The organism is Georgenia halophila (genome assembly GCF_039541595.1).
This window is the reverse complement of the sequence record NZ_BAABGN010000013.1, coordinates 279,685-393,038: the sequence shown is the minus strand read 5'-3', so window position 1 is coordinate 393,038 and position 113,354 is coordinate 279,685. Positions and strand designations below refer to the sequence as shown.

At 70.0% G+C, this 113,354-nt stretch carries 105 protein-coding genes and 1 pseudogene (2 of these 106 only partly in view); 68 read left to right on the top strand and 38 right to left on the bottom strand.

Annotated elements, in window-relative coordinates; translation table 11 throughout:
• Positions 1-1,220, bottom strand: partial view of an FAD-dependent oxidoreductase gene (locus ABD907_RS17980; protein WP_345218067.1) — the 5' portion only. Its footprint begins 169 nt before the window's first position; 1,220 of the gene's 1,389 nt are visible here — the first part of the coding sequence; the start codon lies at positions 1,218-1,220; its stop codon lies beyond the left edge, outside the window.
• A 53-nt stretch (positions 1,221-1,273) separates the two neighbouring features.
• The gene (locus tag ABD907_RS17975; protein ID WP_345218065.1) at positions 1,274-2,347 is read right to left on the bottom strand and encodes a LacI family DNA-binding transcriptional regulator; all 1,074 of its coding nucleotides are present in this window, start codon (positions 2,345-2,347) and stop codon (positions 1,274-1,276) included.
• A gap of 101 nt (positions 2,348-2,448) precedes the next feature.
• On the opposite strand from ABD907_RS17975, the gene ABD907_RS17970 reads away from it, so the two are divergent.
• A complete protein-coding gene (locus ABD907_RS17970; protein WP_345218063.1) occupies positions 2,449-2,664 on the top strand; it encodes a hypothetical protein in 216 nt (71 codons plus the stop codon).
• Between the two features lie 36 nt (positions 2,665-2,700).
• Here ABD907_RS17970 and ABD907_RS17965 read toward each other — a convergent pair whose 3' ends face one another.
• The 5 genes from ABD907_RS17965 to ABD907_RS17945 all read right to left on the bottom strand — a co-directional run bounded on the left by ABD907_RS17965 (position 2,701) and on the right by ABD907_RS17945 (position 8,716).
• Complete coding sequence (locus ABD907_RS17965) at positions 2,701-4,221, bottom strand: carboxyl transferase domain-containing protein (protein ID WP_345218061.1); 1,521 nt, start codon at positions 4,219-4,221, stop codon at positions 2,701-2,703.
• Positions 4,218-5,426 (bottom strand): CaiB/BaiF CoA transferase family protein, encoded by a 1,209-nt coding sequence (locus ABD907_RS17960; RefSeq protein ID WP_345218059.1) that lies wholly within the window; start codon positions 5,424-5,426, stop codon positions 4,218-4,220. Before ABD907_RS17960 ends, ABD907_RS17965 begins: the two co-directional genes overlap by 4 nt.
• A gap of 54 nt (positions 5,427-5,480) precedes the next feature.
• Positions 5,481-6,005 (bottom strand): tripartite tricarboxylate transporter TctB family protein, encoded by a 525-nt coding sequence (locus ABD907_RS17955; protein ID WP_345218057.1) that lies wholly within the window; start codon positions 6,003-6,005, stop codon positions 5,481-5,483.
• Positions 5,998-7,527: a tripartite tricarboxylate transporter permease gene (locus ABD907_RS17950; protein WP_345218055.1), complete on the bottom strand. Its 1,530-nt coding sequence runs from the start codon at positions 7,525-7,527 to the stop codon at positions 5,998-6,000. Before ABD907_RS17950 ends, ABD907_RS17955 begins: the two co-directional genes overlap by 8 nt.
• Positions 7,528-7,603: 76 nt before the next feature.
• Positions 7,604-8,716: a Bug family tripartite tricarboxylate transporter substrate binding protein gene (locus tag ABD907_RS17945; protein WP_345218053.1), complete on the bottom strand. Its 1,113-nt coding sequence runs from the start codon at positions 8,714-8,716 to the stop codon at positions 7,604-7,606.
• A 320-nt stretch (positions 8,717-9,036) separates the two neighbouring features.
• Between ABD907_RS17945 and ABD907_RS17940 the strand changes: the two genes are divergently transcribed.
• Genes ABD907_RS17940 through ABD907_RS17930 form a run of 3 tightly spaced genes read left to right on the top strand, consistent with a single transcriptional unit; the run spans position 9,037 to position 12,332 of the window.
• Positions 9,037-10,710, top strand: a complete 1,674-nt coding sequence (locus ABD907_RS17940) for a UGSC family (seleno)protein (RefSeq protein WP_345218052.1) — start codon at positions 9,037-9,039, stop codon at positions 10,708-10,710.
• A 12-nt stretch (positions 10,711-10,722) separates the two neighbouring features.
• Positions 10,723-11,673, top strand: a complete 951-nt coding sequence (locus ABD907_RS17935) for an NAD(P)/FAD-dependent oxidoreductase (protein ID WP_345218050.1) — start codon at positions 10,723-10,725, stop codon at positions 11,671-11,673.
• Positions 11,674-11,675: 2 nt separating this feature from the next.
• Positions 11,676-12,332 carry a GntR family transcriptional regulator gene (locus tag ABD907_RS17930; RefSeq protein WP_345218048.1) on the top strand — a complete coding sequence of 219 codons (657 nt, stop codon included), beginning with the start codon at positions 11,676-11,678 and terminating at the stop codon, positions 12,330-12,332.
• A 42-nt stretch (positions 12,333-12,374) separates the two neighbouring features.
• Here ABD907_RS17930 and ABD907_RS17925 read toward each other — a convergent pair whose 3' ends face one another.
• The 3 genes from ABD907_RS17925 to ABD907_RS17915 all read right to left on the bottom strand — a co-directional run bounded on the left by ABD907_RS17925 (position 12,375) and on the right by ABD907_RS17915 (position 15,789).
• A complete protein-coding gene (locus ABD907_RS17925; protein ID WP_345218046.1) occupies positions 12,375-12,905 on the bottom strand; it encodes a DinB family protein in 531 nt (176 codons plus the stop codon).
• A gap of 76 nt (positions 12,906-12,981) precedes the next feature.
• Positions 12,982-14,169 carry a metallophosphoesterase family protein gene (locus tag ABD907_RS17920; RefSeq protein WP_345218044.1) on the bottom strand — a complete coding sequence of 396 codons (1,188 nt, stop codon included), beginning with the start codon at positions 14,167-14,169 and terminating at the stop codon, positions 12,982-12,984.
• Between the two features lie 168 nt (positions 14,170-14,337).
• Positions 14,338-15,789: an alanine/glycine:cation symporter family protein gene (locus ABD907_RS17915; RefSeq protein ID WP_486334132.1), complete on the bottom strand. Its 1,452-nt coding sequence runs from the start codon at positions 15,787-15,789 to the stop codon at positions 14,338-14,340.
• A 549-nt stretch (positions 15,790-16,338) separates the two neighbouring features.
• Here ABD907_RS17915 and ABD907_RS17910 point away from each other — a divergent pair.
• A complete protein-coding gene (locus tag ABD907_RS17910) occupies positions 16,339-18,615 on the top strand; it encodes a two-component regulator propeller domain-containing protein (RefSeq protein WP_345218041.1) in 2,277 nt (758 codons plus the stop codon).
• A 62-nt stretch (positions 18,616-18,677) separates the two neighbouring features.
• Here the strand turns inward: ABD907_RS17910 and ABD907_RS17905 are convergent, their stop codons facing one another.
• Entirely contained in the window at positions 18,678-19,568 is an 891-nt protein-coding gene (locus tag ABD907_RS17905) for a ribokinase (RefSeq protein ID WP_345218040.1), read from the bottom strand.
• 106 nt (positions 19,569-19,674) lie between these two features.
• Between ABD907_RS17905 and ABD907_RS17900 the strand changes: the two genes are divergently transcribed.
• From ABD907_RS17900 to ABD907_RS17865, 8 genes are read left to right on the top strand one after another with little or no spacing between them, the layout of a single operon-like run.
• Entirely contained in the window at positions 19,675-20,640 is a 966-nt protein-coding gene (locus ABD907_RS17900; protein ID WP_345218038.1) for a sugar phosphate isomerase/epimerase family protein, read from the top strand.
• On the top strand, positions 20,640-21,464 hold the full coding sequence (locus tag ABD907_RS17895; protein ID WP_345218036.1) for a sugar phosphate isomerase/epimerase family protein: 825 nt from the start codon (positions 20,640-20,642) through the stop codon (positions 21,462-21,464). Before ABD907_RS17900 ends, ABD907_RS17895 begins: the two co-directional genes overlap by 1 nt.
• Entirely contained in the window at positions 21,461-22,180 is a 720-nt protein-coding gene (locus ABD907_RS17890) for a GntR family transcriptional regulator (protein WP_345218034.1), read from the top strand. The genes ABD907_RS17895 and ABD907_RS17890 overlap by 4 nt, the downstream gene beginning before the upstream one ends.
• A 16-nt stretch (positions 22,181-22,196) precedes the next feature.
• Positions 22,197-23,798, top strand: a complete 1,602-nt coding sequence (locus ABD907_RS17885) for an apiosidase-like domain-containing protein (RefSeq protein ID WP_345218032.1) — start codon at positions 22,197-22,199, stop codon at positions 23,796-23,798.
• A gap of 32 nt (positions 23,799-23,830) precedes the next feature.
• Entirely contained in the window at positions 23,831-25,126 is a 1,296-nt protein-coding gene (locus tag ABD907_RS17880; protein ID WP_345218030.1) for an ABC transporter substrate-binding protein, read from the top strand.
• Positions 25,123-26,091, top strand: a complete 969-nt coding sequence (locus tag ABD907_RS17875) for a carbohydrate ABC transporter permease (protein ID WP_486334117.1) — start codon at positions 25,123-25,125, stop codon at positions 26,089-26,091. Before ABD907_RS17880 ends, ABD907_RS17875 begins: the two co-directional genes overlap by 4 nt.
• Complete coding sequence (locus ABD907_RS17870; RefSeq protein ID WP_345218029.1) at positions 26,088-26,975, top strand: carbohydrate ABC transporter permease; 888 nt, start codon at positions 26,088-26,090, stop codon at positions 26,973-26,975. Before ABD907_RS17875 ends, ABD907_RS17870 begins: the two co-directional genes overlap by 4 nt.
• A 3-nt stretch (positions 26,976-26,978) precedes the next feature.
• Positions 26,979-27,584 carry a DUF624 domain-containing protein gene (locus ABD907_RS17865; RefSeq protein WP_345218027.1) on the top strand — a complete coding sequence of 202 codons (606 nt, stop codon included), beginning with the start codon at positions 26,979-26,981 and terminating at the stop codon, positions 27,582-27,584.
• Positions 27,585-27,621: 37 nt separating this feature from the next.
• Here the strand turns inward: ABD907_RS17865 and ABD907_RS17860 are convergent, their stop codons facing one another.
• Positions 27,622-28,620, bottom strand: coding sequence for a cytochrome c oxidase assembly protein (locus tag ABD907_RS17860; protein WP_345218026.1), 999 nt, complete (start codon positions 28,618-28,620; stop codon positions 27,622-27,624).
• Positions 28,621-28,808: 188 nt separating this feature from the next.
• Between ABD907_RS17860 and ABD907_RS17855 the strand changes: the two genes are divergently transcribed.
• Genes ABD907_RS17855 through ABD907_RS17795 form a run of 13 tightly spaced genes read left to right on the top strand, consistent with a single transcriptional unit; the run spans position 28,809 to position 41,600 of the window.
• Positions 28,809-29,777 (top strand): gluconate 2-dehydrogenase subunit 3 family protein, encoded by a 969-nt coding sequence (locus ABD907_RS17855; RefSeq protein WP_345218024.1) that lies wholly within the window; start codon positions 28,809-28,811, stop codon positions 29,775-29,777.
• Positions 29,777-31,549, top strand: coding sequence for a GMC family oxidoreductase (locus ABD907_RS17850; protein WP_345218022.1), 1,773 nt, complete (start codon positions 29,777-29,779; stop codon positions 31,547-31,549). Before ABD907_RS17855 ends, ABD907_RS17850 begins: the two co-directional genes overlap by 1 nt.
• On the top strand, positions 31,546-31,887 hold the full coding sequence (locus tag ABD907_RS17845; RefSeq protein WP_345218020.1) for a cupredoxin domain-containing protein: 342 nt from the start codon (positions 31,546-31,548) through the stop codon (positions 31,885-31,887). The genes ABD907_RS17850 and ABD907_RS17845 overlap by 4 nt, the downstream gene beginning before the upstream one ends.
• Positions 31,884-33,038: a cytochrome c oxidase subunit II gene (gene coxB, locus ABD907_RS17840; RefSeq protein ID WP_345218019.1), complete on the top strand. Its 1,155-nt coding sequence runs from the start codon at positions 31,884-31,886 to the stop codon at positions 33,036-33,038. Before ABD907_RS17845 ends, coxB begins: the two co-directional genes overlap by 4 nt.
• A gap of 3 nt (positions 33,039-33,041) precedes the next feature.
• Entirely contained in the window at positions 33,042-35,558 is a 2,517-nt protein-coding gene (ctaD, locus tag ABD907_RS17835) for a cytochrome c oxidase subunit I (RefSeq protein ID WP_345218017.1), read from the top strand.
• Between the two features lies 1 nt (position 35,559).
• Complete coding sequence (locus ABD907_RS17830) at positions 35,560-35,937, top strand: hypothetical protein (RefSeq protein WP_345218015.1); 378 nt, start codon at positions 35,560-35,562, stop codon at positions 35,935-35,937.
• Entirely contained in the window at positions 35,937-36,323 is a 387-nt protein-coding gene (locus ABD907_RS17825) for a c-type cytochrome (protein ID WP_345218014.1), read from the top strand. The genes ABD907_RS17830 and ABD907_RS17825 overlap by 1 nt, the downstream gene beginning before the upstream one ends.
• Positions 36,320-37,006 (top strand): cytochrome c biogenesis protein CcsA, encoded by a 687-nt coding sequence (gene ccsA / locus ABD907_RS17820; RefSeq protein WP_345218012.1) that lies wholly within the window; start codon positions 36,320-36,322, stop codon positions 37,004-37,006. Before ABD907_RS17825 ends, ccsA begins: the two co-directional genes overlap by 4 nt.
• Positions 37,003-37,470 carry a cytochrome c maturation protein CcmE gene (locus ABD907_RS17815; RefSeq protein ID WP_345218010.1) on the top strand — a complete coding sequence of 156 codons (468 nt, stop codon included), beginning with the start codon at positions 37,003-37,005 and terminating at the stop codon, positions 37,468-37,470. Before ccsA ends, ABD907_RS17815 begins: the two co-directional genes overlap by 4 nt.
• Entirely contained in the window at positions 37,467-39,440 is a 1,974-nt protein-coding gene (locus ABD907_RS17810; protein WP_345218009.1) for a cytochrome c-type biogenesis CcmF C-terminal domain-containing protein, read from the top strand. Before ABD907_RS17815 ends, ABD907_RS17810 begins: the two co-directional genes overlap by 4 nt.
• A complete protein-coding gene (locus ABD907_RS17805; RefSeq protein WP_345218007.1) occupies positions 39,440-39,997 on the top strand; it encodes a TlpA family protein disulfide reductase in 558 nt (185 codons plus the stop codon). The genes ABD907_RS17810 and ABD907_RS17805 overlap by 1 nt, the downstream gene beginning before the upstream one ends.
• Positions 39,994-41,013: a cytochrome c-type biogenesis protein CcmH gene (locus ABD907_RS17800; RefSeq protein ID WP_345218006.1), complete on the top strand. Its 1,020-nt coding sequence runs from the start codon at positions 39,994-39,996 to the stop codon at positions 41,011-41,013. Before ABD907_RS17805 ends, ABD907_RS17800 begins: the two co-directional genes overlap by 4 nt.
• A gap of 20 nt (positions 41,014-41,033) precedes the next feature.
• Positions 41,034-41,600, top strand: a complete 567-nt coding sequence (locus ABD907_RS17795; RefSeq protein WP_345218004.1) for a hypothetical protein — start codon at positions 41,034-41,036, stop codon at positions 41,598-41,600.
• Positions 41,601-41,717: 117 nt separating this feature from the next.
• On the opposite strand, the gene ABD907_RS17790 is transcribed toward ABD907_RS17795, so the two are convergent.
• Positions 41,718-42,158, bottom strand: coding sequence for a nitroreductase family deazaflavin-dependent oxidoreductase (locus ABD907_RS17790; RefSeq protein WP_345218002.1), 441 nt, complete (start codon positions 42,156-42,158; stop codon positions 41,718-41,720).
• Between the two features lie 104 nt (positions 42,159-42,262).
• On the opposite strand from ABD907_RS17790, the gene ABD907_RS17785 reads away from it, so the two are divergent.
• Together ABD907_RS17785 and ABD907_RS17780 are read left to right on the top strand one after the other, a co-directional pair.
• Positions 42,263-42,610, top strand: coding sequence for an ArsR/SmtB family transcription factor (locus ABD907_RS17785; RefSeq protein ID WP_345218001.1), 348 nt, complete (start codon positions 42,263-42,265; stop codon positions 42,608-42,610).
• Positions 42,607-43,098 carry an SRPBCC family protein gene (locus tag ABD907_RS17780; RefSeq protein WP_345217999.1) on the top strand — a complete coding sequence of 164 codons (492 nt, stop codon included), beginning with the start codon at positions 42,607-42,609 and terminating at the stop codon, positions 43,096-43,098. The genes ABD907_RS17785 and ABD907_RS17780 overlap by 4 nt, the downstream gene beginning before the upstream one ends.
• Positions 43,099-43,339: 241 nt before the next feature.
• Here the strand turns inward: ABD907_RS17780 and ABD907_RS17775 are convergent, their stop codons facing one another.
• The 3 genes from ABD907_RS17775 to ABD907_RS17765 are packed head-to-tail and all read right to left on the bottom strand — an operon-like array spanning position 43,340 to position 44,573.
• Positions 43,340-43,654, bottom strand: coding sequence for a DMT family transporter (locus ABD907_RS17775; RefSeq protein ID WP_345217998.1), 315 nt, complete (start codon positions 43,652-43,654; stop codon positions 43,340-43,342).
• A complete protein-coding gene (locus ABD907_RS17770; protein WP_345217996.1) occupies positions 43,651-44,019 on the bottom strand; it encodes a DMT family transporter in 369 nt (122 codons plus the stop codon). The genes ABD907_RS17775 and ABD907_RS17770 overlap by 4 nt, the downstream gene beginning before the upstream one ends.
• On the bottom strand, positions 44,016-44,573 hold the full coding sequence (locus ABD907_RS17765; protein WP_345217995.1) for a TetR/AcrR family transcriptional regulator: 558 nt from the start codon (positions 44,571-44,573) through the stop codon (positions 44,016-44,018). The genes ABD907_RS17770 and ABD907_RS17765 overlap by 4 nt, the downstream gene beginning before the upstream one ends.
• A gap of 256 nt (positions 44,574-44,829) precedes the next feature.
• On the opposite strand from ABD907_RS17765, the gene ABD907_RS17760 reads away from it, so the two are divergent.
• Entirely contained in the window at positions 44,830-45,987 is a 1,158-nt protein-coding gene (locus tag ABD907_RS17760) for a maleylacetate reductase (protein WP_345217993.1), read from the top strand.
• Positions 45,988-46,428: 441 nt separating this feature from the next.
• On the opposite strand, the gene ABD907_RS17755 is transcribed toward ABD907_RS17760, so the two are convergent.
• The 4 genes from ABD907_RS17755 to ABD907_RS17740 all read right to left on the bottom strand — a co-directional run bounded on the left by ABD907_RS17755 (position 46,429) and on the right by ABD907_RS17740 (position 49,639).
• Positions 46,429-46,992: a dihydrofolate reductase family protein gene (locus tag ABD907_RS17755; RefSeq protein WP_345217991.1), complete on the bottom strand. Its 564-nt coding sequence runs from the start codon at positions 46,990-46,992 to the stop codon at positions 46,429-46,431.
• Positions 46,992-47,483 (bottom strand): SRPBCC family protein, encoded by a 492-nt coding sequence (locus tag ABD907_RS17750; RefSeq protein ID WP_345217990.1) that lies wholly within the window; start codon positions 47,481-47,483, stop codon positions 46,992-46,994. The genes ABD907_RS17755 and ABD907_RS17750 overlap by 1 nt, the downstream gene beginning before the upstream one ends.
• A gap of 2 nt (positions 47,484-47,485) precedes the next feature.
• Positions 47,486-47,827 carry an ArsR/SmtB family transcription factor gene (locus ABD907_RS17745; RefSeq protein ID WP_345218906.1) on the bottom strand — a complete coding sequence of 114 codons (342 nt, stop codon included), beginning with the start codon at positions 47,825-47,827 and terminating at the stop codon, positions 47,486-47,488.
• A gap of 441 nt (positions 47,828-48,268) precedes the next feature.
• Positions 48,269-49,639, bottom strand: coding sequence for an aminomethyl transferase family protein (locus tag ABD907_RS17740; RefSeq protein ID WP_345217988.1), 1,371 nt, complete (start codon positions 49,637-49,639; stop codon positions 48,269-48,271).
• Positions 49,640-49,776: 137 nt separating this feature from the next.
• On the opposite strand from ABD907_RS17740, the gene ABD907_RS17735 reads away from it, so the two are divergent.
• From ABD907_RS17735 to ABD907_RS17690, 10 genes are all read left to right on the top strand, one after another.
• Entirely contained in the window at positions 49,777-50,703 is a 927-nt protein-coding gene (locus ABD907_RS17735) for a LysR family transcriptional regulator (protein WP_345217987.1), read from the top strand.
• A 203-nt stretch (positions 50,704-50,906) separates the two neighbouring features.
• On the top strand, positions 50,907-52,607 hold the full coding sequence (locus ABD907_RS17730; RefSeq protein ID WP_345217985.1) for a dihydroxy-acid dehydratase: 1,701 nt from the start codon (positions 50,907-50,909) through the stop codon (positions 52,605-52,607).
• Positions 52,604-53,476, top strand: coding sequence for an NAD(P)-dependent oxidoreductase (locus ABD907_RS17725; RefSeq protein ID WP_345217983.1), 873 nt, complete (start codon positions 52,604-52,606; stop codon positions 53,474-53,476). The genes ABD907_RS17730 and ABD907_RS17725 overlap by 4 nt, the downstream gene beginning before the upstream one ends.
• 169 nt (positions 53,477-53,645) lie before the next feature.
• On the top strand, positions 53,646-54,644 hold the full coding sequence (locus ABD907_RS17720) for a thiamine pyrophosphate-dependent enzyme (RefSeq protein WP_345217981.1): 999 nt from the start codon (positions 53,646-53,648) through the stop codon (positions 54,642-54,644).
• A complete protein-coding gene (locus ABD907_RS17715) occupies positions 54,641-55,666 on the top strand; it encodes an alpha-ketoacid dehydrogenase subunit beta (protein ID WP_345217979.1) in 1,026 nt (341 codons plus the stop codon). Before ABD907_RS17720 ends, ABD907_RS17715 begins: the two co-directional genes overlap by 4 nt.
• Positions 55,653-55,982, top strand: a complete 330-nt coding sequence (locus ABD907_RS17710) for a biotin/lipoyl-containing protein (RefSeq protein ID WP_486334131.1) — start codon at positions 55,653-55,655, stop codon at positions 55,980-55,982. Before ABD907_RS17715 ends, ABD907_RS17710 begins: the two co-directional genes overlap by 14 nt.
• Entirely contained in the window at positions 55,982-56,866 is an 885-nt protein-coding gene (locus ABD907_RS17705) for an alpha/beta fold hydrolase (RefSeq protein WP_345217976.1), read from the top strand. The genes ABD907_RS17710 and ABD907_RS17705 overlap by 1 nt, the downstream gene beginning before the upstream one ends.
• A complete protein-coding gene (locus tag ABD907_RS17700) occupies positions 56,863-57,429 on the top strand; it encodes a TRAP transporter small permease (RefSeq protein WP_345217974.1) in 567 nt (188 codons plus the stop codon). The genes ABD907_RS17705 and ABD907_RS17700 overlap by 4 nt, the downstream gene beginning before the upstream one ends.
• Positions 57,426-58,907, top strand: coding sequence for a TRAP transporter large permease (locus ABD907_RS17695; protein WP_345217972.1), 1,482 nt, complete (start codon positions 57,426-57,428; stop codon positions 58,905-58,907). Before ABD907_RS17700 ends, ABD907_RS17695 begins: the two co-directional genes overlap by 4 nt.
• 193 nt (positions 58,908-59,100) lie before the next feature.
• Entirely contained in the window at positions 59,101-60,219 is a 1,119-nt protein-coding gene (locus ABD907_RS17690; RefSeq protein ID WP_345217970.1) for a type 2 periplasmic-binding domain-containing protein, read from the top strand.
• A 96-nt stretch (positions 60,220-60,315) separates the two neighbouring features.
• Here ABD907_RS17690 and ABD907_RS17685 read toward each other — a convergent pair whose 3' ends face one another.
• Positions 60,316-60,618: an EthD family reductase gene (locus tag ABD907_RS17685; protein WP_345217968.1), complete on the bottom strand. Its 303-nt coding sequence runs from the start codon at positions 60,616-60,618 to the stop codon at positions 60,316-60,318.
• Positions 60,619-60,827: 209 nt separating this feature from the next.
• Between ABD907_RS17685 and ABD907_RS17680 the strand changes: the two genes are divergently transcribed.
• The 7 genes from ABD907_RS17680 to ABD907_RS17650 all read left to right on the top strand — a co-directional run bounded on the left by ABD907_RS17680 (position 60,828) and on the right by ABD907_RS17650 (position 68,777).
• Positions 60,828-61,793, top strand: a complete 966-nt coding sequence (locus ABD907_RS17680) for an AraC-like ligand-binding domain-containing protein (protein WP_345217967.1) — start codon at positions 60,828-60,830, stop codon at positions 61,791-61,793.
• 257 nt (positions 61,794-62,050) lie between these two features.
• Complete coding sequence (locus ABD907_RS17675) at positions 62,051-62,464, top strand: carboxymuconolactone decarboxylase family protein (protein ID WP_345217965.1); 414 nt, start codon at positions 62,051-62,053, stop codon at positions 62,462-62,464.
• 32 nt (positions 62,465-62,496) lie between these two features.
• The gene (locus ABD907_RS17670; RefSeq protein WP_345217964.1) at positions 62,497-63,393 is read left to right on the top strand and encodes an NAD(P)-dependent oxidoreductase; all 897 of its coding nucleotides are present in this window, start codon (positions 62,497-62,499) and stop codon (positions 63,391-63,393) included.
• 203 nt (positions 63,394-63,596) lie between these two features.
• Positions 63,597-65,009, top strand: a complete 1,413-nt coding sequence (locus ABD907_RS17665) for an aldehyde dehydrogenase family protein (RefSeq protein ID WP_345217962.1) — start codon at positions 63,597-63,599, stop codon at positions 65,007-65,009.
• Positions 65,010-65,389: 380 nt separating this feature from the next.
• Positions 65,390-67,174: an ABC transporter permease gene (locus ABD907_RS17660; protein ID WP_345217960.1), complete on the top strand. Its 1,785-nt coding sequence runs from the start codon at positions 65,390-65,392 to the stop codon at positions 67,172-67,174.
• An 80-nt stretch (positions 67,175-67,254) separates the two neighbouring features.
• Positions 67,255-68,376, top strand: a complete 1,122-nt coding sequence (locus tag ABD907_RS17655; RefSeq protein WP_345217958.1) for an ABC transporter ATP-binding protein — start codon at positions 67,255-67,257, stop codon at positions 68,374-68,376.
• The gene (locus ABD907_RS17650) at positions 68,373-68,777 is read left to right on the top strand and encodes a PaaI family thioesterase (protein ID WP_345217957.1); all 405 of its coding nucleotides are present in this window, start codon (positions 68,373-68,375) and stop codon (positions 68,775-68,777) included. Before ABD907_RS17655 ends, ABD907_RS17650 begins: the two co-directional genes overlap by 4 nt.
• A 30-nt stretch (positions 68,778-68,807) precedes the next feature.
• Here ABD907_RS17650 and ABD907_RS17645 read toward each other — a convergent pair whose 3' ends face one another.
• Genes ABD907_RS17645 through ABD907_RS17630 form a run of 4 tightly spaced genes read right to left on the bottom strand, consistent with a single transcriptional unit; the run spans position 68,808 to position 73,191 of the window.
• A complete protein-coding gene (locus tag ABD907_RS17645; RefSeq protein ID WP_345217955.1) occupies positions 68,808-69,974 on the bottom strand; it encodes a thiolase family protein in 1,167 nt (388 codons plus the stop codon).
• A 52-nt stretch (positions 69,975-70,026) separates the two neighbouring features.
• On the bottom strand, positions 70,027-70,800 hold the full coding sequence (locus ABD907_RS17640) for a crotonase/enoyl-CoA hydratase family protein (RefSeq protein WP_345217954.1): 774 nt from the start codon (positions 70,798-70,800) through the stop codon (positions 70,027-70,029).
• Positions 70,797-71,585 (bottom strand): MaoC/PaaZ C-terminal domain-containing protein, encoded by a 789-nt coding sequence (locus ABD907_RS17635; protein ID WP_345217952.1) that lies wholly within the window; start codon positions 71,583-71,585, stop codon positions 70,797-70,799. The genes ABD907_RS17640 and ABD907_RS17635 overlap by 4 nt, the downstream gene beginning before the upstream one ends.
• A gap of 19 nt (positions 71,586-71,604) precedes the next feature.
• Positions 71,605-73,191 (bottom strand): class I adenylate-forming enzyme family protein, encoded by a 1,587-nt coding sequence (locus tag ABD907_RS17630; protein WP_345217951.1) that lies wholly within the window; start codon positions 73,189-73,191, stop codon positions 71,605-71,607.
• A gap of 193 nt (positions 73,192-73,384) precedes the next feature.
• On the opposite strand from ABD907_RS17630, the gene ABD907_RS17625 reads away from it, so the two are divergent.
• The 12 genes from ABD907_RS17625 (at position 73,385) to ABD907_RS17570 (ending at position 82,549) form a co-directional block, all read left to right on the top strand.
• On the top strand, positions 73,385-74,452 hold the full coding sequence (locus tag ABD907_RS17625; protein ID WP_345217948.1) for an ABC transporter substrate-binding protein: 1,068 nt from the start codon (positions 73,385-73,387) through the stop codon (positions 74,450-74,452).
• Between the two features lie 19 nt (positions 74,453-74,471).
• On the top strand, positions 74,472-74,969 hold the full coding sequence (locus tag ABD907_RS17620; RefSeq protein ID WP_345217946.1) for a nuclear transport factor 2 family protein: 498 nt from the start codon (positions 74,472-74,474) through the stop codon (positions 74,967-74,969).
• Positions 74,966-75,463 (top strand): nuclear transport factor 2 family protein, encoded by a 498-nt coding sequence (locus ABD907_RS17615; protein ID WP_345217945.1) that lies wholly within the window; start codon positions 74,966-74,968, stop codon positions 75,461-75,463. Before ABD907_RS17620 ends, ABD907_RS17615 begins: the two co-directional genes overlap by 4 nt.
• Positions 75,460-76,230, top strand: a complete 771-nt coding sequence (locus tag ABD907_RS17610; RefSeq protein WP_345217943.1) for an SDR family NAD(P)-dependent oxidoreductase — start codon at positions 75,460-75,462, stop codon at positions 76,228-76,230. Before ABD907_RS17615 ends, ABD907_RS17610 begins: the two co-directional genes overlap by 4 nt.
• 43 nt (positions 76,231-76,273) lie before the next feature.
• Positions 76,274-76,792, top strand: a complete 519-nt coding sequence (locus ABD907_RS17605) for a nuclear transport factor 2 family protein (protein ID WP_345217942.1) — start codon at positions 76,274-76,276, stop codon at positions 76,790-76,792.
• Positions 76,789-77,793, top strand: coding sequence for a quinone oxidoreductase family protein (locus ABD907_RS17600; protein ID WP_345217941.1), 1,005 nt, complete (start codon positions 76,789-76,791; stop codon positions 77,791-77,793). The genes ABD907_RS17605 and ABD907_RS17600 overlap by 4 nt, the downstream gene beginning before the upstream one ends.
• Positions 77,790-78,569, top strand: coding sequence for a GntR family transcriptional regulator (locus ABD907_RS17595; protein ID WP_345217940.1), 780 nt, complete (start codon positions 77,790-77,792; stop codon positions 78,567-78,569). The genes ABD907_RS17600 and ABD907_RS17595 overlap by 4 nt, the downstream gene beginning before the upstream one ends.
• A 3-nt stretch (positions 78,570-78,572) precedes the next feature.
• Positions 78,573-79,484, top strand: coding sequence for a methylisocitrate lyase (gene prpB, locus ABD907_RS17590; RefSeq protein WP_345217939.1), 912 nt, complete (start codon positions 78,573-78,575; stop codon positions 79,482-79,484).
• A gap of 102 nt (positions 79,485-79,586) precedes the next feature.
• A complete protein-coding gene (locus ABD907_RS17585) occupies positions 79,587-80,498 on the top strand; it encodes a fumarylacetoacetate hydrolase family protein (RefSeq protein ID WP_345217937.1) in 912 nt (303 codons plus the stop codon).
• Positions 80,495-80,932, top strand: coding sequence for a nuclear transport factor 2 family protein (locus ABD907_RS17580; RefSeq protein WP_345217931.1), 438 nt, complete (start codon positions 80,495-80,497; stop codon positions 80,930-80,932). Before ABD907_RS17585 ends, ABD907_RS17580 begins: the two co-directional genes overlap by 4 nt.
• 28 nt (positions 80,933-80,960) lie before the next feature.
• The gene (locus tag ABD907_RS17575) at positions 80,961-81,950 is read left to right on the top strand and encodes a VOC family protein (protein ID WP_345217929.1); all 990 of its coding nucleotides are present in this window, start codon (positions 80,961-80,963) and stop codon (positions 81,948-81,950) included.
• The gene (locus tag ABD907_RS17570) at positions 81,947-82,549 is read left to right on the top strand and encodes a carboxymuconolactone decarboxylase family protein (protein WP_345217927.1); all 603 of its coding nucleotides are present in this window, start codon (positions 81,947-81,949) and stop codon (positions 82,547-82,549) included. The genes ABD907_RS17575 and ABD907_RS17570 overlap by 4 nt, the downstream gene beginning before the upstream one ends.
• A gap of 42 nt (positions 82,550-82,591) precedes the next feature.
• Here ABD907_RS17570 and ABD907_RS17565 read toward each other — a convergent pair whose 3' ends face one another.
• Positions 82,592-84,451 (bottom strand): amidohydrolase, encoded by a 1,860-nt coding sequence (locus ABD907_RS17565; protein WP_345217925.1) that lies wholly within the window; start codon positions 84,449-84,451, stop codon positions 82,592-82,594.
• Between the two features lie 223 nt (positions 84,452-84,674).
• Between ABD907_RS17565 and ABD907_RS17560 the strand changes: the two genes are divergently transcribed.
• Positions 84,675-86,651 (top strand): primary-amine oxidase, encoded by a 1,977-nt coding sequence (locus tag ABD907_RS17560; protein WP_345217923.1) that lies wholly within the window; start codon positions 84,675-84,677, stop codon positions 86,649-86,651.
• Here ABD907_RS17560 and ABD907_RS17555 read toward each other — a convergent pair.
• Positions 86,648-87,298 carry a TetR/AcrR family transcriptional regulator gene (locus ABD907_RS17555; RefSeq protein WP_345217921.1) on the bottom strand — a complete coding sequence of 217 codons (651 nt, stop codon included), beginning with the start codon at positions 87,296-87,298 and terminating at the stop codon, positions 86,648-86,650. The two genes, ABD907_RS17560 and ABD907_RS17555, sit on opposite strands and share 4 nt — an antisense overlap.
• Positions 87,299-87,481: 183 nt before the next feature.
• Here ABD907_RS17555 and ABD907_RS17550 point away from each other — a divergent pair, with 183 nt between their 5' ends.
• The 3 genes from ABD907_RS17550 to ABD907_RS17540 are packed head-to-tail and all read left to right on the top strand — an operon-like array spanning position 87,482 to position 90,856.
• Positions 87,482-88,465, top strand: a complete 984-nt coding sequence (locus tag ABD907_RS17550) for an AraC-like ligand-binding domain-containing protein (RefSeq protein ID WP_486334130.1) — start codon at positions 87,482-87,484, stop codon at positions 88,463-88,465.
• 40 nt (positions 88,466-88,505) lie between these two features.
• Positions 88,506-89,570 carry a phosphotransferase enzyme family protein gene (locus ABD907_RS17545; protein ID WP_345217918.1) on the top strand — a complete coding sequence of 355 codons (1,065 nt, stop codon included), beginning with the start codon at positions 88,506-88,508 and terminating at the stop codon, positions 89,568-89,570.
• Complete coding sequence (locus ABD907_RS17540; RefSeq protein ID WP_345217916.1) at positions 89,567-90,856, top strand: aspartate aminotransferase family protein; 1,290 nt, start codon at positions 89,567-89,569, stop codon at positions 90,854-90,856. Before ABD907_RS17545 ends, ABD907_RS17540 begins: the two co-directional genes overlap by 4 nt.
• Before the next feature lie 63 nt (positions 90,857-90,919).
• On the opposite strand, the gene ABD907_RS17535 is transcribed toward ABD907_RS17540, so the two are convergent.
• From ABD907_RS17535 to ABD907_RS17525, 3 genes are all read right to left on the bottom strand, one after another.
• A complete protein-coding gene (locus ABD907_RS17535; protein WP_345217914.1) occupies positions 90,920-92,401 on the bottom strand; it encodes an APC family permease in 1,482 nt (493 codons plus the stop codon).
• A 127-nt stretch (positions 92,402-92,528) separates the two neighbouring features.
• Positions 92,529-93,338 carry an SDR family NAD(P)-dependent oxidoreductase gene (locus ABD907_RS17530; RefSeq protein WP_345217913.1) on the bottom strand — a complete coding sequence of 270 codons (810 nt, stop codon included), beginning with the start codon at positions 93,336-93,338 and terminating at the stop codon, positions 92,529-92,531.
• Between the two features lie 130 nt (positions 93,339-93,468).
• The gene (locus ABD907_RS17525; protein ID WP_345217911.1) at positions 93,469-94,851 is read right to left on the bottom strand and encodes an MFS transporter; all 1,383 of its coding nucleotides are present in this window, start codon (positions 94,849-94,851) and stop codon (positions 93,469-93,471) included.
• 124 nt (positions 94,852-94,975) lie between these two features.
• On the opposite strand from ABD907_RS17525, the gene ABD907_RS17520 reads away from it, so the two are divergent.
• The 3 genes from ABD907_RS17520 (at position 94,976) to ABD907_RS17510 (ending at position 98,061) form a co-directional block, all read left to right on the top strand.
• The gene (locus ABD907_RS17520; RefSeq protein ID WP_345217909.1) at positions 94,976-96,547 is read left to right on the top strand and encodes a fumarylacetoacetate hydrolase family protein; all 1,572 of its coding nucleotides are present in this window, start codon (positions 94,976-94,978) and stop codon (positions 96,545-96,547) included.
• The gene (locus ABD907_RS17515) at positions 96,544-97,233 is read left to right on the top strand and encodes a GntR family transcriptional regulator (protein ID WP_345217907.1); all 690 of its coding nucleotides are present in this window, start codon (positions 96,544-96,546) and stop codon (positions 97,231-97,233) included. Before ABD907_RS17520 ends, ABD907_RS17515 begins: the two co-directional genes overlap by 4 nt.
• A gap of 123 nt (positions 97,234-97,356) precedes the next feature.
• The gene (locus tag ABD907_RS17510) at positions 97,357-98,061 is read left to right on the top strand and encodes an IclR family transcriptional regulator (protein ID WP_345217906.1); all 705 of its coding nucleotides are present in this window, start codon (positions 97,357-97,359) and stop codon (positions 98,059-98,061) included.
• Positions 98,062-98,081: 20 nt separating this feature from the next.
• Here ABD907_RS17510 and ABD907_RS17505 read toward each other — a convergent pair whose 3' ends face one another.
• The 8 genes and pseudogenes from ABD907_RS17505 to ABD907_RS17475 all read right to left on the bottom strand — a co-directional run bounded on the left by ABD907_RS17505 (position 98,082) and on the right by ABD907_RS17475 (position 109,388).
• Positions 98,082-99,734, bottom strand: a complete 1,653-nt coding sequence (locus ABD907_RS17505; protein WP_345217905.1) for a thiamine pyrophosphate-binding protein — start codon at positions 99,732-99,734, stop codon at positions 98,082-98,084.
• A 207-nt stretch (positions 99,735-99,941) separates the two neighbouring features.
• Positions 99,942-101,843, bottom strand: coding sequence for an FAD-binding monooxygenase (locus ABD907_RS17500; protein WP_345217903.1), 1,902 nt, complete (start codon positions 101,841-101,843; stop codon positions 99,942-99,944).
• Positions 101,844-102,060: 217 nt separating this feature from the next.
• Positions 102,061-103,074: a TAXI family TRAP transporter solute-binding subunit gene (locus ABD907_RS17495; RefSeq protein ID WP_345217901.1), complete on the bottom strand. Its 1,014-nt coding sequence runs from the start codon at positions 103,072-103,074 to the stop codon at positions 102,061-102,063.
• 36 nt (positions 103,075-103,110) lie between these two features.
• Positions 103,111-105,180, bottom strand: a complete 2,070-nt coding sequence (locus ABD907_RS17490) for a TRAP transporter permease (protein ID WP_345217899.1) — start codon at positions 105,178-105,180, stop codon at positions 103,111-103,113.
• Between the two features lie 25 nt (positions 105,181-105,205).
• Positions 105,206-106,426 carry a thiamine pyrophosphate-dependent enzyme gene (locus ABD907_RS17485; protein WP_345217897.1) on the bottom strand — a complete coding sequence of 407 codons (1,221 nt, stop codon included), beginning with the start codon at positions 106,424-106,426 and terminating at the stop codon, positions 105,206-105,208.
• A gap of 120 nt (positions 106,427-106,546) precedes the next feature.
• Positions 106,547-106,873: pseudogene (locus ABD907_RS21160) on the bottom strand (thiamine pyrophosphate-binding protein); the annotation flags it as partial.
• On the bottom strand, positions 106,870-108,378 hold the full coding sequence (locus tag ABD907_RS17480; protein WP_345217895.1) for an aldehyde dehydrogenase family protein: 1,509 nt from the start codon (positions 108,376-108,378) through the stop codon (positions 106,870-106,872). The gene ABD907_RS17480 and the pseudogene ABD907_RS21160, both read right to left, overlap by 4 nt.
• Before the next feature lie 23 nt (positions 108,379-108,401).
• Positions 108,402-109,388 carry an amidohydrolase family protein gene (locus ABD907_RS17475; RefSeq protein WP_345217893.1) on the bottom strand — a complete coding sequence of 329 codons (987 nt, stop codon included), beginning with the start codon at positions 109,386-109,388 and terminating at the stop codon, positions 108,402-108,404.
• 503 nt (positions 109,389-109,891) lie between these two features.
• Between ABD907_RS17475 and ABD907_RS17470 the strand changes: the two genes are divergently transcribed.
• The 3 genes from ABD907_RS17470 to hpaD all read left to right on the top strand — a co-directional run.
• Positions 109,892-110,851 carry a LysR family transcriptional regulator gene (locus tag ABD907_RS17470; protein ID WP_345217892.1) on the top strand — a complete coding sequence of 320 codons (960 nt, stop codon included), beginning with the start codon at positions 109,892-109,894 and terminating at the stop codon, positions 110,849-110,851.
• A gap of 202 nt (positions 110,852-111,053) precedes the next feature.
• Positions 111,054-112,565 carry a 5-carboxymethyl-2-hydroxymuconate semialdehyde dehydrogenase gene (gene hpaE / locus ABD907_RS17465; RefSeq protein WP_345217890.1) on the top strand — a complete coding sequence of 504 codons (1,512 nt, stop codon included), beginning with the start codon at positions 111,054-111,056 and terminating at the stop codon, positions 112,563-112,565.
• A 52-nt stretch (positions 112,566-112,617) separates the two neighbouring features.
• Positions 112,618-113,354, top strand: partial view of a 3,4-dihydroxyphenylacetate 2,3-dioxygenase gene (hpaD, locus tag ABD907_RS17460; RefSeq protein WP_345217888.1) — the 5' portion only. 415 nt of this gene lie beyond the right edge of the window; the window shows 737 of its 1,152 coding nt (coding positions 1-737); its start codon is at positions 112,618-112,620; the stop codon falls past the right edge of the window.

Below are 113,354 nucleotides of genomic sequence, written 5' to 3'. Positions count from 1 at the left end.
CGGATGGCGGCGAGGGCTTCGTGCGTCGCGGAGACGCAGCGGCCGGCGACCAGCACGCCGTCCAGGTCGCGAGGGACGAGCATCCGGTACGGCATCTCGTAGACGTTCGCCGTCGGGTCGTCCTCGAGCCGTCCGCCCGCGTCGGTCGGGCTGTGGATGTCCACCGGGTAGCCGCACGTGCCGATGACGTCGTCGAAGTGTCGTCCGGTCTCCAGGTCGTCGAGCGTCAGGGTGTACTCGCCGACGATGCGCCGCGACTCACGTACGCCGATCGTGGCGGCAGTGTCGAGCAGCATGGCGTCTGCGAATCCGGGCACCCGACCGCGGAGGAACTCCATCAGCTCGTGGACCTGCTTGCGCCCCTCGATCTCGGCCGTGGTGAGGTCTGCGACGTCGACGCCGCTCACGCCGAGCACTCGGGTGGTGTTGATCCGCCAGACGCCGGGGCGCATGGTCTTGTAGAGGCCGATGCCTTTCCTGGGGATGGTGTACTCGCCCTTCTGCCGAGCGTCCTCGACGATCGAGGCGAAGGGCCGGATCTCCTGCGCCTCGCTCACGTAGGCGTCGACCTTCGCGTCGTCGACACCGGCGACCCGGAAGAAGAGGGTCATCGGCTGTGCGAGGCCGTCCTCCTCGCGGCCGTAGACCGTCTGCGCACCGGCACCTGCCACGACATCGGCGTCCGCCGAGCAGTCCACGACGACCGTGGCGTCGATCGCCTCGATCCCCGACTTGCTCGTGATGAACAGGCCGTTGACTCGGTCACCGTCGGTACGGGGGGCGATCACCGTGCTGTGGAAGAGGATCTCGACGCCGGCCTCACGCAGCATCTCCAGGCCGGCCATCTTGACCGCCTCCGGCTCGAACGGCGTCACCTTGTCGTGCCCGTAGGTGATGTAGCCGCAGTACGGGCTGTTGGCCGGAACCTTCGAGGGGTGGATCGCCTGGCCGCGCGCCTCCATCCGAAGGACGAGCTCCTCGAAGACTCCTCGGATGAGCTGCGTCGTGCCGTCGAGGCTGTAGGAGGTCATGCACGGCCCGACCAGGCCGGCGGTCAGGTTGCCGCCGACGTAGCCGTACCGCTCGATGAGGATGGTCCGGGCGCCACGCCGCGCAGCGCTGATGGCGGCGGACAGGCCGGACGGGCCGCTACCGACGACGGCGACGTCGACCTTCGCGCGCACCGGTGCATCGACGTGGAGCGGGACTGCTTGACTCACGGGTCTCCTTTCGGGCCGGGAGAACGTTTCTCCCGAGCTCATGTGTTCTTCTGTCACTGCTGTGTCGTGGGCTGGCGACCGCTGGACGCTTCGCCGATCGTTCGTCCCGGACGGGGGTTGCACGGCAGCTTCACGTGCCGTGGTCCGACGCTCGGGTCGATGATGAGCTCGGCGAGCACCCGGACCGCCTCGGCCCCGATCTCACCGAACGGCATCCCGAACCCGGACCAGGTCTGCTTTCGTGCGCGCGGGATGGCCATGTCGCCCAGCACGGCCACCGAAACCTGGCCGGGGACGTCCAGACCGAGCGCCTTGACGGCCTTGAAGACCCGAGCACCGTCTTCGGGTGTCTCGATCACGATTGCGGTCGCCCCGACCTTGAGCTCGTCGCCGATCTGTTCAACGACGTCGGCGTCGTCGGCCGGACGTATGACGGTGGTCTCGAGCGCGTACTCCTCGACCGCCCGGCTGAACCCGGCGAAGCGGTCGATGTTCGGCTCTTCCGGGTCGGTCACGCCGACGTAGAGCAGCCGGCGGTGTCCGAGCGCGGCCAACCGGCTCACCACCTCGTAGGTGGCGCTCTCGTAGTCGGCAGTGACCCAGGAGATGTCTGCGCCCTTGATCTCGCGCCGACCGATGTAGACGAACGGGTAGCCCTCGTGCGCGAGGCGCGCGACCTCGTCCCGGTCTTCCCCACGGCCCAGCAGGATGCTGCCGTCCGCGATCCCGAGCTGGTTGACGCCGTCCGCGTAGATGCTGCGCGCCCGCCCCTTGCCGCTCGCGCTGGTGAAGAGCAGCAGGTTCTGGTGGAGGTCCTCCGCCTCGGCCTCGATGCCGAGCAGAAAGGGGTAGTACTGGTCGAGGCCGGCGATCGGGAAGGTCGGTTCGTACGTGAAGACACCGAGGATCCGGTTCTTCCCGCCGGCGAGGCGGCGGGCAGCGGGATTGGCGCTGTACCCGAGGGAGCCGCTCAGCTCGAGGATCCGCTGACGCGTCTCCTCGGAGATGCGGGCAGAAGGCCGGCCGGACAGCACCATCGAGACCGTCGCCTGGGACAGTCCCGCGGCCTTAGCGATGTCGGCCTGCCGGGTCCGAGCCCGACCCTCCTGCTCCCTGCGTTGCACCATTGCTCCCTGTTGGCGTCACTGCCGGTCCGCTTGCTTATGCCCATAACCATACGTACTCAAGTGGGATTGTCAATACGCATAAGCAACTTCTCGGTCGGGACATGACCAGCACGGTGGGTGAGGCACGGGTCGCCTCCCCGTTGCGCGAGCTCGCCGCGGCCATGCCACAGCTCAGCTTCGGGTCCTACCCGTTCCGCGACGGCGACGCCCACGGCACCGACGTCGTCGTGCGCTGCACCGATCCGGCCCTGCTGGACGAGGCCATGGCGCGGCTCGGGCAGATCAGGGCCGGGATGGTCCTCCCGCGGAGCACGTGAGGACCCGACGACCACACCACGGGCGGCTCTGCCGGCTCAGGACACCGGTGACGGCAGCCCGGCGGAGGCCAGGGCGCGGTACTTCGCGAGCCGGCCGGCGAGCAGATGCTCGACGTCCTGACCCGCCAGTTCGCCCAGCTCGTACTCCACTGCCGCGGCCGTGCGGGCGCAGAACTCACGAGGCTCACTCCCCGCATCGGGACGCTCGTCGACGACGTGGTCGACCACCCCGGCGTCGAGCAGGCTTCCGGCGTCGATGTGCTGCTGCCGTGCCATCACCGCGGCGCGGTCGGTCGTGCCGTGCACGATCGCGCTGGCGCCCTCGGGAGGCAGCGGCGAGAGCCACGCGTGCTGAGCCGCCACGGTCCGGTCGGCGGGCAGCAGGGCGATCGCCGCGCCGCCGGCTCCCTCGCCCAGCAGGAGCGAGACCACGGGCCCGCGGTGGTGGGTGAGGTCCTGCAGGCACAGGGCGACCTCTCGGGCGATCCCGCCTTCCTCGACCTCGGCCGACAGCTCCGGGCCGCCCGTGTCGATCACGGTTACGAGTGGGAGCCGGAGCTCGCGGGCGAGGTCGGCCCCGCGGCGCACGAGTCGCAGTCCCTCCGGACCCAGGCGCGAGCCGTCCGAGGGCCGGCGGTCGTGCCCGACGACGACGCACGGCGCGGATCCGAAGCGGGCCAGCGCCAGGACCACGCCCTGCTCGGCCGGGGACGAGGCGTCTCCGCGAAGCCAGGAGACGTCTTGAGCAGCGTGGATGAGGAGGCCGCGCAGGCCGGGACGATCCGGCGCGCGACTCCTGGTCACCGACTCCCAGGCATCCTCGATCGCCGGGCGAAACCCGACAGTCTGCGGCGGTGGGACCGGCCGTGCGGCCGGGTGAGCGAGCAGCCGTAGCAGGCGGATCACCGCGGAGCGCAGGCGCGCCGGTGTCAGGACCGCGTCGATGAGGCCCCGGCGGTGGAAGTTCTCCGCCGATTGGACACCGGCCGCCGGAGCGGCGGCGCCCAGCGCGTGATAGACCTTGGGCCCGAGCAGGCCCACCAACGCCCCGGGCTCGGCGGCCGTGACATGGGCCAGGTGCCCCCAGGAGGCCAGCACTCCCCCGGTGGTCGGGTGCCGCAGGTAGGTGATGTACGGCAGGCCGGCCCGCTTGTGCGCCGCGATCGCGGCCGAGATCCCGATCATCGCCGTGAAGGCCGGGGTGCCCTCCTGCATCCGGGTCCCGCCCGAGGCCGGCGCCGCCAGCAGCGGCAGGCCCTCGGCGGTGGCGCGCTCGATGCCGGCCACCAGGCGGGCGGCGGTGGCCAGCCCGACGGAGCCGGCCAGGAAGTCGAACTCGCTGACCGCGAAGGCGATCCGCCGGCCGCCCGCCCGGCCCTCGCCCGTGAGGATCGCGTCGTCGACGCCGGAGCGTTCCCGTGCGGTGCCGAGCTGGCGTGCGTAGTCCGAATCGGTCTGCCGGACGGGCGGCTGGTCCCAGGACCGGACGGAATCCGCATCCAGCACGAGCCCGAGCAGGTCCCGGCCCGTGACCCGGCGAGTCGTCGTCGTATTCACCGCCGCACCCCCGCGACGCGTTCGTGCAGCCAGTCGCGGACCCGGGCACCGTCGCCGTCGAGCGTGGGGGGCGGCGAGTGCACGAGCCTGGTGGTCTCCGCGCCGTCGGGATCGAAGAACCTCAGCGCCGAGCCGGGCAGGTCGATGGTGCCGAGCACGGGGTGGTCCACCCCGGTGATCAGGTGCTGCGAGGCGGCCTGGGCCCACCCGTACACCTCGTCCAGGGTGCGCAGCCGCCCGGCCGGGACGCCGATCTCGTCGAGGACGGTGAGCAGGTCCTCGGCCTCCATCCCAGCGAACGCCCGCTCGATCGCCGCCGTCAGCTCCGCGCGGTTCGCCAGCCGCGCGGCGTTCGACGCGAACGTCGTCGTCGAGGTGTCCAGCCCGAATCGGTCGGCGAACACCTGCCACAGCCGCTCGCTGCCCACGCTGATCTGGACCGCACCGCCCCCGCACCGGAAGAGCCCGTACGGCGCGATGCTCGGATGGTGGTTGCCCTGCGGTTGCGGCACCTCGCCGGCCACGGTCGCCCGGGTCCCCTGGAAGGCGTGGACGCCGACGATGCTCGCGAGCAAGGACGTCCGCACCACCTTGCCGCGGCCGGTCCGCTCCCGCTCCAGCAGGGCGGCGAGGACCCCGTAGGCGCCGTTCATGCCGGCGAGCAGGTCCGCGATGGGTATACCGACGCGCTGGTAGTCCCCCGGCCCGGAGCCCGTCAGGGACATCAGGCCGGCCTCGCCCTGGGCGATCTGGTCGTAGCCGCTGCGCCCTGCTTCCGGGCCGTCGTGGCCGAAACCGGTGATGGACAGGACCACCAGCCGAGGGTTGCGTGCCTGGAGCTCGGCGAGGGGGAAGCCGAGGCGGTCGAGCACTCCGGTGCGGAAGTTCTCGATGAGCACGTCGGCCTGGTCGACGAGCCGGGAGAACGCACTCGCGCCGTCGCCGGTCTTCAGGTCGAGGACGATCGACTCCTTGTTCCTGTTGCAGGACAGGAAGTAGGTGGACTCCTGGGCTCCTTCCGGTCCGACGAACGGCGGCCCCCAGCCGCGGGAGTCGTCGCCCGCGGGTGCCTCGACCTTGATGACCCGGGCACCGAGGTCACCGAGCAGCATCCCCGCGTGCGGGCCGGCCAGGGCTCGGCTCACGTCGACCACCGTCATCCCTTCAGCGGGGCCGTGCACGGTCTCCTCGTCCCGTTCGCTCATGCCGCTCCCCCTCGCCGAGTGCTGCCCTGTCTGGCGCCGCGTCCTCGCATGCGCCTAGCCCAGGCCGGTGAGGATCGCGGGTGGCAGCTCGACGTCGAGCAGGACCACCAGGACGTTCAGCACGACGGCGAAGACGCCGACCGAGACACCGGTGAGGAGCCAGCCCCGGCGGGCGTAGAAGTGCAGGACGAGGACGAGCCAGAGCAGCGACGCGTAGAAGAACGGGATGACGAGCCCGAGCACCGGCAGCGCGATGAGCCACAGCGCCCACGCCACCGCCCGCCTCGGCAACGCGGCCCGGTCACGCGGCTGGTCGGTCTCGCCGTCGTCGTCGTGCGTGTCGTCGATCGAGGCGCCGATGTCGGTGACCTCGTCGGCGAGCACCGACTGACCGGACAGGACCTTCCGGAGGTCGTGGCCGAAGCTGTACGCCGCGGCCAGCGTCCCGCCGACGCCGATGAAGGCGGGGAACCAGTAGGTGGGCGAGCCGGCGGCGCTCAGGGAGATGATCGCGACCGCCAGGAAGAGCAGGAGGACGAGACCCGTGACCCCGGTCCGGATGACGCTGAGGCTAGGCATTGGTCGACTTCCTTCCGGACCTGGCCGGCACGTCGGGGCCGCTGAATCGGTTCGTGATGCCGCTGAAGGTGTTCGTGAAGCCGCCGACGAGGGTGAGGATGACGAGCACGCCGATGACGATCGTCGCCGGCTGGGTCAGCCAGCTCCACTCGTAGCGACTGACCGAGATCCAGAGGTAGCCCTCGGCGCCCTGGCCCAGGACGAAGCCGATGATCAGCGGTGGGCGCGGCCACTTGATCATCTGCATGCCCCAGGAGAGCAGCGCGATGACGACGACGAGCGCGACGTCCCCCCAGCGCACACTCGCCTGGTACGCCGCCATGAGCATGATGACGATGAGGAACGGGCTGTAGGTGTACGGCTTGAGCAGGCTGATCCGGCTGAGGGGGCCGGCGAGGCCGGCGCTGGCGATGGCCCCGAGGGCGTTCGCGAGGACCAGCGTCCAGATGATGACGAACACCAGGTACAGGTGTCCCGGACGCAGCATCGTCGGACCGGTCGCGACCCCCATGGTCGTCAGCCCGCCGAGCAGGATCGCCGCGGTCGCGCTGCCGGGGATGGCGAACATCAGGGTCGGCACCAGCACGCCGCCGTCCTTGGCGTTGTTCGCCGCCTCGGGGGCGATGACGCCCCGCACGTCGCCCTTCCCGAACTGGTCGCGGTCGCGCACCATCTGCTTGGTGGTGCCGTACGCGATCCAGTCGATGACGCTGCCGCCGACGCCCGGGATGATGCCGAGGGCACTCCCGAGGAGGGAGTTCCCCGCGACCACGCGCTTGTTGTGCAGCGCCTCGCGCACCCCACGCAGGACGCCGCCCTTCGAGTGCTGCAGGCTCCGCGCGACCGACTCGCCCTGCGTCAGCAGGGACAGGACCGAGGGGATCGCGAAGACACCGATGGCGAGGATCGCCAGGTCGATCCCGTCGTAGAAGTAGAAGATGCCACCGACGAAGCGGTACTCACCGGTCATGTTCGCGGTGCCGATGCTCCCGAGCAGCATGCCGAGGAAGCCGGCCACGAGTGCCGGGCCGATGGATCCCCGGGACAGGGCCGCCACGAGGCAGAACCCGAGGAGGGCCAGCATGAACAGCTGGGGCGACCCGATCGCGGTGATGATGGGACGGGCCAGCGGGATGAGCACCAGCAACGCGATACCGCCGATGATCCCGCCGACCATGTTCGACATGAAGGCCGCACCCAGCGCGACGTTGGCCAGACCCTTGCGGGCCATCGGATAGCCGTCGACCACCGTCGCCTGCGACGCCGCCGTACCGGGCACCCCGAGGAGCACGGACGGGAACGTGTCGCCGATCGTGGTCGCCGCGATGAGGCCGATCATCATGGCGATCCCGCTGGTGGGGTCCATGCCCACGATCAGCGGCAGCAGGACCGCCATCCCGGTGATGCCGCCGAGGCCGGGGATGATGCCGAGGATGAGCCCGATCCCGACACCGATGCCCAGCCAGAGCAGGTGCTGGGGCGCAGCCATGACCTCGAGGGCCTGAAGTGCGGACTCGACCATCAGCCCTCCACCTCTCTGTCAGCGTCGCGTCCACTTGCCGGTCCCTGGGCCGCCGCGCTGCGGGCGTCCCGACGCGTCATCGCGAGTTGACCTCGGCGATGTAGTCCTCGACCCACTGGACCTGCTCGGGAGTGAGGTTGTGGACGGCGGCGGCCGATGCGTCCGCCTCCTCGCCGACCAGCGCCGGGGACTCGACGCCCAGGGACTCGGTCGAGTCCTGGATGAACTCCTCGTCCTCGACCACCTGGGCGATCGCCTCGCGCAGAGCTGCGCGCGCCTCCTCGGGAGCGTCACCGTGGACCCAGTACGTCCGCAGCAGGTTGGTCTGCGCCGTCGTGACGGCCGTGTAGATGTCCCACCCGGTGCCCTCGGCCGTCTCGCCGGTCAGTGTCTCGTACGCCTCCGGCATGGTGGGCAGGTCCGGGAACGCCGGGTCGCGGACGATCTCCCCGTCCTCCACGTACCCCTGGGTCATCAGCGGGGTGATCTCGCCGTCCTCCTCGAGCGGCACGACGCTCTCCATGTAGTGCGAGGACGTCGAGTTGCCCAGGCTGAGCTCGCCGCTGAGCACCGCTGCGGTGACCGAGCCTCCGCCGTCGTAGCCCATGAGTGGCTGGAAGTCGTGCATGCCGAGCTCGTCGAGGGCGAAGGTCCGCACGGACTCGGAGGCGTTGAGCTCCAGGCCGCCGTAGTAGATCGGCTCCTCCAGCTCGACGAGGTCCTCGAGCGAATTGATGCCCGCGCTGGCGCTGCCGAAGATGTTCATCGATCCGCCGAAGGCGACCAGCGTCTCGTACTCGCTCAGGTCGAACTGCACGCCGTCGGAGTCGAAGATGGTCGAGGCGATGAGACCGCCTGACCCCATGGCCATGGCGAGCCCGTCGTGGTCCATGCGCTCGAACCGGTTGAGCCCGTCCTTCTGGGCACCGCCGGGGACGTTCTCGACGACGACCTCCGGGTTGCCCTCGATGTACTCGGACAGGTAGCCCGCGAACATCCGGCTGTAGGTGTCCGACGCGCCGCCGGCGTCGAACGGGACGACGATCGTGATCGTCTGGCCCTCGTAGAACGGCCCGTCCTCGTTCCCCTCGCTCGAGGCCTCGGTGTTGGTCACGCCGCATCCGGCGATGGCCAGACTCGCCGCCGCGCCGGCGGCGCAGCCCAGCGAGATGTGCTTCCTCGGTGACATCGTTGTCGACCTCCGTCGGTTCCTGGGAGCGAGCCGGGCTCGCTCCGGGTTCAGGTCTAGCTGTGGATCTAGCCGGGTCGTGCTCTGGTTCGGTGCGCGGGACGAGGTGGCCCGTCCGTGAACACTGCGTCGTGCTGTGGCGGCGCTCGGGATCTCGTGTTGCGCCGTCGTCGGATCATGCACCACTGCAAGGCATCTTGTATACAACCTGACCCGCTGTGGTATACATGCCTCGTACGAAAGTCGACAATGCCGCCGACGTGACGTCCTGTCAAGGCAGGTCTCCCCCGGCGTAGAAGCACTTCAGCGGGAGGCAACGCATGGTCATCGACGAGCGGGAACTAGCTGCGGACACCATGACGGTGCTCGACCCGACGGGGTATCCGCCCGAGGTGAAGGGCAAGTCCGCGGCGGACCGGCTGGAGTCCCTGGACGGCAAGACCGTCTACCTGGTGGACAGCCGCTTCGATGACTCGATCGAGCTCCTCAAGCAGATCCAGGCGTGGCTCGCGGACCGCATGCCCACCGTGCGGACGGAGCTGGTCCAGCTCGCCAGCATGTACTCCAAGGACGACCCCGAGCTCTGGGCACGCATCAAGGACGACGGCGACGCCGCCATCCTCGGCGTCGGCCACTGCAGCACGTGCGCACCTGCCGTCACGACCCATGCGATCACGCTGGAGACCCAGTTCGGCATCCCGACGGTCGCCGTGCACACGGAGAAGTTCGACCGGGTCGTCGGCTCGGTCGCGAAGATGCGCGGCCTGGCGCAGCTGCCCCAGGTGTTCGTCCCCCAGCCGGTGATGGGCAAGAGCGCCGCGGAGCTGCACGACTACGTGCACGGCTCGGACCCCGTCAAGGGCGGAGCCGTGATGCAGGAGATCATCGACGGCCTCACCGTCGCCCCGCAGCAGCCGGCGGGCGCCGGCAGCGTATCGGCACCGCGGATCGGCGAGAAACGCCTCGTCGCCCCCGCGAGCGAGGACCGCCTGCACGAACTTTTCCTCGAACGGAGCTGGACCGACAAGCTGCCCATCGTCCTGCCGACCGAACGGCGCGTCCGGGACATGCTGGCCGGGACGAACCGTGCCCCGGACGAGATCGTGGGCCGGATGCAGCCCACGTTGAACCGGGGCGCGTGGAGCTACACGGTCGAGAAGGTCGCCGTGAACGCGGTCATGGCCGGGGCCACGCCCGAGTACTTCCCGGTCATCCTCGCGCTCGCCGCGACCGGCACCAGCGCACGGGGCAGCACCTCGAGCTCCGGGGCGGCTATGGTCGTGGTCAACGGTCCGATCCGCACCGAGATCGGCATGAACAGCGGCGTCGGCGCCATGGGGCCGCACAACCGCGCGAACGCGACGATCGGGCGCGCCTACGGGTTGCTGTCGCAGAACCTGCAGGGCGGGTCGGTGCCGGGTGAGACCTTCATGGGCTCCCTGGGCAACAACTACACCTACAACAGCATCACCTTCGCCGAGAACGAGGAACGCAGCCCGTGGGAGCCGCTGCACGTCCAGCGCGGCCACCAGCCCTCGGACAGCACCGTCTCCGTGTTCTTCGGCGGCCGGTCGACGACGTACAACCTCGGCCTGCGGAAGGATCACTGGCGCGAGCACGTCCGTGACATGCTCCGCGCCACCGACCCGGTCGGCCCGCCGGTGCTGCTGCTCGACCCGATCGTGGCCAGGCAGTTCGTGGAACGCGGAGGGTTCGCGAACAAGGCCGACCTGATCTCGTGGCTGAGCGAGAACGCCACGATGCGGGCCGACCGGTACTGGGACATGCAGATCGTCCAGAACTACATCTACCCGCGGGCCACGTTCGGTGAAGAGCCGATGGCTTCGCGGCTCGAGGCCGCACCGGAGGAAGATGTCCGGATGTTCGCACCCGAGGACATCGACGTCCTCGTGGTCGGCGGGGAGACCAACGGTTACTGGCAGATCATGGGCGCCCGCGCCATGGCGACCGTCTCCGTCGACGACTGGCGCTAGGAGAACATCGAGATGAGCGAATACGACGTCGCAGTCGTCGGTGCCGGCACCGCCGGCCTGACCGCCGCGAAGCACGCCGCCGCCGGCGGAGCCCGCGTGGTGGTGCTCGACAGCATGGGGGTCGGCGGGCAGGTCCTGACCGTCGAGGGCATCACCAACTTCCCCGGGCGTCCGGAGCCGATCGCCGGGTACGACCTCGGTGCCGAGCTGATGGAGGAGGCGGAGACGGCCGGGGCGGAGGTCCTGCTCGCCGAGATCACCGGCATCACGCAGGACCATGACCGCTTCCTCCTCGAGGGAGACGACGAACCGGTCCGGGCCGGCGCCGTCGTACTCGCAGGCGGCTCGGCCAGGCGAGCTCTCGGGGTCCCCGGCGAGGAGAAGCTGGACGGCCGCGGCGTCTCGCACTGCGCCTCCTGCGACGGCCCGTTCTTCCGGGACCGACGGGTTGTCGTCGTCGGAGGCGGCGACTCCGCACTGGACGAGGCGCAGATCCTCGCCACGCTGGCCAGCGAGGTGCTGGTCGTCCACGACCGCGCCGAGCTCACTGCGGACCCCGCGATCGTGCGCCGTGCCGCCGAGCACGCGAACATCGGCTACCGCGCCCGTTCGACGGTCAGCGCCGTCCACGGCGAGCAGCGCGTCGAGTCGGTCACGATCCGCGACCTCGACGGCGGGACCGAGACGGACGAGCCCGCCGACGGGCTGTTCGTCTACATCGGCCTGGACCCGAACACCGCCTGGCTCGACGGCTTCGTCGACCTCACCGGGACCGGACACGTCGGCGTGGACGCCGCCCTGCAGACCTCGCGGCCCGGCGTCTTCGCCGCCGGCGACGTCCGCGACGGCAGCGCCGCCATGCTGCACGAGTGCGTCGACGACGGAGAGCGGGTTGCCGCGGAGGTGCTCACGCACCTTGCGGCGACAGCTGGATCGGACGCCGAACGTTCGAGGATGATCTGACGATGAAGCGCACCTCCGCAAGCACGGTCCGGGACCTCCTCGAGCACGAGATCGTCACCGGCGGCTTCACGCCCGGTCAACGGCTCGACGAGGCGCAGCTCGCCTCCCGGTTCGGTGTCTCGCGCACCCCGATCCGTGAGGCGCTCACCCAGCTCGCGGCCATCGAGCTGGTCGAGGTCCGCCCGCACCGCGGGACCTTCGTCAAGGTCACCTCCGTGCCGGAGATGCTCGCGATGTTCGAGGTGATGGGCGAGCTCGAGGCCGTGTGCGCGCGGCTCGCCGCCCGTCGGCGCACGGAGGCGCAGCTCAAGGAGCTGGAGCAGGCGTACACGGCGTGCGAGCGGAGCCTGCACTCGGGCAGCGCCGACGAGTACTACTACTCGAACGAGGAGTTCCACCGGCTCATCTACGAGGCGAGCGGGAACGCCTACCTGACGCAGATGACCACGTCTATGCAGCTGCGGCTGAAGCCGTTCCGCCGCCTCCAGCTCCGGGTGGCCGGACGCATGCAGTCCTCGCTCGAGGAGCACGAGCAAATCCTCGCCGCGCTGCGCACTCACGACGTGGAGGAGGTCGAACGCCTCATCAAGGGCCACATCGCCGTGCAGGGTGACCACTTCAGCGACTTCCTCGCGGCGGTGAGCATCGAGGCGTCCTGAGCGGCGTCGCGCCGGCTCGAGAGCGAGCCGGCGTCCGTCCGCTCAGTCGCGAGCTGCGAGCACTTGTTCACGCAGGATGTCGGCATGTCCGCAGTGCTGCGCGAGCTCTCGCAGCATGTGCGCATAGATCGCCCACAACGCGCGCGGTCCTCGCCCGGTCACCTGGTCATCGAGGGCGAGGGCGGCGACCAGACGTCGCGACTCGGCGCAGGCCGCGGCGTACCCGGCCCTGACGGTCTCGATCGTGTCTCTCTTGCGCAGGATGAAGGACCGGTCGGGAGTCGGCGGTGCACCGAGATCCCGCAGGCTCCGGCCGGTCAGAGCTTGGTTGAACCAGACATCCTCGACGTAGGTGACGTGCTTGACCAGTCCCAGCAGGGTGGTTCGGGAAGGCACGAGAGAGCGGCGCGCCTCCCCCTCGGTGAGCCCGTCGAGACTGTTGTGCAGCATCGCGCGGTGCTCGTCGAGTAGCTCGTCGAGGCGTGCCCGCAGATCGTTCGTCCAGGGCGGTGACGCCCCGGGCACGCTAACTTCGCCCCCATCGGGGTCGGTGTCCGCCTGAGTGGTGCTCATCGCTCCAGTATCGAATATCGCGCGCCGGTGCGAAGCGCACGCACCACCCGGGCCGCGAGCCTCGAGTGCGCCTGCGCTACCGCACGTACGCCGGGAACTCGTGCGGCTCGCTCGGCCGGCGCTCGTTGGTCAGGTCGATGCCGTAATCGCTGGCGAACAGCGCCTCGGTGCCGGTGTAGACGTCGTCGTCGTCCTCGTCGAGCGTGAAGACGCGGGCGCCGCGGAGACGGTGCTCGTCCGCCCCGCCGAGGCCGTAGGTGCCGAACCCGGTGCCCGGGCCGTATCCAAGCTCGATGCCGTAGTAGTCGCCGACGTAGGTGTTGACGTGGTCGTGGCCGACGAACAGGCCCTTGACGTCGCCTCGGTGCAGCATCGCGTTGAACATGCCCGAGTTGAACGGGCCGGGGCACTCGGCCTCGTTGCGCTCCCCCACGATGCCGTGCGTGGCGACGGCCCGCTCGTGGTCTGCGTCGGTTCGTGCGTCGACGCTGGCGAACCACATGAACCGGTGCTCCCACAGGGCGATGTGCTGGAAGACGAGCCCGGGCACGAGCGCGCCCTGCTGGCGCTCCAGCTGCTGCGAGGTCTTCCAGTACCAGTCCACCTGGTCGAAGCGCAGCCAGTCCCAGGTGGGGTAGCCAGTGAAGTCCTGGCCGGCGATCTCGCTCGGCGCGTAGCGTCCGGAGTCCAGCAGCCACAGGGCGAACCGGTCGGCGTTGCCTCGAGAGGCCCGCACGGTGAGCACCTGGTTCCCGGTGCCGGTCGTGTCGGCGCCGGGCCCGTTGACGTTGTGCTTGTACTGGCCGACGAAGGCCAGGATGTCGGCCTCCGTCATACCCGTACGGCCCACGCTGTCTTCGTCGTGGTTGCCCATCGTCAACGCCCAGGGAATGCGGCGACGTTCCATCGGCAGCACGACGTTGTTGAGCGCCTGTTTCACCTCGAGCGCTGTCGACATGTCGCCGTTGATGACATCGCCGTTGATCAGGGCGAAGTCCGGCTCGGCGTCGTCCAGGACCGCCTCCTGCAGCTCGATGGTGCGGCGGTCGGTGGTGTGGTTGTCCTGGGTGTCGTTGAACTGCACGATCGTGAACCGGCCGTCGTGGTTGAAGCGCAGCGCCTTGTCGACGACGCTTTCGTCCGGTTTCGCTGATGCGGCGGTCGAGGTCGCGAACGTCCCGGCGACGCCTGCGGCGCCGATGGCCGAGGCTTGCAGGAGGCCTCGGCGGCTCACGGCACGGTGGTTGAACTCGGGCACGGTCATCCCTTCGTCGTGGAAGCGAGGGGCACCTGGCCTCTCGTGTCGATCCACGACTCTTGCCCATCCGCGTGACGCGCAGGTGAATCTGGGCCGCCAGGACGGCGAACGGCGTCGCGCTCGGTGCCTCGTCGGGCGGGACGTCCCCGGAGTCGTCATCCGACCGTCCGACCCTCAGTCCCGGACCGTCTCCCGTTCCCGCTCTGCCGGCTCCCAGCACTCGATCCCGCGCACGTCCGGCAACAGGTCACGGGTGAAGACCGGGTCCCGGCCTTGCTTGCGTTGCCTGGTGAAGTCACGCAGGACCCGGAACGCCACCGTGCTCAGCGGCGCGATCGCCGCCAGGTTGACGAGAGCCATCACCGCCATCGTGGTGTCCGCCAGGGTCCACACCAGCTGCACGGAGCCGATCGCGCCGAGGAACGCGATGACCAGGAAGGCGATGCGGTAGCCGGTCATCACCCCGCGCCGGCGGCTGAGGAACCTGATGTTCGACTCGCCGTAGTAGTAGTTCCCCAGGACCGACGTGAAGGCGATGAGCAGGATGACCACGGTCAGCACATGCAACGACCAGCTGCCGAGGTTGTCCTCGAGCGCCCGCTGGGTCATGGTCGGGCCCTGGTTCTCCCCGTACTGCGGGTCCGAGACCAGGACGATGAAGGCCGTGATCGAGCAGACGATCAGGGTGTCGACGTAGACGCCGAGCGTCTGCACCAGCCCCTGCTTGACCGGGTGGGTCACCGTCGCGGTGGCGGCCGCGTTGGGCGCGGATCCCAGTCCCGCCTCGTTGGAGAACATGCCGCGGCGCACGCCCTGGGAGATGGCGGTCCCGATGCCGGCGCCCGCGAGCTCCCGCAGACCGAATGCGTGCTCGACGATCATGGCGAGCACGCCGGGCACCCGGTCCAGGTTGAGCACCACCACGATGACGCCGAGCACGACGTAGATGATCACCATGAACGGGACGAGTAGCTGTGCGGTGTGCGCGATCCGGTGGAGGCCACCGAAGATGACCGCCGCCACGAACGCCACCAGCACGGCGCCCACCACCGGGGCCAACCACGCCGGCGTCTCACCGAACGCCGTCTGGACGGACGTGCCGAGCGCACCGGCGATCGTGTTGGACTGCACGGAGTTGAAGACGGCGCTGAAGGTCACGAGGATCACGACGGCGAAGAGCAGCCCCATCCACCGGGCGCCGAGCCCTCGCTCCATGTAATAGGCCGGCCCGCCGCGATAGTCGGGGCCGTCCTTGACCTTGTAGACCTGTGCGAGCGTCGCCTCGACGAAGCTCGCGGCGCCGACCAGGGTGCCCATGAGCCACATCCAGAAGATCGCCCCCGGTCCACCGAGCGCGATCGCTGTCGCCACGCCGACGATGTTGCCGGTCCCGATGCGTGCCGCCGCCGAGATAGCGAACGCCTGGAACGACGAGACCGGCTTGCCTCGCCCCCTTTCCTGAACAGGTTTGGCGACGATCGCTCGGAGCATGTCGGGCAGCAGGCGAATCTGCACGGCGCCGGAGCGGATCGTGAAGTAGAGGCTGAGGATGGCGATGACCGGCACGATCAGGTAGAGCCACAGGTCGTTGTTGAAACCGGCGAGACCCTCGTTGAAGCTCTCCATGGACATGACGGTCCTTCCCCCTGGACGGCTGACTTCTACGGCGAAGCCCGAGTCGGTCGGCAATGCTAGGGGGTGGCGCAGGTCGCGGCACTTTCCCGACCGAGTCCACGTGACCGGTGCTACTGCGCTACCTGCGTGTCGCGAACGCCCCGGTACCGGTCAGCGCAGGCGCGCCGGGCCCTGCACGCGGTGCTGCGTGACGATAGGCCGCTCCGATCGACGACCGGCCGGAGGCCCACCGACGGCGCCGGGTAGCACCCATGCAAATCGACCCTTGACAGGGGCACATCATTCCCTTTAGGTTCCTTGCAACCGCTTGCATCAATTGGCTGCGACCCTCACAGATGAGGGCGGGGCGGAGATCCCATGTGGCAATGATCGACGCGGTCGGCGGCGCGTAGGCGCCGAATCGCCGGCCGGTTCGGCCCAGCGTGCCGTGATCGACCCACGCAGCGTCGACACCGCAGCCCTAGCCATCGAATGCCGCGAGAAAGGACCTGCGACCAGCATCTTCTCGGCCTGTTCGACCCATCAGAAAGGTAATCCGGAATGGCAGTACGGCTACGTGCCCTGTTCTCCCTCACCGCGGTCGCTGCGCTCGCCACGGCCGGCCTGGGAGCCACCACCCCACCCGCCACAGCCCAGCCGAGCGCAGACAGCGCCGTGACCGATCTCGGCGAGCCCGTGCACAAGACGCAGACGCTGAGCTCTGCGACCGGCGAAGGGCCCGACGGCGCACCGCTGGGCTACTACGTCGTCTCCGGCAACGCGACCACCAACGCCGAGTTCACCGTCGTGGACTTGCGTACGAACGAGAACGTGCTGCAGACCCGCGTCCCGCACGGCCACAGCAGCCAGCGGACGCTGGCCAAGTCCCCCGTCGACGGCACCATCTACTTCGCCACGTCCGACGAGGCGCACCTCTACCGCTACGTCCCGGGCGCGACCGAGCTCGAGTACCTGGGCCCCGGCCCGGACGGCCAACGGGTGTGGTCGATGGCCGTGGACGCCGACGGCACGGTCTGGTTCGGCAGCTATCCCGGCGGACGGCTCTACTCGCTCGACCCGGGCACCGGCGACATCACCGACCACGGTCAGGCCGCCGAGGGCGAGCAGTACATCAAGTCCATCGAACCGGCCGGCGACACCGTCTACGTCGGCACCCAGCCGAACGGCCGACTGCTGGAGTACGACCGTGGCAGCGGCGAGTTCAGCGAGATCGCCATGCCGGCCGGACACTCGTCGAGCGAGATCACCGCCCTGAACCTGCGGGAGAATCTGCTCTTCGTCGGCAGCTCCGGTATGCACGTGCGCGACGTCGACGCGGACACCTGGGTCGATCACCTCTCGAACGGTGGCGCGCGGGTGTCCCCGGTCGCACCGAACGACCCCGACGGGGTCTACCTGCGCGTCGGGGGCGAGGTGAGCCGCTACGACCTGCGCACCGGTGAGGTGAGCGGTCTCGGCTGGCGGCCCAATGCGACCGCGGAGTCGTGGTCGTGGATCGACCGGGACGGCACGGGGCCGTGGCTGGCGCTGACGTACTGGCGCCAGGGCCGCACCTACGGCTTCAACCCCGAGACCCGCGAGAGCTCCTACCAGGTTCCCGATCTGCTGGGCGCCGGTTCACCGATCATCAGCCTCGGCACCGGCCCCGACGGCAACATCTACACCGGCGCGTACCTGAGCCCGCCCGGTATGGGCCGGTATAACCCGGACGAGGAAGGCTTCGAGCTGCTCAACGGCACGAGCCAGGTGGAGGGCTTCGGCACCTTCGGTGACGACCTCGTGTTCGGCCGCTACCCGCAGGGTGCGGTGTATCGCTACGACCTGTCGGAGCCGTGGGACTACTACGGGGGGAACCCGGAGCCGCGCCGTCCCCTCGGCGACGAGCAGAGCCGCCCGCAGGACTTCGTCGACCTCAGCGACACCCTGCCCGGCACCGTTGCGGTCGCGTCCGTGCCGACCGGCGGCCGCCACGGTGGAGCCATCAGCCTGTGGCAGCCCGACGAGGGCACCCACCAGGTGTACCGGCACGTCATCGAGAACCAGACACCGGTCTCCCTCGTCGAGCACGACGGGATCCTGCTCGGCGGCACCTCGATCCAGGGCGGCTACGGCATCGACCCGGTCACCGAGGAGGCACGGCTCTTCGCCTGGGACCCCGCCACCGGCGAGACGCTGTGGGACCTGACGCCGGTACCCGGCACACCCACCGTCTCGGGACTGGCACTGGACGAGGACGGACACCTGTGGGGCATCGCCGGAAGCTCCACCGTGTTCGAGTTCGACCTCGAGAAGCGCGAGACGATCCGCACCATCGAGGTCGACGCCGACGCGCCGGCAACCCGCTACGGCGACGACCATCGCCTGCTCTTCGACCACGGGCGGTTGTTCGGCTCCACCGCCAACCGGCTGTTCGTCATCGACCAGGTCACCGGTGAGCTGACGACGCTGTACGGCGGTGAGGTCGACGACCCGGCCGACACGGTCCACGAGCTCGCACGCGACCGGTACGGCGACCTCTACGTCGTCGGGGCCGACACCCGTCTGGTGCGCTACGACCTGCCGGAGGACACCACCGCGCCGGAGCTCACGGCCGACGTGAACCCGCCGCACCCGCGGGCTCGCGCCGTCGTCCGGCTGAGCGCAAGCGACGCGACCGACGACGCACCCGAGATCCACGTGCGCGTCGACGGCGGCGAGTGGTCGGAGTACACCCGCCCGGTCGTGCTCCGCCGCGGCCAGAGCGTGGAATACCGCGCGATCGACGACGCCTGGAACTCGACGCCGGTCGAGACCTACGCCTTCACCGGCCAGGACTGAGCCACCAGAGCATCGCTCCACGACGCCCCCGCAGGTCGCTCCGGCGAGCTGCGGGGGCGTCGTCACCTCGCGGCGGCGCTCACGTCCTCGACGGCGGGCATCGCCGCCTGCGCGCCGGGGCGGGTCGCCGCCAGGGCGCCCGCGACGCAGGCCACACGGGCGGCGTCGTGCGTGCTGGTGCCGTTCGCGAGGGCGGCGGCGAAGACGCCGCAGAAGGCGTCGCCCGCGCCGGTGGTGTCCACGGCGGTCACGGTCGGCGCCGGGACGTGCACCGGTTCCGCATCCCGTTCGGCGATCAGGGCGCCCGCGGCGCCCAGCGTGACGACGACGGTCGCCACCTTCTCGAGCAGCGTCGCCGCGAGACTTTCCGGATCGCCGTCGGTGCCGGCCAGGTCGCGGGCCTCGTGCTCGTTGACGATCAGGACGTCGACCGCCGCGAGCAGCTCCTCGGGCAGCGCTCGGGACGGCGCGGCGTTGAGGACGAACCTGGCAGATGACCGTGCCCGGGCGGCCGCGAGCACGACGTCGAGCGGGATCTCGAGCTGGGCGAGGACGACGTCCGCCTGACGGATCCTGCCGGTCACCTCGTCGTCGACCGCGACGGCGGAGTTCGCTCCCGGCGCGACGATGATCGTGTTCTCGCCCTCGCCGGTCACCGAGATCAGTGCCGTGCCGGTGGCTGCATCGCTCGCGCGGACGAGGTCCGTGCGGACGCCGGCGCCGGTGAGCGAATCCAGCAGCAGCTGTGCGTCGTCGTCTCGGCCGAGGGCTCCGACGAACGAGACGTCCGCTCCCCCGGCCCGCGCAGCCGCCACGGCCTGGTTCGCGCCCTTGCCGCCCGGCGTGCGCCGCAGGTTGCCGCCGAGGATGGTCTCGCCGCCCTGCGGGTGGCGGGGGACGTCGACCACGACGTCGACGTTGGCGCTGCCCACCACGACCACGCTGCCTGTCATCCCGACAGCCTATGAGCAACCGGCGAGCAGGAGGTCTTGGAGGGGCGGCGGAACCCTGCTATGGTCCATTTGTATCCCAAAGTGGATCCAGAAAGGTATCCAAGCAATGAGGCTTCACCACTCCATCATGGTCGGGATTCTCGACCGCTACGCCGATCGCTTCACCGAGTTCCAACCGGCAGTCCCGCTCGAGCAGCGCATCAAGCAGGCCGCCGCGCTGGAAGGTGCCGCAGGCGTGGAGCTCGTCTACCCGGCCGACCTCCAGGATCGTGACCAGACCGCACAGCTGGTCGCGGACACGGGCCTGGCCGTCTCGGCCGTGAACCTCAACGTGAAGTCCGAGCAGGTGTGGCGCGACGGCTCCTTCACGAACCCCGACGTCGACGTCCGTCGACGTGCCGTCGAGTCTCTGCAGTCAGCGATGGACATGGCGGCGTCCCTCGGGACCGATCTCGTGACGGTGTGTCCCCTGATGGATGGCTGGGACTACAGCTTCCAGGTGGACTACAACGCGCAGTGGCGCTGGCTGATCGAGGGCCTGCGCGAGGCGTGCGCGCACCGCGACGACGTCCGCGTGAGCGTGGAGTACAAGCCCTTCGAGTCTCGGGCACACATCGTCGTGCCAGACGTGGCCACCACGCTGCACCTGTGCGACCGCGTCGGCGCGGACAACCTCGGCGTCACCATGGACGTGGGCCACGCCCTGATCGCTGGCGAGACACCTGCCATGAGCGCCGTCATGGCCCATGACGCGGGCCGGCTGTTCTACGTCCACTTCAACGACAACAACCGTGGTTGGGACTGGGACATGGTCCCGGGTTCGGTCAACTTGTGGGAGATGGTCGAGACCCTCTTCTACCTCGACCGGATCGGGTGGGAAGGGTGGATGGCCTATGACGTCTTCACCAAGCACGGCGACCCCGTGGCAGCCTTCGACGCCACCCTCCGATCGATGGATTCTCTCGTGGCGCTCCTCGATCAGGTGGGACGCGACCGGATGGAGCACCTCATCAAGAACGTCTCTCCCGCGGAGGCGACAGCCGAGCTCCTGGCCACCCTGGTGACGCACTGATGGAGGTCGGGATCGGCAGCTACGCCTTCCGCTGGGCGACGGGCCCCTCGGCGCCGCGTGCGTCCAGCTGTGCCCAGATGATCGACGAGACCGCACGACTCGGCTGCACCCTGCTGCAGATCGCCGACAACCGGGAGCTCGATGCGATGGACGCCGGCCAGCTCACGGCACTGCGCGCGCACGCGGCGCACCGTGATGTTCGGCTCCAGGTCGGATTCACCGGAGCGCGAACGGCACTGCTGAGGCGGTACCTGGACATCGCGCAGCGGCTCGAAGCCGATGTCGTTCGGGTGGTGCTGCACGAGGACGCCGAGGCCGTCGACGATCGGTCGGCGGCGCGAGCTCTCGGTGAGGTCGCCGCCGACTACGAACGAGCCGCCATCGGCATCGGGATCGAGAACCATTTCCTGACCACCAGCCCGCAGATGCTCAAGATCCTGCGCGATGTGGGTGAACCAGGTGTCGGCGTGATCGTTGACGTCGCGAACTCCATCGTCTGCGGCGAGTGGCCGCAGGAGACCGTCACGGCCTTGGCGCCGTGGGCGATCGGCGTGCATCTCAAGGACTACGACATCGAGCCGGACCCGGACGGCGTGGGAGCCAGGATCGTCGGCCGCCCCCTGGGTCAGGGACGCACGCGGATCGACGACCTCCTGCGAACACTGAACGAGCTCGGCCGGACCGACGTCGGCGTCGTCCTCGAGCAGTGGAGCCCACGCCTGGGCAGCATCGAGGAAAGCATCGAGCTCGAGACGATGTGGCGAACCAGCGCCGTCGAGCACGCTCGCCGCTTCATCGGAGCGGCAGACGAGGTCCCCGCATGACCCCCGCCGTCGCCGCTTCTGTCGCAGAACAGACCTATACCCGACTTCGCGAGGCGATCTTGCGCGGCCGGTACGCCCCCGGGGAACGGCTCACCAGCGTCCGTCTCGCCGATGAGCTCGGCGTGAGCCGTACGCCGATTCGGGCCGCGCTTACCCGGCTGAAGACCGAAGGGCTCGTTGACTTCACGGACGGCCGGGCGGCTTGGGTGCCTCCCCTCACCGTGGAGGTCGTCGAGGAGGCCTACGAGATCGCCGAGGCCCTCGAGTCGATGCTGGTCGAGCGGCTCGCCCTGAACGCAACCCAGAATCAGCTCGCGGAAATCGTCGAAGCCGTGGAGCAGATGGAAGCCGCGGCCGTCAGCGGAGACCAGAGCAGCTGGGCGGCCGGAGACGAGGCGTTCCACGGACTGGTCCACCGTTATGCCGGGCGCGAGCTCGCGTCGTCGATGCTGAACCGGGTCGGCACGGTCATCGATCGGGTGCGATTCCTGTCGCTGAACCTCCATCCCGAGGGCGCCCAGGTCTCGGCGCAGGAGCACCGGGACGTGGTCTCGGCACTGCTGGACCGCGACCCCGCGATGGCCCGAGACCGGCACGCCGCGCACCTACGCCGCGTCCGCGAAGAGAACGTCCGCTTCTTGCGCATGAGCTTTCCAGCGCTCGCCGGGCCGCCGATGTCGCAGCCGCTCAGCCGTACCACCACCATCTCCGAGTGATTGCCGAGAAAAGATCATGACGACGACGTCTGAACCCTCCACGACCGACCTGCCGACCTTCTCCCCGGGGACGACTCTCACCGTCGGCCAGCACGAGGTGGTCGACTTACTGCTCTGCGAGGAGCCCGGACCGGGCAACCCGTTCGACGCCGCGGTACGTGTCACGCTGAACGGGCCCGAGGGAGCGGTCGTCACCGTGCCGGCCTTCTGGGACTCCCGCCGTGGCCACATCGCCCGGGTCAGCTTTCCCCAGTCAGGTACCTGGTCCGTGACGGTCAGCGAGGCCGGTGAACTGAACCTGGCTGCGGTGAGCTTTCAGGCCACGGTAGGAGCCGCCGGCAGCGAGCGGCGTGGCGGGCCGACCGTCGACAAGGAGCACCCCCGCAGCCTGGTGTTCGCCGACGGCACGCGGTTCTTCCCGATCGGCTACGAGGTCGACTGGCTGCTGATGATCGATCAGCGCGACCATTCTCTCGCACGGGTCACGGCCTTCCTCGACACCATCCAGGACGTCGGCTTCACGATGGTGACGGTCAACGCGTACGCCCACTCCTTCCGCCGACACGTGCCCGAGGACCTCGAGTCCGATCCCCGGTGGATCGTCCCGTCGTTCGCGCCCTGGGTCGGCGGCAACGAGGCGCCCGACTACGGGAGCTTCGACCCTGACTTCTTCGAGCACATGGACAGGGTCGTCGCGGAGCTGGATCGCCGCGGGCTGATCGTGCATCTGATGCTGCACGTCTACAACAAGGACGTGAACTGGCCGGAGCTGGGTTCGCCCGATGATGACCGGTACTGGCGATACATGGTCGCGCGCTACCAGGCGTTCACCTCGATCTTCTGGGACACCGCCAAGGAGTCCTACCACCAGAGCGCCGACTACATCTGGCGGCGGCTCGCGCTGATCCGCCGGCACGACGGGTACCGGCGGCTACTCACCGCACACGACGTGAACATTCCGCCCGGACACGACTGGGGCGAATCCAGCCGCCGCTACGCAGACCCGGACAAGGATCTGCTCGACAACGTGGTCGACGTCATCTCCGACCAGGTTCTGCTGGACATCTACAACGACGCGCTCACACGCACGACCCGGTTCGCCAAGCCGTACATCAACATCGAGTTCGCCTACGAGTCCGGCCTGGACGACCTGCCCTCGGACGCGGAGGACCACGACCAGGACTGGCGCGAGGTCACGCGTCGGCACTGGCAGGTGACCATGGGTGGCGCCTACCCGAACTACTACTACCGCAACACGGCCTGGAGCTTGTTCGTCCCGGACCCGACTCCGCCCGGATACGCCGCCATCCGGGTGCTGGCCGACTTCTGGAAGATGACGCGGTACTGGCTGCTCCGGCCCGCACCCGAGCTGGTGCGCAGCGAGGCAACCGACGTGTACGCCCGGGCGAACGAGGGAAGCGAGTACGTCGTCTACAGCCAGAGCGGGCACGAGTTCGAGCTGGAGCTTCCTGAGAGTCGTGTGCCCGCAAGGTGCGAGTGGTGGGACCCCTACACCGGCCACCGTGAGGCCGGACCTGTCGCGCGCGACGGAGCGCGAGTCATGAGCTGCCGGCCGCCCAGCGCGGGCGACGCCGCAGTCCTGTACGTCACGTACTAGTCAACCAAGTCTGAGCCATCGAAGGAGATGTCATGGATCGTCGTAACTTTTTGCTGAGCAGCGCCGCACTGATGGGCGGAGTCGTGCTCGCCGGGTGTGGCAACAGTGGGTCCGGCAGCGGCTCGGGCACCATGCGCATGGCCCAGTACGGGTCCACGCACCGCATTTCCCTCTTCGAAGAGGCGTTCACCGCCTACGCCGAGCACCAGCCTGACTGGACGTTCACGATGGACGGTGCCAGCAACGACGCCTACCTCGACCGCCTGGCCACCCAGGTCAGCGGCGGAAACGCGCCCGCCTTGATGGGGCTCTTCCACTCCGCGGTCCCGCAGTTCGGCAGGCAGAACGCGCTGGTCGACCTCGACACCTACATCGGTGACACGCTCGACACCAGTGCCTTCTCCGAGGGCCAGGTCGACCTGGGCCGAATCGAAGGGACGGTACGGGGCCTGAGCTTCGGCGACAACGTGCACGGCTCGATGTACGACGTCGACCTTCTGGACAGCCTCGGCTTCAGCCTGCCCGAGCCCGGCCACACCTGGGAGGACCTCCTGACGCTGAGTGCGGACATCACGCGCGCGGTCGACGGAGACTTCTACGGCACGGACGATCGGTCCGCACAGCTCGACCAGATCTTCAAGGTGTGGCTGTTGCAGCGCGGCAAGTACTCCTTCGACGAGTCGGGCGCGCTGGGCTTCGACAAGTCCGACCTCACGGACTGGATGGAGCTGTGGCAGATGTTCCGCGACGAGGGCGCCGCCCCGCCGGCGGAGATCACGGCCGAGGCGGGAGGAACGTTCGAGGCCTCGTCACTGATCCGTGGGTACGTCCCGAACCACCAGACCTATGCCAACGCACTGGCCTCGATGCAGTCGCTGACCGAGGCGAAGCTGCAGCTGACCACGATCCCCGTCGACCCGGAGGGCGCGGGCAGCGGGCACTTCATCCGCGGCTCGAACTGGGTGGGGGTCTACAGCCGCACCGACAACCCCGATGTCGCGGCGGGCTTCCTGGACTTCGTCCTCAACGATCCGGAGGGCGCCGGGATCCTCGGCGCCGAGATGGGCGCGCCGCCCAACCGTGAGCTGCGGGGCTCGCTCGACTACAGCGACGCGGAGCAGAACTTCATCGACTACGTCGACATGGTCACCGAGGACCTGGCTGACCCTGCGATCCCCCTCGCACGCGAGTTCCCCCCGTCGTTCCCGGACGTCGACCAGGCCTTCACGACGGCGGTCGAGGACCACCGGTTCGGCCGGTCGTCGGTGTCGGAGGCCGTGGACGTCTTCTTCGAGCGGGCGGAGAGTGTGACGCGGAGCCCGGCATGACGACGATGCTGCACCGGCGCGAGACGGTGACGACACCGCCCTCCGGCCCGACTGGCGAGAAGAACGGCCGCAAGGGGAGCCAGGAGAACCGCTGGGGATATCTCTTCCTGTCGCCGTGGTTCGCCGGTCTCCTCGTGCTCACCGCGGGTCCGATGGCGTTGTCCCTGTACTACTCGTTCACCGACTTCGCGCTCCTCAGCGACTCCACCTGGATCGGGACCGCGAACTACGAGCGCATGTTCACCGACGATCCGCGCTTCCTGTCCGCGATGAGCGTGACCCTGCGGTACGTGTTCATCGGGGTACCGCTGCAGCTGGTGTTCGCCTTGGCCGTGGCATTGCTGCTCAACCGCGGCATGCGAGGACTCGGCCTGTATCGCGCGCTCTACTACCTGCCGAGCATGCTGGCGGGAAGTGTGGCCATCGCCGTGCTGTGGCGGCAGGTGTTCGGCCGCGAGGGCATCTTCAACGTGATCCTCGCGTTCTTCGGCTGGCAGGACGCGCCGAGCTGGATCGCCGATCCCGACTATGCGTTGTACACGCTGATCCTGCTGCGGGTCTGGGAGTTCGGTTCTCCCATGGTGATCTTCCTGGCGGGGCTGCGGCAGATTCCCCGAGACTATTACGAGGCATCCTCGATCGACGGCGCCGGCAGGGTGGCGCAGTTCTTCCGGATCACCATCCCGTTGTTGACGCCGGTGATCTTCCTCAACATGATCCTTCAGCTGATCGGCGCCTTCCAGGCATTCAACAGCGCCTTCATCATCAGCGAAGGCACCGGCGGGCCGTTGGACTCGACGCTTTTCTACACGCTCTATCTGTACCAAGAAGCCTTCGCGAACTTCCGCATGGGCTACGCCTCAGCCCTGGCGTGGGTCTTGCTGGGCGTGATCGGTCTGTTCACCGCGGCGAACTTTCTCATCGGCCGCTACTGGGTGCACTACGAGGACGGAGGGCGATCGTGACGACGCTGACCAGACGCATGGAATCCGCGGCAGACCTGGCACGAGCGCGTCGGCGCCCGACCGCTCGGCGGATCGCGCTCTACGCCCTCGTCTCGGCCGGTGCGCTGGCCATGGTCTATCCCGTGGTGTGGATGTTCGGCGCCTCGCTGAAACCCGACACCGAGATCTTTACCGAGGTGGGCCTGCTTCCACATCAGTGGGATCTGAACAACTACGCCGAAGGCTGGTTTGGGCTACAGACCCCCTTCGGCGAGTTCTTCTTGAACTCGTTCATCGTGTGCGCCGGCGCGGTGGTCGGCAATCTCGTTTCCTGCTCGCTGACCGCCTACGCCTTCGCCCGGCTCAGGTTCCGTGCCAAGGGCCTGTGGTTCGTGATCATGCTCGGCACCATCATGCTGCCCCACCACGTCACGCTGATTCCGCAGTACACGCTGTTCTTCGAGCTCGGCTGGGTCGACACGTATCTGCCACTGATCGTGCCGAAGCTGCTGGCCACGGACGCCTTCTTCATCTTCTTGTTCGTCCAGTTCATCCGGGGAATACCCGCCGAGCTGGACGATGCGGCGAAGCTCGACGGTGCCGGGCCTGGACGGATCTACCTGTCGATCATCCTCCCGCTGCTGACGCCGGCCTTGGTGACCGGGGCGATCTTCACGTTCATCTGGACCTACAACGACTTCTTCTCGCAGCTGATCTACCTCTCCAGCCGGGACCTTTACACGGTGCCGTTGGCCCTGCGTGCCTTTCTGGACACGACGGGGCAGTCATCGTGGGGACCGATGTTCGCCATGAGCGCGCTCTCGCTCGTGCCCCTGGTGGTGATCTTCATGATCTTTCAACGCCAGATCGTCGAGGGCATCGCCACATCAGGGCTGAAGGGCTGACCGATGAACTGGTTCGGGGCTTTGTGCCGGTCGATCGCGGACGCGCTGTGGCTCAACGTCCTCTGGCTGGTGGCCAGCCTGACCATCATCGCGCTGCCGGCCGCGACAGTGGCGATGGTGGGCACGGCCGCTGCCATCCAGCGGCGCGAGGCGCCGGCGATCGCCAGGGACTTCGTCGGCCGGCTGCGGGCCAGCCTCATGACGGCGACGCTCCTCGGCTGGATCTGGATCGCGGTGAGCGCGCTGCTGACAGTCGACTTCATGCTGGTCAGCTCGATGGGCCAGCTGACGACGCCCGTGCGCGTGGTGCTCATCCTGCTCGGTGTCGCCCACCTCAGTCTCGGCGCGGTGCTCGCCAGCGTGATCGATCGCGCGAACTCGCACACGCCATGGGCCCTGGTGCGAATAGCCGCGCGGATCCCGGCGGCAAGACCGGGCGTCGTGGTTCAGACGCTGCTCGCGGCTGCCCTCGGCGCTGCGCTCGTCGTAGCGGTTCCCGTCACCGTTCTAGTCGTGCCCGTTCTCGTCGCCCATGCCGCAGCGTTGAGCTGGCGGCTGCGCGTGGCGCCCCTGATCTCATCGCCTGAACCCGCCCCGACGGGTCGATGAGTTCAGCCCAGAACAGCCCGCGTCGCGTCGCGTCGCTTCATCCGACCTCGCGTCCCCGCCGGCGCTCGGCCACGCGGTCCGCACGGTCGGCCGCCGCGAACCACCGCATCAGCAGCACGATGACGAGCGCGACCACGGGCAGCTCCCCCACCACCCAGGCGATCGCGCCGCCGAGGTGCTGGTCGGCCAGCAGCGACGGTCCCCAGTCGCGGTCGACGCTCTGCAGGTAACCCGCACCGATGACGGTCGTGCTGAAGACCAGCACCGCCGAGAACAGCCCGTGCAGGATCATCACGACCACCAGCACCGGGATGCGGGCCAGCTCGGACGGGCGGCGCGGCGCCGGGTCGACGCCCACCATGAGGAAGAAGAACATCAGACCTGAGGCGAGGAAGTGGGCCTCCATGAGCATGTGCCCCCACGCCGAGCTCATCAGGAACCCGAACAGCGGGCTGAGGTAGAGCACGTACACGCTCACCGTGAAGATCCCGGCCGCCACGGCCGGCCGGGTGTAGAAGCGGGCCGACGGCGAGTGCAGGACCCGCAGCAGCGTCCGCCGCCCGCCCACCGGCAGCGCCCGCAGCGCCAGGGTCACCGGACCGCCGAGCACGAGCAGCGCCGGGACCACCATGTTCAACGTCATGTGCTGGACCATGTGCACGCTGAACAGCGCCATCGCGTACGCGCCCACACCGGTGCAGGTGACGAGCAGCGCCACCGCCACACCGGAGCACCACGCCGCGGTGCGCCAACCGGACCAGGCGTCTCCGCGCCGGCGCAGCACGCGCACCGCCGTCAGATAGCCCACCAGGGCGAGCACCGAGACCGGTCCGACGAACGGGTCGAGGCGCACGGTGCCGAGGACGCGCTGCAGCGTCGGCGGACCAAGGTCGGCATGGTGGCCCGTCCCGCCGATCTCTCCGGCAAGGGCCGCCCACACCAGCCCGACGGCGAGTGCGACCGCCACCGGCAGTGGCCACCACCTCGCCGCCGTCGGGAGGAAGGCCCGTGACCGGGCCGCTGCCGTGGTGCCCACGAGGCGAGGCTAGGGCGCCTCGGAGCTTCCGGCGACCGCGGCAAGCCGGACCATGTCGTGGCCAAGTTCCGGTCAAGACACCCGGCCAGGCCGATATGCCGTTCAAGTTGTGAGGCCCGTGGGCCGACTGTACGTTCGCCGGACCGCAACGTTCGCGCACACCGCAATCGACATCCGCTGGGACGCTGATGAACGAGAGCAGGAAAGACGAGACGCCGGAGTCAAGCGGATTCTCCCGTCGGGCCTTCCTGGGCAGCGGTCCGGTGCTGGGCAGCCTGGCACTGGTCGCCTGCTCGCCGCGGCCCTCCGCGCAGGAGGCGGCACCCGTGCCGCCCGAGGGTGACACGCAGGCCCCGGCCCGTGAGCCGGTCCCGCCCAACCAGGTTCCCAGGCTCGGGGTGAACGAGTTCTTCACCGAGGCCGAGGCCGAGACCGTCGGGGCCGTCGTCGCCCGGCTCATCCCCGGCGACGAGGAGATCCCCAGCGCCCGCGAGGCCGGCGTGGTCAACTACATCGACCAGAAGCTTGCCGACTTCGCGAGGTTCGCCGAGCCGACCTACCTCCAGAAGCCCTTCGCCGCCGGCTACGAGAGCTCCCCCGACGAGGTGGCGGACGACCTCGTGGCCGTCCCGAAGGACCAGCTGTACCGCTACGGCTGGCAGTCGGGCACCCTGCCGCAGGAGACCTACCGCAACGGGCTGCCCGCCCTCGACGACTACTGCCGGCAGCGGTTCAGCGCCGCGTTCCTCGACCTCGACGAGGGCCAGCAGGACACCGTGCTCCTCGTCATGGACCACGTGCAGCGCCGCAGCTCGGGCGGCCGCGACAACGTCTCCTCGAACGCCCCGACCGACGCCGAGCTCGACGAGGCCGAGCAGGCCTTCGGCGACGTCGATCCCGGCGGCCTGTTCGCCACCGTCTACGGCGACACCATCGAGGGCATGTTCGCCGATCCCGTCTACGGCGGGAACCGCGGCCTCGCCGGCTGGAACCTCATCGACTACCCCGGACCGCAACGCTCCTACTCCCCGGAGGAGATGAAGAATGGCACCGACCGCGAGCCGCAGTCCCTGCACGGTCTGCCCCCGATGAGCCCCGCGCGCCAGCAGCCGCACGCCATCGCACCGATGCAGCAGTCGAACTCCGGTCCGCGCTGATGGCGCACCAGCACGATCCCGTCGACGTCGTCACCATCGGTGGCGGCTTCACCGCCGCGATCATCGCCGCCCGCATCCTGCCCGAGACGTCCCTGAAGATGGTCTCGATCGAGCAGGGCGCCAGCCAGTGGACGTACCCCGACTTCGCGCACAACCACGACTCGCTGCGCTACTCGCGCCGCTACGCGATGATGCAGGACCTCGCGAAGTCCACCTGGAGCTGGCGCCCCAACGCCGACATGCCCTCCCTGCCCTACCGGCAGTTCGGCTCCTTCCACCCCGGCCAGGGCCTCGGCGGGTCGATCGTGCACTGGTCGGCACAGCTGTGGCGCTTCATGCCCACGGACTTCAACTACCGCAGCCACTACGAGGAGAAGTACGGCGCGGACATCATCCCGGACGGCATGACCATCCAGGACTGGCCCGTCGACTACGACGAGATGGAGCCCTACTACGACGCGTTCGAGTACGACATCGGCGCGTCGGGGCTGGCCGGGAACCTCGGCGGGCAGATCATGCCGGGCGGCAACCCGTACGAGGGGCCGCGCTCCCGGCCCTTCCCGAACCCGCCGCTGGCGGTGAACGCCTACGCCGACCGCTTCTCCGAGGCGGCGGCCGAGCTGGGCCACCGCCCGTTCCCGCAGCCGTCCGGCATCCTGTCCCGCGGCTGGACCGACCCGTTCGGCAACGTCCGCTCCGGTTGCCTGTACTGCGGCTTCTGCACCCGGTTCGGGTGCGAGGTCGGCGCGAAGACCAGCCCGCAGACCACCTACCTGCCCGTCGCGCTGGAGACCGGCCGGTACGAGGTGCGCACCCGCAGCCACGTCACGCGGATCGAGCTGGCCGACGACGGACGAGCCACGGGCGTGACCTACGTCGACTCCCGCGGCGAGGAGCACTTCCAGCCCGCGGAGGTCGTCATCTCGTGCTCCTTCACCCTCGAGAACGTGCGCAACCTCTTCCTGGCCCGCAACGACGCTCACCCGGAAGGGGTCGGCAACGACCGCGGCCAGCTGGGCCGCAACTACACGTACCAGCTGTTCACCAGCCCGACGCGCGGCCTGTGGGAGGACGAGAAGTTCAACTTCTACATGGGCAACACCTCCACCATCGACATCATCTACGAGTACAACGGGGACAACTTCGACCACTCCGACCTCGGCTTCGTCGGCGGCTCGCAGATCTTCTCCCAGCCCTGCGAGCGCGAGCCGGTGACCTCCATGGACGGCCTCGTCGAACCGTTCGTCGACCGGCAGTGGGGCGCCGACTGGAAACGGATGGTCGGTCAGTCCTGGGACGGCGTCGGCACGCTGAACCTGCAGGGCGAGAGCCCCGCGCACGAGCAGAACTTCCTGGACCTCGACCCCCGGTACACCGACGCGTGGGGTCAGCCGTTGCTGCGGATCACCTTCGACTGGACCGAGAACGAGAAGAAGACCTACCGCTTCCTCGCCGCCCGCTGCGAGGAGATCATGCGCGCGATGGGCCCGGACCGGATGAGCGTCGAGCCCGAGCTCGGGGACTACCGCATCGACCAGTACCAGAGCACCCACCCCACCGGCGGCGCGATCATGGGCGCGGACCCGGGCAACAGCGTCACCAACAGCTATGGGCAGGTCTGGGACACCCCCAACGTCTTCGTCACCGGCGCCTCGCTCTTCCCGCAGAACCCCGGCGCCAACCCGAGCGGCACGGTCGCGGCGCTCGCCTACCGGACCGCCGACGCCCTGAAGGACCGGTACTTCCGCGCACCCGGGCAGCTGCTGACATGAGCCCCGCACGCCGCCGCTCGCTCCTCGCCGCCGCCGTCGTCACCGGTGCGATGACGTTGGCGGGCTGCACCGCCGACCCCGACGTGGCGGTCGTCAGCGTGGACGACGGCGGGTTCGAGCCCTCGACGCTCACCGTCCCCGTCGGCACGGAGGTGCGCTGGGTCAACGACGGCGCGACGTGGCACACCGTCACTCCCGAGGAGGCCGACTCCGGCTGGGACTCCGGGCGGCTGCGGCCCGGGCGGACCTTCGCGCACCGCTTCGGCGAGGAGGGCGCCTTCGTGTTCCGCTGCGAGGCCCACGCCCAGGAGGTCGGGGTTGTGGAGGTGGTGCCATGACGCGCCGCCGCACCACCACCGCCGCGCTCCTCGCGCTCGTCGCCACCCTCGGCGGCTGCGCCGGCGACGGCGGGCAGCAGTCGGCGCTGCGGCCCGGCAGCGGCGAAGCCTCCGCGATCGGCGGGCTCTGGCAGACCATGCTCGTCATCGGCACCGCCGTGTGGCTCTTCGTCTCCGTGGTCGCCGTCATCGCGGTCGTGCGGCGTCGTCGCGAGCGTGAGCACGACGTGGACCGCGAGCGCGAGGGCCGCCGGACCACGCTGTGGGTGGCGGTCGCCGGCGCCATCGTCCCCGCCGTCATCCTCGCCGTGGTCCTGGTCCAGTCGGTCGTCGTGCTGCGGGACAACGCCGACGGCGAGTCGGTCGCCGCCGCCGGCAGCGGCGGCGGCTCCGACCAGGCGGCGGTCGTCGAGATCACCGGTCACCAGTTCTGGTGGGAGATCAAGTATCCCGAGGCCGGCGTCGAGACCGCGAACGAGATCCACATCCCCGCGGGCGAGCAGGTCGAGCTGCAGCTCAGCTCCGCCGACGTGATCCACAGCTTCTGGGTCCCCGAACTCGGCGGGAAGGTCGACCTCGTCCCCGGCCGGTCCAACACCATGCGAGTCACCGCCGACGAGCCGGGCACCTACTGGGGGCAGTGCGCCGAGTACTGCGGCATACAGCACGCCAAGATGCGGATCGTCGTCGTCGCGCACGAGCCCGCCGAGTACCAGGCGTGGCTGCAGGCGCAGTCCGAGCCCGCGGAGATGCTCGCCCAGCCCGGCGACGCGTCGACCGGCGACCAGACCGGCGGCGACCAGACCGCGACGTCCGGGGAGGACGACTCGGGCCAGGACGTCGGCCCCTCGGCGGCCGAGGAGGCGGACTCCGAGATGGTGGCCCGCGGCCAGGAGGTCTTCCTGTCCTCCTCGTGCGTGTACTGCCACACCGTCGCCGGCACCCCCGCGCAGGGCAACGTCGGGCCGGACCTGACCCACCTGGCGAGCCGACAGACGTTGGCCTCCGGAGTTCTGCAGAACACCACCGGCAACCTCGCCGGCTGGATCACGGACCCGCAATCGATCAAGCCGGGCAACCTCATGCCTGCCACGGACCTCGAGGGTGAGGACCTGCAGGCGCTGCTCGCCTACCTCGAGAGCCTGGAGTAGCCCGTGACGAGCACGTCGACCCGCGCCGAGACCTTCGACCGCCTCTGGGCGACGCCGAAGGGCCCTCGGGCCCTGCTGTCGGTCCAGCACAAGACCGTGGGCGGCCGGTTCATGATCACGGCGTTCGTGCTCTTCCTCATCGGCGGGGTCGAGGCGCTGTTCATGCGCACGCAGCTCGCGCAGCCGGAGAACGACTTCCTCGCCCCGGAGACGTACAACCAGCTGTTCACCATGCACGGCTCGACGATGATGTTCCTCTTCGTCGTGCCGTTCCTGGAAGGGCTCGCGAGCTACCTGCTGCCGCTGCAGCTCGGCGCCCGCGAGCTGCCCTTCCCCCGGCTGAACGCCTTCAACTACTGGTGCTACCTCTTCGGCGGGCTGATCCTGTACTCCAGCTTCCTCGTCGACATGGTTCCCGACGCCGGATGGTTCGCCTACGTCCCTCTCAGCGGGCCGGAGTTCAGCGACCAGGCGATGGACATCTGGCTGTTCGGCCTCACCCTCGCCGAGATCTCCGCCGTCGGCGCGGCCGCGGAGATCATCACGGCGGTGCTGCGCTTCCGGGCGCCGGGGATGTCGCTGAACCGGATGCCGATCCTCGCGTGGTCGATGCTCGCCGTGGGCCTGCTCATCGTCGTCGCGTTCGTGCCGCTGATCGTGGCCTCGATCCTCCTCGAGATGGACCGGAGCGTGGGGACGACGTTCTTCGACTCCGACGCCGGTGGCAACCCACTGCTGTGGCAGCACCTGTTCTGGATCTTCGGCCACCCGGAGGTCTACGTGATGTTCCTGCCGGGCGCGGCGATCATCAGTCACGTCGTCCCCGCCCACTCGCAGCGACGGCTCGAGGCCTACCCCCTGGTGGTCCTCGCGATCATCGCCACCGCCGTGATGAGCCTCGGGCTGTGGGTCCACCACATGTACACCGTCGGGCTGCCGCCGGTGACCCTGTCCTTCTTCACCGTGGCGAGCATGTCCATCGCCCTGGCCAGCGGCCTGCAGGTCTTCGCCTGGCTCGCGACCATGTGGCTGGGCACGGTGCGGCTGACGGTCCCGATGATGTACGCGCTCGGGTTCATCGTCACGTTCGTCGCCGGCGGCGTCACCGGCGTCATGGTGGCCGCCGCACCGTTCGACGGCCAGGTCCACGACACGTACTTCGTCGTCGCGCACTTCCACTACGTGCTCATCGGCGGCGTGCTGTTCCCGATCTTCGCCGCACTGTTCCACTGGTGGCCCAAGTTCACCGGCAGGATGACCAGCCGGTTCCTCGGGCACCTGTCCTTCTGGCTGGTGTTCGTCGGCTTCCACACCACCTTCTTCCCGATGCACCTGTCCGGCCTGTGGGGCATGCCGCGCCGCGTCTACACCTACGAGCGCGAGCTCGGCGTCGGCTTCCTCAACCTGCTCTCCACGATCGGCGCCTTCATCCTCGCCGCCGGGGTCGTCGTCGTCGTGGTCGCCCTGATGACCGCGTGGACGCGGGGCCGCCCGGCGCCGGAGGACCCGTGGGAGGCGGACACGCTCGAGTGGCGGATGCCGTCGCCGCCGCCGAACGCGAACTGGAACGCCTACCCGGTCGTGCGCAGCCGCCACCCCGCCTGGGACGAGCCCGACGACGTCGACCGCTACCCCCAGGTCACCGAGGCCTTCGACCACAGACCGCTGGACCGGCGGCGCACGCTGACCAGCTCCGTGCTGACCGCCGAGCCCGACGGCGCGACCCACATCCCCCTGCCGAGCCCGTGGCCCTTCGTGCCCGCGTTCGGCCTGGCGATGGTCGCCGTCGGGCTGCTCCTCAAGACGTGGCTGGTGGCCGGACCGGCGCTGGCCGTGGTGCTGCTCGGCGTCGTCGGCTGGGTGGTCAGCAACGAGACCGAGCGCGGCGACGACGTCATCGGGCCGGTCGGCGGCGTCTTCAACCTCGAGCCGTCGGGGCCGACGTCGACGACGTGGTGGGCCGGCGCCGCGGCGGCGATCGCCGGCGCCGTCACCGTCGTCACCGTCGCCTTCAGCGGCCTCTACCTGCAGGTCAACGCCCCGGCGTGGCCGCCCGACGGCGAAACGCTCGACCGGCCCTGGCACTCCGCGGTCATCCTGGTCCTCCTGGCGGTGGCGTTCCTCGCCGCCCGGCACGGCGGCCGGCGCGGGTTCGACGACCCGGACGTGCGCGACGCCGACGACGGGACGCTGGTCGCCCAGCGGCTCGGCGGGTGGCTCGCCGTCGGGGCGGGGCTCGCCGCCCTGGTGGTGCTCGTCCTGCTCTGGGTCGGCAGCGACCTGGAGCCCAAGGTGCACGCGTACGACTCCACGGCGCTGCTGCTCCTCGGGCTCCAGGGCCTGTTCACCCTCGGTGCGGTCATGCTCACCGGCGCCGGGCTCTACGCCCGCCACCGGCACCGCCGCGGCAGCCGCACCGGGATGCTGCTGCAGGCCGCCGGGCTGCTGTGGGTGCTGGCGCTGGGCAGCTGGGCCCTGATCTGGATCACGACCGACCTGCTCCCCGTGGTGGTGGGCTGACATGGCGACGCACACCGGAACCTCGACCACACGGCGTGCCACCCGCCGCGGCGTCGTGGCCCTGGTCGTCCCACCGGTCGCCTGGACCGCGTCGCTGTACCTGTCCTACGTGGTCCAGGACTTCACCTGCTCCTCCGTCGCCAGCGCCGGCGGCGGCGTCGCCGGCGGGGCCCTGTCGGCAGTCCTGATCGGCCTCAACGTCGTGCTGCTGCTCGCCACCGTCGTCGCCGGCCTCACCGGGCTGGCCGTGGCCCGCCACGCCGGCCGAGGCGCCGGCCTGCTGCCGTTCCTGGGGTACGTGGGCGCCGCCGCGGCGGTGGTCTTCGGCTACAGCATCGTTCTCCTCGGCCTCACGCCCGTGGTGCTGGGAGTGTGCTGATGCCTCACACCGATCGAGCCCGTCTTGCCCTGGCCGCCGCGGCCGTGGCCGTCCTGGCCGCGTGCGGGCCGGACGAGCCCGCCGAGACCACCCAGCAGATCGTCCGCCAGGGCGACCCGGACGCGGGCCGCGCGCAGATCCTGGAGTACGGCTGCGCGTCCTGCCACGCCATCCCCGGCGTCCCCGGCGTCGAGCACGGCGTCGGACCGGACCTGGACAACCTCGAGGACCGGCGCTACCTCGCCGGTCAGCTGCCGAACCGACCGGAGGAGCTCATCCGATGGCTGCAGAACCCGCAGGAGATCGCACCGGGCACCGTGATGCCGGACATGGGAGTCACCGAGCAGGACGCCCGGGACATCGCGGCCTATCTCTACGAGCAATGACGCCCGCCTCCCGGCGCTGGGCCGTGGCCGCCGGTGTGCCGTGCGCGCTCGCCGTGCTGCTCGCGCTGGTGGTCGCACCGGTCGACGCCGTCCAGGGCCCCATCCAGCGGCTCATGTACCTGCACGTGCCCGCCGCCTGGTGCGCCTACCTGTGCTTCTTCGCGGTGCTGCTCGCCAGCGCCCGGCACCTGCGCCGGCGCACGAGCCGCTCCGACCGGCTGGCGCGCGCGGCGGCCGAGGTGGGCGTGGTGCTGACCGCCGTCACGCTGGCCACCGGCAGCATCTGGGGCGCCGGCACGTGGGGCACCTGGTGGGTGTGGGACGCCCGGGTCACCACGACCGTCGCCATGGGCCTGGTCTACGTCGCCTACCTGGCGCTGCGCGGCGCGACGACGACCCGCACCCCCGCCGCGGTGGTCGGCGTGGCGGGCTTCACCGTCGTCCCGGTGGTGCACTTCTCCGTGCTGTGGTGGCGCTCCCTCCACCAGCCGCCCACGGTGCTGGCCCCCGACCTCACTCCGCCGCTGGACCCACTCATGGGTCTGGCGCTCGCCGTGGCGGTCGCGGCCCTGACGGTGGTGACCGCGTGGGTGGTCTCCGCGCGGACGGCCGCCCTGTCGCGGGCCGACGCGGCCGCGGCCGTGCCCGCCGACGCCCGCGAGCTCACGGGGGCGCCGCGGTGAGCTGGTCGTCCTGGTCGAGGTCGCGGCGGCGCAGCGTCGCCGTCCTGGTCCTGGCCGCCGCCGGGCTGACGGCGATCGGCGTCGACGCGGCCGACGACGACGGCCTGGTGTACTACCGCACGCCCTCGGAGGCGGCCGGGGCCCCGGCTGGCGCTGTGACCGGCGCCGGCGGCGGGTCCGCGACGGTGAGCGAAGCGGGGGCCGGGGCCGCGGCGGGTTCCGAGCTGGTCCGCGTCGGTGGCCTCGTGGTCCCGGGCTCGGTGGACGAGACGGCCGACGGCGCCACCCTGCTGCTCACCGACGGTGCCACGGACGTCGAGGTCACCTACGACGGCCGGCTGCCGCCGACCGTTCGCGAGGGTGAGGGCGCCGTCGTCGAGGGCCGCTACGACGATGCCGGCGTGCTGGTGGCGGAGCGGCTGCTGATGCGCCACTCCAACGAGTACGAGGCCGCGCAACGGTGAGCGCCGCCGGCACGGTGCTGCTCGCCGCCGCGGCACTGTTGGGCCTGACCGCCGCGGTGGCGTGGGCGCGCGCCGCCGCAGGCCGGGTCCGCGCCGCGGCCGACGCGACCGGGACGACGACGTCCGAGCGGCCGACCACCTTCGAACGGGCGGGTGCGACCACGACGGTCCTGGCGCTGGCGGCGGTGGCGGGCGCCGTCGTCCTCATCGAGGTGGCCCTGGTCCGCCACGACACCTCGCTGTCCTACGTCGACCGGGTCAGCGACGCGACGCTGCCCGTGTACTACCGGATCAGCGCCCTGTGGTCCGCGCTGGAGGGCTCGCTGCTGCTGTGGCTGCTCGCCACCGCCGTGGTGGCCGCGCTGTTCGTGCGCCGGCCCCGGGACCTGACGCCGGCCGGGCACTGCGCGGCCGCGGCCGTGCTGGCCGCGCTGGTGGCCGTGTTCGCCGTCGTGACGCTGGTGGCCTCGCCGTTCGGCCCGGCCGGCATGGCCGACGCCGCCCGGCCCAGCCCGCTGCTGCGCGACCACGCCGCCATGGGCGTCCACCCTCCCCTGCTCTACGCCGGCTTCACCGCGCTGGCCGTGCCGTACGCCCTCGCCGTCGGCGGCCTGGCCACCCGCACGCTCGGCCGGCCCTGGGCGCGGGTGGTGCACGCCTGGACGCTGGGGGCGTGGGTGCTGCTCTCGGCGGGGATCGTCGTCGGGGCGTGGTGGTCCTACGCCGTGCTCGGCTGGGGCGGGTACTGGGCGTGGGACCCGGTGGAGAACGCCTCGCTGATGCCGTGGCTGGTGGCGACGGCCCTGCTGCACACGGTCGGGGCGCGGACCACGCTGGCGCGCGGCTGGGCCGTCGGACTGGCCGGCGCGGGCCTCGTGCTGGTACTGCTGGGCACGTTCCTGACCCGGTCCGGGGTGGTGGAGTCGGTGCACGCGTTCAGCACCTCCACGCTCGGGCCGGTGCTGCTCGGCGTGCTGGGACTGGCCACAATGGTGCTGCTGGCCCTGCTGGTCCGCCGCCGGCGGGACCTCGCTGCGGACGCTCCGGCGCCGCCGGTGCTGTCGCGCGGCGGGGCGCTGCAGGCCAACCGGGTCCTGCTGGTGCTGGTCACAGCGGTGGTGCTGGTGGGCTCCTGCCTGCCGGCCGTGATCGACGCCGTGGCCGGTGACCGGGTCTCGGTCGGGCCGCCGTGGTACGCGCGGACGCTGACGCCGGTCGCCGTCGTCCTGCTCGCACTGATGGCCGTCGGCCCGTTGCTGGCGGCCCGGCGGGAGGAGCCGCGTGCGCTGCTGGCCCGGCTGGGGCCACCGGCGGCGTTCGCGGCGCTCGTGACCGGCGTCGTCGGAATCCTGGTCCCCGACCTGTCGCTGGCCGCGGTGAGCGGGCTCGCGGGGTTCGTGCTCGCCTCCGCGACCCGGCACGGGGTGCGCCGACCGCGGGACCGGCGAGGCATCGGCGTGTTCGTGGCGCACCTGGGCATCGCGCTCGGGGCCGTCGCCGTGGTGGCGGGCGGGCACGGCGCCACCACCGAGACCACGGTCCCCGTCGGCGGCGCCGTCCGTGCCGGCGAGACCACCGCGACGCTGGTCTCCCTCGACCGCCGCGAGGAGCCGCACCGCGACGTCGCCGAGGCACGCGTGCTCCTCGCCGAGGGCGAGACGCCGCTGGGCACGGTGCGCCCGGAGCTGCGCTGGTACGGCGACCAGTCGACGATGCTCGCGGGGCCCGCCATCCGCGTGGAGCCGTTCCGCGACGTCTACGTCACGCTGCTCGGGGCGGACCCGGCCGCCGGCACCGCCACCCTGCGGCTCGCGGTCACCCCGATGATCACGTGGCTCTGGGCCTCGGCGTTCCTGACCATCGTCGGCGGTGTGCTGGCCGGCGTGCCGGCCCGGCGGCGCGGCGGCGCCCCCCGTCGTGAGACGGCACCCGAGCGTTCGCCGCTGGCGGCCGCGGCACGGGAGGCGTGATGCGTCGGCCGGCCGTGCTGCTCCTGCTGACCCTCGCGCTGCTCGGGGGCTGTGCGGGCGGGCCTGCGAACGGCGGGGCGGCCAACGGCGGGCCTGCCGGCGGTGGAGCCGCCGCGGCCGAGGAGGCCTCGTCGCCACGGGAGACGACGCCGGCCCCGGAGCTGGCGGGCCCCGGTCTGGCCGGCGGCCGGCACGACCTGGCGGACCTGCGCGGGTCGGTCGTGATCGTGAACGTGTGGGCCTCGTGGTGCGCGCCGTGCCGCAAGGAGGTCCCTGTGCTCGAGCGGGCGAGCGAGGAGCTGGGTCCCGAAGGCCTGGAGGTCCTGGGGCTGAACGCCCGGGACCTGCCCGATGCGGCGAGCACGTTCGTCGAGGACCTCGGGGTGTCCTACCCCAGCATCGTCGACCCCGAGGGGACCAAGGCCGTCGAGTGGGGCGTGGTCGGGATGCCGGAGACGTTCCTGGTGGACCGGGAGGGCAACATCGTCGACCGTCACTTCGGTGAGGTCACGCAGGAGTGGGTGCAGGAGGTCGTCGTGCCGGAGGTGCGCCGATGAGTCGTGCGGGAGATGCGCCGGAGACTTGGTCGGAGGGTGCGCCCGGATCTTGGTCGGAGGGTCCGCCGGGATCCCCCGGGCGCCGGCCCGCCCCGTGGATCGTCGCGGCGGTCGCCGTCCTGGTGGCCGTGGTGGGCCTGTGGTCGGCGGCGTCCCGCGGCCCGGAGCCGTCGCTGGAGGCCCGCACCGACGAGGTGGCGGCCACGCTGCGGTGCCCCACCTGCGCCGGGGAGTCGGTCGCCGACTCCGCCGCGCCGATGTCCGACGCGATGCGCACCGTGATCGCCGACCGGCTGCGGGCCGGCGAGTCGCCTGACGAGATCCGGACGTGGTTCACCCAGCGGTACGGCGACGGTGTGCTGCTGGACCCGCCGCGCCGGGGCGCCGGCTGGCTGCTGTGGGCGATCCCGGCCGTACTCGTCGTCGGTGCCGTGGCGCTCGGTGCCCGCCGCTGGCTCACGGGACGGCGATGGCTGGTGCCCCTCGCCGCCGTCGGCTCCGGGGCCGTCGTCGCGGCGGCATGGGTGGTCTCGACCGAGGGGCCGACCGGCGCCGCCGTGGCCGAGTCGGAGGGCAGCGATGCGCACGGTGGCAGCGCGAGCGCGCCGGCGCCGGTGTCGGTGCTCCGCGACGCCGTGGCAGCCGACCCGGCCGACGTCGAGCTCCGGCTCGCGCTGGCCCGGGCGCTGGACTCCCAGGGCAACGTCACCGCCGCGAGCGACCACTACGGCGCTGTCGCCCGGATGCAGCCGCGCGACGCCGACATCCGATACCTGCACGCCTTCGCGCTGGAGCGCGCCGGGGAACGCGAGGCCGCGGTCAAGGCCCTGGAGAACGCCCTGACGGCCGAACCCGACCACAAGAACTCGCTGCTGCTGCTCGGTACGCTGCGGTGGCGCGCCGGTGACGAGGGCGGCCGGGCGCTCCTCGAGCGGTTCCTCGAGCTCGCGCCGGACGACCCGGCCGCCGCGGACGTGCGCCGGATGCTCGACCAGCCCGTCGAGGAGGCACCGTGAGAGCCGGACGGCGAGGAACCGTGAGGGTGGAGCAGCAGGACACCGTGAGGGTGCGGCGCGAGGACACCGTGAGGACGTGGCGGGAAGACATCGTGCGGAAGTGGCGGGCGACGCTGGCCGCCGCGCTTCTGGTCGGTGCCGTGGCGGCGTGCGGCTCACCGGATGAGTCGGGTCCACCGTCGTCCGGGACGTCCGCTCCCCCGGCGACCGAGGGCTCGGCGGACGGGCAGCAGAGCGGCGCGCACGAGAACGACGGCCGGGAGGACGATGCGCAGCAGGACGACGGCCAGGAGGACGGTGGGCCGACCGAGGTCCGGGTGGGCCTGATGGAGTGGGGCATCGAGATCGCCGCCGACGAGCTCGCCGCCGGGGAGACCACACTCGTCGTGACCAACGCCGGCGCCACGGGCCACGACGTCGCCGTGGAGGGTGCGGCCGGAAGCTGGCGCACGCCCGTCCTCGGACCCGGCGAGCAGGCCACGCTCACCATCACCGCGGTCGCCGGCGAGCAGCTGCAGCTCATCTGCACCGTGCCCGGCCACGCCGAGCAGGGGATGCGCACCGAGCTGGCGGTCGCCGACTCCTGACCTCCGGCGCGGCAGCGGCACCGTTCCGCGAACGCCGCGCCGTCCCCCACGAACAACGGCGGGAGTCCGGCAGGAATCACCTGCCGAACTCGCGCCGCAACGCGTCGGGCCGGGGCCTTACTCCACCGGCTCCAGCAGGAACACCGGAATCTCCCGGTCCGTCTTCTCCTGGTAGTCCGCATACGGCGGGTAGGCGGCCACCGCGCGGTCCCACCACTCGGCCCGCTCGTCCCCGGTGAGGATGCGTGCCCGGGTCTCGATCGGCGTCGGGCCGTCCTGGACCATCGCCCACGGATCGGCGACGAGGTTGTGGTACCACTCGGGATGCTTCGGCGCCCCGCCCTTGGAGGCGACGGCGAGGTAGGCGCCGTCGTGCTCGACCCGCATCAGCGGGACCTTGCGGAGCTTGCCGGACTTCACTCCCCGCATCGTCACGATCACCACGGGCATGTCCGTGCCGGGGAGCGTGTTGGCACGGGCGCCGCCGGAGGCCTCGTACTCGGCCACCTGGTTGCGGGAGCGTTCGCTGGGGCTGGGGAGATACTCGAGATCGGTCATGTCCCGTGAACCTCACGACCGGCCCGGATCATTCCCGTCTTGACAGGTCGCTCCACCCAAGGATGTAATCAACCTATCGGTTTACCAACAGGAGGGTTGAACTGATGCGGGACGACGACGAGCAGCTCGACCGGGCCTTCATGGCCCTGGCCGATCCCGCACGCCGTCGTATCGTCGCCCGGCTCAGCCGGGGCCCCGCAACCGTCAACGAGCTCGCCGAGCCGTTCGAGATCACCAAGCAGGCGGTCTCGAAGCACATCCACGTGCTCGAGCAGGCGGGGCTCGTCACGCGCACCCGCGACGCCCAGCGCCGACCGGTGCACCTCGACGCGGCGCGGCTCGAGGACCTGACCGCCTGGATCGACCAGTACCGACTGGTCAAGGAGTCTCAGTTCCGCAACCTCGACGCCGCGCTCCGACACCAGCAGAGCGACCGGGAGAAGAAGAGATGACCGCGACCACAGCCAACGCCCTGACCCTGAACCTTCCCGAGGGACTGCCCTACATCGACTTCGAGCGCGAGTTCGACGCCCCCGTCGCGGAGCTGTTCCGCGCCCACGCCGACCCGGACCTGGTCTCGCAATGGCTGGGCCCGCGCGGGCTGGAGATGACCGTCCACGAGTACGACTTCGTCACCGGCGGCCGGTACCGCTACACCCACACCGACGACGACGGCACCCCCTACCGTTTCCGCGGCAGCTATCACACCGTCCGGGAGAACGAGCTCGTCATCCAGACCTTCGAGTTCGAGGGTGCGCCCGACGTCGTCAGCATCGAGACGTTGACGTTCGTGGACCTCGGGAACGGCCGGAGCAAGCTCGTCGGCCACTCGGTCTACCCGGACGTCGAGACCCGCGACGCCATGGCCGAGTCCGGCATGGAGACCGGCATGACCGAGGGCTACGAGCGCCTCGAAGAGCTGCTGACGACGTCCGCCTGAGCAGCGCCGCCGGAACCGTCCGGCTGGTCAGCGAGGCGTATCTGGTACGAGCACCCCGCCTTCGCCTCAGCGGCTCCGTAGCTGAACGTACCGTTCGGGACTGGTGTGACTGGTGAGGTTCAGGAGGCGGCGCGATCACCGCAACGGCCACGATCGGTAGGTTCAGCTACGTTGACCGGCCCGAAAGACCCTCGGTCAGGGTTGGTGCGACCAGCAGCCCTGTCGGGCGGGCCTCACCAGTTCAGCCGAGCTCGACGAGCAGGACGCCGACGGCGATGAGGACGATGCCGGCGACCATCCGCCTGGTGAGCGGGTCGTCCCAGATGACTCGCGCGAGCAGGGCGACCGCCGCGATGCCGGTCGCGGCCCAGATCCCGTAGGCCACGCCGACCATCATCCCGGCGCGCAGCGAAAGCGCCAGGAGCACGATGGAGGCGAGGTAGCCGGCCACCACCGGGACGAGCCAACGCCGCCTCCGGAACCCGTCGCTCGCCCGCAGGCTTAACGTCGCGGAGATCTCGCACGCGATGGCGGCGAGCAGCCACACCCAGCTCATGTCGTCTCCCCCTCGAGGCGCCGGGCGCCGTGATCCGCGAGCTGGGCACGGTGGGAGCCGCTCTCCACGAGCACCACGCCGACGACGATGAGGGCGATGCCGGCGATCGCCGTCGGGCTGAGGACCTCGTCGAACAGCAGCGTGCCGAGCAGGGCGGTCAGCGCCACACCGGTGGCGCCCCAGATCCCGTACGCGACGCCGATCGGCAGGCGCTCGCGCAGGGTGAGCCCGAGCAGCGTGAACGACGCCAGGTAGCCGGCCACCACGACCGGGATCCAGCCGGGGTCGTCGACGGCGCCGCGCAGTGCCATGGTGCCGGTCACCTCGGTGGCGATCGCCCCGCCGAGGTAGAGCCACTTCCTCATGCTGCCACCTCCGCCTCGTCGATCAGGCGCAGGGCGCGGACCCGCGCGGCGGCCAGGTCGCGATCGTCGGCACGGAACAGCGCCGTCGCCTCGGAGATCCAGGCGCCGTCCGCGGCGAACCGCGCCACGGTCAGCAGCGCCCGAGCCTCGCCGGACAACCCCGCGGCGGCGAACCACGGGGTGAGGTGGCGGTGCCACGCTGCGGACAGCGCCGGCTGGTACAGCGCGTCCGAGAAGACCCAGTAGTCCCCGCGGGACCGCTCGGCGGTCATCGCGACCTTGACGTAGGCGCGGTGACGGTCGAACGCCGAGAGCTCCCCGGGGTCGCCGCCCGCCTCGGCACGTATCTGCTCCGACCACCGCCGGGCGGCGTGGTCCACGAGGCCCAGCATGAGCGCTTCCTTGGTCGGGAAGTGATACATCAGCCCGGGCTTGGTCAGGCCGGCGCGCCGGGCGACCGACTCCAGGGAGACGGTCACGCCCTCGACCGACTCGCGCTCCTCGGCGATGGTCAGCGCGGCGGTGATGATGCGCTCGCGCGTGCTGGTGGCCACGCGGCGAACTTTACCATCCGGAAGGTAAGGTCAGGTCGCCCCTGTCTGCTGACTGACCTCAGCGGAAGCGGCAAGCACAGGACGGCCATCCCCGAACACGGCACGGGCCTCCGTCGGGCAGCGACCCCGGACGGTGGCGGGGGCGATCCGGCTTCTGCTGCACGGATCTCAACTGGACGGACCGGCGCTCTGAGGCGCACCCTGAGTACTCACCCGTGCTTGCAGGGGGTGCGGCGGGACGCAAAGGAGCGGTCCGATGAAGGTCGACGTCATGACGACGGCGTACGAGGCTCGGCCACAGCGAGTGGTCAGCGGCCCCGGAGCCGCTGGACGAGTCCTGCCCGAAGAGCTCGCCCGTCTCGGGGTGAGCCGGGTGATGCTGGTGGCCGCCGAGGCGGAGCTCGAGCTCGCCCGGCGGATCACCATCGGCCTGGACATCGTGGCGACGTTCACCGGAGTCCGACCCCACGTCCCGGTCGAGGTGGCCGAGGCGGCCCGTGCGCTGGCCCGCGACTCCGGCGCCGAGGTGCTCCTCAGTGTCGGCGGCGGATCCACGACCGGCACGGCCAAGGCCGTCGCCCTGACCGAGCGGCTGCCCATCGTCGCGGTCCCGACCACCTACGCCGGCTCGGAAGCGACCGACCTGTGGGGACTGACCGACGAGAACCGCAAGACGAACGGCACCGATCCGGCGGTGCTCCCTCGCACGGTGGTCTACGACCCCGAGCTGACCGCAACGATGCCGTCCCACCTGACCATCAGTTCGGGCCTGAACGCCCTCGCGCACTGCGTGGACTCACTCTGGGCGCCGTCCGCCGGACCGCCCTCCACCGCGTTCGCCGTCGAGGGAATCCGGCTGCTCGGGCAGGGACTGCCCGGCGTTCTCGCCGACAGCACGGACCTCCAGGCCCGCCAGCGCAGCCAAGAAGGCACCTACCTCGCCGCAGCGGCCTTCGCCTCCGCCGGCTCGGGCATGCACCACAAGATCTGCCATGTCCTCGGTGGCGCGTACAACCTGGAGCACGCGGCCATGCACGCCGTCGTCCTGCCCCACGTGCTCGGCTTCAACGGACCGGCCGCGCCCGAGGCGGCGGACCGCGTCGCCATCGCGCTGGACGGCGCCGGCTTCGGGCCCGACGGCGGCACGAACGGACTCTCCGGGAGCGACGAGCCGGAGCAGGCGGCCGCCGCCAATGCGCTCGCGACCCTGCAGGCCCTCTACAACAGCCTCGGACCATCGACGTCGTTGGGTGAGTTGGGCCTGCGGGTCGAGCAGGTCCCCGAGGCGGCCCGGCTGGCGCTGGAGACGATGCCGCCGTCGAACCCGCGCCCTGTGACGGAGGAAGACCTGCGGGCCCTGATCGGGCGCGCGCAGGCCGGCGAGCGCGCCGTCGTCGTGCCGTTGACGCACTGACCCGTTCTTCGGCCGAGCCCGAGGAATGGGCTGCCGCCGGCGGGCACTTCCTCAGGCTCACGGTCGCGAGCGTGCCGCGTTACCTCGAGCCTGGTGCGGACACTGAATAGATATGAGCGCGGATGACGATCGGAAGGTCTGGGCGAGGGTCTGCGCCGGCCTCCTGGTCATGACCTTCGAAACCGTAGCGGTTGCGACAGCGGACACAGCATCGTCGTGCGCGGTCCTGACATCCGGTGCTACGCCCAGCTGGCACGGGAAGTGAGCCGCAACGAGCGCGAACGACTCGAGATCCCGCGCCGGCAGGTGACCAAGGTCCACCGCAGGTCGCCGACCAGCGGGACGCCCTCGCGGTCATCCATAAGGTCGGGAGCTACGTCGACCGGCCCTTACTCGAACGGGCCCGGGCGTGACCTGAGAGGTGGCCGGTGCGGACCGGAGTCAGGCGGTCGACGGCGGCGGACCTGCGGGGCGGTAGTCGAGCAGCAGCACGCGGTCGTCGAGCACTCTGGTGCTCTCGAGGTCGAAGGCGAGGTCCGGCAACCCCGCGAAGAGCGGCTCCAGCCCGGTTTGCGGCAGGACCAACGGGCACACAATCAACCGAAGGCGGTCGAGTGCCTCTGCGCCGAGCAGCTGGTGCACGATCGACAGGCTGCCGAGGATGCGGATCTCGGGTCCGCCGTCCTCCTTGGCCCGACGCAGCATGTCGACGGGGTCGGCGCCCACGACGGTGAGGTTCGGCCACTCGGATGTGCTGAGCGTGCGAGAGAAGAGCCATCCCGAGGTCTTGACCATGCGGTGCCAGTCCTCGTCCTTTGCCTCCTCGGGCAGGTCCGAGAGGATCTCGTACGTCTTGCGGCCGAAGGCGGTGCGGTGCGGCTCGGCGTCCTTCTGCTCGAACCACGCCCCGAGCTCGGGGCCGAAGTAGCCGTAGTAGCCGGGCGACTGCTCTCCACGCACGTGCCCGTCGAGGCTGACGATGAGCTCAGCGACGATGTCCGTCATCACGCCACCTCCTCGAGGAGTCGGGCGATCTGGCCGGCGGCACCGGTCATGCCCTCGATCGCGCCCATCGCCAGGTGCTGATCGAGCTGGTCGGTGCTTCGGAACGTCGTGCGGGTCGTCATCCGGGTGCCACCAGCCATAGGGTCGAGCATCACGACACATGTGAACGTGTCGTCGGGGTCGACGGGCTCGCCCGAGGGATGTGCGAAGCCGTCACGGAAGGTGAGGGCGGTCGGCGCCTCGATGGAGAGCAGCTCCCACCAGCCGTGCGCACGCTGACCCTCGGGTCCGGTCATGTAGTAACGTGCCCGGCCGCCCGGCCTGAAGTCGTAGTGCTGGAACGTGGCGGGCCAGGTCGGCGGCCCCCACCAGCGCTCCAGCTGGCGCGGGTCGGACCAGATCCGCCAGACGCGTTCCACCGGTGCGGCGAGCTCCGCCACGATCGTCAGGCTCAGGTCCTCGGTGTTCTTGACACAGTCGACGACCGGCATCCTCAGCTCCTCTCGTCCTCGGCCAGCAGCTGGTCGACCTGGCCGATCCGTTGGCGCCACACACGCTCGTAGGCGTCGAGCAGCGTCGCCGCCTGCCGGACCGCATGGACGTCGCCGCGCACGTGCTGCTCCCGGCCATGGCGCTCCTTTGTGACCAGGCCGGCGCGCTCGAGGACGGCAACGTGCTTCTGCACGGCAGCGAAGCTCATCGCGTAGCGTCCGGCGAGCGCCGACACGGATTCGTCACGGCTCAGCACCCGCACGACGATGTCGCGCCGTGTGCGATCCGCGAGCGCCCGGAAGATCTGGTCGGCCTTCTGGTCCGACGGGCCATCTACAACCATTTGGTTGTAGATTACCAGCGGCCTGGGCTGTGTCAACGGCCTCGAGGGCAGGACCGTCTCGGCACGCGTCCGTGAGTGCCGGCAGGAGCACTGCCGCCGCGACCTGCTCGTCAGCAGCGTGTTCCGGGAGACGGCAGAAGTCCGGCTGCGCCGGCCAGCGCTTCCGGATTCCTCGAGCGAGGGCTACTCCAAACACCGAAGGCCACTGTTCTGCGAGTAGCCCGCGGCGTTTCGAGTAGCCCTCGCTGCTCGTGATCGCCAAGGACATGCGGCGCAGGTGGTGACCTGCCCGCCGCCGCTCGGGCTCCCGAAAGGACGCTGGGCGTGGCTCCGAGCAGGCCGAGCCCGACGAAGTGGCTGTTTCGAAGGACCACTTCGTCGGGCTCGGCGGCGCCCAGAGGGCTCGGCAGCGCTCAGGGCCCGGTGCGCCTCGGCGGGGTGCTAGGCCCGGTAGGCCGTGCGTGCGTACTCCGCGATCGGTGCGGGCTGGACCGTCGCGCGGATGGGCATCTGGACGTGGTCCTCGACCTGCGCCTTCGACGACGGCGTGTCCTCGCCCCACACCACGGTCACCTCGGTGCCCGGCTCGGAGAGCTCGGGATCGACGACGGCGAGCGAGAGGATCGCGCGCTCGTTCGCCGTGTAGCCGGTCCAGGTGGACAGCCCGATCACCTTTCCGTCGGCCTCCACCCGGTCGAAGTGGAAGGTGTCGTACAGCGACATCGGCAGGTTGATGAACTTCGCGCCCGGGCCGGGGTGGAACATCGAGCCGTAGGCCTTCTCGACGTCGTCACCGTTCCACACCAGCGTGACCTTGCGGCGCGTGTCGGTCTTGCCCTCGGCCTCCATGCGCTCGAGGGCCTCGCGGCCGACGAACTCGTGGTCGAAGGAGACGATGCGCCCGTAGCCGAGCTCGTACGGCGTGACGTAGTAGTCCTCGATGTTCTGCGAGTGGAAGCTCCCGCCGAGCGGCGAGACCGTCTCGTAGGCCTTGTCGTCCAGCCAGCGCCGGTAGTCGGCGAGACGCTCGTCGGTGTACACCGCGGGCAGCGGGCGGGGCAGCCAGCCGGACTCGAGGGCGTTGGTGTGGTAGGCGCGAGCACCCACCTCGACGAGGTCGTGCGCCTTGCCCGCCTCGAGCAGCGCACCGTGGACGGCCTCCTGGTCCTTCCACGGGCCCCACATCTCGAAGCCCGGCTCACCGGCCATGCCGTGTCGCAGCGCCCGGACCTCCTTGCCGGCGATCTTGAGCGTGGTCATGTTGAAGAACTTCAGCTTCGGCGGCTCCTCGCCCGTGGCATCCCGGATGACCTCCAGGGCACCGGGGCCCTGCACCTGGTAGCGGTAGAGCACCGGGTCGCCCGTGCGGACCGCTGAGTTGTCGTCGCGCCAGATGCGCACGTCGTAGTCGCCGGTGACCGCGTGGTAGTGCAGCCAGTTGATCGACGGTGGGATGCCGACGGCGTGGTACTCGTCCTCGGCGAGGTGGAACAGGATGTTGTCACCGATGACGTAGCCGTCGTGGTTCACGGCGACGAACTGCTTGGCCTTGTCGACCGGGAAGTTCGCGACGCTGTTGACCGCGAGGTCGCTGATCAGCCGGAGCGCGTCCGGCCCCTTGATGTTGAGGTCGACCATGTGGTGCGACTGGTCGTAGATCACCGCGGTGCGGCGCCAGGCGAGCTGCTCGTCGCGCCAGTTCGTGAACTCCGGCACCACGCGCGGCACGACGGACGGCGGCGTCTGGGACTCCCAGAGCAGGTTGACCGGGCTTCCGGCTTCCGCGATGGCTTCTTCCAGGTTCCTGGGCATTCGGATTCCTCCTCGAATCGTGGGCGGCCGCGGCCGAGGGTCAGCCGTGGCCGGTCGTCACGTCCCTAGTGTTGACACCGGATGGTTCCCTTGAAAAGCACGTTTATGCGATGAGGCACCTGAGAGAAACTTGTGTGATGTCGGTTCCGTTCACCCTGCGCCAGCTCGAGTACTTCGAGGCGGTCGCCAGCGAGGGCTCGCTCGCGGCCGCATCCGAGCGCTGCCACGTCAGCGCCTCGGCGCTCGCCCTCGCGCTCGACGACCTCGAGCGCCATCTCGCGCTCCAGCTGCTCGTGCGGCGCAAGGGCCGCGGCGTGACCCTGACACCGGCCGGCTCGCGAGTGCTCTCGCTGGCGCGGCAGCTCCTGGCCGGTGCGGAGACGCTGACCGCGGACGCGTGGCAGACGGCGACGAGCCTGACCGGGCGCTTCAGCGTCGGGTGCTTCTCCACCCTGACGCCGTTCTACCTGCCGGCGATCCTCGAGGACTTCGGCCGGCGACACCCCGCCCTGGAGCTCGAGCTGGTCGAGGCAGGAGCGCCCGAGCTGCACGAGCTGCTCCTGCAGGGACGGGTGGACGCGGCCCTGATGTACAGCGTCGACGTCTCCGCGCAGCTGGCGTTCGAGCGGGTGCACACCTACCGGCCGCACGTGCTCGTGCCCGACGGGCACCCGCTGGCCGACCGCGGCGGCATCCAGCTCGGCGAGCTCGTCTCGGAACCGCTGATCGTCCTCGACGTGCACCCGACCCGGCAGAACACCGAGCAGCTCTTCGGCGCGCTCTCGCTCGAGCCGACGATCGGGCACACCACCGGCAGCTTCGAGCTCGTGCGCTGCCTGGTCGGCCGCGGCCTCGGGTATGCGGTCATGTTCCAGCGGCCCGCCACGTCCTGGTCCTACGACGGGCACCAGGTACGCCACCTGGAGATCACCGACCGGGTGCCCTCGACCGTCGTCGGCCTGGCGCGTCCCGTCGGTGCACCGCGCACGGCGCGGTACGGCGCGCTGCTGGACTTTCTCTCGGCGACCGGGACGTCGTCGGCGCCCGTGCACGCAGCGCGGTAGGAGGTCGTCCATCGGTCCGGAAGCGGTTGCCGGTATTCGTGGAGGTCGATCGGTGGCCGGGCGCGCCTCAAGACCCGTTCCCCGTCCCACGGCCACGGTGCCTGATCCACGGGGAGCGTGGTCGGTTAGCATCCGGATGGGCGGCAGAGCAGCGCCCGTACCGATGGGCAGCAGGGCAGCGCCCCGTATCGCGAGGAGCGGCAATGTCGCAGGAGAACGTGCATCGGCTCGACGGCCGGATCTTCGCCGAGGACGGCGCCGACGGCATGGTGCACCGGGCGTTCCTGCGCGCCGAGGGATTCGGCGCCGAGCAGGTGCGCCGCCGCCCGATCATCGGCATCTCGACGAGCTGGAGCGAGCTCAACCCCTGCAACAACGGCTTCCGGGAGCTCGCGGCGTCGATCAAACGTGGCGTCGCGGCGGCCGGCGGGCTCGCCCTCGAGTTCCCGTCGATCTCGATCAACGAGCCCTTCAGCCGCCCGTCGTCGATGTACCTGCGCAACCTCATGGCGATGGATGTCGAAGAGACGATTCTCGCGGCACCCATCGACGGCGTCGTGCTGCTCGGGGCCTGTGACAAGACCGTCCCGGCCGTCCTCATGGGAGCGATCAGCGCCGCGACGCCCGCCGTGCTGGTGACGGGCGGTCCGCGCCCCGTCGCCTGCTGGCAGGGCAGACCGACGACGGTCGACGAGCAGTGGCAGGTCATCGACGAGCGTCGCGTCGGCAACGTCAGCGACGAGGACTGGCTCGCGTTCGAGAGCGTCATCCACGGCGGACCCGGCAGCTGCAACGTGATGGGCACGGCGACGACCATGGCCGCGATCGGCGAGCTCCTCGGCTTCGCGCTGCCCGGTTCGAGCCTGCACCCCGCGGCCGCACCCGAACGCATGGAGGTCGCCGAGGCCTCCGGGCGCCTCGTGGTCGACGTGGTCGCACGCCAGGTGGTGCCCGCGACGCGCGTCACGATGGCAGCCCTCGAGAACGCCGTACGCACCGTCTGCGCCCTGGGCGGCTCGACGAACGCCCTCATCCACCTCGAGGCGATCGCCGGCCGTGCGGGGCTGCGCATCGGGTTCGACCGGCTGCGCGAGTGGTCGCGGACGACCCCGTTCATCACCGACGTCAAACCGAACGGCCGCGCGCTGCTCAGCGAGCTCGAGGAGGCCGGCGGCATCCCCGCGGTCGCCGCGCGGATCCGTCATCTCCTGCACGAGGACGTCCCGACGGCGGACGGCCGCACCTGGGGCGAGGTGCTCGACGATGCGGCGCCCCGCTCGGGTGCGGGTCCGATCGGCGATCCGGCGGCACCACTCACGCCCGACGGCGGTATGGCCCTGATGCGCGGCACGCTCGCGCCCCGCGGCGCGGTCATGAAGATCGCGGGTGCTCCCGGCACCATGCGGCGGCACCGGGGCAAGGCGATCGTGTTCGACGGCGTCCCCGACATGTGGGCCAAGATCGACCGCGAAGATCTCGAGGTCGACGAGTCCACCGTCCTCGTGCTCCGCGGCGTCGGGACGCTCGGCGGACCCGGGATGCCCGAGGTCGGTCACGTCCCGATCCCCGCAAAGCTGTACAACGCCGGAGTCGTCGACATGCTCCGCGTGACCGACGCTCGGATGAGCGGCACGTCAGGCGGCAGCGTCGTACTCCACGTCACGCCGGAGGCCGCCGTCGGCGGCCCGCTCGCCTACGTGCGCGACGGCGACGAGATCGAGCTCGACGTCGCGCAAGGGAGGCTCGACCTCCTCGTCGAGCCCGAGGAGCTGGCACGTCGCGAGCCGGTCGGGGTCCCGACCTCGGCGCCGGCCCGCGGATGGGGCCGGATCTACGCCAAGCACGCGCTCCAACCCGACGAAGGATGCGATTTCGACTTCCTCGTCGCGGAGGGCACAGCGTGAGCACGATCGGGTTCGTCGGCGTCGGCGCGATGGGGCGCCCGATGGTTCAGCGACTGATGGCGACGGGGCACGACGTCCTGGTGTGGGGAAGGACGCCGGCCAAGCTGCGCGAGGTCCTCGATGCGGGAGCACGGCTCGGTGAGTCTCCCGAAGCGGTCGCGGACCAGGCGGATGCCGTGCTCGGCTGCCTGCTCGACGGCGCCGCGATCGAGGAGGTCTATCTCGGTCGGATGCTCGACGCCGCCAAGCCTGGGCAGCTCTTCGCCGAGCACGGCACTTGTTCCCCGCACATCGCCGAGAAGGTCCACGGCGCGTTCTCGGCCAAAGGCGCCCACTTCGTCGACGCACCCGTGAGCGGCGGACCGATGGGCGCCGAGGCCGGCACCCTGGTGTGTGCCGCGGGCGGGGACGCCGCGGGCATCGACCTCCTGCGCCCCCTGGCCGCCGCCTACACGACGAGGATCGCCCATCTCGGTGGCCCCGGCCGTGGCCTCATGCTCAAGCTCGTCAACAACTTCAACGTGTCGATCAACTTCGTCGCGGCCGCCGAGACCGCGTGGCTCATCAAGCGTCTTGGCCTCGACCCGGACGAGTCGATGGAGATCCTGTTCGGGGGCTTCGCCGACAGCGCGTGCCTACGGATGGGTCTGCCCAAGGCGCTCGCGGGCGACGAGGACGCCGCCGGCATGACGCTCGGCGGGCTCGTCGAGGTCCAGCACGCCATCGCCGACCTGCTCGCGTCGGCAGGGCTCGAGTCCGGCATCTTCCCGTACGCACGAGAGGTCTTCGCGAACGCGGCAGAGACGGATTCCGAACGGCACCCGTCCGCGCTCACTCGATGGCTGCCCGGGGCATCCGGCCCTGCCTGACCGAGAACGTCTCGGCAAGACCTACCCCCACCCCCCCGATCGGCGTACAGTCGACCTGGCCAAGCGGCAATGACAGCCGTTTGCGTTCGAAAAATGGGCGCTAAAGCCGGACCTCCGGTGAGGCAGATATCGGAACCCACTGTCCTCCGATCTCTCACCGAGGTATGACATGGCCGATCCCAGCCCCGCGCAGGAACGCGACCTCTACCGCGACCTCGTCGCCGCACGCCGTCTCGACGTCGAGCTCGTCCGCTGGCAACGGCAGGGCATCATCCCCGCATTTCCCCCGTCATTCGGGCAGGAAGCGGCGCAGGTCGGCGCCGGAGCCGCGATCGACCCGACCCGCGACTTCGCCTTCCCGATGTATCGCGAGCTCGGCGTCGCCGTCGCCATGGGCGTCGACATGCTCGGCTACCTGGGCAATCACGACGGGTCATGGAACGGCGGCCGGCACGACCCCGTCGCCTCACGGTTCACGCCGCTCCAGTCGGTCGTCGGCTCGAACGGCCCGCACGCCGTCGGCTGGGCCCTGGGCCAGCGGCTCGACGACCGCGAAGGCGTCGCGGTCGCCTTCATCGGCGACGGCGGGACGAGCCAGGGCGACACGCACGAGGCCATGAACGTCGCGGGCCTCTGGAACCTGCCCGTCGTCTTCTTCGTGACGAACAACCGGTGGGCAATCTCGGTCCCGGAGTCTTCGCAGGTCGCCGGCGGGTCGATCGTCGCGCGCGCGGCCGGGTACGGGTTCCCCGGCGTCGTCGTGGACGGTGACGACGTCCTCGCCGTCCGCGCGGCGACGATCGCGGCCATCGCGCGAGCCCGTCGCGGCGAGGGCCCCACGCTCATCGAGGCACAGACCTACCGCCGCGGCCCGCACGCGACCTCGGACGACCCGAGTCGCTACCGCACGCTCGACGACGAGCGTCGCGACGCCGGCGAGGACCCCCTCGACCGCTATCGCGCCGACGCCCTGGAGCGCGGCGTCATCGACACGGCGTTCGTCCAGGCGGTGGAGGACGAGATGACGACCTGGCTCGAGGGCATCCGCGGCCACCTCGTCTCGCCGGCACCCAGGGACGGGAGCGAGATGTTCGACTTCGTCTACGCGGAGCCGACGAGCGAGCTGCTCGACCAGAAGGCCGAGTGGGCGAAGGGCGCGGCGCTGTGACCGACCTGCACACGCGCGAACCGGACACGGCGAGCAGCGTCGTCGAGTCCCTGTCGGTGCAGCAGGCGCTCAATAGCGCCCTCGCGGACGAGCTGGCGGCAGACGACCGAGTGCTCGTCCTCGGCGAGGACGTCGGCGTCCTCGGCGGTGTCTTCCGCGTCACCGAAGGACTGCAGAAGCGGTTCGGCGCCGCTCGGGTGTTCGACACGCCGCTCGCCGAGTCAGCGATCCTCGGCACCTCGGTCGGGCTCGCGATGGCCGGGTTCAAGCCGGTCCCGGAAGTCCAGTTCGACGGCTTCTCCTACCCGGCGTTCGACCAGATCGTGAGCCAGGTGGCGCGGTACCGGAACCGCAGCCGGGGCCGCATCTCGATGCCGATCACCCTGCGTGTGCCGTCCTACGGCGGCATCAAGGCACCGGAGCTGCACGGGGAATCGACCGAGACCTTCTGGTCTCACGTGGCCGGACTCAAGGTCGTCTCGCCGTCGAACGCGCACGACGCGTATCACCTGCTCCGCGCAGCGATCCAGGACCCCGACCCGGTCATCTTCATGGAGCCGAAGTCCCGTTACTGGCAGACGTCGGCGGTCGACGTCGGCGCCACCGCGGGTGCGACGGGAGCGCGCGTCGTGCGGCCCGGGAAGCACGTGACGATCCTGTCGTGGGGGGCCATGGTCGGCCGGAGCCTCCAGGCGGCCCATGCCGCCGAGGAGGACGGGGTGCAGATCGAGGTGGTCGACCTGAGATGGCTCTCGCCGATCGACACGGCCACGATCGTCGAATCGGTCGCGCGCACCCGCCGAGCCGTCGTGGTGCATGAGGCGCCGCGGTCCGTGGGCGTGGGTGCCGAGGTCGCGGCGCGGATCAACGAACGGTGCTTCGACGCGCTCAAGGCACCCGTCGCACGCGTGACCGGGTATGACGTCCCCACCCCGGCCGGCCGGCTGGAGGACGAGTACATCCCCTCCGTCGATCGCATCCTGCTCGGGGTCCAGAGTGTCTTGGAGTATCGCCGTGGCTGAGAGCACCTTTCCGCTTCCCGACCTCGGCGAAGGGCTCGAGGATGCGACCATCCTGGAGTGGCACGTCGCCGTCGGCGACACCGTCGCGCGAAACGACGTGCTCGTCGAGGTCGAGACGACGAAGTCGGCGGTCGAGCTGCCCTCGCCGGAGGCCGGCAGAGTCGCGCGCCTCGGGGCCGAGGAGGGCGCCGTCGTGCGAGTCGGCGACCCGCTCATCACGTTCGAGGTCGCGGGCGCCGGCATCGTCGGCACGGTCCCGACCGAGTCGGAAGCGCCCCGGCGACGCGTCCACCTGAGCCCCCCAGACGACGACTGATGCCCGCCGTCTTCCGCGGAGGTGTCCCGATCACGTGGCACGAGGTCGGCCCGACCGGCGGCCGCCCGGTGCTGGTGATCCACGGCTTCGGGTCGAACAGCAAGCAGAACTGGCTCGACACCGGGTGGGAGGCACCGCTCGCCGACGCCGGTATCCGGGCGGTGCTCATGGACCTGCGCGGTCACGGAGACAGCGGGAGACCGGTCGGCCCGCAGCACTATGCGTTGCGGACACTCGTGGGCGACCTCGTCGCCGTGCTCGACGCGTCGGACCTCGACTCGGTCGGCGTCCTCGGGTACTCGTTCGGCTCGCGCCTGGGCTGGGAGCTCGCCCTCGCGCATCCGGAGCGGGTCGACCGCCTCGTGCTCGGCGGCTTCTCGAGGAGCGACCCCCTCGAGTCGTTCGATCGCGCCGCCGCCCACGCCCACCTCGAGGACGGCACCGAGATCGACGACACCCGGACGGCTGCGCTCATGGGAATCGCCGAGCTCGTGCCCGGGAACGACGTTCCGCGCCTGCTCGATCTCGTCACGGCCCTCCAGTCCGCTCGCCCGGCCGACGGCCCGGGCCACCCCCCGGACGTGCCGATCTGTTTCGTGACCGGTGAGCGCGACGAGCTGGGTGACGGCGTTCCCGAGCTCGCGGTCGAGATCGGCGCCGAGTTCGTCCCCATCAAGGCGCGCACGCACGTCAACGCTGTCTCCGCCCGGGGCTTCAAGAGGGCGGCCGTCGCGCGTCTCGGCCAGTGCGCCAGCAGAATTGTCGATTCGCGAACAGTTCCTGGTTGGCCCGCGAACACTCGGCTCGGCGCCGAGCCGCCGAGCAATCCCCGCGTGACATGCTGCACGCCCTGCCCGACCGCGATCGCTGAGGATGACGTATGAGTGCACCCGGCCTGCGCAAGGACGCCGTGCCTTTCGAGAACGTCGTCGTGTGGATCGCGGCGGTGTTCGGGATCATCTCGGCGGTCGGTGTCGTCGTCACCATGCTCGCGATCGCCACCCAGGTGCTCGTTCGATGGATCACGGACTATTCGATCCCGGGTCTGGTCGAGCTTTCCCAGTCCTGCCTCGTCGTGTCGATTTTCTGCGGTCTGGGGTGGGCCGGGATCCGCGGCGAGCACGTCTCGGTGCGACTGCTCACCGACCGCCTGTCACATCGGGTGAATCACGTCATCGACGTCATCGTCTGGACGGGCGGATCGATCTTCATGGCCTGGCTCACCGCCGCGGCCGTCCTGCGCGCGATCGAGTCGACGGCGGACGGCGAGGCCGGGCCCAGCGTGACGCTCGTCTGGTACCTCTGGCCGTGGCGTTGGGTGATGGCGGTCGGCCTCGCCGTGCTCACGCTCGTTGCGCTCACGAACCTCGTCCGCGCGTTCCTCGGCCGGATGCCGTACGACTCCGCCTCACCGGTCGAGCACGCGCCAGAGGAGATCGCGCGATGACGGTCGGAATGGTCGTCGCCGTCACGATCCTGCTGCTGTTCGCCCTCCTGGCGATCCGCTTCCCGATCGCCCTTGCGCTCGGGCTCTCGGGCGCCATCGGGCTCATCCTCCTGCGGGGGACCGACTACGCGACCGCCACGATCGTCGGGCCGACCTTCTCGAATGCGTTCAACTTCACCTTCACGATCATCCCGATGTTCATCCTGATGGGGTTGTTCGCCGTCCGGGCGAGGGTCGCGGAGTACGTCTTCCAGATCACCGCCTACGTGACGCGGAGGGCTCCGGGCGGCCTCGGCGTCGCCACCGTCCTGGCCTGTGCGGGATTTGCCGCGGTGTCGGGCTCGAGCATCGGCACGGCCGCGACCATGGCTCAGCTGTCGGTCGGCGAGATGCGCAAGCACGGCTTCCCGGCGAGCCTCGCGTCGGCTCTCGTGGCCATCTCGGGCACGCTCGGTGTGATGATCCCCCCGAGCACCTTCCTGGTGCTCTACGCGATCATGACCGAGACGTCCGTCGCGCAGATCCTTGCCGCAGGCATCCTCCCAGGCGTCCTCTCCGCGCTCGCATACATCACGTACATCATGACCATCGGTCAGCGGAAGATCGGCAAGTCGACCGACAAGGACGACATCGAGGCCAGTCTCGCCGCCGCGACGGCGGAAGCTCGGGCGAAGCAGCGGGCAGCCGGCACCGGGGATGTCATCGAGAGCGGGCCGGGCCGCGTTCCCGAGGGCTCCGGCGGCTCCGAGCCGTCGCTGTCCGCCGAACCGGTCACCACGTGGCGGCAGCTGCCCTGGCGTGGCCTCGGCTACATCGTCATCCTTTTCGGCATCGTGCTCGGCGGCATGTACTCCGGGGTGTTCACCCCCACGGAGTCGGCCGCGGTCGGCGCCCTTGCCGCTGTGGTGATTCTGCTGTTCGAGCGCCGAAAGCTCGGCATCAAGGGGCTCTTCCTGCAAGTGCGCGGGGCGCTGCTGGACACCGGCGCGACGACCGCGATGGTGTTCTTCATCGTGTTCGGCTCGGTCATCCTGTCGCAGTTCTTCGTCGCTGCGCGCGTGCCGCAGATGGTTCGGGACGGCATGCTCGGTCTGGGTATTCCGCCGACCGTCGCCCTCGGACTCCTGCTGCTGTGCATCATCCCGCTCGGCATGTTCCTCGAATCGCTGTCCATCCTCGTCATCACCGTGCCGATCCTCGCGCCGATCGCGGTCGAGTTCGCCGGTGACCTGCTGCCCGGCCAGGAGGGCATGGTCACGGTGTGGCTCGGCATCATCGTCGTGAAGCTCATCGAGATCGGCATGGTGACGCCGCCCGTGGGGATCCTCGGCTTCGTCGTCGCGGGCGTGGCCAAGGTGCGCATCGAGACCGTGTTCAAGGGCGTGCTGCCGCTGTTCCTCGTCGACATGGTCGTGCTCATCCTGCTCTTCCTCGTCCCCGACATCTCGCTCTTCCTCCCCTCCCTCGTGGCGCGGTAGTGAACGATGTGTGATCAACCCTCGACGTCCCTGCGCACAGTCGCCGGGATCCAGCCGAGGCCGAGCGGCCCTCCCGGGCCGCCTCGGCGGCGGAGCACTCGGTGGACTGCACCCGCGGCCCACTCCCAAGCGCACTGATTGGAGAACGATGGTGTTTTCTCTCACACACAAGAGCCGTAGGGTCGCCTGCGTCATGGCCGTCGGCATGGCCACCGCGCTGGTCGGCTGTTCCGGCGTGGTCGACCAAGGCGGTGGCGGTGGCGGTGAAGGCGACGAGCAGACCTGGGAGATCACCCAGGTCACCGTGACCGACAAGAACTCCGTCATGCATCCATGGGAGGAGTGGTATCTCAACGAGGTCGAGAAGCGGACCGACGGTCAGATCACGTTCGTTCGCACCGAACCGAACGAGCTGTGCGGGATCCTCGACGCGGGCGAATGTCTCTTCGACGGACGCGCGCAGTTCCTGACGCAGGTGCCGAACTACCAACCCTCCGCGTTCGCGTCCATGTCGATGCCCGAGATCGTGTTCGGCAGCGATAACCTCGCAGCCGTCTCGAGCGCGGTGTACGACGTCAACAAGGAGAACCCGGACGCCTTGGCCTATCTCGAGGAGCAGGGCCTCCACCACGTGAGCACGTTGCCGGTCGGTCGCATAGTGGTCGGCACGAACCAGCCGGCCGACTCGATCGAGGACCTTCGCGGTGAAGCGGTGCGCACCTCGGGTGTGATCGTGACGCACGACTTCGAGGCGATCGGCGCATCGATCGTGAACGTCGGCGCGCAGGAGGCCTACCAAGCGGTCCAGAGCGGACTCGCCACGTCGCTCGCGGGCGCCATGGACTTCCCCGTCGTGTTCAAGATCGGCGAGCTCCTGCCGCACTGGTCGGACCCGGGTCTCGGCAACTACTCGGAGTTCTCCATGTTCTGGGACCTCGAGACCTGGAACGAGTTCCCCGAGGACCTCAAGACCACGCTCACCGAGATCGAGGAGGAGCTGAACGCGGGCATCGGGGCCGATCTGCTCTACGACGCGGCCTTCGCGCAGTGCGAGATGCTCGCGGACATGGAGAACGTCGAGTCCTTCACGAAGTGGCCCGAGGAGTCGACGCAGGAGTGGTACGACCGCGTCGGCGAGACGAACGATGAGACGTGGATCGGGCTCGCCACGGACTACGGCCTGAACAACGCTGGGGGCGTCCTCGAGGACTTCCGATCGGCGGTCGAGCAGTACGAGGAGGAGTACGACTACAGCGACGCCGTCCTCGACTGCATCAACGGCGGCTTCGAGGAAGCACGTTCCTCCCAGTAGTCAGCCAGCACGTCAGTCAGCCAGCACGTCAAGGGCCGCGCTCGGTCGTCGAGCGCGGCCCTTGGCGTCGCCGAGCACGGCCTCTGGCGTCGTCGCTCAGGGCTCGACGTCGTAGTGCAGGACCACCGCTCCCCCGGTCGCATAGTTCGGCACGTCGGCGCCGACCGCCTGGCCCTCGGGCGAGGCCATCGAAGCGGCGTAGGTCGCCTCGTCTGGGAAGTCGGCTTCGAAGATCGCGAAGTAAGGACTCTCCTGGTCGCCAGCACTCACCGACAGGGTGAATCGGTGGTCCAGCATGCCCGGGAGCTTCCGAGCCAGTGGCAGGTGCACGTTGCGGTAGTACTCCTCGAACGCGGCTGGGTCAGTGGGGGTCGGGTAGAGGACAAGAACCTTGTGCACGTCGATCTCCTGCGTCGTCGTCGGGCAGTCCCGGCCATTGTCGATGCGGCTGAAGCATCCCGTCGCCCGTACACGCTCACTGACCGCGCACGCACAAGGAACCGTGCGCGCCACGACAAGCCCGCCGGTGACCTATCCTGACAGCCCGCCTCAGGGAAGAGCCGGGCGCCGGGCGACGACGAGGTCCGCGAAGACGATCGGAGGGGCACGTGGCTCGAACGGTCGACGACCTGGTAACGACCCAGGTCCAGGAGGCGACCGCCTCCTCGCTGCACGAGTGGCGCGCCATCGCGGGGAATCGTTTCGTACCCCTCCAGGTCACCGCCGACGACGCCTTCCGAGGCGCGATCCGCTGGTGCTACATAGACGACACCTGCCTCACCGAGATCACGGCCGGCCCGCACACCGTCCGGCGCACGCCCGCCCTGATCTCCGAGGAGGACCCGAGGCACTACAAGCTCAGCCTGCAGCTCGAGGGCTGCGCCACCGTGACCCAGGACGGGCGCGAGGCTGTGCTCGAGCCCGGCGACATCGCCATCTACGACACCTCCCGCCCGTACACCCTCCAGTTCCCGGACGACATCCGATGCCTCGTCATGGCTTTCCCCCAGGACGGCTTCGAGGTGCCGCCCCAGCTCATCCGCCGGATCACCGCCGTCCGGCTGGCCGGCGACCACGGGATCGGGCCGGTCATCTCCCCGTTCATGAAGCACCTCGCGGAGAACCTGGACCGGCTCGCCGGCGTGGCCGGCGCGCGGATCCTGCGCAGCTCCTTCGACCTGCTCACCGCGCTCGTCTACACCCAGCTCTCGGAGGACGACGTGGGCGGCGTCTACGGACGTGGGGCGGAGATCCACACGATCAAGCTCTACATCGACGAGCACCTGCACGACCCCGGCCTGAGCGCGACGAGGATCGCGCGCGCCCACTTCATCTCCGTGCGCTACATGCAGTACATGTTCCAGGAGGAGGGCCAGACCGTCTCCGGATACATTCGCGCGCGCAGGTTGGAGCACTGCCAGCTCGACCTGAGCGACCCCGCGCAGGCGTCCCTGTCGGTCCTGCAGATCGCGCAGCGGTGGGGGTTCCCGGACGCCAGCCACTTCTCCAAGGTCTTCAAGGCCGAGTTCGGCATGGCCCCGCGCCACTTCCGGACCACGCGGCTCTCCGCATAGCCAAACGTCACGCAGCCCCGCGCACACAACGGCGGCAACGCACCGACAACCGCCTCGTCGACGGCCGGTACCGCCGCGCCCGCCGACCGTGCACCGACGCGGCACGGGCGTGCGCGCCCGGACAAGACCGCACGGCCGCGGCGCCGACACACTGATCGTGGGCTGGCGTCGACGCCGCCCGCGCCCGTGGCACCGCCGCGGACGCCGTCCGCACCCGTGGCACCGCCACGGATGCCGTCCGTCGAAGGGGAACGAGCGTGGTGGTCCATGACGAGCTGTACGAGATCGGGATCAGGCAGCGCCGGCACATGTTCGGGCCGGCCGGCGCCGAGGACCAGGTGGAGCACACGAGCGATCTGAACGACAAGCTGCAGGACTTTGTCACCCGCACGTGCTTCGGCGACATCTGGCAGCGGGCCGGGCTGTCGATCACGGACCGCAGCAAGGTGACCTTCGCGATGCTCGTCGCCGCGGGCCACACGCACGAGATGCGAGTGCACGTCCGCGGTGCGCTCGAGAACGGCGTCTCGCCGGTCGAGCTCCGCGAGATCGCGCTGCACTCGGTGCTCTACTGCGGCATCCCCGCCGCGAACGAGGGGCTGCGTGCCCTCGACGAGGTCTTCGCCGAGAAGAACGTCGGCCCCCTCCTTGACGGCGAGGCGGCACGATGACCCGACGCGAGACGGAACCGGAGCGAGGACAGATGGCACGACCTGAGGGCGAGCGAGTCGGATTCGTCGGGCTCGGCACCATGGGCACGCCGATGGTGACGCGGCTGGTTCGCGCCGGGTACGACGTCGTCCTCCACGATGCCGACCCGGCGCGAACCACTCAGCTCGCCGACGAGCTCGCCGGAGCGGGCACGGTCGCCGCGGCGACCGACCCGGGCGACCTCGCGTCCTGCACCGTGATCGTCACGATGCTCCCGACCAGCACCGTCGTCCGCTCCGTCCTGCTGGACGACGGCGCCCTGCGCATCCCGCTCGGGCCGGGCGCGGTCGTCGTCGACATGTCGTCCTCGGACCCCACCGAGACCGTCGAGACCGGCCGCATGCTCGCCGCTCATGAGGTCGTCATGGTCGACGCGCCCGTCTCCGGCGCGAGGGAGCGTGCGGCCGCGGGCACGCTCGCCATCATGTTGGGCTCGGACGACGAGGCCGCGGCCGAGCGCGCGATCCCGGTCGTCGAGACGATGAGCCGGAGCGTCTACCGGACCGGGAAGCTGGGCACCGGTCACGCCATGAAGGCGCTCAACAACTTCGTCGCGGGTGCGGCGTTCGCGGCCACCTCCGAGGCGCTGACCGCAGGCATGCGGTTCGGGCTCGATCCGCAAGTGATGGTCGACGTGCTCGACGACTCCACCGGGCAGAGCTTCATCACCAGCCACGTCCTCGGTCCGCACGTGGTGGAAGGGCGCTTCGCGAGCGGCTTCTCACTGCCCCTGCTGACCAAGGACGTCCGGATCGCACACGAGCTCCAGGGAGCGGTCGGCCACCACGCCCCCGTCTGCGATGCCGTCACGACGGCGCTCGGCGGGGCGCTGGACGCGCTCGGCGACGTCGACCACACGGAGGCGTTCCGGTTCTGGCAGGAGCGGTGACGAACTCTTCGCGCACGAACTACAGTTCGTGCACCCGCGGACAACCACACTCCCCCGGCAGTCGGGCATCGTGGACACGCCACCACGACGGGCGGCGCGATCGGGACCGTCCGTGAGACGGCGGCCGGGACCGAGGGGATGGACAACGTGACCAGGTACGTCGAGCTCGCGGGCCAGCGACCCCGCCGACAAGGAGACTGACGATGACGACTCAAGCACCGACGACGTTGCTCGACGCGATCACCGTCGCGCCCGAGGGCGGCCGCCCCATCCCCGACGCCGCGACCGGGGAGACCATGGGCCACGCGCCCGTGCACACCGTCGCGGACCTGGACGCCGCCATCACGGCGGCGCGGGCCGCCCAACCCTCCTGGGCGGCGCTCGGGCACGAGAAGCGCTCCGAGATCCTGCGCAGGGCCGCGGACGAGATCGAGGCCCACGCCGAGGAGCTCGCCCGGATCGTCGCCCAGGAGCAGGGCAAGCCGCTCAACGGGATGGGCGCCCGCTTCGAGGCCGGCGGCGCCGCCGTCTGGGTCCGCAGCGCGGCGGACACCCCGCTCGAGCCGGAGGTGCTCTTCGAGGCCGAGGGCACCCGTTCCGAGCTGCACTACGGGCCGCTCGGCGTCGTGGGAGCCATCAGCCCGTGGAACTGGCCAGCGCTCATCGCGACCTGGCAGATCGCGCCGTCGCTGCGCATGGGCAACACGGTGGTGGCCAAGCCGAGCGAGTACACCCCGCTCAGCGTGCTTGCCCTCATCGAGCTGCTCAACCGGCACCTGCCCGAGGGCGTGCTCACCGGCATCTCGGGCGACCGGGAGATCGGTGCGGCGCTCGCCTCGCACGACGGCGTCGACAAGGTGATGTTCACCGGCTCGACCAAGACCGGCCGCGAGATCGTCAAGGGGTCGGCGAACAACCTCGCCCGCCTCACCCTGGAGCTCGGGGGCAACGACCCCGGCATCGTGCTTCCGGGCACGGACGCCGCCGCGATCGCCGAGAACCTGTTCTGGGGCATCTTCATCAACACCGGCCAGACGTGCGCCTCGCTCAAGCGCCTGTACGTCCACGACTCCGTCTACGACGACGTGGTGGCCGAGCTGGCGAAGCTCGCCGAGTCCATGCCGCTGGGTGCCGGGCTCGACGAGGACAGCCTGTTGGGCCCCCTGTCCAACAAGCAGCAGTTCGACATCGTCTCCCGCATGGTCGCCGACGCCCGCGCACGCGGCGCCCGCATCGTGGTCGGCGGCGAGGCGGCGCCCGAGCTGGGCCCGCACTTCTACCGGCCGACGATCGTCGCCGACATCGAGGACGGCGCCACCCTGGTGGACGAGGAGCAGTTCGGCCCGGCCGTGCCGGTGATCCGCTACTCCGACGTCGAGGACGCCATCGCGCGGGCCAACTCCTCGGAGCAGGCTCTCGGTGCCTCCGTGTGGGGCGACCCCGACGAGGCACGCAAGATCGCCGAGCGGATCGAGAGCGGCACCGTGTGGATCAACCAGCACGGCACCCTGAACCCGCTCGTGCCCTTCGGCGGCATCAAGGGCTCCGGCTACGGCCTCGAGTTCGGCGAGCACGGCCTCAAGGCCGTCGGCGCCCCGAAGGTCATCACCACCTGACCCCACGCCTTCCCGGCGGCCCGTGGCGTTGCTCGACCGACGCCGCGGGCCGCTTCGCGCGCTCGCCGCCCGGCCGGCAAGCGCGGCCGAATGTATGCAATCCCGGGGCGATCCCCGCCAAAATGCGCCATGGCGCCCCGCTCATCTGGATCCGTGTATACAAACCCGTCCATGATGTGAGATCTTGCCTAGTTGCGCGGCACGTACCGTGCTTGACTTGTCGACACAAGCAGACCGGCGACGGCGGGACACTCGATGACGAGTGCACACATGGACTGCAACGAGGAGTCCGCAGCAGCAGCGCGCGTTTGCCGCGCGAGCCAACCTGTCGTCGGTACGGCCGAGGTACGGCAGTCGACGGCGAGACCGAGGTGGGGCAGGTGATCCGCAGGCGGGGCGTGTCCCTGGATCCGACGGTGCAACGGGGTCCGACGGCGCTGCGTGGCCGGCGGGGCAGGCGGCCGAGCGGATTCGCGATCGTCAGCGGCGTCCTTGCCGTCGCGTTCGCCGTTCTCGCCATCTACCCGCTGAGTGCGGTCGCGGTGCGGGCGTTCTTTCCCGGCGGGCAGCTCAACGCCACCGTCTGGGAAGAGGTGTTCGCGGAGCCCGACCTCGGGCAGGTCCTCCTCAACACCCTGCTCGTGATCGTCGGAAGCGGCGGCGTCGCCATCGTCGTGGGATCCGTGCTGGCGTGGATCAACGAGCGCACCGACGCGAAGCTCGGCCTGTTCTCGGACGCTCTGCCGATGCTGCCGTTCCTGCTCCCGCCGATCGCGGGTGCGATCGGATGGGTCCTCCTGCTCTCTCCGAACGCCGGCCTCCTCAACGCGATGATCCGCACCGCAGCGTCGTGGATCGGGATCGACATCAGCTCGGGGCCTCTGGACATCTACACCTGGTACGGACTGCTGCTGGTGTACGGCATCTACCAGGTACCGCTCGTGTTCATGATGGTCTCCGCGGGGCTGCGGAACCTCGATGCCAGCCTCGAGGAGCAGTCTCGGGTGTGCGGTACCGGCCCGTTCAAGGCGTTGTTTAAGGTGACCCTGCCAGCCCTGTGGCCGAGCATCGCCGGCGCCGGCCTGCTGACGACGTGGACGGCGCTCGGGCTGTACTCGGTGCCCGCCGTCATCGGCACCGGGGCCCGGATCGACGTCCTCACGACGCGGATCGTCAACGGCTTGGCCTTCAGCTATCCGCCAAAGTACGACGTCGCCATCGGCCTGAGCGTGTTCATGCTCGGGTTCGTCGCCATCATCTGGTGGATCCAGACCCGGGTGCTACGCCGGAACCAGCACGCCGCCATGGGCGGCAAGGGGCAGCGGGCGACTGCCGTGCGCCTGGGCCGCTGGCGCCGCCCGGTCCAGGTCGGCGTCGTCCTCTACGCCGTCGTGACGACCGTGCTGCCCATGTGCGCCCTGATCATCGTCTCGCTGAACGGCTACTGGACGTCGAACATCGACTGGGGCGGGCTGAGTCTCGATGCGCTGCGCCTGGCCGTCTTCGAGAACGTCCGGACACGGACCGCCCTGGAGAACAGCCTGCTGCTCGGTGTGGTGGGCGCGACCGTGGGCATACTGCTCGCGGCGGTGATCTCGCTCTACATCAGCCGGGCCAGGCCACGTGTCGGGCGAGCCGTCGACGGCGCAGTGAAGCTGCCGTCCACCCTGGCGAACGTCGTCATCGCCGTAGGCTTCGTCCTCGCCTTCGCCGGTCCGCCCATCGATCTGGGTGGCACGATCCTCATCCTGTTCCTCGCCTACCTCGCCCTCTACCTGCCGAACGGCATCGTGGCGACCGACAGCGCCGTCGCCCAGATCGGCCGGGAGCTGCCCGAGGCATCTGCCCTGTCCGGCGCCGGCGAGCTGCGAACGTTCCTTCGGATCTACCTGCCCCTGATGCTCCCCGGGATGATCGTCGGCTGGGCCTTGCTGTTCGTCCGGATGGTCGGCGACCTGACCGCCTCCGCCATTCTCGCCGGGACGACGAACCCGGTGGTCGGCCGACAGATTCTCGAGACGTACCAGAACGGCTCCTTCTCGCTGCTCGCTGCTCTCGCGACGGTCCTGACCGTGATCTCCACGGTCGTCGTGGTGGGGGTCATGGTGCTCTCTCGCAGCAGCAGCCGGTGGGGCAAGACAGCACGGAGGGTGAACACACGGTGACGGAGAAGACGATGGCGGAAACACCCCCAGCTGCGGATCCGGCGACCCAGCCCGCGGAGACAACGGCTCCGGTCGTGTCCGTGCGCGATCTCCGCAAGGAGTTCAGGCGTGCGGACGGCTCGGCGGTCCGGGCCATCGACGGCGTCTCGCTCGATGTCGCTCCCGGAGAGTTCGTGGTGCTACTCGGACCGAGCGGATGCGGGAAGACCACCCTGCTGCGCAGCATCGCGGGCCTCGAGCAGCCGGACAGCGGTGCGATCCATATTCGTGGTGTGCCGGTGTACTCGTCCGACGACGTGATCGACCTCGCGCCCGAGCGACGGAAGATCAGCATGATCTTCCAGTCGTACGCGCTCTGGCCCCACATGACGGTCTTCCAGAACGTCGTGTACCCGTTGAAGAACGCACCGCGCCCGCGGCTGTCGAAGACGGAGATGACCGAGCGCGTGAGCTACGTGCTGGACCTGCTCGGCATCGGTCAGCTGGCTGGACAGCACCCCGGCCAGATGAGCGGCGGCCAGCAGCAGCGCGTCGCCCTCGCTCGTGCGCTGGCACCGCAGCAGGACCTCATCCTCTTCGACGAACCGTTGTCGAACGTCGATGCGAAGGTGCGCGAGCAGCTCCGGCTGGAACTGCTGTCGATGCAGGCCGAGATCGGGTTCAGCGCCATCTACGTCACCCACGACCAGACCGAGGCGATGGAGCTCGCCGACCGCGTCGCCGTCCTTCGGGACGGACGCGTGGAGCAGATCGGTTCGCCCCACGAGATCTACTCTCGCCCCACCTCGCGATACGTCGCCGACTTCATCGGCACCTCCAACGAGGTGACCGGCACGGTGGAGGAGGTCCTCGACTCGGGAGCGGTGCGGATCCAGACCGCCATCGGTCCCGTGCTGGGCGGTGACGTCCCCGGCACCGTCGCGGTCGGCGACCAGGTCGTGCTGCTCGCGAGACCCGAACGGTTCCGCCTGGAACCGCAGGCCGCCGAGCCGAACGGCCCGAACTCGTGGACGGTGGAGGGCGACACCACACTGTTCCTGGGCGCTCATTCCCAGCACATCGTGCGCCTCGAGGACCTCACCCTGCGGGTCTGGTCCGCCGACCAGACGTCCGTGCAGCGAGGCCAGTCGTACCGGCTGAGCATCGACCCGGCAGCGGTGCGCGTGCTGCCCGAGAAGCCGAAGGACCAGGTGCGTACGTGAGCGGCCGCCCGGGCTCGGCGACGGACCGTCACGGCCGGCGTCTGGGACTTCGGCACCGGGAACCGGGCGCCGACGGCCCGGTCGTCGAGCTGTCGGTCACCGACGATCACCTCAACGGTGCGGGCATCGCCCACGGCGGCGTGCTCTTCTCGGCCCTGGACGAGGCCGTGGCGATCGTCGCCAACGCTCCCCGACCCGGATCGGTCCTGGTCACCGCCACGATCCACTGCCTGCGCCCGGCGCTTCCGGGCGACGACCTGAGCGTGTGGGTCGAGACGGTCAAGGCCGGTCGTACGGTCTCCGTGTACGAGGCTCGCCTCACGCGGGCGGACGACCTGCTGGCCGTGATGACCGCGCAGACGGCCAGCACACGCACCGCGGCACCCGACGGCGGAGGCTAGACGCGCACGCGTGGCGTGTCGTCGCAGTGCCTACGGGAGCCGCTCGATCAGGGTGGCCGTGCCGAGCCCACCCGCGCAGCACATCGTGACGATCCCGAACTGGCCGTCGGAGCGCTCCAGCTCGTTGAGCAGCGTGGCGAAGAGCCGCGCGCCCGTGCACCCCAGCGGATGACCGAGCGCGATCGCGCCGCCGGCCACGTTGACGCGATCTGCCTCGACCCCCAGCTCACGCATCCAGGCGAGCGGAACGGTGGCGAAGGCCTCGTTGACCTCGTACCGGTCGATGTCCTGTGCCGACAAGCCCTGGCGCTGCAGCAGCCGGCGCGTCGCGTCGATCGGTCCGGAAAGCATCAGGACCGGGTCCACGCCGACGGCGACGTGGTCGACGATGCGCGCGCGGGCGGCCAAGCCGTGCTCCCCCGCCATCTCCCGGCTGGCGAGCAGGACCGCTGCGGCGCCGTCGGACACCTGTGACGCGTTTCCCGCCGTGGTGCTGCCGTTCTCGTCGAAGGCGGGCCGCAGGGCGGCCAGCTTGTCCATCGACGTGTCGGGGCGGATGCCTTGGTCCCGCGTCACGACCTCCTCCTCGATCGTGACGGGGACGACCTCGTTCGCGAACCACCCGGCACCGGTCGCGTGCTCGGCGCGCCGGTGCGAGCGGAGGGCGAACTCGTCGAGCTCCGTGCGGCTCAGGCCCCAGTGCTGCGCCATCAGCTCGGAGCTCTGCCCTTGGGACACCAAGGGGTAGCGCGCGCGCAGGGCGGCCGAGTAGGGATCGCCCCAGCGCTGTGCGGTCTCCTGGATCGCCTGGAAGGACAGGTGACCCATGTGCTCGACGCCCGACCCGATCGTGATGTCCTGGATCCCGGACGCGATCAGCGCCGCGCTGACCGCGACGCCCTCCTGCCCGGCACCGCACTGGCGATCCAGCGTCATACCCGCCACGGTCAGGCTGTGCCCACCCTCGAGCCAGGCGTTCCGGGCGATGTTGCGCCCCTGCTCCCCGAACTGTGAGCCGCAGCCTGCGACGACGTCGCCGACGCGGTCGGAGGGCAGGCCGGAGCGCTCGAGGAGGGCGGTATAGGTGTGTGCCAGCAACGTGCTGGCGTGGCGGTCGCGGTAGTAGCCCTTCTCGGGGTGACCGCGGCCGATCGGTGTGCGCACGGCGTCGGCGATGACAACCTCGCGTCCTCGCATGGTTCGGGGCCTTCCTGTCGTGCTCGTGGTCTGCGGCGAGCGTGGTGGGTGTTCAGCGACCGGTCCAGACCGGCGGTCGCTTCTCGGCGAAGGCCAGCGGGCCCTCCTTGGCGTCGGCGGAGTCGAAGACGGGGCGGAGGAACTTCTCCTGCTCCTCCCACGCCACGTCGTCCGTCCAGCTGGACTGACGCGCCACGACCTGCTTCGAGGCGCGGACCGCCAGCGGACCGTTCGAGGCGATGTGCTCGGCAAGCTCGATGGCGGCCTCGCGCGCAGCACCGTGCGGCGTCACCCGGTTCACCAGGCCGAGGGCGTGTGCCCGGTCGGCCGTGATCGGCTCACCGGTCAGAGCCAGCTCCATGGCCAGGTGGTACGGGATGCGCCGGGGCAGTCGCAGGAGGCCACCGCCGGCGGCGGCAAGGCCGCGCTTGACCTCGGGCAGGCCGAGCTTGGCGTCCTCGGCCGCGACGATGAGGTCGCAGGCCAGCGCGAGCTCCAGCCCGCCGGCGACGGCGAAGCCCTCGACCGCGGCGATGGTCGGCGTCGCCGGCGGCGTCCTCGTGATGCCGCCGAAGCCGCCGTCGGTCGTCACGGGTTGTTCTCCACGGGCCGAAGCCTTGAGATCAGCTCCGGCGCAGAACGTCCCTCCGGCACCTGAGAGCACGGCGACTCGTGCGGCGTCGTCGGCGTCTATATCGGCGAATACGCTGCCGAGCGCTCTGGCGACGTCGAGATCGACGGCGTTGCGCGCATCGGGTCGATTGATGGTGACCAGCACGACCGGACCGCTGTGCTCGATCAGAACCTTGTCCGTTCCTGTGGTCATGCGTCCTCCTGCTTTCCCTGCGGTCCGTTGGCGTGCGCCCACTGAGCGAGGTCCATGTAGCCGTGAGTGAGGACGAGCGGTCCGTCCGCGCTCCATGTCGAGAATCCCTGCCCGGTCCCGGTGGCCCCCGGCTCCTCGACCGCCGTGAGCAACGTGTCGTCCCAGTACGCCGGCCCGGCGAAGCGTGCACCGGTGGCGGTCACCGTGCGAGGGTCTGCTCCGGCGAGGCGAGCCACGTCGGCGACGACGAACGCCAGCGTGCACAACCCGTGCGCGATGCAGCGGGGGAATCCGGCGGCGACGGCGGCCCCCTCGTCCAGGTGCAGCGGCTGCCGGTCACCGGACGCCTCGGCGTAGGCGCACGCCGAGCCCGGGGGGAACCGCGTGCGGACCGCTGCCCACCGGGGTGGTTCGCCGTCCGGCGACCGTGACCGGCTCGGTCCCCTCGGGCCCCCGAAGAGGAAGGCGGCGCCCTGACGGACGGCGACGTCGCCGTCGTCGGTGGTGCTCGTGACGTCGACGGTCACCAGCTCTCCCGCGGAAGTCGACCGCCTGGTCGTCGACATCGTGCTCTCGAGCTCGACGTCGGCGAAGAGCGGGCGGTCCACGGTGACCCGGTGCCCCGCATGAAGGCCGGTCGCATGACGGGACCGCGGCACGGCCGAACGGGCGAGCTTCATCGCGAGCGGCAGGAGGGCCGCAGCGAGGAAGAAGGGCGAGACGCAGTCGTCCGTGCTGTCCAGGCCGCAGGCGTCGTGGTACGCGCGCACCCGGGATGCGGTCACGCGGTGCGTCGTCGACACCTCAGCGCGACGGTGCACGGTCGTTCTGCGACGTGGTCGAGTCCGGTGCCCGCGCCAGGAGCTCCTCGCGCACGACGCGGCGCGGGATCTTGCCGACGGCGCTGCGAGGAAGCGGCTCGAGGCGCAGGTCGACATACGTCGGCTTCTTCATGGAGCCGACTCGTTCGCGGCACCAGTCGACGATCTCGGCCTCGCTGACGGTCGCGCCCTGCCGAACGACGACCGCCGCCCACGGGGTCTGACCCCACTTCGGGTGGGGAACGCCCACGACGACCACTTCCACCACGTCCGGGTGCGCGGCGATCGCCTGTTCGATCTCGGCGGGCCAGATGTTGAACCCACCAGAGATGATCATGTCGTCCTTGCGGTCCACGACGTAGAGGTAGCCGTCGTCGTCGAGGTAGCCGATGTCGTGCGTGAGGACGAATCCGTCCAGGAACCGGCTCGCGCTCGCCTCGGGTGCCTCCCAGTACCCGCGCATGTTGCCCGGGGTGTCGATGGCGATCTCCCCGTGCTCGTAGGGAGGGAGGTCGCGGCCGGCATCGTCGACGATCCGCACGCGGACGAGCATGCCCGGGCGCCCGACCGAGCGGAACTTGCGCCCGTCCCGCTCGGCGGCACGTGCGAAGTCGGATGGCGTCATCATGGCCGCCGGCACGCCCTCGACCTGCCCGTAGCTGTTGTACAGGATCGGTCCGAGCTCCTCGCTCGCCCGGCGTGCCGTCGCTTCGTGGAGCTGCGCACCCGTCGAGACGAGTGCGCGTACCGAGCCGAGGTTCAACCGCGCCGGGTCCAGCTCGACGACGTCGAGGAGCGCCTGGATCATCGTCGGGACCATCAGGGTGAACGTGACCGGGCGTTCGGCGAGCGTCGCGGCAAGCGCATCGGGATCGAACTTCGGTTCCACCACGGTGGTGGCGCCCGCCGCCACCGCGGTGAAGAACAGTGTGGACGCAGCGTGCGACAGCGGTGCGACCGCGAGGAAGCGATCGTGCTCGTCGAACCGGGGCAAGGCCAAGGTGTACTGGGCGGTCACTCCCATCTGGCCGCCGTGGGTGTGCACGGCGGCCTTGGGCCGGCCGGTGGTGCCCGACGTGAAGGCGACGTGGCTGATGTCGTCGGGCGCGACGGGCACCGCCGGGTCCGCGTCATCGGCGCGGCCGAGCAGTTCGCTGTAGGACACGGTCCCGCCTCGGCCGTGGACGATCACGTGCTCCAGCGCTTCGAGATCCTCCAGGTGCGGCGCGAGCGGCTCGTAGAGCTCCTCGGAGACGATGAGCGCCCGCGCCCGGACGTGCTCGAGCATGTAGCGGTGCTGGTGCGCAGTGTTTCGGGCATGAAGCGGTACCCGCACGAAGTTCCCCATGCTGAGCCCGGTGAGCTCCTCGACGGACCGGAGCGAGTTCCCGCCCAGCAGCGCGACCCGGTCCTGCGGCGCCAGTCCCAGGTCGAGCAGGCCGTTGGCCAGACGACAGGAGCGGTCGAAGAGCTCGCGGAAGGTGAGTGACTCCCCGCGGCACCACACGGCCTCACGATCGGCGAAGGTCCGCGCGCTCCGTCGCAGCAGGTCCACACACACCGCACTCACGCCGATCTCCTGCCCTCGTCACCGTTGTCGAAAGACATGGAAAGTCTAGCCTCAGCGTTGCGGCTGTGTATACATCCCGCCACGAACAACGGTTGAGAGCCGCGAAATCCCGTGGGGGCTATTCCGAATGCGGCGATGGGTGTATACAAGTTCTCGACACGTCATCTGTCGACCGTCAAAGGAGCTGGTGGAGATGACTGGCAAGACCCGTAGACGACCCTTGCTCGCCGTTGTGCTGGGTGGTTCCCTCACCCTGGCTGCGTGCGGCTCCGGCGGTGCGTCCGACGAGGGCGGCGGCGGGGGCGGCGGAGACGCCGTCCAGGCCGACACGCTCGACGCCCTCGTCGCCGCGGCGGAGGAGGAGGGCCAGCTCGTCTGGTACCAGACCGCCGATGCACGCATCGCGCAGGATCTCGCCGATGCGTTCATGGAGCAGTACGACATCGAGGCGAGCTTCAGCCGGCTCAATTCCTCCCAGATGGAGCAGCGGTTCTCCGCCGAGGCCGACGCAGGCTCACCGGCGGCGGACGTCATCCTGCCCATCCACAGCGAGTTCTTCAACGAGGCGATGAGCCAGGACTGGCTCGTCCCGCTCGAGGAGGCGAACATCCCCGACTTCCCCGCCGACCACATGCCCGAGGAGGCCCTGCTCGAGGACTCCGGCACCGCGGTCATCGGCATCACCCAGTACGCCTTCGGCTACAACTCCGAGATGGTCGACTCCGGCGAGGCGCCGGAGACGTGGGAGGACCTGCTCGACCCGCGGTGGGACGGTGAGATCCTCATGTCCGATCCGACGATCTCGAGCGTCTACACCAACCTCTACTACCTGGTCGAGCAGGAGTACGGCCTGGACTTCCTCAGGCAGCTCGGCGAGGAGGAGCCCCGCATCTACCAGGGCGCCGCTCCGATGGGTGAGGCCCTGGCCGCCGGCGAGGGCAGCCTGGCCGTCCCGCTACCGATCGAGTACATGGAGAACCTGCGGGACGAGGGCGGGGCGCCCCTGGCCTGGTCGATGATGGACGTCTCCGTGGGAGCGGCCTCCGTGGTCGGCGTCGTCGCCGACTCGCCGAACCCCAACGCCGCCAGGCTGTTCGCGCACTGGCTGATGACCGAGGAGGCCCTCGAGCTCTTCACGGCATCGGAAGGCACGGTGAACCCGGTCGACACGGACCAGTACCCGACCGAGCTGTCCGGCCCAGCGCTCCGGGAGCAGTCGAGCCAGCGTGAGGACGAGATCTACGAAGCGCTCGGTTTCTGAGTCGACGGAGCACCCGACCATGACGACACTCACCACGGAGGATCGCTACGCGATCCGAGAGCTCTATGCCCGGTACGCCTGGGCACGGTCGACCGCCGACGTCGAGGCCTTCGTCGAGCTCTTCACGCCGGGGGCGACGGTCCGCGACGAGGGCGAACAGTTCGACGGTGCCGAAGGCGTCCGGACGTACATCGACAGCTGGGTCCGCCGGCGGGGATCAGCAGGCCAGCAGTACTGGATCATGCAGCAGGTCCTCGAGGGCGACGCCCACAGCTGTTCGGTACGTGCCTTCCTGATGACGCCGATGCTCAATCCCATCGGCACACCCTCGATGGTGTACTACCGGTTCGGACATCTCGCCGACCGACTCGTGAAGGACGGCCGCACGTGGCGGCTGGCCGAGCACGTCATCGAGCAGTGGTGCGGTGAGGTGCTCGCCGGCTTCCCGGACTTCCAGATGGTGGAGACCGCCACGAGCCCGGTCGACCGCACGGGTCCAGGAGGGGGCGGCTCATGACGAACCAGCAGACGAACGGCGGCCTGACCGTCGAGGACCGCGCGGCGATCGATGACCTGTTCGCCCACTACGCCTGGGCGCTCGACTGCGGTGATGACGACGCGTTCGCGGAAATCTTCACGGACGATGCGACCATCGAGGACCCCTCCGGCCGCTACACCGCGCCCGACGCGCCCCGCAAGATCATGGCGGCCATGCGCGCGAACACCACCTTCCCGGGTCGGCAGCACTGGATCGCCCAGACCGTGCTCGAAGGGACTGGCCGCGAGTGCAGCGCGCGATCGTTCGCCATGGTGACCGCCCGCCACGACTCCGGGGCGACCGCGCTGCATCTCCTCGCGGCCTACTTCGACCGTCTCGTCAAGATCGACCAGCGCTGGTACGTCGCCGACCGGCTCATCAAGCCGTGGCGCGGCGAGCTCGTCGAGGCCTTTCCGGAGGTTCGCGAGCAGCCGGCGTGGTCCCAGGCGCAGCAGAAGGGTCCCCGGCGATGAACATCTCCGGTGCGGGGGCCCTGGTGGTCGGCGGCGCCTCCGGCCTCGGAGCGGCCGTGGTCCGGCGGCTTCACGACGACGGCGCGCACGTCGTCGTCGCGGACCGTGACATCGAGCGGGGTCGAGCCCTCGCGGACGAGCTCGGCGACGACGTCGCCTTCGTCGAGACCGACGTCACCGACGAGGACGCCGTGGCCAGGGCGGTGGAGCACGCCGATGCCGCCGGCGACGACGGCCTGCGCATCAGCGTGATGTGTGCGGGCATCCCGGTCGTCCAGAAGACGGTCAGCCGAGGGCGAGCAGCGGAGCTGGAGCCCTTCCGGTCCGTGATCGGCGTCAATCTGATCGGTACCTTCAACGTGCTGCGGCTCGCCGCGGCTCGGATGGCGGCCACCGACCCGCAGGAGGACGACGAGCGCGGGGTGTGCATCAACACGGCATCGATCGCGGCATTCGAGGGCCAAGTCGGTCAGATCGGGTACTCGGCCTCCAAGGCGGGAGTCGTCGGCATGACGCTGCCGGCCGCGCGCGACCTGGCCGGAGTCGGCATCCGTGTGAACACCATCGCGCCCGGCACCTTCGCCACCCCCATGCTGGAAGGTCTTCCAGAGGAGGCACGCGAGGCCCTCGCCGCGCAGATCCCCTTTCCCCGCAGGCTCGGGCGGCCCGAAGAGTTCGCCGATCTCGTCCGTGCCATCGTCACCAACCGGATGATCAACGGCGAGGTCATTCGGCTCGACGGCGGACTGCGGATGCAACCGCGCTAGCCGCGGTGCTGTGACGAACTTCGACATCGGAAGGTGAAGTGACATGGGATCGGTCGACGACGGCGCCCACGCGTCTGCACGGGACGGTCTCCCGAGCCGGGGCGAACGACGCCCTGCGGCGGACGACCGCCTCGCCATCGAGGAGCTCTTCTCGCGCTACGCCTGGGGGGTCGACACCGGCGACGTCTCGGCCGTGGCGGAGCTGTTCGTGGAAGAGGCCGTCATCGAGGACACCGTGGCGGGCAAGCTCTTCCGTCCACCGCATGCCGGCCGGGACTTCGCCAGGTACTTCCGCGGTCGTGCCGTGTTTCCGGGTCGACAGCACTGGGTGGGCCAAGCACTCATGACGATGACCGGGGTCGACACCTGCCGCGTACGATCCTTCGGCATGGCCTCGCACCTGTACGCCACCGGAGCGAACTACCTGACGTATCTCGGCAGCTACGACGACCAGGTCGTCCGTACGTCCGCGGGATGGCGCTTTCGTGAACGCAGATACGGGAGCTGGCAGCGGGACACCTTCGCCGGCTACTCCGCCGTCGCGAAGGAAGGGTCAGCATGAAGGGCGTCGTGCTGCGTGAGCTGGGCGGTCCGGAGAAGGCGCTCGTCGATGAGGTGGACCCGCCGACGGCGGCGAACGGCGAGGTGGTGGTGCGCATCCGGGCGGCGGCGCTCAACCGGCGAGACCTGTTCGTCACCTACGGTCAGTACCCGGGGATCGAGCTGCCCAGCATCCTGGGCTCCGACGGTGCGGGAGTCGTCGAGGAGCTCCCGCCCGGGTACCGCGGCGATCACGGCGTCGGCGACGACGTGATGATCCTGCCCTCCCTCGACTGGGGCGACGACCCGCGGGTCCAGTCCCCGCAGTTCAGGACCCTCGGTGTCCCGAAGGACGGCACGTTCGCAGAGCTCGTCGCCGTTCCGGTGGACAACGTGTTCCGGAAGCCGGACCACCTGAGCTATGCCGAGGCGGCGGCGCTGCCGTTGGCGGGCGTGACGGCATACCGTGCCGTGGTCAGCCGAGGACAGCTCCAGGACGGCGAGACGGTGCTGATCACCGGGGCGGGCGGAGGCGTCGCAGGATTCGCGATCCAGTTCGCCGCCGCTCTCGGCGCCCACGTGCTCGTGACCTCGACCCGCGCGGAGAACCTCGAGCTCGCCACGACGCTCGGCGCGGCGGGCGGGATCGACTGGAGCGAGAAGGACTGGTCCGCCAGGCTCAAAGAGCAAGGGGCGAAGGTCGACGTCGTCATCGATTCGATCGGCGGCGAGCAGTTCCCGCGCCTCGTGCGTCTGCTCAGGGCCGGAGGGCGCCTCGTCATCTTCGGCGCGACCGCAGGACCCGTCCCCAACCTCGTGCTGCCGCACCTGTTCCTGAAGCAGCTCGACGTCCGCGGGACCTCGATGGGCAACGCGCAGGAGTTCGCCGACATGCTCGAGCTGGTCACTCACCACGAGATCCATCCGCATCTCGGTGCTCGGTTCCCGCTCGGGGAGGTCGCCGACGCCATGCGACTCATGGAGGCCGGTGCCCCGGCCGGCAAGATCATCCTCGAGCTATGAGCGTCACCCCCTCGAGATCGAAGCCGTCCACCGGAGCGGTGCGCGCCAGCGACCGCGTGTACGAGACCCTCCGCGACGAGATCGTCACCTGGCGCCTCAAGCCCGGCGCCGTGCTGAACGAGGTCGATCAGGCAGCCCGGCTCGGTGTGTCCCGGACCCCGGTGCGGGAAGGTCTCGGACGCCTTGTCGGGGACGGGCTCGCAGTGCCCGGCAAGGGCCGTACCCTCATCGTCTCCGACGTCAGTGCCGACGACGTGCGGCACCTCTTCGAGCTTCGGGAGGCGCTGGAGACCCAGGCGGCCCGCCTCGCCGCTCGCCGTGCGGATCGCGCCACGTTCGAGCGCCTGCGGCACCGGTTCGCCCACGCGTCAGAGCTCCTGACCGGCGACGATCCGCAGTACCGCGCGTACTACGACCTCGTCGCCGAGTTCGACGCGGCGACGGACGAGGCGATGCAGAGTCCCTATCTCCTCACCTCCTTGGAGTGGGTCAGGGCACACGTCGCCCGCGCCCGCCGCCTCTCGCAGCTGAACACCGCGCGGCTCGCGGAAGCCGCACGCGAGCACGCGCTCATCACCGAGGCGATCGCCGAGGGCGACGAGGTGCTGGCCGCGCAAGCCACTGCCGTCCACTTGCGCGCGAGCTTCGCGAACATTCTGTCGACCCTGCGACCGCGCGAGCGGGAACCCATGGCCGTCGAGCCCGTGCCCGCAGACACCTCGGCGCTCGAGGCGTCCCGGGTCGATGACGGCCGTCCCGTCACAGGGCCGGGGTGACCGATGCTGTACTCGCACCGATCCCCGGCACGCAAACGTGAGACCTTTCGCGAGCGCCTCGACAGCGGCAGCCTGCTGCGCTTCGCCGGAGCCTTCAACCCCCTGTCGGCGAAGGTGATCGAGGAGAAGGGCCTGGAGGGCGTCTATGTGTCCGGCGCCGCAGTCTCGGCCGAGCTCGGTCATCCGGACATCGGGCTGACCACGGCGTCGGAGCTCGCGGCCAGGAGCCAGGAGATCTCCCGGATGATCGAGCTGCCGACGCTCGTCGATGCCGACACCGGGTTCGGCGAGCCGATGAACGTCGCCCGGACCGTCCAGCTCCTCGAGGACGCCGGCGTCGCCGGCCTGCACATCGAGGACCAGGTCAACCCGAAGCGCTGCGGTCACCTGGACGGCAAGGAGGTCGTCGACGACGCCACGGCCGCGAAACGGATCCGAGCCGCCGTGGACGCGCGGCGAGACCCGAACCTCGTAGTCATGGCGCGGACCGATATCCGGATGGCCGACGGCCTGCCGGCGACCGTCCGCCGGGCCCAGCTGCTCGTCGATGCGGGGGCTGACGCCGTCTTCCCCGAGGCGCTGCGCGACGCGGGTGAGTTCGAGGCGATACGGCGTGCCGTCGACGTGCCCGTGCTGGCGAACATGACCGAGTTCGGCAAGTCTCCCCTGCTCACCACCCGTCAGCTGGCCGACATCGGCATCAACCTCGTCATCTACCCCGTCTCGCTGCTCCGCGTCGCGATGGGTGCGGTCGAGCGGGCCCTGGACGTGCTCACCGTGCAGGGGACGCTGGAGTCGATCACCGACGAGATGCAGCACCGCGCGCGCTTGTACGAGCTCGTGGACTACGAGGCCTACAACTCCTTCGACAGCTCCATCTACACCTACCGGCCCGGGCGTGGGCAGGACGACTAGGATCTTCCCGGCGCCAACGCTGAGCCGCCGACCGACGATCCGGCCACGGCCACGGCCACAGCGATGTGGGGCGCCAGGTCGGGAACGACACTGAGGAGACGCATGAAGCTCGGAACCGTCGAACGCCCGGAAGGACCCGCCGCCGTCGTCCAGTCGGGTGCCGGCGAGGCTGCCGTCCTCCCCTACCCGAACCTGGACGCCGTCGTGCTCGACGGCGGGTGGCGCGCGGCGGCCGAGGAGGCGCTCCGGACGGGCGAGCGGCTCAGCAGCGAGGAGCTGACCTGGCTCCCGCCGGTGCGCCGGCCGGGCAAGATCCTGTGCGTCGCGCTGAACAACAGCGCGAACCCGGACCGCATCATGTCGGGCCCCGACACGCCTGCGATGTTCACCAAGCCGTCGTCGGCGCTGCTCGGCCACGGCCGACCCATCGTGGTCAAGGACAAGTACGGGCGGGTGCACCCTGAGCCGGAGCTCGCCGTCGTCATCGGCGCCGGCGGAGCCGACATCGCGGTCGACGACGCCCTCGGGCACGTCTTCGGCTACACCATCATCAACGATCTGACGGCGCCGGCGATGCGGCAGCACGACACGTTCCACTACCGCGCCGTCCACCCCGACCCGGACGACGTCAACGGCGTGCGCTACGTCGAGAGCTGGGTCAGCTACCCGGCACGGTACAAGGGCGCGGACACCTTCGGACCGCTCGGCCCGTGGGTGGCCACGGCGGACGAGATCCCCGACCCGCACGCGCTGCGCATCACCTGCACCCACGACGGCCGGGTCGTCACCGACGACAACACCGCCAACCTCCGCTTCTCCGTCGCCGAGGTGATCTCCTTCGCCTCGGAGTACCTCACCCTCGAGCCCGGCGACGTCATCGCGATGGGCACGGCGCTGAAGGCCTCGGCGAAGGGCGGGGCAGTGCAGAACGTCGACCTGACCGCGCTGGGCGGCACGATCGAGGTGGGCATCGAGGGCATCGGGGTGCTCGCCAACCCCGTCGAGCACCGATGAGCCGGCTGACACCCGGGGCCCGCGCCGCCATCGGCGACCTCAACGCCCGCTTCGCCTGGGCTCTCGACCTGCACGAGTTCGACATGCTGCGCGAGATCTTCACGCCTGACGTCCACTACGTGTCGGTCGGCCGGGAGTTCCATGACGTCGAGGCGCTCATCGCCTCGTTCCACGCCCGGACCGGCACCCGGACCACGCGTCACGGCCTCGGCAACCTCCTGCTGCAGGACGACGCAGGCAATACCGTCACGGGTCGTGGGAGCTGGCACACCTTCGCCAGCAACGACGACGGTCCGGCGCCGCTCGCCGACTTCGACGTCTACATGGTCGCCGACTTCGACGACACCTACGTCGTCGACGCGGACGGCACCTGGCGGATCGCCGCACGCCGTATCACCCCGGTGTTCCGCCGCGCCGACCTGGCCCCGCGATGACCGACCGCCCGATCCAGAGGAGCATGACGTGACCGACCACGGCGAAGCCGCCGAGCCGATGAACGAGCTCGCCCACCTCGGGCACGGGGCTCTGCTCACGCCGACGCTGGACGAGACGCTCTCCTACTTCGTCGACCTGCTCGGCATGGACGTCGTCGAGGAGTCGGGCGGGTCGTACTACCTGCGGGCCTACGGCGACTACGAGCGGTGGACGGTCCGGGTCACCGCGGCCGACCGGGCGGGCGCCGAGTACGTCTCCTGGCGCACGACCAGCCCGCAGGCGCTGCAGCGGCGGGTCGCCTGGCTGGAGGAGCACGGGTACGGCGGCCGGTGGGCCGGCCCCGAGCACGGCAAGGGCCCGGCCTACGAGTTCGAGGACCCGGACGGCCACACGTTCCGCATCTACTACGAGACCGAGCGCTACGTCGCCCCCGAGGGCAAGCGACCGGTCATCCCGGTCAACGTGCAGGCCTACGCCGGCCGGGGCGCGAACGTGCACCACCTCGACCACGTGAACCTGCTGGCGCGGGACGTGCGCGCGTGCCGCCGGTTCTGGGAGGAGGGCTTCGGGCTGCGGACCTACGAGATCATCGAACGACCGGACGGCGACGGCGAGGTCGGTGCCTGGATGAGCAGCTCCATCCAGGGCCATGAGCTCATCTACACGCAGGAGAACACCAGCGGCAGCGGGCGGATGCACCACTTCGCCTACGTCGTCGAGTCGCGAGAGGACGTCCTGCGGGCCGCCGAGATCATGGCCGACGCGAGGATCTACATCGAGGCCGGCCCGTCCCGGCACACCGCGATCCAGGGCTTCTACCTCTACACGCGCGAGCCGGGCGGCAACCGCATCGAGGTCGCGAACGGCGGCTACCTCGTCTTCGCGCCCGATCCGAAGCCCTACGTCTGGACGGCCGAGGAGTGGGCCGAGAAGCCGGGCTGGGGAGCCCGGATCCCGCCCGAGTTCCACGTGTACGGCACGCCCGTGGTGGACCGGGAGAAGGAGATGCTCACGTGAGCGGTGCCGGACGCTACCGGCCCCGTCGCCCGGACGAGCTCGACGCCGACCAGCGCGAGCTCTACGACCGCATCGTCGACGGCCCCCGCAAGACGCAGGCCGGGCAGGTGCCGATCGCCGACGAGTCGGGCGCACTGGTCGGGCCGTTCGGCCTGATGACCATCGCTCCCGCGGTGGGCGACGCCGTGCAGTCGGTCGGTGCCGCGCTGCGCTTCGCCACCGGGCTCGAGCCGCTCGTGCGCGAGGCGGCGATCCTGCTCGTCGCCGCGCACCACCGGTGCGACTTCGAGTGGATCGCGCACGCCGGTGCCGCACGCTCAGCCGGCCTCGACGACACCCGGCTCGCCGCCCTCGGTGACGGCCGGGTGCCGGACGGTCTCGACGAGCAGCAGGCCAGGGCGCTGGAGACGGTCGGCGCCCTGCTGGCATCCGCCACGCTCGACGACGCCCGGTACGAGGCGGCGCTCGACAGCCTCGGCGAGCGCACCCTCGCCGAGCTGGTCTGGCTCTGTGGGTACTACTCGTCGCTCGCGCTGGCGCTCGCCGTGTTCCGACCGCCGAACCCGGCGGCCGACGAGCCGCCGCCCTGGCGGCGCTGAACCGCCACACCGGACGACGGCGGACCCGCCACCCGCGGCAGCTCAGACGTGGCAGCAGCCCTTGGACATGTACAGGCCGAGCCCGCTCGCCCCCAGTCCGCTCGCCGCGGCAGCGGCCGTGCTGGTCGGGGCCGGGGCGTCCGAGGACGCGTCGTACACCACGTCGCCACCGACCACGGTCATGCCGACCGGCAGGTCGACGATCTCCTCGGGCGGCGTGCCCAGGAGGTCGCCGTCGAGCACGCACAGGTCGGCCGCCATCCCCTCGGCCAGCGTGCCCTTCCAGTCCTCGGCGTGGTCCTGCCACGCACCGGCCGTCGTGTAGGTGGCGAGCGCCTCTTCCAGACCGATGCGCTCCTCGGCGCCGAACACCTCGCCGGTCGCGAGGCTCCGGCGGGTGAGCATCGCGGTGATGCCCTCGCGGAAGTTCGGTGCCCCGACGACCGGTGAGTCCGAGGCGCTCCCGACTGAGACACCGGCATCGAGCGCGCTCCGGTACGGCCACTGGTAGTTCGCACGCTCCCGACCGATCACGTCGACCAGCTGGTGCGCCAACGATCGCTTGATCTGCGGGTTGAAGCTCAGCCCGAACCCGGCGTCGGCCATCCTCCGGAGGTCCTCCGGTGTGGTGAGGTCGCCGTGGATGACGTAGTGCCGCAGGCCCCGGTCCCCGTGCGCGGCGGCCGCGCCGAGGTAGGCGTCGACGGCTGCGCTGATCGTCCGGTCACCGGTTGCGTGCGTGCCGACCTGGAAGCCCAGCTCATGGGCGGTCATGACCCACTCGTCCAGCGTCGCCAGCTGTTCCTCCACCGAGCTGCCGGGAAGCGTCAGACCTCCGTACCCGCCACCGACGTACGGCTCCGAGACCCAGGCCGTCTTCGCCTGCGTGGGGACGCCGTCGCCGTAGATCTTCACCTGGCTCACGTTCAGCCAGTCCGCGTCCGTCTCGAGCTGCCGTGCGTCCACCAACGTCTCGCGCAGATCGTCGGCGCCGGACGCGGCGAGCATGATGGTGAAGCGTTGACGGATGTCACCGGCGTGCAGCATGTCACGGTACAGACCGACCGACCCCAGTGAGGTGCCGGGCTCGGTGACCGAGGTGATCCCGTTCTGGTGCATCAGGCCGACCGAGATCCGAAGCGCCTGACGCTTCTCCTCCTCGGTGAACGGCGGGACGACCGCCTGGACGAGTCGCGCGGCACCCTCCAGCAGCAGCCCTGTCGGTTCCCCGTCGCCGTCCTTGACGATCTCCCCGCCGAGGGGCGGCACGGTGTCCCGGGTGATCCCGGCGAGCTCGAGTGCACGGGAGTTCACCCACAGGGCGTGCCCGGACCACTCCTCCAGGGCGACCGGGTTGTCGGGCGAGACGTCGTCGACATCGTGCCGCGTCGGGTACCGCCCCTCGGCGAGGTAGCCCTGGTCCCATCCCCGGCCGCGGACCCACTGCCCCGGGCCCTTCTCCTGAACGGACCGGGCCACCAGCTCGCGGATCTCAGCGATCGAGCTGACGGCCTCCCGGCTGAGGTCGAGGGTGAGCGGCGGCTGACTCGTGCCGAAACCCATCGCGTGGAGGTGTGCGTCGTTCACACCGGGGATCACGGTGCGGCCCTCGAGGTTCACCGTCTCCGTACGAGAGTTCGTGAATCGCCGCAGCTCACGCATGTCGCCCGTGGCCACGACCACGCCGTCCTTGATGGCGATCGCGTCGGCGGGCGCGAACGGCCCGGACATGGTGAGCACGTTCCCGTTGAACAGCAGCAGATCCGCCTTGCGATGCCCGACGGCGGCACCGTTCCCGGGTGCCGCGCCCGCCCCCGTGGCGCCGAGCGCGGTGAGAGCCATGCCGGCCCCGGCACCCTGCAGGAACCGGCGACGGCGAACGTTCTTCGGTCGTTCGGTCATGTGGTGACCTCCCATGCCATGTCGACCCGCGGCAGATCCGTTCTCGCACCGTCGCGAGGACCGCAGGTGGGTTGCCAAGGATCTTTCAGGGCCGGCACCGGCCCCGTCTTGCACGACCTTGCGGGTCGGTTGTCGCGGGGTGCAGTGACGGCATCGCCCGTTCCACCGGACCGGCGTCCGTGTGCTTATGATCGAGCACCTGCTCAATTTCCGAGGAGCACGCATGAGCGAGAAGAACGTCCTTGTCGCCGACGACGAGTCCGCCCCCACGACGCGCCACCCCCTCGCCCCGCTGACGGGCGAGGACATCGTCGATCTCCGGCGGGTCCTCGAGCAGGCCGGGCTCGTCACCGAGAGCACCCGCTTCTCCTACGTGGCGCTGCGCGAGCCCGCGAAGGCCGACGTGCTGGCCTGGACGCCCGGCGAGGAGCTGCCGCGCCAGGTCGCGGTGCTGCTCACCGACCTGGCCACCTCCACGCTCGTCGACCTGGTCGTCGACCTCTCGAGCGGCTCCGTCGTCTCGCGCCGGGACGTCGACGCGGCCGCGGAGGGCTTCGGCCCGTCGCTCGACGAGGACTTCCCGCACGCCGAGCGGATCGTCAAGGCGGACGACCGGTGGATCGCCGCGCTGGCCCACCGCGGTGTGACGGACCTGGACCGGGTGGTCGTCGTCGCCCTCTCCGCCGGCGTCTTCGGCTACGCCGACGAGGTCGGCAAACGGGTGGTGCGGGCGCTGGCCTTCCGCCAGGACTACCCCACGGACTCGGTCTGGGCCCACCCGATCGACGGCGTCGTCGCGCACGTCGACCTGACCGACGAGGTCGTTCTCCGCGTGGTGGAGACGGACGCGGTGCACGTCCCGTCCGAGTCGGGCGACTACCTGGACCCCGCCGTCCGTGGCCCCGAGCGCACCACCCTGCGGCCGATCTCGATCACCCAGCCGGAGGGCGTCAGCTTCACGCTGGACGACGGCGTGCTCAGCTGGCAGGGCTGGAGCGTGCGCCTCGGCTTCAACGGCCGCGAGGGCCTCACGGTGCACCAGCTGAGCTTCGACGACGGCGGACGCGTGCGGCCGGTCATGTACCGCGGCTCGATCGCCGAGATGGTCGTCAACTACGGCGACCCGTCGCCGACGCACGCGTGGCAGAACTACTACGACGTCGGCGAGTACCAGTTCGGCCGGCTCGCCAACGCGCTCGAGCTCGGCTGCGACTGCGTCGGCGAGATCACGTACGTCGACGCCGTCGTGGCCGACGACCTCGGCCGTCCGAAGGCGCTGCCGAACGCGATCTGCATCCACGAGGAGGACTACGGCATCCTGTGGAAGCACTCCGACGACTTCTCGGGCACGAAGGAGACCCGGCGCCAGCGGCGGCTCGTCGTCTCCTTCTTCGTCACGGTGGGCAACTACGACTACGGCTTCTACTGGTACCTCTACCTCGACGGCAAGATCGAGCTCGAGACCAAGGCCACCGGGATCGTCTTCACCTCCGCCCACCCGGGCGGCGAGTATCCCTACGCGACCGAGGTGGCGCCCGGCCTCGGGGCCCCCGTCCACCAGCACCTGTTCTGCGCCCGCCTGGACATGATGGTCGACGGCGTGGCGAACGCGGTGGACGAGGTCGACCTCACCCGGGTGCCGGTCGGCGAGGACAACCCGTGGGGAAACGCCTTCACCCGCACGGCGACGCGCCTGACCCGCGAGAGCGAGGCGGCACGCGACGCCGACGGGAGCCTCGGCCGCGTATGGCACGTCTCCAGCACCGAGGCGACCAACCGCCTGGGCCGGCCCACGGCCTACCTCCTCGCCCCCGAGGGTCAGCCGACCCTGCTCGCCGACGAGCGCTCGTCGATCCATCGACGCGCCACGTTCGCCACGCACCACCTGTGGGTCACGCGCTACGACCGCGACGAGATGTACCCCGCCGGACGCCTGGTCAACCTGAACCCGGGCGGTGCCGGGATGCCCGCCTACACCGCGGCGGACCGGCCCATCGACGGCGAGGACCTCGTCCTGTGGCACACCTTCGGTCTCACCCACTTTCCGCGGACCGAGGACTGGCCGATCATGCCGGTCGACTACGCCGGCTTCCGGCTGACTCCCTACGGGTTCTTCGACCGCAACCCCACCCTCGACGTCCCCGCGCAGGAGGGCGGTCACTCCTCACCGACCACGGGCGAGCGCCCGCACTGCGGCTAGCCGGTCAGGTCGGACGCCGCCTCACGCCGGTCGAGTCCCGAGCTGGCGCGGCCGAGCTCGGTGAGCCAGGGCGTGAGGACCTGGTCGACAGCACGCCACTGGCGTTCCGGCGCCGCCACCGGCGTCCGAAGCACGTGCTCGACCTGATAGCCGACCACCAGGACCAGCAGTGTGTCGGCGACCCCGTCGAACGGGATCGCGGGGTCGAGCTCACCGAGCCGCACCCCGTCAGCGAGATGGTCCCTGATGTCGGCGCGCCACCGCTCCTCGACGCGGGACTGGAACACGCCGAGTGACGGCTTCGAGGGCACCCTGCCCCAGAAGCTCGTCACGACGTAGGCCTCGTCGCGCGTCACCTTGTCCAGAGGGTGCAGCTCCTCGAGCATCGCCAGCAGGGCGCCGACGCCCTCCTTCGCCTCGGTCGAGGCAGCGATGCGCACGTTCGTCCGCTCGAAGATCAGCTGGAAGGCGCGGAAGAGGACCTCGTCGAACCCGTCGAAGTAGTGCCACAAGGCTCCGCTGGAGACACCGAGCTCGGCGGCCAGTGCCCTGGTGCTCGCCGCCTCCATGCCGTCCCGGGCGACGACGCGTAGATAGGTCTCGACGATCTCGCGGCGGCGGGCGTCACGATCAACGATCTTCGGCATGGGGCGATTCTTCCCCTTCACGGCGGCCTCCACGAACCTTTACCCCTGCACAGCCGCGGTGTAGCCTTCTCTGAGCAGTCGCTCAATAATGTGGTGGGCAGCGTCGCCCGCGATGGGGCCGGGTCGCACGACGGTTCAACGATGATGCCGTGACCGGTGCCCCTTCCGACCATGGAGGACGAGATGCATCCGATCGACGGTGACCGCGCGGTCGTGGACCTGCCGACCTCATCCGTGGACCTCGAGACCTGGCGTGCAGCCATCACCGAGGCCGTGGTCCCGCTCGAGATCGAGGAGATCGGTGGAGTGAGGTTCCGAGGGCACCTCACCCACGCCCTCGTCCAGGAGGTCGCGTTCTTCGAGATCGTGGCCACGCCGCACCTCGTGCGCAGGACGCCGGAGCTCATCTCCCACGACGACCGCCGCTTCTACAAGCTGAGCCTCCAGCTCGCGGGGCGGGCCGAGCTGAGGCAGGACGACCGGACCGCCGTGCTGCTGCCGGGAGACCTCGCGATCTATGACACGCACCGGCCGTACACGTTGCGGTTCCCGGAACCGAACCAGGCGATGGTCATGGTGTTCCCGCACGAGATGGTGGACCTGCCGCCGGACGAGGTGGCGAAGGTGACCGCCACCCGCTTCCCCGACGACGTCGGTCTCGGCCGGGTGATCAATCCGTTCTTCGTCGAGCTGGGCCGCAACATGGATCAGCTGAGGACCAGCCACGCGTCCCGCCTGGTCCACTCGGCGCTCGATCTGCTCGTGACCATGCTCTCCCAGGAGCTCCACCGCAGGCAGGGCAGCACCGGCCCGTCCGCACGCAGCCTCGCCCAGGAGGTGCACGAGTACATCCTCAAGCGCCTCGGCGACCCCGAGCTGACGCCGCCCGCGATCGCGCGGGCCCACTACATCTCCCTGCGGCACCTCTACACGATCTTCTCCCCCGAGGGGCAGACGGTCTCCGCGTGGATCCGCCACCAGCGCCTGGAGCACATCCGGCGTGACCTGGCCGACCCGCTCCTCGCCGACCGGCCCATCTCCTGGATCGCCGGCCGGTGGGGCCTGCACGACGCCGCGCACTTCAGCCGGATCTTCAAGGCTGAGTTCGGGCGCTCCCCCAGCTCCTACCGCCGGCGAAACCTCGACGAGCGCCTCCTGGCCAGCTGAGCGGCGCGGCCGACACGACACGAAGGAGCCGGACCAGCACATGCATCTCGACCAGGCCCGCGAGCTCGCGCGGTCCGCACTCCCCCGTTGGGGCCTTCCCGCCGAGAGCGGTATCTCCTTCGTGAAGTACCGCGAGAACCACGTGTTCCGCGCCGACGCCCCGTCCGGCGAGTCCTACGCGCTGCGCCTGCACCGACCCGGATACCGCACCGAGAACGAGATCGACACCGAGCTGCGCTACGTCGGCGCCCTGCACGCCCGCGGCGTCCCGGTGCCCGAGGTCGTCCCCACGGTGGACGGTGCCCGGCTCGCCCGCATCGAGGCGCCGACGACGGACGGCACGACCCACTCACGGTCCGTCTCGCTCCTGCGATGGTTCCCGGGCGCCGGCGCGCTGGGGGACGCCGGGGCCGCGTTCGTCGGCGAGGACGACTCCTCGCCCGAGGACTTCGGCCGCATCGGCGCCCTCCTCGCGCGGCTCCACCTCGCCGCGCAGTCCATCGGCCGCCCGGACTGGTTCGACCGGCGAGCCTGGGACACGGAGGGACTCGCCGGCGCGCGGCCGCTGTGGGGAGACCCCCGCCGGCTCGTGCGCGACGACGTCGACCACGCCGTTCTGGGCGAGGCGCTCTCCCTCCTGCGTGCGCAGCTGGCCGAGACCGGTGAGGGTCCCGCCGTCTTCGGGATCGTCCACGCCGATACCACCCCCGAGAACATCCTTCTGACGCCCGGCGGCCTCAAGCTCATCGACTTCGACGACTTCGGCGCGGGCTGGTTCGTATTCGACCTCGTCACGGCGCTGTTCCATCACACTCCCCATCCTCGGTATGCCGAGTACGCGCAGGCCCTCCTAGCGGGCTACGAGGCGATACGCCCGCTGCGCACCGAGGAGCACGCGATCTGGGACGGCCTTATGCTGGCGCGCGGACTGAGCTATCTGGGCTGGGCCGCCGACCGGCCGGGCGACCCGGCGGCCGAGTTCGTCGCGGCCCGTGTCGCTCCCTGGGTCGTGCGGGCTGCCGAGGCCTTCGTGGCCGGGAGCGCCATGCCGTGGCAGCCCGCCGTCCGGACCTCGCCGACCGCCGCGCTGCAGGAGGAACGATGACCACGACGCTGCTCGAACGGCGCTTCTCGACGCTCGGACGCCATTCGCCGCTGTTCTACGACGAACCGATCCATCTGGTCTCCGGCGAGGGCGTGTGGCTCACCGACGCCGACGGGCGGCGCTACCTCGACGCCTACAACAACGTCCCGCACGTCGGCCACGCGCACCCGCGCATCGTCGAGGCACTGCGGGCCCAGGCGGCCACGCTGAACATCCACACCCGTTACCTCGACGACCGGGTCGTGGAGTACGCGGAGGCCCTGCTGGCGACGTTCGAGCCCGAGCTCGACCGCGTCCTGCTCACGAACAGCGGCTCCGAGGCCAACGACCTCGCTCTCCGGATCGCGAGGCAGCACACTGTGGCGCGCGGCGTCCTCGTCACCGACTTCAGCTATCACGGCAACACGACCCTGCTCGCCGAGCTCACCACGGGGCTGGCCACCCGCGAACCGTTGGGCGAGCACGTCCGCACCTTCGCCGTACCGGACCTGGACGCGCCGGAGAACGCCGAGATGTCCGAGCAGGCGATCCTCGCGGCGGCCCTCGAGCGCGTGGACCGGGCCCTCGGCGAGCTCGTCGCCTCCGGGCACGGGGTCGCGGCCGTGCTCGTGGAGTCCCTGTTCTCGACCGAGGGCCTCCCCCGCGTGCCCGACGGCTTCGTCGCCGGCGTCGCCGAACGCGTCCGCGCGGCGGGCGGCCTCGTCCTCGCCGACGAGGTCCAGGCCGGCCTCGGCCGCACCGGGAACTGGTTCTGGGGCTATCAGCGGCACGGCGTGCTGCCGGACCTCGTCACGCTGGGCAAGCCACTGGGCAACGGGCACCCCCTCGCCGGCGTCGTCACCACTGCCTCGCTGCTCGAGGAGTTCGGGTCCCGGAACGAGTACTTCAACACCTTCGGGGGCAACCCCGTCTCGGCCGCCGTCGGGCACGAGGTCCTGCGCGTGATCGACGAGGAGGGCCTGGTCGCACGCTGCGCACGCCTCGGTTCCCAGGCCCGTGAGGAGCTCGGCGCCCTGGTCCGGAACCACGAACGACTCGGCCCCGTCCACGGCGAGGGCCTCTTCTTCGGCTTCCCGGTCTTCACCGACGGGACCCGCACCCGTCCCGACCCGGGGACGACGAAGCGTCTCGTCGAGGCGGTGAAGTCCCACGGCGTGCTGCTGAGCAAGATCGGCCCCGCCGCCTCGGTGCTGAAGATCCGTCCGCCGCTGGCGCTGGAGGACGAGCACCTCCCCGTCCTGCTCGGCGCCCTCACCGACGCGATCGCGGAGACGGTGGACCAGTAGCCGGCTGGACCGGATGACCGGAGCCCGTCGACCAGGCGCCGGTCGACTTGGCTCCGGTTGCAACTAGGCGCCGGTGCGCTCTTCCTCCTGCGCGACGTCCTCGGCCGTGATGTCGAACCGTTCGAGGTCGCTCTCGAGTCGCTCGTAGACCTCCGGGCGCCTGCTCCGCAGGTACGCCGCGTAGAGCAGCCCGCCCACGAGCGCGAGCACCAGCAGCCAGGGTAGGACCGCGACGTACCGCTCCTCGGAGCCGGCGAGCAGCGGGAAGTTCAGGACCGCCATGAGCGAGATCCAGAACAGCCCCAGGAAGCCCAGGCCGGGCGCGACGAACGTCTTCCACCAGCGCCGGTCCGCAGCCCGGCGGAAGTGCACGACCACCGACAGCGACGCGAGCATCTGCAGCACCACGATGCACAGGGTGCCGAAACCGATCATCACGGGCACCAGGGTGGTGATCGCATCGAGCCCGGCCACCGCGAAGATCCCGGCGACGACGATGGCGAAGGCGGCGTTGACCGCGAGCCCGTTCTGCGGCACGCCGTTGCGACGGGTGCGGGACAGGGCATGCGGGAGGATCCGCGCCCGGCCCAGGGAGAAGAGGTATCGGCCGGCCACGTTGTGGAAGGCGAGCTGGGCTGCGAACAGGCTCACGACGAGCAGGACCATGGCGACCGAGAGCAGGGCTCCTCCCAGGTACTCGTCGATGGTGACGAACATCAGGTCGCCGGCCTCGAGGTGCTCCAGCCCGGTCTCCTGGGCCTGCTGGACGCCCACGGCGCTGACGAGCGCCCACACCGTGATCGCGTGGATCAGACCGATGATGATGATCGCCGCGTACGTCGCGCGGGGGATGGTGCGCAGCGGGTCCCTCGCCTCCTCGCTGAACAGGGACGTGGCCTCGAACCCGAGGAAGGCCGTGCCGGCGAGCAGTAGGGCGATGGCGAGCGAGCCGCCGAAGACCACGTCCGTGCTGAAGACCTCGATGCTGAAGCCGGTGCGAACGAGGACCGAGACGCTGAAGACCGCGAGAAGGAGGACCTCGAGCACGAGGGCGGCGCCGAGGACCTTGGCGCTGAGGTCGATGCCGGACCGCGCCAGGAGGAACGCGATCAGCATGACCGCCAGACCGCACACGAACCAGTGCACGTTCAGGCCGAAGAGCTCGCCGAGCACCAGGGAGGTGAAGAATCCGGCGGTGCCGATCGCGCCCGCCACGAAGAAGTTGTAGCCCATCGTCGCGATGAAACCGGCCACCAGGCCGCCGGGCTTGCCGAGCCCTTTGACGACGAACGCGTAGAAGCCGCCGGCGTTGACGAGCTCGCGGGACATCTGGGCATAGCCGACGGCGAAGAGCAGCAGGATGGCCGCGACGGCCGCGAACGCGAAGACGACGCCACCGCCGTTGCCGAGTGCCACCGCGAGCGGGGCGACGACGATCGCCACCGTCATGGGGGCCACGGCGGCGAGGACGACGAACACCACTCCGGGCGCCCCGAGCTGGTTGCGAGCCAGGCGCCCGTCGGGGACGGAATTCGAGACGGTCACGTCGATTCCTTTCGTCAGGTGAATCGAGGTGCGCCCAATATATGGAGCGGGTCACACCTGTGGCGTTGACTACGCGTGCCGATCCATAGGGCAGGAGTGCACGGCGCTCCCTACGGCGTCGCGGCGTTCAGAGGCCCGCTCGTTCGAACGCCAGGGTCGGCACGTCCACGCTCGTCGCGCCGCCGTCGATCGGCAGGACGGCCCCGGTGACGTACGACGCCGCGGGCGAGGCGAGGAAGTGGATCACCTCCGCGATCTCCGACGGCGATGCCGGCCGCCGGAGCGGCACGTCCGCGGTGACGGTCCGATAGGCGGCCTCGCGGTCCGCGATGCCGGACGCCGCCGCCAGCTCGTCCATCTCGGAGTCGGCCATCGGGGTACGGACCCAACCGGGACAGACGGCGTTGGCCCGCACCCCGTGCGCTCCGTAGTCGCGTGCGATCGAGCGGGTGAGCCCGATCAGCGCGTGCTTCGTGGTGGTGTACCCGACAGTGCTCGGGCCGGCCGCCAGCCCGGCGAGCGATGACACGACCACCACCGATCCTCGCGTGCTGACCAGCTCCGGCATCGCGCTCCGCGCGATGACGAAGGCGGAATCGAGGTTCCCCCGGATGCTGGCGGCCCACTCGTCGTCGCCGGTGTCCGTCAGCCTCGCGAAGCCGTGCCCGCCCGCGTTGGCGACCAGGGCGTCGAGTCTGCCGAACGTGTCGCGCACCGTGGCGACGGCGTCCGCCGCCGGACCGGTCTCGGCGGCGTCCGCCGGGACGGCGAGCGCGCCGGACTGTTCGGCCACGCGCCGGAGGGTGCCCTCGCGCCGTCCGACGATCGCCACCCGCCATCCGGCGTCTGCGAATCGCTGGGCCGTCGCGGCGCCGATCCCGGTACCCCCGCCCGTGACGAGAGCGACGGGTCGCTCAGCTCCCAAGGTCGTCGACACCGGCTGCCCCTCGATCGGATTCGGCTCCACCCTTCCCGGCCCGAGAACAGATTCTGGACCGCTGGGACCGGAGCAGTCTTGCGTGGCCTCGCACGGCAGTTGTCGGTGCGTGCGAGGCCGCGACGCCGGCTCAGGACTTTCGACCAGCCTCGTGCGGCGCCTGGTCCCGGTGCCAGCTCTCCCACTGGCCGCTCTTCTCGAAGTCGATGTCGAGCGGGATGTCGCGGCGGTCCTTGAGGAGCGCCGTCGCCACGGCGGCGATCACGACCATCAGGACGAGGTAGGGCACGATCGCCCACGTGGTGCCGAAGGCCTGCAGCAGGGCCTGGGCGATGGAGGCGGCGAACGCACCACCGATGATGGCGCCGATGGCGTAGCTGATCGAGACGCCCGAGTACCGGATCCGCGCCGGGAACATCTCGGCGTACCACGCCGCCTGGGGGCCGTAGGTCAGGCCGAGGCCGACCGCCATGAACGACGCGCCGACCGCGATGCCGCCCACGCCGAGCTTCACCAGCTCGAACAGCGGGATCGCGGCGGCCAGCAGCAGTGCCCAGCCGATGAAGTAGGTCTTCTTGCGGCCGATCTTGTCGCTCAGCCACCCACCGAGCATGGTCGAGAGCAGCCAGACGACGGCGCTGAGCAGGATGGCGAGCTGCACCCCGACCGGATCGAAGCCGTAGCCACCCTCGTCCGTCGGTCGGGAGGCGAGGCCCTGGATGAAGCCACCGGTCGTCATGTAGCCCAGGGCGTTGTTGCCCGCGAACAGCAGGGCTGCCAGCACGACGAGCTTCCCGTGCCGCGCGAACAGCTGCTTGATGGGAGCAGACTGCTGGTCGCGGTGCTCGCGGATCTCCTGGAAGACCGGCGACTCCTCGACCGTGCGCCGCACGATGTAGCCGACGCCGATGAGCACGACCGAGAGGAGGAACGGAACCCGCCAGCCCCACTCGAGGAAGGCGTCGCCCGGGGCGATGACACGCATGAGCGCGAGGATCCCGGAGGCGACGATCATGCCGATCGGCACGCCCAGCTGTGGACTCATGCCGAACTGACCACGCTTGCCGAGCGGTGCGTGCTCGACCGACATCAGGACCGCACCGCCCCACTCACCGCCGGCCGATATGCCCTGCAGGATGCGCAGGAGGATCAGCGCGATCGGCGCGAACAGCCCGGCGCTTGCATAGGTGGGCAGCACGCCGACGAGGGTCGTCGCGCCACCCATGAGCAGCAGCGTGAGGACGAGCATGGGACGACGGCCCAGCCTGTCGCCGTAATGCCCGGCGAGGAACGCCCCGAGCGGCCGGAACAGGAAGGAGAGCCCGATCGTCAGCAGCGAGAGGATCATCGCGACGCCCTCTCCTGCCGGCGAGAAGAACAACGGCGCGAAGACGAGATTCGCCGCGAAGGCGTAGATGAAGAAGTCGTACCACTCGATGGTGGTGCCGATGATCGTGGCGGCGACGACCTTCCTGCGATCCGCCGTCGTGCTCTGTGGGTGGGTTGTACTCATCGCTGAGTGACTCCCTCGTCTGGGGTGTGTTGCGGTCCAGTGGCGACCCGGACGATATACGATTCCGTACACGGTTCGTCAAGCGGGAGAACGAGGAGCCTGACGGATGATATACGATCACCCCATGCAGGATGCGACGAGGCAGACGACGGAATCGGCCGGCACCGACGCGACCGACGCGACATCGACCACCGCGCCCGCCCGGCGGGCGTGGGACCTCCTCGGCGCGCGGCCGGGGAAGGTCGTCGCCATGCACATCGGCTACGCCGCACGAGCTGCGCAGAAGGGCCGCAGCCCCGAGGCGCCCGGCTACTTCCTCAAGCCGGCGACGTCGCTGACGACCGGTGGCGACGTGGAGATCCCCGCCGGGTGCGAGATTCTGGGCTTCGAGGGCGAGATCGCCGTCGTGCTGGGCCGGACCGTCCGCCGCGTCAGCGAGCAGGACGCCTGGTCCGCCGTCGCCTGGGTGACCGCCTCCAACGACCTCGGCGTCTTCGATCTCCGCTGGGCGGACAAGGGCGCCAACCTGCGTTCGAAGGGCGGCGACGGCTTCACGCCCGTGGGCCCGGCGCTGCTGCCCGCCGCCGAGTTGGATCCGACGGCGATCGAGATCCGCGTCTGGCGCGACGGCGAGCTCGTCCAGGAGGACTCCACGTCCACGCTGCTGTTCTCGCTCCCCCAGATCGTCAGCGACCTCTCCCAGCTCATGACGCTCGAGGCGGGCGACGTCATCCTTACCGGCACGCCCGCCGGTGCCTCCACCTTCGAGCCCGGGCAGAGGGTCGAGGTGGAGGTCTCCGCGACCGGCCGCACCGGCGAGCACCTGAGCACCGGGCGCCTGGCCACCGGCGCCGTCCGGGGCACCGCTCCCCTACCGGCCTACAGCGCCCAGCCCAGGCCGACGCCCGAGCAGTGGGCCGACGCCTCCGGCCGCCCGCTCAGCGACTTCACCGCAACCGCAGAGCCGGTGCTCGACGACGCCCTGCGCGAGCGGCTGGCCCACGTCGCCGTCGCCACGCTCGCCCAGCTCATGCGCAAGCGGGGCCTGAACAACGTCTCGATCGACGGTCTGCACACGACGCAGCCGGGCAAGCGCCTCGTCGGCACCGCGCGGACCTTGCGCTACGTGCCCAACCGGGAGGACCTCTTCAAGAGCCACGGCGGCGGGTACAACGCCCAGAAGCGGCTCTTCGACGACCTGAAGGCCGGCGAGGTGGTCGTCATCGAGGCCCGCCAGGACGCCGGCGCGGGCACGCTGGGTGACATTCTCGCGCTGCGGGCCCGTCACCTCGGCGCCGCGGGCATCGTGACCGACGGCGCCGTCCGCGACGCCGATGTCATCACCGACAGCGGCGTCCCCACCTACTTCGCGGGCCCGCACCCCGCCGTCCTGGGTCGGCGGCACGTCCCGTGGTCCTTCGACGAGACCGTCGCGTGCGGCGGGACGACGGTCCAGCCCGGCGACATCATCGTCGGCGACGGCGACGGCGTCCTCGTGATCCCGCCGGACATCGTCCACGATCTCGTCGCCGAGGCCGAGGAGCAGGAGGCGGGCGAGGAGTTCATCGCCCGGATGGTCGAGGAGGGACACCCGATTGACGGGCTCTTCCCCATGAACGCCGAGTGGCGGGGCCGGTTCGAGGCCGAGCGCACGGACACCCGCCGCGACGCCCCCGCGCAGGAGGGCGACGCATGACCGTGACGACGAGCAAGTCCCAACGCGCGTACGAGCACCTCCACGAGCGCATCGAGTCCGGCGCGTACGGCCCCGGCTACCGACTCGTCCTGGACACGATCGCCCGCGAGATCGGCGTGAGCGTGGTGCCCGTCCGGGAGGCGATCCGCCGCCTCGAGGCCGAGGGCCTGGTGATCTTCGAGCGCAACGTCGGCGCACGCGTGGCCGAGATCGACCCCGACCAGCTGGGCGAGACCACCCAGACCCTCGCCGTCGTCGAGGGCGCGGCGGTCGCGTTCGCCATGCCGCAGCTGAGCGAGGACGACATCGCGGAGGCCCGCCGGCTCAACGATCGGCTGCGGCAGAGCCTCGACGACTTCGACCCCGTGCGCTTCACCCGCCGCAACGAGGCATTCCACCGCGCCCTGTCCGACCCGTGCCCGAACATGCAGATCAAGGCCCTCGTGGACAGCGGCTGGCGCCGGCTCGCCAAGATCCGGCAGTCCACGTTCGCCTTCGTGCCGGGGCGTGCCCGCGAGTCGGTCGACGAGCACGAGCGGATCCTCGAGCTGCTCGAACAGGGCGCCGACCCCCGCGAGGTCGAGCTTGCCGTCCGCGACCACCGGCTCCGGACCCTGCACGCCTTCCTCGACCGTCAGCACGACGGTGAGCCGGCACGGCCGGATGCCGAGCCGAGCCGCCACTGAACCCTGGCCATGTCTCAACATCCGCACGCGGTGTTCTATCTTTGACACGGCACGTGTGGCGGCGCCGCACGGCGCAGCTCGAGATCGTGCAGCGCATGGTCGACGTCGATCGAAGAGGGACCGATGGGACGCGAGACTTCCACCGTGGGGGCGCAGACGCTCGCGCGGGGCCTGCTGGCGATCGAGCTGCTGGCCGAGCACGGCCCGCAACGCATCCCGGAGCTCGCCGACCGGCTCGGCGTGCACCGTTCGATCGCGTACCGCATCGTGCGCACGCTCGAGGAACGCCGGTACGTCATCCGTGACGCCGCCGGCCGGCTCGAGCTCGGTCCACAGCTCGCCGTGCTCGCACGCAGCATCGACGAGGACCTGCAGAGCGCCGCGCTCCCCCACGTCACGACGCTCGCCAACGAGCTCGGCATGACGGCCTTCGTCGTCGTGCAGGACGTCGACGACGTCGTCACCCTCGTCACGGTCGAACCGCGGCGGGTGCACGCCTCGGTGGCGCAGCGCCCGGGCACCCGGCATCCGCTGTCGAAGGGGGCACCCGGGATCGCGCTGCAGACCCTGCTCACGCCGGAGGAGTGGACCGCACTCGGCCACGACGAACCCATGCGGGCCGAGGTCGCGGCGGCGCGCGACGCCGGCTACGCCACCACCCACGACGAGGTCATCCCCGGCATCACCTCGATCGCGGCGCCCGTGCCGCAGCCACGTCTGCACCCGCACGCGGCCATCGCCGTCGTCACCGTCGGGGCTCCCGACACCGAGCACGTCGGCCGCCGCGTCGTCGAGGCGGCGGCGAGCACGGCCGCCGACCTCGGCTGACGCCCCGGCGCGCGACACCGTCAGCTGTTCATCCGGATGATCTCCTCCTGGTACGGCGCGACGATCCCGCCCGAGATCCGCACGTCGAGGAGCAGGAACGCGCGCTCCTCGATCGGTGCGGCGGCCCACTCGGCGAGGCGGTCGAGATCCGCGAGGTCGCGCACGACGACGCCCTCGGCGCCGAGAGCGGAGGCGAAGGCGGCAAAATTGACTTCCGGGATCCGCATCGGTGACTGGGCCAGGCCCTTGAGCCCGTAGAGGTTGAGCTCGGCGCCGTAGGCGGCGTCGTTCCAGACGACGGCGAGCCCCCGCCCGCCGGCCGCGCGCACGGCGGTCTCGAGGTCGGCGAGCGCCATGAGCCCACCGCCGTCGCCGGTCGTCAGCACGATCGTCGACCCGGGTCGCGCGGCGACGGCGCCCGCGACGCTCGGCAGCCCGAGACCGATCGACTGGTACGCGGTGCCGACCATCATCATGCGATCCGGCGCGGCGACGGGCCAGTACATGTTCGCCCAGCCGATGAAGTGGCCGCCGTCGGAGACCACCACGCGGTCCTCGGGCAGCATCCCCGCGATGGTCACCGCGACGCTGCGCGGGTCGAGCCGGCCGTCCGGCGCCGTCGCCTCGCCCTGCTCCTGGGCGCGCAGCCGCTCGAGGTCGACCGTGTCGCGCCACGACGGCCCGGACCTCTCGTGGCCGGCGAGCTCGTCGACGAGGGCGCGGGCGACGAGGGCGGCGTCGCCCCGGATGTAGGTGCCGACGCGTTCGTGGGTCGCCGTCGGCGCGACGTCGACCTGGACCACGGTGGTCCCGGGGGCGAACAGCTCGCCGAACCGCATGGTGAACTGGTTGAGGGAAGCGCCGAGGACGACGGCGACGTCGGCCTCGCGCACCAGGTCCATCGCGCCCGGCGCGCCGAACCCGCCGGCCACGCCGAGGTCGTGGCGGGAGTCGGGAAAGACGCCGCGACCGAGCGCCGTCGACGCGGTGATCGCGCCGGTCGCCGTGGCGAGGGCACCGAGGGCCTCACCGGCCCCGGCGAGCCAGGCACCGCGGCCGGCGAGCAACAACGGCCGCTCGGCGGCGGCGAGCTCGGCGGCGACCCGTGAGATCGCGGCCTCGGCGTACGGACCGGTCGGCGCGACCGGGACCGGCCGTCGCGGCCTCGGCACCGCGGGCACCGGCCCCACGTCGGCGGTGGCGACGTCGTACGGGATCGCGAGCACCACCGGCTTGCGGCCCATGAGCGCGTGCTCGATCGCGATCGCCGTCGTGGCGGCCGCGTCGGCGCGACCGACCGTGTAGGTGCGGGCCCCGACGGCGGCGGCCACCGAGATCTGGTCCACGTCCCAGGGTCGGGGACCGGAAGTGGGCTCGTCACCGACGACCAGGACCATCGGGATCTGCGCCTGCACGGCCTCCGCGAGGGGCGTGATCGTGTTGGTGAACCCCGCCCCGTACGTGGCGGTGGCCGCGGCGAGCCGCCCCGAGGCGCGGTGGTAGGCGTCGGCCGCGACGACGGCGCCGGCCTCGTGCCGGACGGCGGTGAACTCGGCGTCGGTGTGACGCTCGAGGGCGTCGAGGAACCAGGCGTTGCCGTTGCCCATGAGCCCGAAGACGTGGTCGACGTGGGCGGCGAGGGTGGCGGCGACGTGGGCGGCGACGGTGGTCATGGGGTCGAACCTCTCGAGACAGGACGGACAGTTCCGTATGTGTCTCGCACGCTCGCGCGGCTCCGTGCCCATTTGTCGAGCACCGCCTAGGTCCTTCCCGGCTGACGGCGTCATCGTACGAGCAGTCCGCCGTCCCCGCGCAAGCCTGCGAACCGCGTCCTGGTCCCACCGCCGGGCGTCCGCCATGCCCAGGGCGTCGGGCCGCGCTCAGGCCGACGTCACCCGCGGCGCGCGCATCACACCCGCGAAGAATGCGGCCAGCTCGTCGGTCGCGCTCAGCGGCAGCACGTTCGCCACGTACTGGTCCGGGCGCACGACCACGACGGCACCGCCGCGGTCGATCTCGCGCAGCTCGAAGATGTCGTGCTCGGGGTCGCTCGCGTACACCTTCTCGTAATCGATGAGCTGGAACGGGCCGACCCTGGGCAGGAACACCTGGGGGACCTTGCCGAGGTCGATCTCGGTGTGCTGCTGCTGGTAGACGACCTTGACGTCGAACCAGGTGTCGGCGTCGGCCTCCTTCGGGGTGTGGGCGACGACGGGCGAGCTCGGCGAGGTCGCGAGCCACTCGGCGAGGTGGGCCGTGGGTGAGGCCTCGCCGGGCGCCGCCGGATCGGCGAACACGTAGATCCGCCAGCGCCCGTCGGCGCGCGCGTGGTGGCCGAGGTGGACCGGGTTGGTGTCGGCGACGCGCACGGCGGGTGCTGACTTGAACCGCTTGCCGACGGGGAACCCGGTCGCGAGGTCCTGGTGGGCCGCCTCGGCGGTGATCATCGAGGGCGCGTTCTGGACCATGAAGCCGGCCGGGAACTCCGCCGTCTTGACGTAGAAGTCCTCCAGGACCGTCGGGTCCTCCAGGTCCTCGGGCTTGGTGGCCATCAGCGCGGACCACTCGCGGTCGAAGTCGATGAGCTGCTTGGCGTAGACCTGCCGCTCGGCGGAGTAGGTGTCGAGCAGCGACTCCGGGCTTCGTTCCGTGAGCACGTGGCCGAGCTTCCAGGCGATGTTCCAGCCGTCCTGCATGGACACGTTCATGCCCTGGCCGGCCTTGGCGCTGTGCGTGTGGCAGGCGTCGCCGGTGATGAAGACGCGGGGCGTTCGGGTGCCGACCTGGTCGGCGGGGACGTCGTCGAACTTGTCGGTCAGGCGGTGGCCGACCTCGTACACGCTGTGCCAGGCGACGTTGCGGACCTCGAGGCTGTAGGGGTGGATGATCGCGTTCGCCTGGGCGACGATCTCCTCGAGCGTCTTCTGCCGCACGCCGGCCTTTGTCTCCGGGGTGACCTCGCCGAGGTCGACGTACATCCGGAACAGGAAGCCGCCCTCGCGCGGGATGAGCAGGATGCTGCCGGCGCGGGACTGGATGGCGCACTTGGTGCGGATGTCCGGGAAGTCGGTCACCGCGAGGACGTCCATCACGCCCCAGGCGTGGTTGGCGTCCTTGCCGACGAGCTCGCGCCCGATCGAGCGGCGTACCGGGCTTCGCGCGCCGTCGCAGCCGACGACGTACCTGGCTCGGACGGTGCGCTCGCTCCCCTCCTGCTCGCCCACGGTGCGGCGCAGGTGGACCGTGACCGGACGCTCACCCTCGTCGGCGACCTCCAGGTCGGCGAACTCGTACCCGTAGTCGGGCGTGATGCGCGCCGGCCCGTGGGCGGCCACCTCGGCGAAGTAGTCGAGCACACGGGCCTGGTTGACGATGAGGTGCGGGAACTCGCTGATGCCGTTCTCGTCGTCGAGGGTGCGCGCGGCGCGGACGATGTTGTCCGGACTGTTCGGGTCGGGCTTCCAGAAGTTCACCTCGGTGATCCGGTACGCCTCGGCGATGATGCGCTCGGCGAAGCCGAAGCACTGGAACGTCTCGACGCTGCGCGCCTGGATGCCGTCGGCCTGACCGACCTCGAGGCGTCCTCCGCGCCGGTCGACGATGCGGGTGGTGATCTCCGGGAACTGTGACAGCTGCGCGGCGGCGATCATGCCCGCCGGGCCCGAGCCGACGATGAGGACGTCGACCTCGTCGGGCAGATCCTCCGGTCGGTCGATGCCCACCCCGGCGGCGGGCAGGACCCGTGGGTCACCGGAAACGTAGCCGTGGTGGTGGAACTGCACGGGTTCTCCTCACGCCGTCGTGGGCTGTCGGTTCGTCTCGCGTTCAATAATCGAACATGGCGTTCGTATAGCGAGAGGCCGATTGTAAGAGTGCTCACATCGAGCGCACAAGTGCTGACAGTGGGCGAGAACCGGCGGAGCGGTACGAGCGCGTTCGCGCCCGCCCGAACGGGTACGACGCCCGGCAGGGCGAGCCGAGCGCCGTACCGACGGAGATCTACTCCATGCCGACGTCAACACCCTGTTCGGACAGGTACTCCTCTGCAGCTGGGTGGAACGGGATGCCGATCGCGCGAGTGGCGTTTTCCGGGGTCATGACCTCGGCGGAGCCGTGCACCGCGACGAGGTCATCGTGGTACTCGTAGACCACCTCGATGACCCGGCGAACGAGATCGTCCGGCGTGTCCGCATTGGTCACGAGGTTCGTGCCGAAGCCCATGACCGGGATCTCCTGCTCCACTCCTGGGTACTGGCCACCTTCGACCACGCCCTGGTAGAAGTACGGGCTCTCGGCCACGAGCTCCTCGGCCACCTGCTCGTCCACGGGAATTATCCGGACGTCTTCCTGGGTCGCCAGTTCGGTATAGGCGGCCACCGGCGGGGAACCAGCCAGGACACCGGCATCGATGCTGCCATTGGAGAGCCCGTTCACGACGTCTTCGTATCCCAGGAACTCACCCGTGTAGTCGCCCTCGTCCAGTCCGTGGGCCGCGAGGATCTCCACCGTCAGCAAGTTCGTCGGAGAACCTGGCCCACCGATTCCCAGTGTCTTTCCGGCCAGGTCCGCGTACTCGTCGATCCCGGAATCGGCCCGGGCCACCATGTACAGATCCGCATTGCCGGCGAAGGCCAGCGCCCTGAGCTCGGTGTATTCCTGCTCGTAAGGGGGCTGTCCTTCGTAAGCCCAAAGAGTGCCGGCAGTGTCCATCAGACTGAAGGCCGGCTCGCCGGTCTGCTGCCGCTCCGCGAGACGCTGCACCATCTCCTGCGTGCCGGTGGTGGCTTCAACCGAGGCCTGCACACCGTCGACATGTTCACTGACAAGATTGGCGATGCCGCCACCCACGATGTAGGCAGTCCCCCCTTGCCGGGGGGTGTAGAGCGGCACGATGCCGTAGTCCTGTGGCCCTTCATCGCCATCTGCCCCCGCCCCGGTGTTGCCGCCGCACGCGGCAACCATTGCGAGCGCCGCCGTGGCCGCGACCGCCGGTCCCATGATCTTTCGTCTCATGACGCCTCCTTGCGTGTTTGGTGAAGTGAGTCTCGGTCAGACCGACTCCGGAGATGCGAGCGAATCTGCTGTACTTCCCATCGCCTCCTTCCGCCCTCTGACGCGGCTCGCGCCGGCGGCAACGGCCAACAGCACCGTTCCGATTAGGTCGGTCAGCGTGCCGGCCAGAAGCAGCGCAACCGCAGCCATGCCCAGTACGGCGCGCCACGGCAGACGCAGCGATGAGAACAGGTACCCAGCGACCGCAGCTGCCAGTGCGACAACGCCCAGGAGGCAGGAGACGAACGCCTGGACGATCTCGCCCGGACTCCCGATGAGCAGCAACGCCGGGGAGGCGACGAAGGCGAACGGGATGATGAAGCCGGCGATGGCGAGCCGAACAGCGGTGAAGGAGGTGCCGTGGGGCGGCGCGCCGGAGATCCCCGCTGCGGTGAACGCTGCCAGCGCGACTGGTGGCGTGATCGCCGAGAGCACCCCGAAGTAGAAAACGAACATATGCGCCGCGACGGGCTGCACCCCCAGCTCGGTCAAGGCAGGCGCGACGGTCACTGCGAGGATGAGGTACGCCGCGACAGCCGGGAGGCTCATACCGAGCACAATCGATGCGATCATCGTCAGCACCAGCAGCAGTGGCACGCTCTCACCGGCGATCTGGGTGAGGATGTAGGACAAGCGAAAGCCCAGGCCGGTCACCCCGAGCATTCCCATGACGATGCCGGCGGCGCCACAGGCCATGATGATGATCAGAGTGGCCTGGAAGCCCTGGGTCGCGCCGGCCACGCACAGGCGGAAGATGCTCTTCCAGTTCTTGGTCACCACCCCGGTGACCACGATGATTCCCGCGGCGCCGACGATCCCCCAGACCGCCGCACGAGCGGGGGAGGTCCCCGCGATGATGAGTAGATAGATCAGGATCGCCAGGGGGATGAGCTGGTACCCCTGGAACAGGAAGAGTCTCGCCACCTTGCGCAGCGCGCCGTCGGTGTGCCGCCCTTTGAGCCCGAGCCTGCCCGCTTCGAAGTCGACCGTGAACAGAACCGCGAGGTAGTACAGGAGTGCCGGGAGCAGGGCAGCCAGCACGATCTCGGCATAAGGGACCTGCAAGATCTCAGCGATGAGGAAAGCCGTTGCCCCCATGATCGGCGGCATGATCATGCCGCCCGTCGACGCGGTCGCCTCGACCGCGCCGGCCATCTTGGCGCTGAAGCCCGTGGATTTCATCAAGGGGATGGTCACCGGACCCGTCGCAGCGACGTTGCCCACCTGACTGCCGGAGATGCTGCCGAACATGCCGCTGGCCAGGGTGGCGCCCTTCGCCTGGCCGCCGCGGAAGCGGCCCACCATGAGGTTGGACTGCTCCAGGATGAAGTCCCCCGCGCCGGAGAGCTGCAGGAGCGAGCCGAAGATGATGAACAGCACCAGATAGGTGGCCGAGACGCCCATCGCCAGGCCGAGGATGCCTTCTGTGGACAGAAAGAGACTGCCGGCAATCTGGCCGAACGTGCTCCCCGAGTGCTGGAACAGCCCGCCCAGATGCTGGCCGAACATGGCGTACAGGATCGCGATCGCCGCGAGGCACGGGAGCGCTGGCCCGGTGGTGCGGCGAGCACCCTCCAGCACGAGCAAGGTCGCGATGAACGCCAGGACGATGTGGAAGCTGTCGTACGTGAAGGTCTGCAGGATCTCGCTGTACTGCAGGTAGATGACGATGCCGATCACGGCCGACGCGACGACCAGGATCAGGTCGACGACGCCGACGCGCCGGTTCGGAGCGACCTTCGACATGGCCGTCGGTGGATGGAGCAGGAAGACGACCACGAGGCCGAGAGCAAGGTGCACAGCCCGTTGCTGCATGCTCGGGAACGGTGCGGTGAAGCCGGTAAAGAGGTGGAATGCGGCCGCAGCGACCATGATCCCGGTCGCCCAGAAACCCCGGTGGAGCCATTTCGAGCCGGTCCAACCGTTCTCTTCCTCCTCGCCGTGCCTGGAGCTCGACGCGATCGGCTCGCTCGATATCGCGGACGCGGAGAGCTCGGAGGGCTGGGCATCCCTACCGCGCCGGTGTGCCGAGCCGATGCGGCCGGCCAAGATCTTGTACTTCGACATCGATGTCTGCCTTCGGTCGGTCGGGTCAGAAGGGCGCCGGGCCGAGGTCGGCCGGATCGGTCATCACCTCGATCAGCGATGGAGCGGCTACCGCAGCCATGTCCTCGAGGGCAGGTCCGAGCTCAGAGAGCTCACGGATCCGGACGGACTCCACGCCGAAGGCGCGGGCCGCGGCGGCCACATCCGTGCCGGAGATGTCCACGCCGGGCATCGGCCGGTCGGCGTCACGTCCAGTGGCCCGCCGGTACCGCTGGATCGCGGCCCCGTTGGCCGCGAAGGACTGATTGTTCAGCACCACGTACGTCACCGGTACGGCGTAGTAGGCCGCCGTCCACAGCGCATTGATGCCGAACTGAAAGACGCCGTCGCCCAGGACCGCCACCACGCGGCGGTCGGGCCGTGCCAGCTGGAAGCCCAACGCGGCGCCCATCCCCCATCCCAAGGACCCTGAGGATGTCGCGAGGTACTGGTCGGGGGTCTGCACCGAGATCATCCCCAGCACCAGGCTGGCAGCCGTGGTCGAGTCGTTCACGATGGTGACGTCGGGCCCGGCGAGGTCCGTCAGCGTCGCCACTGCGGCGGTCGCCGTGATCGGATTCCTTCCCTCTAGCCCGGCCAGCGCAGCCCGTCGGATCTGGGCTGGCGAAACGGCCGCTGTCGTGCGCGGCTCCCGCGGACCAGACGGTGGCGAGCCGTCGGACACCGCGTCGAGCACGTCCCGCAGCACGAGTTCCTGGTCGCCCGCAAGAGCGATGTCCGCGCCATAAACTCGGTTCAGATGGTCCGGGTCCGGGTGACTGTGGATGACTGGAACGCCGGCCGGTACCTGATCGATGCCGACGTCCTCGAACTGGACGAACGCATTGCAGCCGGCGAAGAAGATGGCGTCGGCATCCCGCACCACCGGTGCCGTCGGTGTGTACAGCCCGGCGCAATGCAAGTGTTCTGTGGGAAAGCCGACCCGCTCGAGGCCCCGTCGGTCTTCCAGCACCACGGGCGCCCGGAGCCTGTCGGAGAGTTCGATCAACTGCCTCGTTGCGCGTTGCCGGGCCACCTCAGTCCCGGCCACGAGCAGCGGGCGTTCGGCTGCCCTGAGCACGGCGGCCGCCTCTTGGACGGCCTGCCTGGCCGGCCGGGTGCCGGCGACCCCCGCATACCGCCGGGCGGGCGGCACAGAGCATTGAGTCAATGTCTCCATCAGGTCTTGGCGCAGGCCCAACCATGTGGGTCCGGCGGGCTCCTGCACCGCGCGCCCGAGCGCGCGAGTGAGATCCTCCCCGACCAGATCTGCCGACAAGGTCTCCCAGTCCCACTTCACCTGGTCGGTCACCATGGACCGGACGTGAGGCGCCGTGGTGAAACCTTCCCTCGACTGCACTCCGGACGCCTTCAAGCCGTTGAGCACGACAACCGGCGAGCGAGCGAGGCGAGCCGCCCACAGGTGGGCCAGCCCGTTGGACAGGCCTACGTTCGCGTGCAGGTAGACCACGGACGGGCGTCCGGTCGCGCGGCTGTGACCGTCGGCCATCGCCACGGCCACTGACTCGTGCGTCGTGAGATGCAGTGCGATGCCGGCCTCCGACAGCGCGTCGAGCGCGGCGGCCTCGGTGCTGCCTGGACAGATGAAGACTCGGTCGACGTGCCATTCTTGCAGCACCTCGACCAGAACGTTCGCGGCTCGCCGTTGCCTCATCGTGCCTGCTCCGCCAAGGCCGGGCCAGGGAATGCCGAGAGGTCCTTCTTGAACGCCAGTGCCTGGGGCTCGGTGCACTCGTCCAGAATCGCGGCGGTGTGGGTGCGGCCGATCCCGCTTCTCTTCGTCCCGCCGAAAGGCATGCTCATGTCCGAGGACCCGAGGCGGTGGGAGTTGACGAATATGCTTCCGGTCTCGAGGAGCTCCCCCACCTGCAGCCCCGCGTCTGGATCAGCGGTCCACACCGAAGCCGCGAGGCCGTACTCGGTGTCGTTGGCCATCGCGACGCCTTCCTCGAGCGAGTCGTAGGTGACGATCGGGACCACGGGACCGAACTGCTCGGTCTGAACCAACGGGTTGTCGTCGGCGATGTCGGACACGACGTGCGGAAGCATGAAATGCCCACGTTCCCAGCCGTCGGGGTCGAGGCGGCTACCAACTGCCTGGACGCTGGCGCCCGCGCCCCGAGCTTCGGCGAGCAGCCCTTGCACGCGCTCAAGCTGGCGGGCGTTGTTCAGCGGTCCCATGGTGGACCGCTCGTCGAGCCCGTCACCCACCACGATCGCGTCGGCGGCCGCCGTGAATGCGGCAAGGAACTCGTTCGCACGAGACCGCGGCACGTAGATGCGTTTGATGCTGAAACAGATCTGCCCGGTGCAGGTGAAGACCCCTCGGACCATCTCGTTCATCGTGGCGTCGTCGAGACTGGCATCCTCCAGGAGGAGCGCAGGATCGTTGCCCCCGAGCTCCAGGGACGAGGTCCGTACCAGGTCGGCGCCTGCCCGCAGGATCTCCTGACCGACCGGCACGCTCCCGGTGAACAACACGTTCCGCACGTCCGCAGACCGGGTCAACGCTCGGCCGACGATCGGACCCTCGCCCGGGACGACATTGACGACCCCGTCCGGCAGGGCATCGGCGAGAACGGCAAGGGTGCGCGAGAGCGACAACGGAACAAGCTCCGAGGGTTTGACGACGACCGTGTTGCCGGTGATGAGAGCCGGGATCAGGTGTTGGCAGGCGAGATAGATCGGGTAGTTCCACGGCACGATGATCGCCGTGACGCCTCGGGGGACGCGGCGGATCACCACACGGCCCGACTCGTCCCAGCGCTCCTCGCGGCCGTACCCGCCGTCGATCAACCCGGCGAAATACTCGATGACGAGCTCGGGCCCTCGGGCGTCGGCGACCGACTCCCACAACACCTTGCCCTGCTCACGCGTGAGCAGGTTTGCCCGCTCAGCCAGCGTCTCCCGCAATCGCGGCAAGGCGGAGCGCAGCATCGCGGCGCGCCGGTGGAAGCCCAGATCACGCCAGGTGGGGGCGGCCACCTTGGCTGTCTCGACTGCCCGCTCCACCATCTCCGGTGTGCCGAGCGCACAGTGGCCAACCAGCTCGTCGATCCTGGCGGGATTGTGCACGGGCACGTACTTGGAGGGGAGCAGCTCGCCTCCGACGAGGACCTGGGCCGACGGAGGTCCCGAGTTGGTCCGGAGCAGCGACATCTCTCATCTCCTCGAAGAATCTCTCAGGACAGATCGAAGATGCGATCCGCGTTCGCGCCGAAGATTTTCGCGCTCTGGTGCTGAGGCAGCGCGTCAACGAGCTCGATAATTTCCTCCATCTTTCCGTTCTTGTGCGGAAAATCAGTACCGTAGAGGACGTTGTCGGCTCCCATGATGTCTAGGGTCGCGTGCAACGTTCGGGCGTCATAGACGATGCTGTCGACATAGATCTGAGACAGGTAGGAGCTCGGGGGGCGTGCGATCTTTTCGCGACAGGACTCGAACGACTGGAATCCCTTGTCCAGGCGGGTCACGACGAAGGGCAGGTAGCCTCCGGCATGACCACCGATGATCTTGAGGTTGGGATAGCGGTCAAAGAAGCCATCCATGATCATCCGGGACAGCGCCAGGGTGGTGTCGAAGGTAAACCCGATGCTCCACACGAGATGGAACCGGTCCAGGTCCATCTCCTCCAGGCCGGGCGGCGACGCCGGGTGCACGAGCACGGGCAGCTCACGGCGGTCGATCTCGTTCCACACCTCAGCAAAACGCGGATCGGTCAGTGAGGCGCCATCAATGTTGGCCAGCACCATCACGCCGACGGCCCCCTGCCTGCAGGCGCGGTCGAGTTCACCCACGGCCTCCTCGGGATACTGCCAAGGAACGCTGGCGAAGAAGCGCACACGATCGGGGTACCTGCGCTGGGCCGCGGCCATATCGTCGTTGACGATCTGAGCGGCACGCAGGCTGACCGCCGACCCACCCCAAAACACGTTGGGACAGGTCAAGGAGATGACGGAGACGTCGACACCAGCGGCATCCATGGCCCGGATCCGACCCTCGTAGTCGAACATACCGTCGGTAAGCGTCATGAAAGCCGTGCCGCCCTTGTACACGGCCTTGTGGCCACCAGGAACGTCTCCCACTGCATACTTTCCGTCGCTGTGCTTCAGGAGCATGTCCAGCCATTCCTCGTTTACCATGTGCGTGTGGATGTCGATGACAGTCATGCGTTCCTTTCATCTGGCACCCGCCAGAAATTATTCACGTTGCGGAGGGAGCAGTCGTTGTTTCCGTGACAGGCCTTGGAAGCCCGTCCGCGATAGAGCAGCGTCGCGCGCCCATCGGGTTCTGACGAAGGGACATCGGTCGCCGAGTCAGGTCGACGACCGCCGCAAGCACGTCGCGCATCCGTACGGACCGACGAGCGGATAGCCGCGAAGGCGACCACCTTCACCGCAGCACGGCGACGCACGCCGGAAATGGCGACCGGGAAGCCTCCGGTGCTCCAACACCCGGTGCCGCAGGTGGCGGCCGACAGGTAGGGGGCAAGGGGCCCGTCTCACCGGGTGAAGGTCGTTTCTCATCGTCGAGGCTCCTTCACGAAAGAGCGGCCGCGGCATCGCGGCACTGCGTCGCATCGGCAGGCATTGGTCGATACCTGACGAGTGTCATCCGCTTCCATCTCGTCACGCAACGACAAGTATCTGCACTGATTGTTTAGACTTGCTGAATGAGGCCGCTCTCATCCCTCTCGCTTCGTCACCTCGAGTACTTCTGCGCCGTCGTCGAGGCTGGGTCCATCTCAGATGCGGCGCAGCGACTGCACGTCTCGCCTGGCGGAATCTCCACGGCACTGACCCAGCTGGAGGCGCGGCTCGACGTTCAGCTGACCGTGCGCACCCCGGGGCGGGGAGTCATGATCACGCCCACCGGTCGCCGCGTCTACGAGAGCGCCCGGGCGGTCGCCGCGGACATCGAGGACATCCAGCACGCCGCGGCTATGATGCGCGGCGAACTCACCGGGACGTTCCACGTCGGATTCTTCTCGACGCTTTCGCCCTGGCTGTTCCCGAAGATCGCCGAACACTTCGCCACGCAGTTCCCCGGCGTCGACCTGCAGCTCGAAGAGTCCGGCTCGGAGACGCTCCAGACCCACTTGCTCGAGGGCAACCTCGACGCCGCACTCCTCTACGAGAATCACTTGATCGGTGGCATCGACGCGCACCCGCTGCTTCCCGTGCGCCTCCAGCTCGCAGTGTCCCCCTCGCATCCGCTCGCCCGCTACGAAGCCGTTCCGCTCAGCCTGCTGCGCGACGAGCCGGCAGTCATCCTTTCCATGCGTCCCGCGACCGACCATGTCGAGGCGATCCTCCGTGAGGCGGGTATGAGACCGAACGTGCGCTGGCGCAGCGCCAACGTCGAGACGATTCGCTCGCTTGTCGCCCGCGGTCTCGGATACACGATCATCATGGGTCGGCCGTACGGAGACACGACCTACGAGGGCATGCCGATCGTTTACCGCCCTATCGCTGACGAGATCCCCCCGAACTCGCTCGTGCTGGCGACGGCGGGAGGCTCCAGGCCTACGGCGAAGCTGAAGGAGCTGCGCGCCTTCTGCGAAAACACCTTCGGCGACGTCGCGGCCCACCTCGCCCCCGCCCACCAGAGCCGCATGGGACACCTGAGCTAGCGCGGATCTGGCGCTTGCACGGCAACGATGACCGGCCCCCACCTTGCGCCGCCCATTGTGACCTCGCGGTCCGGTCCGCACGCAGCCCAAACCCGAGGTACCGGCGTCGAGAGCTTCTGGGCCGTTGCCAACCGCAACCAAAGTCATATACGATTTCGGGTACGAAACGCAGTCGGCAAAGCCATCCACCGGAGGAGAACCGATGTCCGAGACCGCGCTCGCCGATCGCCCGACGCCCGAGAACATGCCCGGGCATGTGCAGCACTACATCGACGGCCGGCTCGTCGACTCGCTCGACGGCACCACCTTCGACGTCATCGACCCGGTCACGAACGAGGTCTACCTCCAGGCCGCGGCCGGCAAGGCGGAGGACGTCGACCGCGCCGTCACCGCGGCTCGCAAGGCCTTCCGCGAGGGGCCGTGGCCGAAGATGCTCCCCCGCGAGCGCTCCCGGGTGCTGCACCGGATCGCCGACCTCGTCGAGTCCCGCAACGAGCAGCTCGCGGAGATGGAGTCGTTCGACTCCGGCCTGCCGATCACGCAGGCGCTCGGCCAGGCGCGCCGTGCCGCCGAGAACTTCCGCTTCTTCGCGGACCTGATCGTGGCCCAGGTCGACGACACCTTCAAGGTCCCGGGCCGGCAGACCAACTATGTCAACCGTAAGCCGATCGGTGTGGCCGGCCTCATCACGCCGTGGAACACGCCGTTCATGCTCTCGTCCTGGAAGCTCGGGCCCGCGCTCGCGACCGGGAACACGGTGGTGCTCAAGCCGGCCGAGTTCACCCCGCTGTCGGCCTCCCTGTGGGCCGGCATCTTCGAGGAGGCGGGCCTTCCCGCGGGTGTGTTCAACCTGGTCAACGGGATCGGTGAGGAGGCCGGCGACGCGCTCGTCAAGCACCCCGACGTGCCGCTCATCTCGTTCACGGGCGAGAGCCGGACGGGGCAGCTGATCTTCGCCAACGCGGCCCCGCATCTCAAGGGCCTGTCCATGGAGCTCGGCGGCAAGTCACCCGCCGTCGTGTTCGCCGACGCCGACCTCGAGGAGGCGATCAACGCGACCGTCTTCGGGGTGTTCTCCCTCAACGGGGAACGCTGCACCGCCGGCAGCCGGATCCTCGTGCAGCGCGAGGTTTACGACGAGTTCGTCGAGCGCTACGCCGCCCAGGCGAAGCGCGTCAACGTCGGTTACCCGCACGACCCGGCCACCGAGGTCGCCACCCTGGTGCACCCGGAGCACTACGAGAAGGTCATGAGCTACATCGACATCGGCAAGGGCGAGGCCCGCCTCGTCGCGGGCGGCGGCCGGGCCGAGGGCTTCGAGACCGGCAACTTCGTCGCCCCCACCGTGTTCGCCGACGTGCCCCCCGACGCCCGGATCTTCCAGGAGGAGATCTTCGGTCCCGTCGTGGCGATCACGCCCTTCGACACCGACGCCGAGGCGCAAGAGCTCGCCAACAACACCAAGTACGGCCTGGCCGCCTACGTGTGGACGAACGACCTCAAGCGCGCCCACAACTTCTCCCAGTCGATCGAGGCGGGCATGGTGTGGCTGAACTCGAACAACGTGCGCGACCTGCGCACCCCGTTCGGCGGCGTGAAGGCGTCCGGGCTGGGCCACGAGGGTGGCTATCGCTCGATCGACTTCTACACCGACCAGCAGGCCGTGCACATCACCCTCGGCGAGGTGCACAACCCCGTCTTCGGCAAGCAGTAGGACCGCGAGATCCCCCGACCGCTGACGACCCTCCCCCGGCAAGGAAGCCCACATGAGCACGATCAACCCCGACTCCCCGGAGCCCGTCGTAACGGACTCGAACCCGATCCGGGCGGCGAACGCCACCCCGACGCCGAGCTCTCCCCCGCCCGACGTCGTGCGCTGCGCCTACCTCGAGCTGGTGGTGACCGACCTCAAGCGCTCGCGTGACTTCTACGTCGACGTGCTCGGTCTCGTCGTCACCGAGGAGGACGAGTCCGCCATCTACCTGCGCTCCCTCGAGGAGTTCATCCATCACAACCTCGTGTTGCGCCAGGGCCCCGTGGCCGCGGCTGCGGCGTTCTCCTACCGGGTGCGCAGCCCGGAGGAGCTCGACAGGGCCGAGGCGTTCTACGCCGAGCTCGGCTGCCGCGTCGAGCGGCGCAAGGAGGGCTTCGTCAGGGGTGTCGGTGACTCGGTGCGGGTGGAGGACCCGCTCGGGTTCCCCTACGAGTTCTTCTATCAGGTCGAGCACGTCGAGCGCCTGGCCTGGCGCTACGACCTCTACACCCCGGGCGCCATCGTGCGGCTGGACCACTTCAACCAGGTCACGCCGGACGTGCCCCGGGCGGTGAAGTACATGTCGGACCTCGGTTTCCGCACCACCGAGGACATCCAGGACGAGGCGGGCACGGTCTTCGCCGCCTGGATGCGTCGTAAACCCACCGTGCACGACACCGCCATGACCGGCGGTGACGGGCCCCGCCTGCACCACATCGCCTTCAACACGCACGAGAAGCACAACATCAT

Bases quoted from the DNA above. Each gene is read 5' to 3' on its own strand.
- ABD907_RS17565 (WP_345217925.1), bottom strand. From the start codon at position 84,451: ATGACCGAACGACCGAAGAACGTTCGCCGTCGCCGGTTCCTGCAGGGT.
- ABD907_RS17520 (WP_345217909.1), top strand. From the start codon at position 94,976: ATGCAGGATGCGACGAGGCAGACGACGGAATCGGCCGGCACCGACGCG.
- ABD907_RS17905 (WP_345218040.1), bottom strand. From the start codon at position 19,568: ATGACAGGCAGCGTGGTCGTGGTGGGCAGCGCCAACGTCGACGTCGTG.
- ABD907_RS17880 (WP_345218030.1), top strand. From the start codon at position 23,831: ATGGATCGTCGTAACTTTTTGCTGAGCAGCGCCGCACTGATGGGCGGA.
- ABD907_RS17525 (WP_345217911.1), bottom strand. From the start codon at position 94,851: ATGAGTACAACCCACCCACAGAGCACGACGGCGGATCGCAGGAAGGTC.
- ABD907_RS17600 (WP_345217941.1), top strand. From the start codon at position 76,789: ATGAAGGGCGTCGTGCTGCGTGAGCTGGGCGGTCCGGAGAAGGCGCTC.
- hpaE (WP_345217890.1), top strand. From the start codon at position 111,054: ATGTCCGAGACCGCGCTCGCCGATCGCCCGACGCCCGAGAACATGCCC.
- ABD907_RS17580 (WP_345217931.1), top strand. From the start codon at position 80,495: ATGAGCCGGCTGACACCCGGGGCCCGCGCCGCCATCGGCGACCTCAAC.
- ABD907_RS17970 (WP_345218063.1), top strand. From the start codon at position 2,449: ATGACCAGCACGGTGGGTGAGGCACGGGTCGCCTCCCCGTTGCGCGAG.
- ABD907_RS17920 (WP_345218044.1), bottom strand. From the start codon at position 14,169: ATGACCGTGCCCGAGTTCAACCACCGTGCCGTGAGCCGCCGAGGCCTC.
- ABD907_RS17585 (WP_345217937.1), top strand. From the start codon at position 79,587: ATGAAGCTCGGAACCGTCGAACGCCCGGAAGGACCCGCCGCCGTCGTC.
- ABD907_RS17950 (WP_345218055.1), bottom strand. From the start codon at position 7,527: ATGGTCGAGTCCGCACTTCAGGCCCTCGAGGTCATGGCTGCGCCCCAG.
- ABD907_RS17960 (WP_345218059.1), bottom strand. From the start codon at position 5,426: ATGAGCGAACGGGACGAGGAGACCGTGCACGGCCCCGCTGAAGGGATG.
- ABD907_RS17490 (WP_345217899.1), bottom strand. From the start codon at position 105,180: ATGTCGAAGTACAAGATCTTGGCCGGCCGCATCGGCTCGGCACACCGG.
- ABD907_RS17845 (WP_345218020.1), top strand. From the start codon at position 31,546: ATGAGCCCCGCACGCCGCCGCTCGCTCCTCGCCGCCGCCGTCGTCACC.
- ABD907_RS17775 (WP_345217998.1), bottom strand. From the start codon at position 43,654: ATGAGCTGGGTGTGGCTGCTCGCCGCCATCGCGTGCGAGATCTCCGCG.
- ABD907_RS17805 (WP_345218007.1), top strand. From the start codon at position 39,440: ATGCGTCGGCCGGCCGTGCTGCTCCTGCTGACCCTCGCGCTGCTCGGG.
- ABD907_RS17930 (WP_345218048.1), top strand. From the start codon at position 11,676: ATGAAGCGCACCTCCGCAAGCACGGTCCGGGACCTCCTCGAGCACGAG.
- ABD907_RS17515 (WP_345217907.1), top strand. From the start codon at position 96,544: ATGACCGTGACGACGAGCAAGTCCCAACGCGCGTACGAGCACCTCCAC.
- ABD907_RS17760 (WP_345217993.1), top strand. From the start codon at position 44,830: ATGAAGGTCGACGTCATGACGACGGCGTACGAGGCTCGGCCACAGCGA.
- ABD907_RS17855 (WP_345218024.1), top strand. From the start codon at position 28,809: ATGAACGAGAGCAGGAAAGACGAGACGCCGGAGTCAAGCGGATTCTCC.
- ABD907_RS17865 (WP_345218027.1), top strand. From the start codon at position 26,979: ATGAACTGGTTCGGGGCTTTGTGCCGGTCGATCGCGGACGCGCTGTGG.
- ABD907_RS17850 (WP_345218022.1), top strand. From the start codon at position 29,777: ATGGCGCACCAGCACGATCCCGTCGACGTCGTCACCATCGGTGGCGGC.
- ABD907_RS17560 (WP_345217923.1), top strand. From the start codon at position 84,675: ATGAGCGAGAAGAACGTCCTTGTCGCCGACGACGAGTCCGCCCCCACG.
- ABD907_RS17830 (WP_345218015.1), top strand. From the start codon at position 35,560: ATGGCGACGCACACCGGAACCTCGACCACACGGCGTGCCACCCGCCGC.
- ABD907_RS17875 (WP_486334117.1), top strand. From the start codon at position 25,123: ATGACGACGATGCTGCACCGGCGCGAGACGGTGACGACACCGCCCTCC.
- ABD907_RS17480 (WP_345217895.1), bottom strand. From the start codon at position 108,378: ATGTCGCTGCTCCGGACCAACTCGGGACCTCCGTCGGCCCAGGTCCTC.
- ABD907_RS17610 (WP_345217943.1), top strand. From the start codon at position 75,460: ATGAACATCTCCGGTGCGGGGGCCCTGGTGGTCGGCGGCGCCTCCGGC.
- coxB (WP_345218019.1), top strand. From the start codon at position 31,884: ATGACGCGCCGCCGCACCACCACCGCCGCGCTCCTCGCGCTCGTCGCC.
- ABD907_RS17550 (WP_486334130.1), top strand. From the start codon at position 87,482: ATGCATCCGATCGACGGTGACCGCGCGGTCGTGGACCTGCCGACCTCA.
- ABD907_RS17665 (WP_345217962.1), top strand. From the start codon at position 63,597: ATGACGACTCAAGCACCGACGACGTTGCTCGACGCGATCACCGTCGCG.
- ABD907_RS17555 (WP_345217921.1), bottom strand. From the start codon at position 87,298: ATGCCGAAGATCGTTGATCGTGACGCCCGCCGCCGCGAGATCGTCGAG.
- ABD907_RS17510 (WP_345217906.1), top strand. From the start codon at position 97,357: ATGGGACGCGAGACTTCCACCGTGGGGGCGCAGACGCTCGCGCGGGGC.
- ABD907_RS17785 (WP_345218001.1), top strand. From the start codon at position 42,263: ATGCGGGACGACGACGAGCAGCTCGACCGGGCCTTCATGGCCCTGGCC.
- ABD907_RS17790 (WP_345218002.1), bottom strand. From the start codon at position 42,158: ATGACCGATCTCGAGTATCTCCCCAGCCCCAGCGAACGCTCCCGCAAC.
- ABD907_RS17475 (WP_345217893.1), bottom strand. From the start codon at position 109,388: ATGACTGTCATCGACATCCACACGCACATGGTAAACGAGGAATGGCTG.
- ABD907_RS17540 (WP_345217916.1), top strand. From the start codon at position 89,567: ATGACCACGACGCTGCTCGAACGGCGCTTCTCGACGCTCGGACGCCAT.
- ABD907_RS17915 (WP_486334132.1), bottom strand. From the start codon at position 15,789: ATGGAGAGCTTCAACGAGGGTCTCGCCGGTTTCAACAACGACCTGTGG.
- ABD907_RS17770 (WP_345217996.1), bottom strand. From the start codon at position 44,019: ATGAGGAAGTGGCTCTACCTCGGCGGGGCGATCGCCACCGAGGTGACC.
- ABD907_RS17935 (WP_345218050.1), top strand. From the start codon at position 10,723: ATGAGCGAATACGACGTCGCAGTCGTCGGTGCCGGCACCGCCGGCCTG.
- ABD907_RS17705 (WP_345217976.1), top strand. From the start codon at position 55,982: ATGCCCGCCGTCTTCCGCGGAGGTGTCCCGATCACGTGGCACGAGGTC.
- ABD907_RS17620 (WP_345217946.1), top strand. From the start codon at position 74,472: ATGACGACACTCACCACGGAGGATCGCTACGCGATCCGAGAGCTCTAT.
- ABD907_RS17755 (WP_345217991.1), bottom strand. From the start codon at position 46,992: ATGACGGACATCGTCGCTGAGCTCATCGTCAGCCTCGACGGGCACGTG.
- ABD907_RS17640 (WP_345217954.1), bottom strand. From the start codon at position 70,800: ATGACCACAGGAACGGACAAGGTTCTGATCGAGCACAGCGGTCCGGTC.
- ABD907_RS17545 (WP_345217918.1), top strand. From the start codon at position 88,506: ATGCATCTCGACCAGGCCCGCGAGCTCGCGCGGTCCGCACTCCCCCGT.
- ABD907_RS17695 (WP_345217972.1), top strand. From the start codon at position 57,426: ATGACGGTCGGAATGGTCGTCGCCGTCACGATCCTGCTGCTGTTCGCC.
- ABD907_RS17470 (WP_345217892.1), top strand. From the start codon at position 109,892: ATGAGGCCGCTCTCATCCCTCTCGCTTCGTCACCTCGAGTACTTCTGC.
- ABD907_RS17895 (WP_345218036.1), top strand. From the start codon at position 20,640: ATGGAGGTCGGGATCGGCAGCTACGCCTTCCGCTGGGCGACGGGCCCC.
- ABD907_RS17825 (WP_345218014.1), top strand. From the start codon at position 35,937: ATGCCTCACACCGATCGAGCCCGTCTTGCCCTGGCCGCCGCGGCCGTG.
- ccsA (WP_345218012.1), top strand. From the start codon at position 36,320: ATGACGCCCGCCTCCCGGCGCTGGGCCGTGGCCGCCGGTGTGCCGTGC.
- ABD907_RS17595 (WP_345217940.1), top strand. From the start codon at position 77,790: ATGAGCGTCACCCCCTCGAGATCGAAGCCGTCCACCGGAGCGGTGCGC.
- ABD907_RS17495 (WP_345217901.1), bottom strand. From the start codon at position 103,074: ATGAGACGAAAGATCATGGGACCGGCGGTCGCGGCCACGGCGGCGCTC.
- ABD907_RS17780 (WP_345217999.1), top strand. From the start codon at position 42,607: ATGACCGCGACCACAGCCAACGCCCTGACCCTGAACCTTCCCGAGGGA.
- ABD907_RS17720 (WP_345217981.1), top strand. From the start codon at position 53,646: ATGGCCGATCCCAGCCCCGCGCAGGAACGCGACCTCTACCGCGACCTC.
- ABD907_RS17700 (WP_345217974.1), top strand. From the start codon at position 56,863: ATGAGTGCACCCGGCCTGCGCAAGGACGCCGTGCCTTTCGAGAACGTC.
- ABD907_RS17605 (WP_345217942.1), top strand. From the start codon at position 76,274: ATGGGATCGGTCGACGACGGCGCCCACGCGTCTGCACGGGACGGTCTC.
- ABD907_RS17735 (WP_345217987.1), top strand. From the start codon at position 49,777: ATGTCGGTTCCGTTCACCCTGCGCCAGCTCGAGTACTTCGAGGCGGTC.
- ABD907_RS17670 (WP_345217964.1), top strand. From the start codon at position 62,497: ATGGCACGACCTGAGGGCGAGCGAGTCGGATTCGTCGGGCTCGGCACC.
- ABD907_RS17615 (WP_345217945.1), top strand. From the start codon at position 74,966: ATGACGAACCAGCAGACGAACGGCGGCCTGACCGTCGAGGACCGCGCG.
- ABD907_RS17750 (WP_345217990.1), bottom strand. From the start codon at position 47,483: ATGCCGGTCGTCGACTGTGTCAAGAACACCGAGGACCTGAGCCTGACG.
- ABD907_RS17505 (WP_345217905.1), bottom strand. From the start codon at position 99,734: ATGACCACCGTCGCCGCCCACGTCGCCGCCACCCTCGCCGCCCACGTC.
- ABD907_RS17645 (WP_345217955.1), bottom strand. From the start codon at position 69,974: ATGCGAGGACGCGAGGTTGTCATCGCCGACGCCGTGCGCACACCGATC.
- ABD907_RS17625 (WP_345217948.1), top strand. From the start codon at position 73,385: ATGACTGGCAAGACCCGTAGACGACCCTTGCTCGCCGTTGTGCTGGGT.
- ABD907_RS17945 (WP_345218053.1), bottom strand. From the start codon at position 8,716: ATGTCACCGAGGAAGCACATCTCGCTGGGCTGCGCCGCCGGCGCGGCG.
- prpB (WP_345217939.1), top strand. From the start codon at position 78,573: ATGCTGTACTCGCACCGATCCCCGGCACGCAAACGTGAGACCTTTCGC.
- ABD907_RS17740 (WP_345217988.1), bottom strand. From the start codon at position 49,639: ATGCCCAGGAACCTGGAAGAAGCCATCGCGGAAGCCGGAAGCCCGGTC.
- ABD907_RS17910 (WP_345218041.1), top strand. From the start codon at position 16,339: ATGGCAGTACGGCTACGTGCCCTGTTCTCCCTCACCGCGGTCGCTGCG.
- ABD907_RS17940 (WP_345218052.1), top strand. From the start codon at position 9,037: ATGGTCATCGACGAGCGGGAACTAGCTGCGGACACCATGACGGTGCTC.
- ABD907_RS17745 (WP_345218906.1), bottom strand. From the start codon at position 47,827: ATGGTTGTAGATGGCCCGTCGGACCAGAAGGCCGACCAGATCTTCCGG.
- ABD907_RS17885 (WP_345218032.1), top strand. From the start codon at position 22,197: ATGACGACGACGTCTGAACCCTCCACGACCGACCTGCCGACCTTCTCC.
- ABD907_RS17955 (WP_345218057.1), bottom strand. From the start codon at position 6,005: ATGCCTAGCCTCAGCGTCATCCGGACCGGGGTCACGGGTCTCGTCCTC.
- ABD907_RS17900 (WP_345218038.1), top strand. From the start codon at position 19,675: ATGAGGCTTCACCACTCCATCATGGTCGGGATTCTCGACCGCTACGCC.
- ABD907_RS17730 (WP_345217985.1), top strand. From the start codon at position 50,907: ATGTCGCAGGAGAACGTGCATCGGCTCGACGGCCGGATCTTCGCCGAG.
- ABD907_RS17690 (WP_345217970.1), top strand. From the start codon at position 59,101: ATGGCCGTCGGCATGGCCACCGCGCTGGTCGGCTGTTCCGGCGTGGTC.
- ABD907_RS17890 (WP_345218034.1), top strand. From the start codon at position 21,461: ATGACCCCCGCCGTCGCCGCTTCTGTCGCAGAACAGACCTATACCCGA.
- ABD907_RS17800 (WP_345218006.1), top strand. From the start codon at position 39,994: ATGAGTCGTGCGGGAGATGCGCCGGAGACTTGGTCGGAGGGTGCGCCC.
- ABD907_RS17925 (WP_345218046.1), bottom strand. From the start codon at position 12,905: ATGAGCACCACTCAGGCGGACACCGACCCCGATGGGGGCGAAGTTAGC.
- ABD907_RS17975 (WP_345218065.1), bottom strand. From the start codon at position 2,347: ATGGTGCAACGCAGGGAGCAGGAGGGTCGGGCTCGGACCCGGCAGGCC.